Source organism: Pontibacter anaerobius, assembly GCF_026241195.1.
Taxonomy (GTDB): domain Bacteria; phylum Bacteroidota; class Bacteroidia; order Cytophagales; family Hymenobacteraceae; genus Pontibacter; species Pontibacter anaerobius.
Window position 1 is genome coordinate 115,344 of the sequence record NZ_JAPFQO010000007.1, and the last position, 115,343, is coordinate 230,686.

The window sequence follows — 115,343 nt, forward strand, 5'->3', positions numbered from 1 at the left end:
TGTACGTTCTCCACAGGCAGCGTTAAGCCTGCCGCATACATATGCCCGCCAAACTGCTCCAGCAGGTCTGAGCAGCTCTCAATGGCATTGTGCACGTTAAAGCCATGCACCGATCTGGCCGAGCCGGAAGCCTTGCCGTTAGATTGGGTAAGTATAATGGTAGGGCGGTAGTAATGCTCGATGCAGCGCGAGGCCACAATCCCGATCACACCTTTATGCCAGGTCTCCTTAAAAAGCACTGTCGAGTTAGCCGAGCGCAGAAAATCATCCTGCTCTATCATCTGCAGCGCCTCTTTGGTAATATTGCTGTCCTTGTCGCGGCGGGCTTTGTTAGACTCATTTATGATGTCGGCCATTTTAAAGGCCTCTTCCTTGGTCTGGGCCAGCAGCATCCGTACTGAGTTCTTGGCATCGCCCATACGGCCGGCAGCGTTAATGCGCGGGGCAAAGCCAAACACAATGCTGGTGATGTCCATCTCGCTGCGGATATCCGCCAGCTCTTTAAGGGCTTCCAAACCAGGCCGCATCGGCTGCGGTCCGTTCAGGTGCTGCAGTCCAAAGTATGCCAGAATGCGGTTCTCGCCGGTAATGGGCACAATATCGGCGGCTATACTTACCACAAGCAGGTCCAGCAGTTTATAGACTTCCTCCTGCTCAATATCATTCTGAATACAAAAAGCCTGCAGTAGCTTAAAGCCCACGCCACAACCCGAAAGCTCTTTGTATGGATACGGGCAATCTACCTGCTTCGGGTCCAGCACGGCCACTGCCTTCGGAATATCCGCATCTGGCAGGTGGTGGTCGCAGATGATGAAGTCGATGCCTTTTTCGGATGCGTAAGCCACCTTATCCGCAGACTTAATGCCACAGTCGAGGCTGATGATGAGCGTGAAGTTATGCTCCGCCGCCCACTCAATGCCCTGGCTCGATACACCGTAGCCTTCTTTATACCTGTCGGGGATGTAGAAGTCGATATTGGAAGTATAGTTGCGCAGGAAGCCATACATGAGGGCCACAGAGGTGGTTCCGTCTACGTCGTAGTCGCCGTACACCAGAATCTTCTCGTTGCGGTGCAGGGCCTCGTTCAGGCGGTTCACGGCGCGGTCCATGTCCTTCATCAGGAAAGGGTCGTGGAGGTCCAGCAGGGATGGGCGGAAAAAATGTTTAGCCTCATCAAAGGTGCAGATACCGCGCTGGCAAAGTATGGAAGCTAAGGTAGCACTGATTTTCAGCTCCTCTGTAAGTTGCTGTACTACCTCTGCCGGTGCCTCCTGGCTGATAACCCACCTTTTCTCCATAAACTCTAACTGTGCCGCTATACTTGTGTCGTGGCGCAAAGGTAGCTAAATTAACCCGCACCTGCAGGAGCCTCATTTACCTTCGCGGTTATTTTCGTACTTTTGCCCTGATTAACAGGATTAATAGTGAAACGATTCAGAGAACTTTTTAAAAAGTATAAAAATTATTCCCTGGACCTGATCATGTATGGGTTCTTTATACTTTTTATACTTATCCTCTTTATTTTCTTCTCCTAAGAGAGCTTAATTGAGTTTGTCGCCGCGCAGGTTACGGAAGCGCTTTCGGGCTTCCGCCGCATAGATGCTGCCCTGGTGCTTTACCAGCAGCTCATTGTAAAGCTCCTGCGCCTTCTCCTTATCGTTCAAGTTCTCCTCGTAAATATAGGCCATGCGATACAAGGCGTCATCGCTCAGGATATCGTACTGCGGGTTGCCCACAATCTTCTGCAGGCTCTCTACCGCCCTATTAAACTCCCCCATCCGCTCAAAAATAGCAGCCTTCTGAAAGTATATCTCATCGGTGAGGCTATGGCCGGGATACTTTTGCAGCATGGCATTCAGCGCAGTTAAGGCCTCCTGCATCTTGTTCTGGAAAATAAGCAGGTCAATGGCGGCGTACTCTTCCATCGCCACGGTGGAGGTATCCAAGCCGGTATTGTCGGTTATCAGCAGGCTCAGGTCCATGGCATCGTTGGCGATCTCGCGGCTCGTGGCCATCTTCAGGATATCCAGGTGCGCCTGCGCCAGCTCAAAATCGCCCTTGTAGTAGTTCAGGCGGGCGTTACGTAGCTTGGCCTCATGCCCTATCGGCGTTTCCTTATGCGATTTCTCCACCTGCGAGTACAGCAGCGTACTCTCCCACGGCTCCCCTTTCAGCAGGTAGATATCCCCCAGCGTGAGTTTACTATCGGCTATAAGGCTGGGGTCGGCACGTGGCACGTTGATGGCCTCTTGCAGCAGGGAGATAGCTTTTTCCTTTTCATCCAGGTGGAAGGCGTATAAACCAGCCATATGCTGCAGCGCCTCCACCATCTCCGGCCGCCGACCCACCTCGCTCAGCAGCGCTTCATAGTCCGTAATCAAGGCCTGTATTTGCTCTTTATCAATCGGGAAAGTACTCTCCACCTGCTCCTCACGGGCATTTATCAGCCGCTGCCGCGCCACCAAATAGTATGGCCCCTCCGGATACGCCTCCACGATGTACCGGAAGGCCTCTATGGCTCCCTCATAATCATCGTTTTTCAGACTGATGGCGCCCAACTCCATCACGCGGGTGCCGCCGGTACGGGTGCGCTTATCCACAGCACGGGCTTGCATCAGGGCGCTGTAAAAGTCTTTCCGCTGAATGTATAGCCAAATCAGCATCTCATTGTAAGCCAGCTTATCAGGGTTCTGCTGCACCCGCAGGATGAGCTCTTTCTCCAGCAGGTCTGCGCTTTTCTCGTCTTGTAGGCTATTTTGCAGGCGGCTCTGCACATACCCCAACTCGCTTTCATTCTCCTGCAGCAGGTTCAGCACCTCTGGTATCAGTTTGTCGGTTTTCTGGCGGTAAGCATACAGCGCAATCAGTGGGCGGGTATAGGCTGTAGGGTCTTTGATGAGCTGACGGCCGCGCAGGTAGGCTTGCTCGGCATAGTCGTACATCTCGTGCTGCATAAAGGCATTGGCTATTACCACCGCAGCCTCAGGGTTCATACTTTCCAGCAGCTTGCCAAACTGCTTCTCGGCAGCAGATTTGTTGCCGGAGGCCTGGTACACGCGCCCCAGGTCCACCTCCAGATTCGGGTTATCCGGAAACCGCTTGATTGTTTTCTTCACCAGCTTCTCCGCCTCCTTGTAGTTGCGCTGGGCCAGCAGGGTTTTCAGGTAATCAGGGTAAACGGCATGGAACAGCCGCTGGTCCTCAATCAGCCTGCCGTACAGCTCCTCTGCCTTGTCGTAATCGCCCTGGCTGAAGTACTGCCGTGCCAGCTCCAGGTCCTGCTGCTGTTGGGCCCGGGCCGCCGGGGCCGACAGCAGCACCAACAGCGAGAGCAGTAAAGTATAAAGTATGTTCCTGCGCATAGTTTCTATAAAACGAAAAGCCTGTTCGCCTCTGTATGTCCCCCTCTCTTCTAACTATGAATATACTCAATCAGTTTGATTTGGGAGGGATGATTTTGGCAGCATGCGGCTGTTATACTTTCCTGCATAAAAAAAGAGCCACTCTTTTTAGGGAGCGGCTCTTGTATGAAGTATACCGGCTGGCTTAGAAGAAGCGAACGCGGTTATCTACGATCTCAGATTTTTCTTTGATGGCCTCGAAAGCCTGCGTTTCGGCACGGCCTGCGCGTGTAGTCAGAATCTGCTGTTTCACGTTAGAGAAATCATCGATCTCCGGTGCTGCGTTAAGGTTTGTCAACTCTACGATCATCACACCGGCCTGACCCTCAAACGGAGCAGTACGGGCGCCCGGCTTTAGGCCGAAAGCCTTACCTACTGCCTTTGGCTCCACACCCACACCCGGGATAGACCCTGAAGCAAATGTCACGTTATCAGCAGTTCTCACCATGGCATCCGAACCATAGGCTGAGGCAATCTGGTCCAGGGAGCCTTTCTGGCCCTCTAGCTTCGCCATAATCTGCTTCGCCTTCTGCTCGTCGCGCACGGCTGCAGTCAGTTCATCGCGCACATCCTCGATAGAGGCATATCCTTTTTCGCGCTTGCCGGTAAGCGTAGCCACCACAAACTGGTCGTTTATCTCGAATACTGGGGATACATCACCCACCTCTGTGTCTTTTGCATACGTCCAGCGAACCAGTTCGCGGGCGCTTGCCAGGTTGTTTACCAGCACCTGGTTTTTACCGATGTTGGCTGCCTCCTCTTTCACCAGCGACTTGTTAGCCTCCAGGTTACTGCGGAACTCCTCTGTGCTGCCGCTTGTGCCGGCCAGTTCGTCGGCCACGGCGTAAGCTGCATCGCGGGTTGTTTCGCTTGGCTCAATAGTACGCTCTACGGCGGCTATCTTGTATGTCTCCTTTGTTTTAGGCTCCGTCACCTTCACGATGTGGTAACCATATTCTGTCTCTACCAGATTTGGCAGCAGGCCTTTGCCGTTAAAGCCGAAAATAGCTTTATCGAACTCCGGCACCATCTGGCCTTCCGGGAACCAGCCTAGGTCGCCACCACGGGATGCAGTGCCATCTGAGCCATGCTGTACGGCCATCTGAGCAAAGTCAGCACCGTTCTTTATCTGAGTCAGCACATCCTGCGCTTTGGCTTTGGCAGCGGCTTTCGCCTCTGGCGTGTCGCTTTCCGGACGGATCAGGATATGGCTTGCTCTGGCAGAGCTCTTTTCAGCGGTTTTGGCATCTGTTACCTTAAACAGTGCTACTGAATTGTTATTGGTGAAAGGGCCGTATACTTTGCCTTCCTGCAGCGGCTGTTGCTTGCGCAGCTCCTCTGGCAGGTCGCCAGGCGTTACATACGTTCCGTTGAAAGGCACATCAGAGTTTGCGTTAACAAAAGCAGAGTCGTTTGTTGCGCTTGCAAACTGCTTTGTAATCGTTGCGATTTCCTCGTTATAGTAGGTGCTGTCTTCCTTAGAGGCTGTCACCGGAATGGTCACAAACTCGACGGTACGGCCATCTTCTACTTTATAAAGTTCTTTGTTGCGCTCGTAGTAATCCTTCAGCTGCGCATCCGTTACCTTCACAGCAGAGTCTGAAACAGTGCCATAAGGTACAAAAAGCACTTTCATGCTTGCAGCAGCATTCTGCGCCTTATAAAAGTTCTTCGCCTCGGCAGTAGTAACGTAAACTGTTTTGCTGATCAGGTTAGCAAACTTGCTCTGTAGGCGGTCTTCCGCGATGCTCTGCTCAAAGCTAACCCACATCGGGCGTGTGCCGGTCTGGTCCAGGTTCTGCAGGTACTGCACCACTTGGTTACGGTCAAACTCACCAGTCTGCGGATTGGAAAAGGCCTGCATTACGGCCGGGTGTATATTGTTGCCCTGCACCATGTCGGCCAGCTCTTCGTCTGTTACCTCCAGGCCCAGGCGGTCATACTCCTTTTCCAGGGCAATCTTAAAGATTAGCTGGTTCCAGGCCTGCTCGCGCAGCATCGCTAGTTCGCCTTCAGAGGCAGCACGGCCAACGCGGTTCTCATAATCAGCCTTTACCTGCTGCAGTACATTGTCAAACTCCTGGTAGTCAATCTCCTCGCCGGCTATTTCGCCTACTGTGTTTGCATTGTTGCCCAGCAGCCTTGAGTTTGGCCCCAGCAGGTCGCCGCCTACCACAAATACACCAAGCCCGATGGCAATGGCGCCTACAGCCCAACCAGACTTCTCTCTAATCTTGTTAATTAATGCCATTCTTTATGTAACTTATAAAAGGATTGTGCAAAATAAGGTTAATAAGGCTAAAATTCAAAATTTTTATCTTTCTGTTTAGCCTTTTGCATCTGCCTGAAACTCTGTGTTTTTTAGCAGCTTCACGGCATCGATGCGGTTCTCGTCCATCGTCAGCACCGTGATGGTGAAGGGTGGAACCTCTACTTTGTCGCCCGGCATGGGTATCTCCCCGAACACGGAGAAGAAAAGCCCGCCCAGTGTTTCGTAGTCGCCCTCGGGCAGGTCCAGTTCATACTTCTCATTCAGGTAATCTATCTCGTGGCGCGCGCTCAGGATGTACATGCCCTTGTCTGGTATCACCTGCTCCAGCAGCCCATCATTCACGTCGTACTCATCCTGTATCTCCCCGAGTATCTCCTCTATCACGTCCTCCACGGTCACGATGCCGGAGGTGCCGCCAAACTCATCCACCACCACAGCCACACTGCGGTGCTCCGACACAAACTTCACAAACAGCTCGCTGGCCAACATACTCTCAGGCACCATACTTACCGGCGCCAGTACCTCTTTTATACTTTGCGGCTGCCGGAACATGTCCAGTTGGTGGCAATAGCCTATAATATTGTCGATGCCGTCCTCGTACACCAGTATCTTCGAGTGGCCGGTACTGGTAAAAGCCTCGCGCAGCGTCTCCAGCGACTCCCTTACCTCCACGGCCTCTATCTCGGTGCGTGGCACCATGCACTCGCGCACCTTCACGGTTTTAAACTCCAGGGCATTATGGAATATCTCCGGGTCTACCTCCGGGGCGTGTTCCTGCTCAGGGTGGTACAGGCGGTTTTTAATAAAAGCGTTGAGATCAGTGGAGCCAAACATGGGCTTCTCCTCCGAAAACTCGATCTTAAACACTTTCTCGGCTACCCATTTGCTCAGCCCCATGATCAGGACCACCACCGGCCACAGCAGGTAATACATAAGCAGTATTGGCACCGCCAGCACCTGCAGCATTTTATTCGGGTTGATGGCCGCTAGGCTGCGCGGCAAGAACTCTGCGGTAAGCAGCACCACCACCGAGGCAATAAAGATCTGAAGTATAAGTATGAGCAGGGTGCTCTGCAGCGGATCGGGCAAGTAGGCGGAGAGCAGTGGGTACAGCACGCCGGCAATGCCAAAACCATACAGCACCAGCGCCAGGGTGTTGCCGATCAGGGTAGTGCCCATCAGGCGGGCCGGGTGCTGCAGCAGGTGCCACAGAATGCGGCCCGAGAGCACGCCGTTCTTATCGCTCAGCTCTATCTGAATCTTATTGGCAGCCATAAAGGCCATCTCGATACCCGAGAAAAAGGCCGAGAACAAAAGGGCTGCGCATAATAGTATGATCTGACTGGGGTCTATCATGGTTTATCAGACACAAACAAATCAGGCCTTGTCTTTCTTTTTAGCATAGTTGTACAGGATGTAAAACACAAAACCGATCATAAAGATCCAGTAATTGCCTGCTATGTCTTCTTCCACTATGCTGCGGTGCACACCTATCACCATGGCCACAAAGGCCAGCGACAACAGGATTATGTAAGTGAGCCGTCGGTTCATTCCTCGCTAAAATTAAACTTGCCCGTAACCTTCTTGATAGAGTAGCGCGACAGGTCCTGGTTAGCCGTGAGGCCTTTGCCCGTCAGGATTTCCTCGGGAGTAGTGATCTTCACAAACTTTTCGGTGTAGATCTTAGCCTTTTTACGGTCCCAGTACAGTTCCTCCGTCTCCAGCTTCTCTTTCTTCTTCAGGTTGTTTACCACCACGTTGCCCCTGGCGTAGTACAGGTTCTTTCTAGGGTCCTGCTTACCATGGTTGCCACGCAGCGTAGATTCCAGGTTTCCCTGCTCATCATAAAACTCCACATAAAAACCCTTCGGAAACACACCATCGCCCTCCTCAAACTCCTGCTGCACCGGGGCCTGCAGCTTTATCAGCAGCTTGGCAGAGTCGCTGTAAAGCGTGGTTACATCGTGGTTCTCTATGGTTGGGCCGGTATAGCGCTCCTCCTCGTCGGGGTTCTTGATGTCTCGTTTGCAGCCAAAGCCGGCAATAGCGAACACTATCAGCAGCAGGGCTATAAATGCGTCTCGCATCGGTATTTTACACTTCGGTTTCTGTGAAGTTAGCAATTTTTGTGCGATTTGTGATGGGGTAGGTATCTACCATAAAAAAGGCCGCTCCAAGAACGGCCTTTATACTTTAGCTATACTTGTTTTCTACTCTATGCGGCGCTTCAGGAACCAACGGCTGTTTACCGTAAAGCCTAGCCCGAACTGGAAATAATCTTCCTTGATAAGGCCGCTATCCGTAGTGCCGCGCTGGCCATAGCCCAACGATACGTTTAACAAATAAAGATCATACATAGTGCCACGGCCCAGCGGGAAAGTGAATCCTGTTGTCACGCCAAGGTCTTTTATGTCTTCTCCGTTCAACTGGAACTGTGTATCGTTGTAATATAGGCCCCCACGGTAGGTAATGCGCTTAAAGTAGCTGTCGATGGCGTTGGCATTTGGCGTGTACTCGCCGCCCAGGGCAATTTTGTAGCTGTCTTTCAGGTTATCGTTGTCGCCATCAAAACCTTTATACTTTGACCACTCGTGGGTGATGAAGTCAGCTGAAATAGTCAGGTTACTGCCGTTATCCAAGCTCACACCGGCACGCCAGTTGGCTGGCAGGTGAATTGAGCTGCTAACGGTGTCCTGGTTTATGATAAGCGCACTGCCGTCCAGGCCGGGCAGAGGGCTGCCGTCCGGGCTTCTGCGCTCATACGAGATATCGCGCTCGGCATCCAGGTCGGTGGCAAAGCTGTACACACCGCCTACGCTCATGTGCAGCTTGTCGTTCAGTTTTTGCCTGTAGTTAATGCCACCGCGGTAAACGAAGTCTCTGTAAGTGGTGCGGTCTACCTGCGTTACGCTTACCAATGCGGCGCTCGCCTGCTCAGGGTCCTGCACCGTGCTTGAGGTTTCGGTGATGGTGTTGCCGAATATATAAGATGCGCTACCACCTATGGTAAGGCCTCCGAACAGCCTGATGCCATGTGCAAAGTATACTTCCGAAAGGCCGCCTTCGCCTGTATAACGGCGCATGATCTCGGCCTGCGGATTGCCTTCTACCTCAGAGGATGCGTTGATCTCGTAGTTTACGGTAGAGAAAGGGCGCAGCCCCACGGCAGTGCTCCAGCGCCTGGAAATTGGCACCACCAGCGACAGGTTGTACAAATTGGCGTTTCCGTCGAACTGCGATGCCTGCTGGCTTTTTATGTTTTTAACCTGCCCGGCACCACTAAAGTCGAAGTTGGTGATGCTGTTATAGTATAGCAACGCGGGGTTGGCGATGTTGGGCTGGAAGCTATTGCCGGCACTGATGCCTGCGCCTGCCATACCGGCCCCACGTATGCTGCCATAGTTCTCGTTGATCTCGCCCGCACCATAGCGTGAGTAGGGCGTATTGCCAATAAGCTGCGCCTGTGAGGCATGTGCCACACATAGAGCCGCAAAGCCTATCAGTACTCGGAGTGTCTTATACATTATGTGTCAAAATTCTGTGAAGCCCGATCAAGACCAATTCAGGAATTGCAAAGATGCGCCCTTTTAATTTACTTTCAAAAAATCCTGCATCGCCCCCGCAAAGTATAACCACTAAATCTGCAGCTTTTTCTGAATAAGATTGGATAAGGCCATTGAGTTCGGCCACGCTACCGGCCAATACGCCGCTCAAAATAGACTCCTGCGTGCTTTGCCCCGTCAACGGAAAATTTTCATCAATTTGCTGTACTAACGGCAGACGCTTGGTAAAAGTATGCAAGGCCTTGAATTTCATCTGCAAGCCTGGCGCTATGCCGCCCCCGTGGTACTGCCCTTGCGCATCCACAAAATCATGGGTAATGCAGGTGCCGGCGTCAAACACCAGGCAGTTGCGCCCCGGAAAGAGGAAATTTGCCCCCACGGCCGCGGCTATCCTGTCGGCCCCTAGGGTCTGGGGCGTTTTGTAGAGGTTTATAACAGGCAAGGCTGCCTGCGGGGTTAGCTCCAATAGCTTACCCGTCACAGACAGCCTCTCCTTTATACTTTGTGCACTTACGCCTACCGAAGCAACTATGGCATGGTCAAAAGTATGGTTTAGCAGCGTCGGCGGCAGAGTTTCCTGCCCTTCAAAATACCCTTGCTCCACCAAGGCACCTTCTTCGAAGATGCCATACTTTGTGCCGGTGTTTCCAATGTCGATAGCGACGTTGCGCATTTTTACATGAAGTATTTTAGCTGGATCACTTCTTTTTCAGTCAGGTAGCGCCACTCTCCGCGCGGCACGTCCTTCTTTGTAAGACCAGCATACTGCACACGGTCCAGGGATACCACATCGTAACCGAGGTGCTCAAAAATACGGCGCACAATACGGTTGCGGCCAATATGGATTTCCAGCCCCAGGAACTTGTTGGACTCACCCAATATCGCTACATCGTCCACATCTGCCTTGCCGTCCTCCAGCTCTACGCCTTCGGCTACTTTTAAGTAGTCGGCTTTAGTGATTGGCTTGTCCAGCTCTACCTGGTAAATCTTCTTGATATTGTTGGATGGGTGGGTCAGCTTCTGCGCCACCTCGCCGTCGTTAGTGAACAGCAGCAGGCCAGTCGTGTTGCGGTCCAGGCGGCCAACCGGGAAAATGCGCTCCTTAGAGGCATTGGCCACCAGGCTCATCACCGTTTTGCGGCCCTCCGGGTCATCTGTCGTGGTCAGGAAATCCTTCGGCTTGTTCAGCAGCACGTACACCATCTTCTCGCGGCTCAAGAGTTTCTTGCCATAGTATACATTATCGGTAGGCTGTACTTTGTAGCCCATCTCTGTTACTACTTCGCCGTTCACCTTAATCTCCCCTGACTCGATCAGCACATCAGCCTCGCGGCGTGAGCACACACCGGCATTCGCGATGTAGCGGTTCAGGCGGATCGTACCGTCGTTTTCCTCTTCTTCGCGGTTGCTTTTCTTGATGCGCGGGTTATTCTTGTAGCGGTTCAGGTTGTAATCCGGAGTTTTTGGCTCCTCCTCGTTTCCACGGAAGCGGTCATTAGAACGGCCTCTTGGAGTAAAGCTTTTAACGCCTCTCTCTTCTCTGGAGCCGCGCTTTTCACCGAACGAAGGCTTGCCCTCGCGGCTGAAACGGCGCTCCCCTCTTTCTTCTCCGCCTTTGCGGTCATCGCGGCGGTCTGAGTTAAAACTGCGGCGCTCGCCCTCGTCGCGTCTCGGGCGGTCATTGCTGAAAGAACGGCGCTCGCCACCTTCTCTCCTGTCGGAGTTAAAGGAACGGCGCTCTCCGCCTTCTCTTCTATCGCCGCCAAATGAACGTCTCTCGCCTCCTTCGCGGCGATCTCCACCTCCACGGCGGTCATCACGTCTGTCAGAGCCGAAGCTTTTTCTATCGCTGTCGCGTCTTTCCGGCCTGTCTGAGTTGAACGAACGGCGTTCTCCACGCTCTCCTCCCTCTCTTCTGTCACCATAAGAACGGCGCTCACTGCCTTCGCGGTTAGGACGGTCGCTGTTGAAGCTTCGTCTTTCGCCGCCTTCGCGCCTGTCGCCGTAGCTGCGGCGCTCGCCACCTTCTCTCCTGTCGGAGTTAAAGGGACGGCGCTCTCCGCCTTCTCTTCTATCGCCATAAGAGCGTCTTTCGCCACCCTCACGACGATCGCCGTTGAACGGCTTGCGGTCGTTATCTCTTCTTTCTGGCCTGTCTCCGAAAGAGCGGCGCTCTCCGCGTCCTTCTCTTCCCTCGTCAGATCTTTCGTATTTATCTCTTCTGTTAAAGATTTTTTTGCCTTCGCGGTCGTTGCTTGGTCTGTCAGAGCGGTCTCTGTCAGCACCTCTTCTGCCTGCGCCAGCGTTATCGCGGTCAGGTCTTTCGTTAAATTTTGCCATTGCTATGTATTTATCGATGCAGTATCGCTACTGTACCTTGGTTGTGCAGTAATAATGGAATTGGTAAAACTATAGTTCAATACGGGTATGGGTGCCTTAAAGGCTAGTCGGCGGCTTCGCCGATGGTATTTTCCTCTGTGGCGAAATCTTTAAGTTGCGGAAGGTCTTTGATGTGGTTGATGCCGAAGTAATCCATGAACTTTTGCGACGTGCCATAGAGCACCGGGCGCCCGATGGTGTCGGCCTTGCCTTTTATCTCGATCAGTTCTTTCTCCAGCAGCCTTTGCACGGCATAGTCGCAGCCAACGCCGCGTATCTGCTCCATCTGGCTTCTGGTAACTGGTTGCTTATAGGCGATAATGGCCAGCGTCTCCAATGCAGACGCTGACAATTTCTTCTTCGATTTATGTTTCAGATAAGTGCTAACCGTATCCTGGTACTCGGGCTTTGTCAGGAACTGGTAACCACCCCCGATCGCGTAGATCTGGAAAGCGAAGCCTTGTTCCTGCAGCCGCTCGTTAATGGCCTCCACTGCTTCCAGCACGTCGCTCACCAGTATCTCCTCCATTCCGAGCGACTCCTGTAGGCAGCGCTGGATTTCCTCGATGCTAATTGGCGACTGGGCACAGAAGACCAGGGCCTGAATATGGTTCTGCAGTATATCCAAAGGTAAAAGTACTAATCGTTACGCTGAAGTTTTGCTTCAATAGAGTGCTGTGTGTGCGGTACGGCACGCAATCTTTCTTTAGGTATCAGCTTGCCTGTTACGATGCAAACACCGTAAGTGCCGTTTTTGATCCTGATCAGGGCATTTTCTAGCTGCTGGATAAATTTCATCTGGCGGGAAGCCAACTGATTCAGGCTTTCCTTTTCGGCTGTATCGGCACCGTCTTCCAGCATTTTAGATGGAGAAGCTGTGTTATCAGTTCCAGAGTCGTTGCGGCGGCTCAGGGTTTCCTTAATAAAGGCTACCTCCTTACGTGCATTCGTCAGTTTCTCCTGGATGATCTCTTCAAATTCAGCAAGGTCCTCTTTGGAGTAGCGCTGTCTTTCTTCGTTTGTATTCATTACACTGTATTAGAACTGTGATATAGTATTTAACCTTTATAACTAAGGTGTAGGTATGCGTCAAGGGTGATATAGACCTGTTCCGCCATAACAACAGACGCCCCTATATAGTTTACTTTCTGTACTATTGCAAAATCTCAGCCAAAAACCTTTGTTTCAACAAGGTAAGTCGCTAAAATTGCTGCAAAAATAAGAGTATTCTTTTATACTTTACTATTGCCAGCTATTATTTAACCGTTTTTTATACTTGGCCACCACAATAATTTTTATGGGCAGCGCTTTAGGTGTTTCTGGAACAATAGTTGCAGATGCGCTGCTGCTGCCTGTTTGGCAGCTCTAAAACAATACTTAAATCTGCATTATGAAAAAAATTACCCTCCTGCTCTCCGCCATATTTTTACTGGCCGCTGTGTCTACTGTATCGGCGCAGGTGCGGCGCCAGACAGAAACGCCCCGCCGCGTGGTGCTGAAGGCGAATGTGTTGAGTCCCTTTGCATTAACAGCGTCAGGCTTTTTGGAGTATGCCTTTGCCCCACACATGAGTGCGCAACTGGGAGCCTTTACCACAGGCGCTTCCTATAAGGACGTGGAGTTCAGCGGCTACGGCATTACGCCAGAGGTACGCTATTACTTATCTGACACCAAACAGGCGCCTAAAGGGGTATATGTGGCCGGCTATGGCCGCATACTTAATTACAAGCTGACAGTAGACGACAAAGAGGAAGGCAAGACTTACGAAGCGACCTATAAGCCTGTAGGTGCCGGTGTGGCTGCCGGTAACCAGTGGATCTTTAATAGCGGCATCTCCGTGGATATTTTTATGGGGCTGGGTGTAAACGGGGGCAGCCTGAAGGTTAATTCGGGCACGGAGGATGATTTTGACCTTGGCTTCCTGAACCTGGTAGGCAGCGGTGTTCGCTTCAGACCTGGTTTAACGGTTGGCTACAGTTTTTAAGTATATTTTATATTTTATATGCTATATTTTTAGCTGCAGCTCTTCTTCAGTTTATACTTCTCTGGCTATACTTTGTAGCTGCCGCTTCCTATAAATTGATACAGGCTATACTTGCTAGCTACCTTTTATACTCAGTCTTACGAACGGCTCGTTTCACCTCATGCTTTGGCTCTCTCCAGCCCGGGAGGGCTCGTCTTCCCGCATCGCGCTGGGACCTTTTCTTTGCTCGCTGTCGCTTTGCAATCCCTTCGGGACCGAAAAACTCCAAAGGCGCTCTTTATACGAGGGCCCTACCCCCACGGAAAGACTGGGATCATTTCGATAGCCAAAGCCTTTACTCCAAGTCCCCCTTTGAAGGGGGCAGGGGGATGATAATCGTTTGCAGAACTCCCTCTCCTGCTCCTAGGAAACATAGATCAACCCTGCCCATTCAAACCAACCTTGCAATCATGATGCTGCCTTAGAAACTGAGCATGCCAATGGCAGCGGCTGCGGCTTCTACGCCCTTGTTGCCGTGCTTGCCTCCTGCTCTGTCCAATGCCTGCTCCAAGGTGTTGGTGGTTACCAGGCCAAACGACACCGGCTTATTGAACTTAAGCGCCACGTTGGTAAGCCCGTTGGCTACGGCATTGTTGATATAATCATCATGCTTGGTATCGCCTTTAATCACCACGCCGATGCAGATCACCGCATCGATCTCCTCCTGCAGGGCCAGGAACTGCGCCCCCAAGGTCAGCTCGAAGCTTCCGGGCACCGTGTTGATATAGATATTCTCCTTTTTGGCGCCATGCTTCAGCAGCGTGTCCACGGCTCCCTGGCACAGTACGCTGGTGATGTCGTCGTGCCACTCGGCCACTACAATGCCAAAGGTCTTCTCCGAGATGTCTGTAAACTTACCCTGGCTATACTCGCTCAGGTTTTTTAATGCTGTGGCCATACTTTCATTAGTTATGCGTTACTCGATGTTTGTTACTGGGGCTAGTGTGTGCTTCGTGGCTATTTATACTTCCCCGTTGGCAAAATAAAATAAAAAAGCGCTTTTGCCTGAACAGCAAAAGCGCTTTTTATACTTGGTCCAGGCTTGATTACTACTCAGCCTGAGCGCCACCTGCCAGCATTTCGGCACGTGCTTTATACTTTTTGGCATCCGTAACCTCAGCAGAAGCTACATAGTCCGTGATAATCGTTTCGTATACTTCAGCAGCAGCGCTGTAGTCGTTTCCGGCCTCATAAGCGATACCGGCCTTCATCAGGTACTGCGGCGAAAAGAACGGGTTCGCATTGTGGGTTGCGGCTTTCTTGTACATATCGGCAGCCTCGCTGTGCTTGTCCTGCTCCAGCAGTGCGTCGCCTGTCAGGCTATAGGCGCGGGCCTGCAGCAGGTAGTCATCAGACTCAAACTCTTTCAGGCGGTCTGCAGCCTCTGCAAACTGGCCCTGCTTCAGCAGCGCTGCACCTGCGTAGAAGTTTGCCAGGTTACCGGCATCAGTGCTGCTATACTCGTCTGCGATTTCCAGCAGGCCCAGGTTCTGGCCATCACCGTTCAGGGCTTTGCCCAGGGAGTCGGCCTCGAAGTAGTACACCGCCTGGAACATGGCGTTCTGTGCCTCCACGTTCTGCGTGCTGCGGTAGTTATAGTACAGGAAACCACCTACAATAACAGCAGCGATGGCGATGAATAATCCCAGCAGCTTTGATTTGTTTTTCTTCACAAAGTCCTCTGAGCCGTACAGGCGATCTGCCAGTGCATCAGGGTTCTCAACCAGCTCCTCAAACTCGCTGTGGTTCTTAACTGTTTCTTTTGCCATCAGTGTGTTAATGAATTATAACCTCAAAAGTAGGAATTAAAAGTAATTAGAATCAATACCTATAGGTCCTGAACATCAAATTTACAGCTTTTAATTCCTAATAATTTGATAAAATGCGACTTAGTCCATTATAAATGGATAGTCCTTCTCAATATAAATGTCTGTATACAGCTCTTCCGGCTCCGGATATGGCGAGCTCTCGGCAAACTCCACCGACTCCGCCACCTGCTGCTTTATTTTTTCGTCTATCTGGTCCAGTTCTTCCTCTGTAGCCCAGCCGTTTTTCAGGATTGTGGCTTTCACTGACTCAATAGAGTCGCGGCCTTTGTAGTCTTCCAGCTCCTCCTTGGTTCTATACTTGGCAGGGTCCGACATGGAGTGGCCTTTGTAGCGGTAGGTTCTGAACTCCAGCAGGGTTGGGCCCTCACCGGCACGAGCACGCTCAGCGGCTCTCGCCACGGCTTCGTGGACGTTCTCCACTTCCATGGCGTCAACCGGCTCAGAAGGGATATCATAGCTCTCGCCCAAGGTATAAAGCTCTACCACATTGGAGGTACGCTTCACGGAAGTACCCATGGCATAGCCGTTGTTCTCGATCACGAAGATCACAGGCAGCTTCCAGGTCATGGCCATGTTCAGGGCCTCGTGGAATGCACCCTGGCGCACGGCACCATCACCCATGTAGCAAATGCATACTTTGCCGGTGTTGTTATACTTCTCGGCGAAGGCGATACCTGCACCAAGCGGCACCTGGGCACCCACAATACCGTGGCCACCCATAAAGCCTACTTCCTTATCGAAGATGTGCATAGAGCCACCCTTGCCCTTAGAGCAACCGGTAGCCTTGGCGAAAAGCTCTGCCATGATAGCGTTCGGGCTCGTGCCCAGCGCCAGCGGGTGAGCATGGTCGCGGTAAGCCGTGATCCACTTATCGCCTTCTTCTAGAGCAGAGGCCGCACCGGCCGCACAAGCCTCCTGGCCGATGTACAGGTGGCAGAAGCCTTTGATTTTCTGCTGACCATATAGCTGGCCGGATTTCTCCTCAAAGCGGCGCATGAGTTTCATCGACTCATACCACCACATGTATGTTTCCTTTGAAAACTTTGGCTCAGCCTGTACCTTTGCCTTTGCCGACTTCGCTTTTGCCTTATCTTTCGTATCAGCCATGAGTAATAGTCTATGTGCGTTTTTAGGATGTCCGTTTATACTTTCAGGGCTTTAACCCCCTAAAACTGCGGCAAATATAAGCCACAAACGGTTTAGCATGCGAAATTAAGGAAAAAGATATCAAAGTAGAAATTAAATGCTCCTCGAAAATCTCAGTTTGCTGTTTTTCAAAAACTACGAAGAGGCTGCGCTCAGCTTTTCGGAGCATATCAACTGCTTTATCGGCGATAACGGCAGCGGCAAAACCAACCTGCTCGACGCCATCCACTACCTCTCCATGACCAGGAGCGCCTTTCCGGGCACCGACGCGCAAAGTATAAAACAGGGCGAGGACTTCTTTATGGTGAAGGGGCGCTTTGATATCTCGGGCGAGAAGCACACGGTGCAGGTGAGCCTGAAGCAGGGGCAGAAAAAGACCGTAACGCACAACAAGGCGCTCTACGAGAAGATCAGCGACCACATTGGCCGCTTCCCGGTAGTGCTCATCTCGCCTTACGACACTGACCTGATCCGCGAGGGCAGCGAGGAGCGCCGCAAGTACTTCGACAGCCTCATGTCGCAGTACGACCATGTGTACCTGGAGCAGCTCATACAGTATAACTACATCCTGAAGCAGCGCAATTCCCTGCTGAAGCAGTTTGCCGAGCGCCATTACTTCGATCGCGATTACCTGCAGATCCTGAACGAGCAGCTGGTGCCTTTCGGCGAGGAGCTGGTGCAGGCGCGGCAGCGCTTTCTGCAGGATTTCGCGCCGATCTTCCAGAAGCACTACCACCACATCTCCGACAGCCACGAGGAGGTGACGCTCACCTACAAAAGCCAGCTGGAGGGCGGCGACCTTGCCAACAAACTACAGCAGGCCGAGCGCAAGGACATGGCGCTGCAGCGCACCACCGTGGGCCCGCACAAAGACGACTTTGTATTTCTGATGGACGGCAACCCCGTGAAAAGCTTCGGCTCGCAGGGGCAGCAGAAAAGCTACGTCATCGCCCTGAAGCTGGCGCACTTCGAGGTGATGGACCAGCGCCAGCACCACAAGCCCCTGCTCCTGCTCGACGACATTTTTGACCGCCTCGACGAGAAGCGCATCACCAAGCTTATGCAAATGGTGGCCGCCCATACTTTCGGCCAGATCTTCCTGACAGACACCCACCTGGAGCGCACCGATAAAATACTCGAAGGCCTCTCGGAAAGTATCCGTAGATTTGAGGTGAAGGAGGGAGTGGTGAAGGTGATTGGGGAGTTGTAGGCTTGATTTTAGAAGCTTATAATCCAGCTAGAAGTAAGTTAGTGTGCCTAATTACATCACTCTTAGCAAATATTGCAGCGCATGAACAACAAAGTAGAAGAAGGCTTAAAGAGATTAGAATCATTAGACAAAGTTGTAATTGAAGCAGCAAAAGAGATGGTTCATGATGAAAACATGTATCCTCTTGATCTTTTAGCGAATGCTGTGCTTAACAGGACATTGTCAACTATAAGTGGTTTTGTTCTTCTAACAAGAGCTAACAATTTTAACTGTGCTGCACACTTGATAAGACTTCATCTAGATAATTTACTTAGATTCTCTGCAGCATGGATTGTAGATAACCCACATGATTTTGCGATGAAAGTCTTAAGTGGAGAGCAAATTAACCACTTAAAAGATATCTCAGGAAATAAAATGCATGATGGGTATCTTGTTGATCAATTATCTGTCAAATACCCTTGGGTAAAAAGGGTTTATAAAGAAACTTCGGGTTTTGTACATCTAAGCCATAAACACATATTTAACTCAACCAAACTGAAAGATATAGAACAAAGAACTATAGCATTCTCGATCAGTAAAGAAGATTATTTTGTTGATGACCAGTTAAGAGTAGAGGCCACAGAACTTATGATTGAGATAACAAACTGTATATGTGATTTTATTAAAGGCTGGACATGGACTAAAAAGCATCCACCTAAATAATAACTTCTGTTTCCTCATTATCTTGCTGATAAGAATCCTTAATTATTCACTCCTTCACCCACTCATTCAAAAATAAAAACCGTGCGCTACTACAAGAAGAAAGAGGCGATTGATAAACGCAAGGCAGACATCCAGCCGATTGGGGAAAGCCTGAAGGCGCTGATGCAGGCCTACCGCCTGGACGGTAAACTGAGCGAGGTGCAGTTGGTGCAGAACTGGGAGAAGATCATGGGCAAGCCCATCGCCCTGAAAACGCAGCAGCTATACTTTAAAGACGGCAAACTGTTCGTAAAACTGACCTCAGCCCCACTTAAGCACGAGCTCAACATGTCTAAAAGCAAGGTGATTGAGATTCTGAATACCGAGGCAGGCAACAACGTAGTGAAGGACATCATCTTCCTATAAAGCAACAGCGCGGGACGAAAACAAGTATAGATTTTCCTGAATAGCTATACTTACCTATGACTGATAATAACAACTTTCGTCCTGTTTCCTACTCCCGCACCACCCTCACCGAGCTCATGATCCCGAGCTACGCCAACTTCGGCGGCAAAATACACGGCGGCATACTTCTCTCTTTGATGGATAAAGTGGCCTATGCCTGCGCCTCTAAACATGCCGGCAACTACTGCGTTACCGTTACAGTGGAAGGCGTGCACTTTCTGCAACCCGTGGAGGTGGGCGACCTGGTATCGCTGAAGGCCTCGGTGAATTACGTGGGCAACACCTCGCTGATGGTGGGCATCCGGGTGATTGCCGAGAACGTAAAAACCGGCAAGGTAAAACATACCAATACCTCCTACTTCACGATGGTGGCTAAAGGGGACGACGACAAACCCACGCAGGTACCCGGCCTTATCCTGGAGACCCGCGAAGACGGCCGTCGCTTTCTGGAGGCCATCAAACGCCGCGAACTCTCGCGTCGCTACGAAACCGAGCTGGCCAACTCCAAAACCATACTTCAAGTGGAAGACGCCTTACACCTGTTACAGCAGGAGCGCTGTAAAATCGCGTTTTAATTTGTCTGAATCAGGATTTTCAGGATTTGTGGATGGACAGGATTGCAATACCGGGTCCTACCACCGGATGGATAGGGTCTTCTGCATTACGCTGTTTATTTCTGGCGCGAGTCTCCCGACTCCTGTCCTGCAAATGATGTGAAGTCTCCGACTTCACTGAGGCCGGAGGCCTCAGGGTGGGTTCTGCAGGTGATTGTTATGCTTGATGGAAGTTAGGAGTTAGGGAATTATGAACCCACCCCAGCCCCTCCCGAGAGGGGAATTTACCTCTCCCCAACCCTCTTCTTTTCTCGAGGGCCCCTACCCCCAGAACAGGAGAGGGAGTCCGGTTAAAGCTCAGTCAGTGGTAGCTATCGAAAACCGATCCCAGTCTTCGGGTTGAGCGCCTTGTGAGATCCGGTGCCTGCCAAGGGCATGCCGAGCGGCAGCGAGGCAAGGAGGGAACACAGCGCGATGCCCTTATCGAGGGCCCCTACCCCCAAGACGAGGCCTCCCGGCCTTGAGGGCACCACTGCCAGAGATGAAACGATTAGCAAGAAAGACTGCGGATAAACAACTGCCAGGAAGGATAGCTTGCTTCAAGTTAAAGGAAGCAGCAGCTAAAGTATAAAGAGCACGGGCTACAAGCCCGCGCTAGCAATGCGCTATGGAAGTCACAAGCAGACACTTGCGCCAGGAGAGGCATGATATATCGCAGCTAAACAGCATAATACTTCCCCTCCTCCCATTTCTCCCATATCCTTTGTAACTTGTAACATCGATCATATATCTAACCCTAAAATGACTATTAATCCTAACCTTAAAGCCCTATTGGCGGCTCTGCTGCTGACAGGTGCCCCCTTGATTACCCCAACCCAAAGTATAGCCCAGGAAGTGGTGCGTCAGGATGACGACATCAAGAAGATGATAAACCAGCTCTCGGCCCAAAACCTGGAGCAACTGGTGCGTAAGATGGTGAGCTTCGGCACACGCCATACTTTGAGCACCACCACCAGCAAGAAAGAAGGCATCGGCGCGGCCCGTGAGTGGGTAAAATCCGAGTTTGAGAAGTATGCCCAGGCCTCCGGCGGCCGCATGACCGTGGAGATGGACAAGTTTACCGTAAAAGCCGACGGGCGTCGCGTGCCGCAGGATACGGAGATGGCCAACGTGATCGCCATCCTGAAAGGCACCGACCCGAACGATGACCGCGTGATCATTGTGGGCGGCCACCTCGACTCCCGCGCCACCGACGTAATGGATGCCAAAAGCAAGGCCCCAGGCGCTAACGACGATGCCTCCGGCGTGGCAATGGTGATGGAGATGGCCCGCGTGATGGCGTCGCAGAAGTTCCCGGCTACGCTGATGTTTGTGGCTTTCCAGGGCGAGGAGCAGGGATTGTACGGCTCCACCCATCTGGCTGAGCGTGCTAAAAAAGAGGGCTGGAACCTGGTGGCCATGCAGAACAACGACATCGTGGGCAACTCCTACTCTGCCGAAACCGGCCTGCACGACAATACCAAAGTCCGCATCTTCAGCGAGGGCGTGCCCGCTAACGAGACCGAGGAACAGGCCCGCCTGCGCAGAACTTTAGGCGCCGAGAGCGACAGCCCGAGCCGTAACCTGGCCCGCTACATGGAGCTGGTGGGCGAGAAGTACGTGGACCAGTTAGACGTGGTGCTGGTGCACCGGTCCGACCGCTTCCTGCGCGGCGGCGACCACACGCCGTTTAACCGCCAGGGCTTTACAGCCGTGCGTATGAGCGAGATGAACGAAGATTTCGACCACCAGCACCAGGATGTGCGCAAGGAGGACGGAAAGCAGTACGGTGACCTGCCCGAGTTTATGGATTTTGAGTACCTGCGCAAGAACACGGCCGTTAACCTGGCAAGTATGGCCAGCCTGGGCTGGGCCCCTGCCGCCCCGGAGAAAGTAGGTGTACTTACCTCAGAACTCACCAACAAAACAGACCTGAAGTGGGAAGCCCCTGCCAAAGGAGCCAAGCCGGCTGGCTATTACGTGCTGATGCGTGAAACCAACAGCCCGAACTGGGAGAAGCGCTTCTACGTGACCGATACCAAAGCCACTTTGCCCTACTCTAAGGATAACTACTTCTTTGCCGTGCAGTCGATGGACAAGGAGGGGCATGCCAGCCTGCCGGTGCTGCCTGTGCCAGTGCGCTAATTTATACTTTAGCTGACGATGAAAGGACTGCTGTTACCTCTGTTGCTGCTCCTGTTGCCTGCCTTTACGTTGCGGGCACAGGAGCAGCCGATACAGGTAACCAAAATCGCACCGAAAGTATACGTCCATACTTCATTTCAGAAGTATAATGGCGTGCTGTTTCCCTCGCACGGCCTGTTGGTCTCCACAAACGATGGCGTTGTGCTGATTGATACTGGCTGGGGCAACGAACCGACAGAACAGCTACTGGCGTGGGTGAAAACCAACCTGAAGCAGCCGGTAAAAGTATGCGTGCCCACCCACTGGCATGATGACAAGATGGGCGGCATCGGGGCGGTGCAGGCGCAGGGCATTCCGGTGGTTACCTCAGAGCTTACGGCCACACTTGCCGCTGCGAATGGCAAAGGTACACCGGATATCACCTTCGCCACCGATACCACATTTACCATCGGCAAGCAGAAGTTTGAAGTATACTTCCCCGGCGGCGGCCATACTTTAGATAACGTGGTGGTGTACCTGCCGCAGCAAAAGATTCTCTTTGGGGGCTGTTTTGTAAAGGATACCCAGGCAAAGAACCTGGGAAACACCGCCGATGCTGACCTGGAAAGCTGGCCTGTTGCCATCCAACATGTGCAGCAGCGTTACCCCAAAGCTAAGGTGGTGGTGCCGAGCCACGGCCCCTGGGGCAACCGGTCCTTGCTCAGCCATACGTTGGAGCTCCTGCAGGATCAGAAGTAAGGATAACACAACAAAGTATAAAGCGAGAGGCCGGAGCATAAAAACTCCGGCCTCTCGCTTTATACTTCATCGATTCTGTTGTTTCATCAATCCCGGCTTACCAGCTTGTTAAAGTTGCCGTTGGGGTCGTGGAGCAGCGCCAGGTTGTTCTTGTCAAATTCTTTAAAGAACTCGTCCCAGCTGACCTCATCAAAACTGCCGTTGTCGTCGCTTTTCTTCGGGAAGTGGATGCGCAGCACACCCTCGCCGCTACCATCGTTCTCAGTGCCTTTTACTACCCTTGGTACGCCGCCGTGCTTCTTGGCCCACTCCTGTATTTCTCTGTGGTTAGTTGTTTTCCTGGATTCACTCATAGCTTTACTGTTGTTTTAAGTTTGTTTTCCGCAGATAAACTATACGCGCCCCCTGGGTAAAAGATGAGAAACAAAAAAGCAGCCCCGAAACAGGACTGCTTTTTTGTTGTAAATCAGGTTGTATTCTCTTCGTTACAATTTGCCAACACGGGCCGCAGACGTTACATCCGAAGTGATGCTTGGGCTGCCTTTGTAGTAGACCGATGATGCTCCGGAAGCGTTAATATCCAAAGCCTCCTTGGCAAAAACTTTCACATTGCTGGCTCCGCTGGCCTGTATCTTCACCTCACGTGCCTCCAGTTCCGAAGCATCCACCTTCGAGGCCCCGGACATGTCCATGTTCAGGACGTCAGCCTTGCCCAGCAGCTCTACTTTGCTTGCGCCGCTTAGGTCAGCCTTGATCTCTTTTGTGTCCACGGTGAGTTTCACGTTAGAGCCACCGCTCATGTCCATTTTCAGGGCAGGCGATTTAAAGCTGGAGTTGCCTATTATTTTCACGCCGCCGCTGATGTTGATGCTCTCCAGCCCTTTCAGTGTCACGTAGGCTTTCATACCCTTGGTAGAGCTGATACCTCTATCATTGTAGATGTGCAGGATACCGTTACGCACCTCTGTTTTAATGTTATTAAGCAGGTTTTCCTCTGCCTCCAGGCGCACGCTTTCGTTGCTGCCCTGCGTCAGCTCCACCACAAAGCCGCCGCTAACGTCAATACCTTTAATTCCGGATACATCCCTGTCTTGCGTGGCCACTTTCCCATTGCCCCGCAGGCCCTGCGCCATTGCCGCCGATACGTTTAGCAGCATAAAAGCAACGATAAAAAGCCCAAAGGCCGCTTTGTGTAAATTACTGATCTTCATAGTATAGATTTTTGGGTTAGTAATTCCTGTTACATCTTTTTTCAAAAGCCATTATGCATAAAAGATGCCGTTTTTCCGAAAAGGTTGCTTGAGGTTGAAAAGAATTTCTCAAAACCGCACTTTACATTAACTTAACTCCTGCTGCCTCACGTTGGCACCAGCTACACCCGCTCTCCGGCTAAAGGCCTGTTCATCCAACGCTGAAAAATAAAGGCCCCTGTTGTATAGGCCAGCACGTCCCACGGGTCGGCTGTATACTTTTGGTGCAGCAACGGTAGCAAGCCTTCAAACACCACGCTAAACAGCAGCAGCGCCAGCAAAGTATGGTATAGCGGCAACACAAAGTATGGGTTCCTGAAGTATAACCGCTCGGCAGCAAGCGCAACCGTAAGCGCCAGGGGCAGCACCAGCAGATCGTCGAGGTGCGTGTGCAGTGGCCATAGGTAAACGCCTGTAAGCTCCAGCAGTTGGTTGCCTGCGGCAAGTAAAAGAAAAATCAAGAAAAGTGGTTGCCGGAAAGTGCCCATGGTTACAGCGCCACAAGCCCAATGGCCAGCATAATGCCGCCCAGCACAAGCAGGAAGATTTCGGTGGCTGTCAGGTTTTTGAACCAGTTGGAGCCGTTGGCAGGCAGCGGTTGGCCGCATTGCGGGCACTGCTTGGCTTCGCGGGGCACGGTGGCACCGCAGTTAGGACAGGTTTTGGTAGCAGGGTTTTCAGGGTTGGCCATGTTACAAAGGTACGCACCTGAGGCAAATAAGTGCAGCCTTTACTCCAGCACAGGCTTTAGGAGCACGCCAAACCCCAGCCCTATGCCGTACAGCAACACCAGCGGGAGCAACTGCTGCAACGTAACCGTTGCGGCATCATGCCGCAGGCAGAACATCAGCAAGCCCACCAAAAAAACGCCACAAACAAAAAGAATGGTTTTGTACAGATTAGTCATAGGCAGAATAAGTATTATAAAATACCTATACTTTATTATCTATTAGTAAGTTACATTAATTCGGTCTTCTTTTACAAACGATGTTTGCACATACTTAGTATGTTATTAGAAAATACATATTACCTATTTCAGGGCGGATGCCTTTGCCGATTTATCCTGCTTTATAATACTATGTCGCTTCACTAGCCTGCTTTTATACCAGGAGTCAGCAGCAAATAACCTTCAGCAGCCGGATGGGGTAAAACTGTACACAACAACATAAGCTATGACTCAGACAAAAGTAGATACTGTATACTATACCATTACCCGAGGCGACAGCCCGCTGGTGGCCACGGCCATACACAATGGGCACGAGGTGCGCCATAACCTGAAAGAATTGTACAACCTGACGCCCGAAGAGCGGCTACGCGAGGAGGATCCTTTTACGGCGGAGTGGGTGGACATAACAGATAACCAGATTATTGGGCACTACTCCCGCTTCGAGCTGGACCTGAACCGCCCACCCGAAAAAGCCATTTACCGCAAACCCGAGGATGCCTGGGGCCTGAAGGTATGGAAAGAGGAGCTGCCGGAGGAACTTGCGCAGGAGTCGATGAAGCGCTACGACAAGTTTTACGAGGATGTGAAGCGAATGCTAAGCCAGCTCATAGGAGAGCATGGCTGCGTGGTAGTGTACGACCTGCATACCTATAACCACCGCCGCGAAGGCCCCACCGGACCGGCCGCCAACCCGGAAGAGAACCCTGAGGTGAATATTGGCACAGGCAACATGAACCGCAAGATGTGGGCGCCGGTAGTTGATGCCTTCATGCACAGCCTCAGCCACTACAACTACCAGGGCCGAAAGCTGGACGTGCGCGAGAACATAAAGTTTGAGGGAGGCCATTTTATGCGCTGGCTCCACGAGACCTTCGGTGACAAAGTATGCGTGATAAGCATTGAGTTTAAAAAGTTCTTTATGGATGAGTGGACCGGGGAGCCTGACCAGGCGCAGGTGCAGGAGATACGGCAGGCACTGCAGCAAAGCACCCGCCCCGTGCTGGAGGCGCTGGCGCAGGTGTGCCAGGTATAATTTTACAGAAATGAGAGATGCTAGAATGAGAGATGCTAGATTTTACTATTCATGCTAGTCACCCCTGCCCCTTCAAAGGTAGGGCCGTTCCATTTTCTGTAAATCTGCCGCAGGTTTTCAATTTGTGGCTTACCATGGGTTGAGTTTGTAACTCAACCGGGCCAGCGGCGCAAACTATAGCCGGAACAGGAAGATGACGTACGGTATGAATTCAAAAACAGCATTCACGCATTGTTGCCACACCCTAAATTCCGAACACGCTTAAGCCATGATCGAAAGTATAACCGACAGCTTCATCAAGAAAATTACCCGGAGCCTGAAGCGCGGCAAGCAGGTGCACCGCCGGTTGCCGCAGGGCGGGCTGCTGTACATCGACAGGCCCCTGCCCTTCCTGGTGCTCTTCCGCCACCCTGCCGGCGAGCCTGACCACCCGACCGCCGACTTCCTGAAAGCCAACGCGTCCTACATCATCGCACGCCAGGAGCAAACCGAGGAACTGCGCCCACTGGTGCAAAGTATAGCCAGGGCCATGGCTGATGAGTTCGGCGCGTTTATGATCATTGAGTTGACGGCCGCCCCTGACAACCCTGCCGAAGCACCGCTGTTTAAGGTGCTGGGCCCGGAGAAGCACCTGCCCACCACGACTGAGACCATTGCAAAGGAGCTGCAAAGTATAAAACTGACGCGCATCCATACTTCTGTGGAGGTGGAGAGCAACGAGCCGCTGCTTCAGGAGCCGCTTTGCCTGATGCCCGAGGAAGACCTTAAAAAGCACAGTGTCCTGATGATGGGCCTGCAGCTGAAGCCGATTTACCGGAACGCCACCACGGGCAAGATTTACCCGCTGCTGCTGCGTACGCTCCGCGAGAAGGTGGCCAACGCCATCAAGAAAACCGTTTTCGACTTTGTGAGTGTGCAGACCACGCACCACCCGGTGCACTTCCAGGCGCTGGGGCGGCAGTCGGTAAACCGCGTGGTATGGCGCATCGACAAGCAGCTGACAAGTATAAGCGACCAGTTCCGGTTCCTGCTGCTCGTTACGCCCGTAAACAACAACGAGGCCTGGGCCGAGTTCAGGAAGGCAAAGTACAACAAGCCGCCTACCTTCCACTACCGCCTCATGCCCATCGATGCCGACCACCTGAAGCGCAAGCTCTATAACATCTCTATTGAGAAGGTGGATGACCCCACGCTGGGCTACCTGTTCCGGGACAAGCGTCACGAGCTGGACAAGATGCTGACCATGCTCTCAGACCGTAATACACCGGATTTCCTGTACAGCAGCATGCAGCTCTACGGCACCGTTACCGACCAGCTCCTGAAAGTGGCCGAAGGCATACTAGCCACTATTCCGGAGCCGGAGCGGAGCGGCAAACCAGACATTATACCTGTGCCTGAGTTTGTGGCGCAGGCAGAGCGGGAGATCGCTTTCCTGAAAGAGCAGTACCCGGATCTGGACTCCGGTGTAGATGTGCGTGATGATGTGGTGGGGCTTATCGTCTCAAAAGGCAGGCTAAACGTGGGCACCGATGCCAGGATACCGCGCCACCGCGCCGAGGCCTTGATCCAGCACGAAGTAGGCACCCATATCCTAACATACTTTAACGGGAAGGCACAGCCGCTGCACCAACTCTACGTGGGCAGCCCCGGCTACGAGGAGTTGCAGGAGGGGCTGGCCGTACTGAGCGAGTGGCTGGTGGGCGGCCTGGACCAGGACCGCATGCGCATACTGGCCGCACGCGTGGTGGCCGTGTACCACCTTACCAAGGGCTGCAGCTTTGTAGACAACTTTTGGCGGCTGAAGGACGAGTACCATTTTGATGACGAAACGGCCTGGAACGTGGCCATGCGCGTGCACCGTGGCGGCGGACTTACCAAGGACGCCGTGTACTTGCGTGGGCTCGTGCACCTGCTCAACTACCTGAAGGAAGGAAACGAGCTGGAACCCCTGCTCATCGGTAAGATCCGGCAGGACTATATTCCCATTGTGCAGGAGCTTATCTACCGCAATGTGCTGCGCCCCATGCCTATTAAGCCGCGCTACCTCCTCGACAGCAGCATCAGGCCAAAGCTGGAACAACTAAAAACCGGTATTTCAGTATTTAATTTACTGTGATCTTCCGACCACATCAATCAACATAAAGACACCCAAATGACAGTAGGATTTGTAGTTAACAATATAGAAACAGAAAAGGCAGCATACACCACTATTTTCCTGGCGCAGCGCCTGCACAACGCCGGCCATACAGTATACCTGATGGGCGTAGGCGACCTGGCCTACTACCCCGACGGCTACATGGGCGCCATGGCCGTGCAGGCAGACCCAAACCACAAGTATAAATCACCCTCCACGTTCATTGACTTCATCCACAGCGACAAGGTGAAGAAAGTACGCATTACCGCCCGCGAGCTGGATGTGCTCATGCTGCGCAATGACCCATCTTCCGAGCCGGAGGGCCGATCCTGGGCGCAGAATGCGGGTATTATCTTCGGTCAGCTGGCCATGCGCCACGGTGTTATCGTGCTCAACGACCCTACCTCGCTCTCAGACGCAGTGAACAAGATGTACTTCCAGCATTTCCCGGAAGCTGTTCGTCCGCGCACCCTCATCACCCGCGACAAGGAGGAAATCAAAGAATTCTTTAACGAGCAGAAAAACAATATCATCCTGAAGCCACTGCAGGGCTCAGGCGGATCGGGGGTGTTTATGGTGAAGAAAAAGGACTCTACCAACCTGAACCAGATTGTGGAGGCCATCAGCCGAGACGGCTACGTGATTGCGCAGGAGTACTTGCCAGAGGCCACGGAAGGCGACGTGCGCTTGTTTGTGATGAACGGTGAGGCATTACAGTACAAAGGGAAATATTGCGCCATACGCCGCGTGAACAGCCCCGATGATATCCGCAGTAACATACATGCCGGCGGCTCGGCCGTGGCAGCCAAGGTAGACAAGCGCATGCTGGATCTGGTGGAGCTCGTAAAGCCGAAGCTGATACAGGACGGCATGTTTCTGGTGGGCCTTGACATTGTGGGCGATAAGCTGATGGAGATAAACGTGTTCAGCCCCGGCGCTTTGCCAACGGCCAGCGAGCTGGAGGGCGTGGACTTTTCGGAGCCGGTTATTGCCGCCCTGGAGCGCAAGGTGCATTATAAGAAAACCTACGGCACCCAGATAGATAACAAAACTGTGGCAATGATTTAAGGTCGCTACCCCTATCGAACTACAGAAAGCAGGGCCTCAACCCTGCTTTTTTCTTGTCCTTTGCCCGCCTCTGCAGGCTCAACAACAGCCTCTAACCTGTGTTATGACGCCAACCAAGTATAATCACACCTCTTCTGCCTGTCTTGCTGAAAATATTTTCAGCCACAAGAAACACGCAATTCATTGTATTTTAATGAGTTACAAACCAAAGACAGGGACAATAGAAAAAGGCGGAAAATATTTCTATATTTTCCTTTTGGAAATGAAATCAAACAGGTAATTTTGCACCCGAATTGAGAGAGACACTATATCGGAAGGCTAATATAGTTAACAATATTTTAACATACAAGCCTTGTTCTGATTTTTTAAGTAGAACCTCGAATATTTCAGGCAAGCAGAGGGCTTCACGCCGGGCCAGCCACTCCAAAGAGAAGTAAGTTTACTAAAAATAAGGTTAGATAAAGTTTAGATTAGTTTAGTTTGTTTTAAGGTGAGAGAAAGCCCCGTCATTAAATGGCGGGGCTTTTCTCATTTTTATACTTCTATACTTTGTCCATCACCAGCAGCCAGCCTGTTACCACAGCTAAAGGTATAAGCGCCAGCAGCAGCTTCAGCACAAAGCCCGGCGCTGCCGTGCCCGCCCCCCAGGAACCCCGGCTAAACATATAGCGGGCGCTCACCACCAGCGAGAAGAAAGCCAGCACTGCCATGGCGGCATGCACTATCTGCAGCACCTGCGGCGCGTTTATACTGGCATCCCATACCCGTAAGCCCACGCGCACCAACCACGGCACCATGGCCAGCGAGCAAAGCAAGGCCAGCAAAGCGCCCAATTTTATCCGGAACAGCGTAACCCAGGAGGCCAGCCCAAACAAAGCCATACCCGCCATCAGCGCCACGTCAGAGTATACATTGTGCGGCACCGATACGTAGCCCCTGAAGAAAAGTATAACCGTTGCCGTGGCAACACCCGTGAGAAAGTATAGCAGATACCGCGTCATACAGGTATCATACTGCAAAAAGGGTGTTTCAGATACTGGCTTACCTTATAGTGTACCTGACAGGCAATGTGTAGCGTACTTCAACAGGCTTTCCTTCTAATAAGCCGGGCTTCCAGGCGGGCATACTTTGGAGTACACGCAGGGCCTCCGCGTCGCCGTCCGGGTGCAGGCTTTTTACAGTCTCTATATCCTTAAACCTCCCCTGTTCATCTACAAGATACGTTAATACCACCAGCCCCTGCACACCCGCTTTATACATGCTTTTCGGGAATTTAATGTTGGAGGCCAAATATCTTAACATGGCATACTCCCCTCCAGGGAATTCTGGCATCTGCTCCATCGGAAAGAACTTCACCTCCTCGCCTGCTTCATTATAAAGTTTACCGGAGGTCATCTCTCCCTTCTCATACACCTCTATCCGGCGTACATCCCCAGTCTCATAAAAAGCTTTAAGCGTATCCTGTGCTAAATTGTCGTGGTAGTAGCGTGTATAGCGCAATTGCCCGCTCTCGTACCAGGCTTTATATTCGCCGTTGAGTTTGTTGTTGCTGTAATACCCCTGCTCCTTTAGGTTTCCGTTGCTGTGCCAGATGTAATATGCCCCCTGCCTTATACCTAATTTGTACTCGCCTCCGTCCAGATCGCTGAAGGTGGTTTGCTGCACCTTGGTGCTATCGGCGGCATGGTACCGTACTCTGGTGCCGCCCCCAACTTCGTTCTCTTCCTGTATCTCAAAAAAATACGCCTCTGCTGCTTCAACCTCTCTGATACCACTTTTGCTGAAGTACTTTACTTTTTTCTGCTGCTGTGCAAACGCCGCGGTACTTATCGCTAAAATAGCTACAACTATAGCTCCAGCTCTCTTTAACTCTTTCACTTCTTTTGCTTTATCGGTATAATAATTCTGCTAAAGTAGTACATTCCGTTAAAAACTCTTGTGGCAGAAAGACAAGGTGGCCGGGTTTGGTACTTAAACTTAATCTTTGGCTATTTGTATAGTATAAGGCCTGTGCCGGAAAGTTAAAGAAGTATGAGCGAAACGAGAAAAGGAACGAGAGACAAGGCAAACCAACAAGACAAGAAAACCCTGCGCGAGCAGGTGGGCGCCCTGAAGAACCTGCCCAAGTTTTTCAGGCTGATCTGGGAGACAAGCCCGCGCCTGACCATTATAAACCTGCTGCTGCGCCTGGTAAAGGCCTCCCTGCCGCTGGCCATGCTGTATGTGGGCAAGCTGATCATAGATGAGGTGATCCGGCTGATTGATGTGACCGGCGAGCAGCAACTGACCTACCTCTGGACACTGGTTGCGCTGGAACTGGGGCTGGCCGTGCTGTCGGACCTCATTAACCGGGGCATTACGCTGGTAGATAGCCTGCTGGGCGACCTGTTCTCGAACCGCACCTCTGTGGCCCTTATAGAGCATGCCGCCAAGCTGGACCTGGCACAGTTCGAGGATGCCACCTTCTATGATAAGCTGGAGCGGGCACGGCGGCAAACGGTCTCACGGGTGGTGCTCATGTCGCAGGTGCTCTCGCAACTGCAGGATATCGTGACCATTGCTTTCCTGGCCGTTGGTTTGATTACCTTTAACCCCTGGCTTATACTTATACTTCTGGTGGCCGTTATACCTTCATTCCTGGGCGAGACGCACTTTAACGAGCGCAGCTACTCCCTCTCCCGCTCCTGGACACCCGAGCGCCGCGAACTGGACTACCTGCGCTACATAGGTGCCTCCGACGAAACAGCCAAGGAAGTCAAGACCTTTAACCTCTCGGGTTTTCTGGCCGGGCGCTTTAAAGAGCTTTCGGACAGGTATTATCTCCTCAACAAGAGCCTCACCGTGAAGCGGGCTTTCTGGGGAAGCGCCCTCTCCGCCCTCGGCACACTGGCTTATTACGGTGCTTACGTGTTTATACTTTTCGAGACAGTGGCCGGTAACATTACGGTGGGTAGTTTAACTTTCCTGGCAGGCTCGTTCAGCAACATGCGCAGTTTACTGCAGGGCATCATGACACGCTTCTCCCAGATTGCCGAGAGTGCCCTATACTTGCAGGACCTCTTTGATTTCCTGGAGCTGCAGCCGCAGATCACGCCGCCAACTAATCCGCTGCCTATCCCCCGCCCCATACAGCAGGGCTTTACCTTCGAGAACGTGGGGTTTAAGTACCACAACTCCGAGAAGTGGGCCGTGCGGCACTTGTCATTTCACCTGAGGGCCGGCGAGAAACTGGCTTTGGTGGGCGAGAACGGGGCCGGCAAAACCACGCTGGTAAAGCTGCTGGCCAGGCTCTATGAGCCCACAGAAGGGCGCATCCTGCTAGATGGCATTGACCTGCGCGAGTATGACCTGAACGATCTACGCCACCAGGTAGGCATTATTTTCCAGGACTATGTTTGCTTCCAGATGACGGCCTCCGATAACATCGCCATCGGCCAGATCAGCAACATCTCCGATAAAGAACGTATTCAAGGATCTGCCCAGAAGAGCCTTGCCGACCCCGTAATCCAGCGGCTGCCGGACAAGTATGAGCAGGTGCTGGGCAAGCGCTTCAACAAAGGCGTGGAGCTTTCGGGCGGAGAGTGGCAGAAGGTGGCGCTAGCCCGTGCCTACATGCGCGATGCACAGCTGCTTATACTTGATGAGCCAACCTCTGCCCTCGACGCCCGCGCCGAGCACGAGGTGTTCCTGCGTTTCTCGGAACTTATCGAGGGGCGCACCGCCGTACTCATCTCCCACCGCTTCTCCACCGTGCGCATGGCCGACCGCATCCTCTTCCTAGAGCAGGGCCAGCTCAAAGAACTTGGCTCGCATGAGGAGCTGCTGGCCCAGAACGGCAAGTATGCAGAGCTGTTTCAGTTGCAGGCAAAAGGGTATCTGTAATTTTAGAATGAGTGGAGAGTTACCAGGCTCAACCTTCTTACTGGAAGTTAAGAGTTAGGGAACGATGAACCCACCCCTACCCCCAAAACAGGAGAGGGAGTTTCGCAGTACCGGTTCCAACCACCCCTGCCCCTCCTTGTTTAAGGAGGGGAGTTCTGCTGAGGCTCCGTCAGCGGTGGCTATCGAACTGATCCCAGTCTTTGGGTTGAGCGCCTATGCGAGTTTTTCGGTCCCGAAGGGATTACAAAGCGATAGCGAGCAAAGAAAAGCTCCCAGCGCGATGCGGGAAGACGAGGCCTCCCGGCCGTGAGGGCACCACAACTTGAGATGAAACGATAGGTTTTTAGGACTGAGGATAAACAGCAGAAAGAGAGGATAGCTTGATACAGGCTGCGGATCAGCAGCGGCTGGAAAGTACGACTAAAGGAAACAGTAGCACAGCCATAGAAAACAGACAAATACTATCAAACCCACTTACAAAGTATAAACCACCTCCCAACTTATCCACGTGGAACATAGCAGGTTAAAACGGGAAGAAGTATGGAAGTATGATGGAGGCAAGCAGCCAGAAAATCAGATTTAGCGGCGTGCCTACCTTCAGGTAATCAGAGAAGCGGTAGTTGCCGGGGCTGTAGATCATGGTATTGGTTTGGTAGCCCATGGGAGTCATGAAGCTGAGGGAAGCGGCGTAAGCCACCGCCATCAGGAAAGGGCGCTCGCTCACACCTAACTCTTGTGCCGTAACAATGGCAATGGGCGCCAGTAAGGCTGCCGTAGCGTTGTTAGACATAAAATTGGTAGTCATGAAGGTGGTAAAGAAGAACACCGAGAGCAATGCATGGGGACCATACGCCCCCACCCCAAGTATAAGGTAATCGGCAAGTAGTTTGGCGGCACCTGTCTTCTCCAGGGCGGCCCCCATCGAGAGTACCCCACCCAGCATAAAGATTACTTTCCAGTCGATAGCGTTGTAAGCTTCGTCCAGCCGGATACACCCAAAAATAACCAATGCCACAATCCCCACTATCGCGCTTAGCACAATGGGCACCAACCCTGTTGCCGCCGCCAACACCACCAAAATACTAATAATCAGCACGGGCAGGATCTTGCTGTAATTAAAATTACTCCGGACGGTTTGAGAGATAATTAGTATATCGTCGTTCTGGCGCAGCTTTTCGGCCTGTTCGCTGTTGGCGGCTATCAGCAGCACGTCGCCGGCAGAGAGCTTTACGTGGGCCAGCTTGTCATGCACAATCTCGTCGCGGTGGCGGATGGCCAGCACCGAGGCGCCATAGTTGTAGGCCCGGAAATTAAGCTCCTTCAGCGACTTGCCTTCCATGTACGAGTTGGGGGTAACGATGGCCTCGTAAAGCATACTATCATACATGCCTACGTCCTCATCACGGAATTTACGCTCCGATTTCAGGATAACCCCCTGCTCCTGCTTCAGCTTTTTCAGCTTCTCCACACCAATACGCACCTTCAGCACATCGTTAGCCCGAAGTATAAGCGCCGGGAAAACTTGCAGTTTCTCCTTTTCGCGCATCACCTGCATCACTTCTATGTCTAGGTCGCGCACCAGGCTGGAGCGCTGCAGCGGCACCCCTATCAGAGGCGAGCCCGGCAGCAGCACAATCTCCGTCAGGTAATCTCCCAGGTCAAACTCCTCCGAAAAATTCTCCGCTACTTTGCGGTCAGGCAACAGGTGGCGCCCTATTAAGAACATGTACAGTATACCAGCCAACAGAAACCAGATACCGGCAGGAAGAAACTCGAACATCTGCAACGGTTCCAAGCCCTGCGCCTGCGCAATACCGCTTACCAGAATGTTGGTTGAGGTGCCGATAAGGGTACAAACACCTCCTAGCAAGGCGCCAAAGCTTAACGGAATCAACAGTTTAGAGGGGCTTACCTTAATGTCTTTACTTACCTGAATCACCACGGGCATTAGCAGGGCCACCACGGCCGTGTCGTTTATGAAGGCAGAGAGGGAGCCGGAAATGAGCATCAGGGCGAGCAGGCAAAGCAGGTAGCTGTTTCGGCCCACGCGCGTAAGGCTCAAACCTATACTATTCAGCGCGCCGGATTTAAAAATGGCAGAACTGATGATAAACATGGAGGCAACCGTGATCGTGGCGGGGTTACTGAAGCCGGCAAAGCCCTCGGCAGGGGTAAGGATACCGGTTACCATAAAAAGCACCATGGTCAGAATGGCAACCGTGTCAATTGAGAGCCGATCGGTTACAAAAAGTATAACCGCTAGCAGAATAATCCCTAACACAATCCCAATCTCAACGGTCATAAGTTATAGTGCTGCAGGTGCATTTACCCATGAGGAGCATGTGAAAGCTACAGACGAGCATATTTAGGATACTATAACTTAATTTGAGAGCGTACGGTTACAGCACAGAAACTGTTTATACCTCTGTTACTGTGAAAGTTATACTTTGTTATTGCTCTAGCCAGGCTTCGGCTTCTGAGTAGGATGCGAAGTGCCTGGTGGAGGTATAGCCCTGCCCGAAGATGGCCTCTGCCTGCAGGTTTGCAATGCGATCTATAGAATTTACGCAGGCTCCTTTTTTTAGCCCTGCTTCCTGCAGCAGCATTTGGGCCTCTATGTGCAAATTCATGACGGATTGGGGATGGGTGATCATGGTACTCAGGTCAAAGAGCAGTGTAAAACCCGGCTTCACCAGCGTCAGAGCCTTCCCCAGATCAGCCAGGTAGGCAGGCACTGCGCTTTTGCTCTTCCAGAAACCATAGATGCTGAGGCACAACCTGTTTTTCTGGGGTAAGTACAGCAGCTCGTAACACTTGTTTTTGGCTACAAGGGTTTTAAGCTTATTTTGGATTTCATTTCTGTCGGTGCTGTACGTAGTCATTCTACATAGCATACGTATACCAGCGCCAGTTTCCTTTAACTATAAAGGGGTAAAGTATAAATATATTATTGCAACCTATTTAAAAATGCAAACAGAGGGCTATGCTTTTGTACTTAAGGCTCTAAGGACAAATTAGAAGGGATAATTAGATCCGGAGGATACTGCTCAATTCGTGCACCACACCATTTTTAACCTGCACATCTGGGCGCTGTATACTTACACCATTTACCAGTGTCTGGCCTTTTTTGTGGTAGATGGTAACACTTGTGCTACAAACTGACTGAATTCTTTTGCCGTCTTTCATGTCTTTCTCCAGGTGCACACCCTTTAGAATATGGCTTGAAAGTATGGCGCGCAGTCGCTCCGGCGGCTCATTGCTGATGCTTTGCAGGGCACTCTCTGGCGGTGCCAGCAGCGTAACCGGCGTACCACCCGACAGCAGGGGCGTGAAACCGGCTTTGGTAAGCAGGCCAGCCAGCACAGGGCGCTCTTTAATCACGTACTCCATCACGGAGAGGTCTTGCTGTGCCTGCCCCGCCTGCCCCCATACTGTAAACAGTACAATTAGCAGCAGTTTTAAATATGTATTCTTTTGGGTCGGTTTCATGGTACTAAGGGTTATACCAGCCTTATACGTAGCCGGCCCCATAATAGCCAGATTTAACCCATACTTATCTACCGCAAAAAGTACAATTTACCAGGAGCTACCTGCTTAAAACATGCGCCAGTTGGCAATCTGCTGAAAAAAGTTCGGGAGCGAACTTGGCACCAGCACCAGGCTTAGCACAAACCCAAACACAGCACCATAGAAGTGCGCATCGTGGTTAATGTTATCGCCCATGCGCTTGCCCGAGAAGTAGGAGTACATCATGTACAGGATACCAAAAATAAAGCCCGGCAGACACAGGAAAGCAAAAAGGCAGATATCTAGGGTTGGAAAGAAAAGTATACTTGAAAAAACGATACTTGCCACCCCACCCGAGGCTCCGAGTGCACGATAAGGCGGGTCGTTGCGGTGCTTAAAGAACGTAGGTATATCTGATACAATGATGCCGCCCAGGTACACCAGCAAGTATAAAAGTATACCTGTAGTAGCCCCATAAGCCGATTTAAACACATACTCCACCACATCGCCGAAGAAGAACAGCGTGAACATGTTGAACAGCAGGTGCGTGAAGTCGGCGTGCAGGAAGCCGGAGGTAAGAAAGCGGTACCAGGAGTTGTCGCGCTGCACGGCATAGGGCTGGAAGATCCATTTATGCATTATGTCCTGGTTTTGCCAGGCGTACAACGTGATGCCAACAGTAATAATGATCAGAATTATGGTAACGCTCATTTTTGGGAGTTAGAGAGTTAAAAAGTTTGAGAGTTTAGGAGTTAGAAAGGGCTTTTTACCTTTCTAACTCTCTTTATTTAATGTGCAGCTTTATACTTTGTGCCTATTGATGATGCCGGTATCGAAATCTGGCGGGTATAAGAATCTTTTCTTTGCACCTGCGGACCAACAATTTAACAATGCATCAATTTAACAATTAAGAATCCCTTTCCATCAGCTGCATAGCTAGGCCGCGGATGGTGCTCTTGCGCTCCTCCGGCAGCTGGATGGCATCAAGGTGCTGCAGGGCTTTCCGGAAGTACAGATCAATGTGCTGCTCGGTCTGGTGGCGGATATTCAGCTGGTCGTATACCTCGGTCACGGCCTTAACCTTTTCCTCGGCTATACTCTCGTCCGTTTTGTCGCGCCAGCCGGTGATGGTTTGCCGCTGCTGCTCGTTTGCCTGCTCCAGCGCCGTCAGCATCAGGAAGGTTTTTTTATCCGAGAGGATATCCCCGCCCACCTGCTTGCCGAACTTGGCTTTGTCGCCGTACACGTCCAGCAGGTCGTCGCGCAGCTGAAAGGCAATGCCGATGTTGTCGCCGAAGGCTTTCAGGTGCTCGGCATCGGCCTCAGGCGCGCCCTGAAGTATGGCACCCAGCTCCAGGCTGAAGCCCAGCAGCACAGCCGTCTTCAGCGTGATCATGTGGATGTACTCCTGGATGCTTACCTGCTCGCGGCGCTCGAAATTCATATCAAACTGCTGCCCCTCGCATACTTCGGCGGCCGTGCGGCTGAACAGGCGCAGCACCAGGGCCAGTTTGTCCGGCTCCACGCCCAGCAGCAGCTCATAGGCACGCACCAGCATCACATCGCCGCTAAGTATGGCTGTGTTGGCATCCCACTTCTCGTGCACGGTTTGCTGCCCGCGGCGCAGCGGGGCACGGTCCATGATGTCGTCGTGCATGAGCGTGAAGTTGTGGAAAACCTCGACCGCCGCAGCGGGCAAAAGCGCCTTCTCCACGTCGTCATCAAACATTCTGGCACCCAGCAGCACCAGCAGCGGGCGAATTCTCTTGCCACCGAGGCACATAATGTAGCGGATCGGCTCGTAAAGCTCCACCGGGTTTTCGCCATAGCGGAGCGTGGACAAAGTATGATTTATCTTTTCAGACAGGATGTTGATATCCACAGGGTACTTTAGTGTTGTTTTAGTGTCTCGATTAAGTCCAGATCGATTGTGCGGTCGGCCATGTTAGCGCTCTTTACCTCTACCAGCACCTCATCGCCGAACGATATGATACGCTTGGTCTGACGGCCGATGATGCGGTAATTGTCAGCGTCCAGTTCGTAGTAATCGTCGTTGATGTCGGCCAGGCGCACCATGCCTTCTACCTTATTCTCCTCGATCTCTACAAAGATACCCCATTCCGTGACACCGGAAACAATGCCTTTGTACTGATTTCCGATGGTATCCTTCATAAACTCCACCTGCTTATACTTGATAGAGGCGCGCTCAGCGTCGGCGGCGCGTTTCTCCATCTCAGAAGAGTGGCGGCAGCGCTCCTCAAACTCCTCCTTATCCGCAGAGTTTCCGCCATCCAGGTAGTGTTGCAGCAGGCGGTGGGCCATCATGTCCGGGTAGCGGCGGATAGGCGAGGTAAAGTGTGAGTAATGGTCGAATGCCAGGCCGAAGTGGCCCTCCGGCTCGGTGCTATACTTGGCTTTGGCCATGGTCCGGATAGCCAGGTTCTGCAGCACGCTCTGCTCAGGTTTACCTTCAATTTCAGAGGTCAGGTGGTTCAGCTCTTCGGAGATGTCGCCTTCCGGGTCTACTTTATAGCCAAACTTGCGGGCAAAGAGTGCGAATGTGGCCAGCCTGTCCGGGTCTGGGTTGCCGTGGGTACGGTAAACCATGGTGGGACGCTTTTTACCTTTGCCCAGCTTGTAAACAAACTCCGCTACCTTTTTATTAGCCAGCAGCATGTACTCCTCAATCAGCTTGTGGGCATCCTTGCGCTCCTTCACATACACGGATAGCGGCTTACCGTTCTCGTCCAGCTTAAACTTCACCTCCACTGTCTCAAAGGAGATGGCTCCGTTTTTAAAGCGCTTGGCCTGCAGTTTCTTGGCGATGCCGTTCAGGATGTTGATCTCCTCGGCAAAGTCGCCTTCGCCGGTTTCAATGCGCTCCTGCGCTTCCTCGTAAGCAAAGCGGCGGTCAGAGTAGATGATGGTGCGGCCGTACCAGGTATCGTATAGTTTGCCGTTGTCGTCCAGCTCAAACACCACCGAGAAGGTCAGTTTCTCCTCGTTTGGCCTGAGCGAGCAGAGGCCATTGGAGAGGCGCTCCGGCAGCATCGGGATGGTTCTATCTACCAGGTACACCGATGTGGCCCTATGGAAGGCTTCTTTCTCCAGTACACTTCTCGGGTGCACGTAGTGCGTTACGTCGGCTATGTGCACGCCTATCTCCCAATTACCGTTCTCCAGCTTCTGGATGGAGAGGGCATCGTCAAAGTCCTTGGCGTCGGCAGGGTCTATGGTGAAGGTGGTCACGTCGCGGAAATCGCGGCGCTTGGCGATCTCACCGGCAGGTATCTTCTCCGAGATGGATTCCGCCTCTTCCTCCACCGTCTCCGGAAACTCGAAGGGTAGGCCGAACTCAGCCATGATGGAGTGGATCTCGGCCTCGTGCTCGCCGGCGGGCCCAAACACGCGAATTACCTCGCCGGTCGGGTTCTTGCCTGGCTTATCCGGCCACTCTATAATGCGCACCAGCACCTTGTCGCCGGACTGGGCATCGTTGAGGTGGCGCTCACCTACAAATACATCGAAATAGGTACGTTTAAAATCTGGCACCACAAAGCCGAAGTTCTTAGACAGCTCCATCAGGCCCACCATCTCGTTGCGGGAGCGCTCCAGCACCTCTACTACCACGCCTTCCTGGCGGCCGCCTCTTACCGATGGCAGCACCTCTACTTTCACCAAATCGCCGTCCATGGCGTACTGCAGGTTCTCCGAATGCACCCGGATATCCTCCTCGCGCTCCTCAGACACGATGTAGGCATACTTGCTGTTGGCCAGGTCCACGCGGCCTGTGATGATGTCCACCTTCAGGTTCATCATGTACTTGTCGTCGTCCACGGCCAGCAGTTTGTTCTCGCGCACCAGCGCCTTCACCAGCGACTGTATCTGCTCTCTAGCACCTTTATCCACGGCTCCGAGGCGGCGGGTAACCTGGCGCATGGTAAACACGGTGTCGGGGCTGTTAGAGAACACCTCGAGCACCAGCGCCTTTGCCGATTTAGGGGCACCTCTTCGGTTAGAGGGCTCCTTGCGGGCATACGCTTCTCTTGCTGATTCTTTTTTGCTTGATGCATCTCCACCTCTTCTGCGGGAACGGCTTTTGTCGCTGCGGCTATCGTTATCTCTGCCGCCTTTTTTGTCTTTTTTACTTCTCATGTATCTTCTTAGCTATGGGGGGCAGCCAATAGAGCCGCCACTGCCATTTACAATCTTTAGCCTGAATAGTTTAGATTTACTATACGCCGCTACCGGCTCTTTGGCTAAAGAGTACTTCTATTCGACTTCAATTTATAGAGAAATTTCTATATAAGAGGGCTATCGACGGGTATTTAAGGGCGGAAGGTGAGTTCCGAATGCGTGGTTTATACTTCTATGGATGTTTCCCAGCCGTCGTAATCGCCATTGTGCTTGCGGGCCAGGCGCCGCAGGTGCAGCACGATCTTGTCTATACTTTGCTGGTCTATCTTATCGGTACGGCTGATGTGCAGGCGGTGCGGGTAATCCTCTGACGACTCCAGGTAATCGCTGGTGATCAGGGCGTAATTGTCTTTGGCTATACTTTGCAGGAAAGCGGACCTGTCTGCCTCTGTTTTAAAGTAGATCCAGTGGTCCACCTGGCGCTCCTTGCTAAGGTCGTCTCCATTGCTTTCCAGTTCTTCCAGCACCTTGCGGTTTTTTATACTTTGCAGCTGCTCCGGCTCAGGGTAAAGAAAGTTGAAATACCGGTTCCAGGCCGCGTCTTTCACCAGTTTGTGGGTATAGTCGTGCCCGCTGTATTTTTTCATCACCTGCTGCACATGATCGGCGTAGCCATTGGGCTCCCCCATGTAAAAGTATACTTTACGATGCCCGTTGGAGGTTAAGCGCCCGGCATAGGTGGCTTGGCAGGATGTCCGCAGTTCTTCTTCCAGGTCATCTTCCAGGCTTTGCAGCACAATGGTCTCCTGCAGCGAAGAAAGCCCATCGGGGCGGGGATCCACTATTTTGACCGCTACTTGCAGCAGGTTTGGTTTTTCGGCAACCGGGGCGATCTTGGCCAGGCCCAGGTCTACCGCTATGGAGCCAGGTTTATTGTCTACGCTCCTGAAATGAAATTCCCAATCCGGTTCATGTTGCGTTTGTTCCATACTTTAAAAGCTTAAAGTGCTTACTGCGCGGGGCCTGCTGCTGCAGAAAACCTGTCGCTACGCCACCCCCGCCTTCATGGCCTCCCGCTTCTGCTGTGCAGCTACAATGTCTTCCGGCTCTCCCTTCGGGATGGCATTGATAAGCGTACGCGTATACTCCTGCTGCGGTTGGCGGTAGAGTTGCTCCGGCGTACCGCTTTCCACAATCCGGCCCTCGCTCATCACTAGTATACGGTCCGACATATATTTTGCTACCGATAAATCATGGGTAATGAAAATATATGTGATGTGAAACTCCTTTTTTAGCTTGTTAAGCAAATTAAGCACCTGTGCCTGCACCGACACGTCCAGGGCTGAGACAGACTCGTCGCAGATGATGCACTTTGGTTGCAGCGCCAGTGCCCGGGCTATACTTATGCGCTGCCGCTGGCCACCCGAGAACTCATGTGGATAACGCTGGAAGTGCTTCGGCATAAGTCCTACTTTCTCAAGCAGTTCCATAGCTTTTACACGGCGTTCTTTATTATTATTGTATAAGTTATGCACCTGCATCGGCTCCATAATGGCCTCCCCCACAGTGTGCATCGGGTTCAGGGATGCATTTGGGTCCTGGAAGACCATCTGGAAATCGCGGCGGCTTTTGCGAAGTTCCTCTGGAGTAAGTTGGGCGATGTCGTGGCCATTAAAGATGATGCGCCCCGCCGTGGGTTCCACCATGCGCATCAGCGCACGTCCCAGCGTTGTCTTGCCGCATCCCGACTCTCCCAACAGCCCAATCGTCTCCCCGGGCTTAAGGCCAAAGCTCACGCCATCCACTGCCTTTACATAATCTGTGGTGCCCCGGAAGAAGCCTTTTTTGATCGGGAAGTATACCTTAAGGTTCTCCACCTGCAGCAGCAGCGGCTTTTGTTTGTTCTCCTGCTCTTGCTTTATACTTGTTACCGTGCCTATGTATGCATTTACCACATCGGCCAGGGAGGGCGCGTATACTTCTTTTTTCTTTTCAAGGATGTTGCCGAACTCATCCTCCACCATAAAATCCGACACGGTGGGAAGTATGGATTGGGGCTTGGCCGACAGCTTTGGGCGGCAGGCCAGCAGGCCCTTGGTGTAGGGGTGCTGCGGATTCGTGAAAATATCCAGCACCTTTCCCTGCTCCACCAGCTTGCCTTTATACATCACCAGGATGCGGTCAGCTATCTCGGCCACCACGCCCAGGTCGTGGGTAATGAACAGGACAGCGGTGTTCTCCTTCACCCGCAGCTCATCTATCAGCTGCAGCATGCGCGCCTGCACCGTAACATCGAGGGCTGTGGTGGGCTCATCGGCAATAAGTATACCTGGCTCGCAGGCCATGGCCATCGCGATCATCACGCGCTGCTTCTGCCCACCCGAAATCTCATGTGGATAAGCATCGAAAATCTTTTCCGGTCGTGGCAGTTTTGCTTTCTCAAAAAGCTGAATGGTGCGTTTTTTGGCCTCTTTTTTAGAGAGATCGGTGTGCAACAGCAATACCTCCGCCACCTGTTTTCCACAAGTATAAACCGGGTTTAGCGACGACATTGGCTCCTGGAAAATCATACTTATCTCGTTGCCTCTGATGCCTTGCAACTGCTTCTCCGGCAGCTGAAGCAGGTCTGCCTCGCCATACTTACCGGACCGGAAAACAGCCTCTCCCCCTGTCGTTGCCCGCTCGGTATCCAGCAGCCGCATCAGCGAGAGCGCCGTTACTGACTTGCCTGAACCAGATTCGCCCACAATAGCCAATGTCTCGCCCGGGTATACCTCAAACGATACCTTATCTACGGCCCTGGTTGTGCCGTGGCGGGTGGAGAAAGTTGTTTCCAGCTCTCTGACCTGAAGTATGGGCGTGGTGCTTGGCAAGGGTGAAAGTATGGATTAGGCTTTTGGTAAGGTATGCTTTTTTTCGGGATTGTGGTGCAAATAACAGATGGTAAATACTATATTAGCATTTAACTATATAAAGAAGCATTTAATTGAACTATATCAACACAATATATTTATTAACCATACCCATCTTATCACTACTCACTATTTTAAAACTAATATCTATAATTAAATCAAGTACAACAACCTAAAATTCACAGTATGAAAAGAAACTTACGCATCACAAGTCTTTTACTGGCGCCAACCTTAATGCTTTCCAGTTGTGCTAGCATCCTGAACTCGAAGCAGCAGCAGCTTAACATCGTAACAGATCAAGCCACGGCAAAAGTGTACGTAAACGGCGAGCTGGCCGGAGAGGGTGAGCAAGTTGAGGCCAAACTCAACAGAGATATGAAGGTTCAGCAGCTTAAGGTGGAGCAGCCAGGTTTTAAACCAGAGTATAAAGTTGCTTTCCAGACAACTAAATCGCCGCTTTACATCATGTCCTGGATACCTTTTGGCATTCTTTTCTTCCCTCCCTTTCAGGATGGGGGCCCGAAGAGCTTTGATTATAAAAAAGAGGCTATTGCGGTTAAGCCAAGTATGAGCATTGCCCCTAGAAAAGAGAAGAACAAATACATTTACCTCAAGCACACTTCTTTCAATGTTAGCAAAGAAGACCTGGTTTTCAAGAAGTATAGCTTCAAAAGGTATAACAAAGGGAAAAAAGAATCGTCGGTTAGCAATGGCAAAGACGACCTCAAGCTGGATAACACGATCTTCTCAGATGCCATTACAGAGGTGCTGAAGAAGTCCGGCTACACAGACACCACAAGATCTGTACTGAAGAACAAAACGAATACCATTTATGTCGGCGCTGAAGTAAGTAATGTGCAGTTCAGTGATATTTATAACACCAAGGGAGCGTTTAGGCAAAACTATGCTGTAGGCAAGGCTACTATTAACTGGACCTTCTACGATGTGTACGGACAAACGAAGTTTCAGAAATCCATCGTTTCTGAATCGGGCGAGTTCAGCCCACACTATTACGACGACACGGAAGATTACATAGCTGTGATTCTGGAGGATGCCATTACGGCTTCCTTCTACAAGGTTTTAGAGGAAAATGAGGTACAGGAGCTTCTAAAGGAAGAACAGGTCGTAACGCCAACCTTCGCCCCTCTCGCCCTAAACAGAGCGAAGTCTTCTTCTTTGGTGAAGACAATTGCTCAGGCACAGAACGCAACCGTAACTCTGAAAACCAAAGAAGGGCACGGCAGCGGCATTGTAATCGATGAGAACGGTTACATCCTAACCAACTTCCACGTAATAGCGAACCAGGAGAAAAACACGAAGCTTATACTTTCAGACGGCCAGGAGGTTTCTTGTGAAGTTGTTCGTGTGAACGAGTATGCTGACTTGGCCTTATTGAAAGCAGACAAGAAGTTCACCTATTCCTTTGCCCTGCCAAACGCCGCAGACTACTCTTCCGGAATGGATGTGTTTGCCATCGGAACGCCTAACTCCATAGAACTCGGACAGACCTTATCGAAGGGCATTATTTCCGGCATCAGAAACAACAAAGACTCTGAGTGGATACAAACCGATGTTAGCGTTAACCCAGGCAACAGTGGCGGTGCCCTGATCGACAGAAACGGAAGGCTGCTTGGTGTGGTTAACTCTAAAGTAACGGGCTTCGGGATTGAAGGAATCGCCTTCTGTATACCTGCTTATAAAGTAAGCCAGTTCTTAGGTTTGAACATGAAATAATAAGGTATCGATTTTTATAAAAAGAGAAGGCTGCCCCACCCGGAGCAGCCTTCTCTTTTTATACTTTATACTTTAGTTTACAGCCCCTGCTGCTCTACAATCTTGTGTTTCGGCTCTTCGTGGTGCTCCCCGAAGAAACGCTTCTGGTTGAACAGGATCAGCAGCACACCGATGAAGATGGCAGAGTCGGCAACGTTAAAGATCGGCCACAGCGACATGGGCTTACCACCGAAGATCGGGATCCAGTTCGGCACAATACCTTCCCAGATATCGACATAGAACATATCGATTACCTGGCCATGAAACCACGGGGTGGATGAGCCATACGGGGCGTTATCAAACCATACACCATAAAACGTGCTGTCCACCAGGTTGCCAATGGCCCCGCCAAGTATGAGCGCGATGCACCAGATCAGGCCTTTCGGGGCTTTGTGCTTTACCAGGTAGTACAGGTAGTAGCCGATACCAAACATAGCCACCAGGCGGAACAGCGTCAGGATAAGCTTGCCGTAATCTGAGCCAAGCTCCACACCGAAAGCCATTCCCGGGTTCAGGGTATAGTGCAGTTTCAGCCAATCCCCTATCAGATGGATCTCACCTGGCATACCCATCTCCATATTGTAATGCACAACCAGCTTCACGATCTGATCCACTAGTATCACGGCCAAGGCAGCCAGGTAATATTTTCCGTATTTCATATCTGAACATTAAGCAGCAGGCGCTTTGTACTGTTTGGCCACCGCAATGGATTCCTTATAAGTATAAAAGCACCAGGATACGCTTTTAGTTTCCTGGTGCTTTGTCGTTTATATAATCGTATTCTGCTCCGTCTGGATGTGGATGTATACTTTGTAATCATCGATATCCAGCAAGGTGGCGCTTTCCAGCTCTTCTACCACATCAAGGCTCAGAGCCTGCGTTTCGGCGCAGATGTAGTTGCTGTAGTTTTGCACGGCTGCCATTACCTCCGGCGCACTGCGCTGCAGCAGGATATGGATCTTGTCCTGCACCTCCAGATTAGAGTCTTTGCGCAGGTTCTGGATGCGGTTCACCAGGTCGCGGGCAATGCCCTCCTGCTTCAGCTCCTCGGTCAGGGTGATGTCCAGTGCCACTGTCAGTTTGCCCTCGCTGGCCACCAGCCATCCCGGGATGTCCTCCGACGAGATCTCCACGTCGTCCGGCGTCAGTACGGCGGTTTCCTCCTCATTCAGCATCACCTCAAAACCTCCCTCTCTTTCAAGATGCGCGATGTCGTTCTGATCCATGCGCTGTACGGCGGCGGCCACCAGTTTCATCTTCGGTCCGAACACCTGACCCAGCTTCTTAAAGTTAGGCTTGATCTTCTTCACCAGGATACCGGAAGTATCGTCGATGTACTCAATCGTCTTCACGTTCACCTCGCTCAGGATCAGGTCAGCCACAGCCTCTATCTGCTGCTTCATCTTCGGGTTGAGCACCGGTATAAGTATGCGCTGCAGCGGCTGGCGCACCTTGATCATCTCCTTCTTGCGCAGCGAGTGCACCAAGGATGAGATGGTCTGGGCCAGTTGCATGCGCTCCTCCAGGTCTTTGTTGATGTCCTCGTGGTTCACCTCCGGGTAATAAGCCAGATGCACCGACTCCTCCCTGTGCTTGTTGCTCACGCCATTCAGGTCGCGGTACAGTTGCTCGGTGTAGAACGGCGCGATCGGCGAGGCCAGCTTGGCGATTACCTCCAGGCAAGTATAAAGTGTCTGGTAAGCGGCAATCTTATCCATGTTGTACTCGCCTTTCCAGAAGCGTTTACGGTTCAGGCGAACATACCAGTTGCTCAGGTCATCCACCACGAAGTCCTGGATGGCACGTGCCGCACGGGTTGGGTCGTAGTCCTCGTAGTAGCTGTCCACGTCCTGGATCAGGGTGTTCAGCTTGGAGATGATCCAACGGTCCGACTCGGTGCGCTGCGCCATCGGCACATCCGCCTCGGAGTAGGTAAAGTTATCCAGGTTGGCATAGAGCGCGAAGAACGAGTAGGTGTTCTGCAGTGTGCCGAAGAAACGGCGCTGCGTCTCCACCACCCCGTCCGGGTTAAATTTCAGGTTATCCCAAGGCGGCGCGTTGGCGATCATGTACCAGCGCACGGCATCCGGGCCATAGGTACCGATCATCTCGAACGGGTCGATGGCGTTGCCGAGGCGCTTGCTCATCTTGTTGCCGTTCTTATCCAGCACCAGGCCGTTGGCGATTACGTTTTTATAGGCCACGCTGTCTTCCAGCATCACAGCCAGCGCATGCAGGGTAAAGAACCAGCCGCGTGTCTGGTCCACGCCCTCGGCGATAAAGTCAGCCGGGAAGTTCTTCTCAAAGATCTCCTTGTTCTCCAGCGGGTAGTGCCACTGTGCATAAGGCATGGCGCCAGAGTCGAACCAAACGTCGATAAGGTCTGTCTCTCTGTACATTGGCTTACCAGACTTGCTCAGCAGCACCACATTATCCACATACGGGCGGTGCAGGTCCTTCACCTCCACGGAGGCGTCCATCACACCGGCACTCACGGCTCTTTCTATCTCATCGTTAAGCTGCGCGATAGAGCCGATGCAGATCTCCTCCTCGCCATCTTCTGTTCTCCAGATTGGCAGCGGCGTGCCCCAGTAACGGGAACGCGACAGGTTCCAGTCCACTAGGTTCTCGAGCCAGTTACCGAAGCGGCCAGAGCCTGTAGACTCCGGTTTCCAGTTGATGGTCTTGTTCAGCTCGATCAGGCGGTCCTTCACGGCTGTGGTTTTGATGAACCAGCTATCCAGCGGATAGTATAAAACCGGCTTGTCGGTGCGCCAGCAGTGCGGGTAGGTGTGTTCGTACTTCTCTACCTTAAAGGCTTTGCCCTCTTCTTTCAGTTTGATGGCGATCAGCACGTCGGTCGGTTTGTAGTCCGGGGCCGATTCGTCCTGGCCGTCGTAGTTCTTCACGTACATGCCGGCAAAGTCGGTGATCTCCGGCACGAAGCGTCCCTGTCGGTCCACGATCGGCGATGGCTTTCCGTTCTCATCCATCACCAGCAGCGCCGGGATGTCGTTCTGCGCGGCTACGCGGGCGTCATCGGCACCAAAGGTTGGCGAGATGTGCACGATACCGGTACCATCCTCTGTGGTCACGTAATCACCGATGATCACGCGGAAGGCTGGCTTCTCAGGCTGCACATACGGCATCAACTGGTGAAACTCCACGCCTGCCAGGTCGCTGCCCAGGAACTCCTCCACTACTTTGTAAGGAATCAGCTTATCGCCGGAGCTATAGTCTGTCAGGGCCAGGTCAGCGGCTTTCGGGTTGAAGTAGCGGCTTACCAGGTCCTTGGCAAGTATAACCGAGATCGGCTCGTAAGTATACTGGTTATAGGTGCGTACTTTTACATACTTGATGTTCTTGCCCACAGCCAGGGCCGTGTTGGCAGGCAGCGTCCAAGGCGTGGTCGTCCAGGCCAGGAAGTAAGTTCTCTCCTCCTCATGCTCGAACAGGAACATGTTGCGGGTGATCTTCTTCACCTCGAACTGCGCCACGATGGTAGTGTCCTTCACCATTTTGTAGCAGCCCGGCTGATTCAGCTCATGCGAGCTAAGGCCGGTGCCGGCGGCCGGCGAGAACGGCTGTATGGTGTAACCCTTGTACAGGTAGCCTTTGTCGTAGAGCTTCTTCAGCAGCGCCCAGCAAGACTCGATATACTCATCCTCAAACGTGATGTAGGGGTTGTTCAGGTCTACCCAGTAGCCCATCTGCTCAGTTAGGGTATCCCACTGGTTCTTGAAGCGCATTACCGTTTCGCGGCAGCGCTGGTTATACTCCTCTACCGATATCTTCTTGCCGATATCCTCCTTCGTGATGCCCAGCTCCTTCTCTACCTGCAGCTCCACAGGCAGGCCGTGCGTGTCCCAGCCGCCCTTGCGGTTCACCTGGAAGCCTTTCAGGGTTTTGTAACGGCAGAAAATATCTTTCACGGCGCGGGCCATCACGTGGTGAATGCCCGGCGTGCCATTGGCTGAAGGCGGTCCTTCATAGAAAACGAAAGGCTTGTTGCCCTCACGGGTGGCTACAGAGCGCTCGAAGATGTTGTGCTGCTTCCAATATGCCAGCACGTCTTCGCCTACTTTGGCATAGTTCAGGTTTTTATACTCGTTATACTTCACCGTTTACAGGTTTTTATCTTCTAGACTAACTTCTTCTTCTAATCTCAACTTCAACTGGCTCAGGTCAAGTTCCTCGTCCTCGTGCTCCAGGTAGAACTCGTCGTAGTGCTCAATCAGGGCATACGGATCGCGCTCAAACTTGCCGCTATCGAAGCTCATCAGCAAAGTTGGCAATATAATCAGGTTTGTGAATAATGCAATCAGCAAACTCACCGACATCAGCACACCCAGGGCCTTGGTGCCGCCAAACTCCGAGAAGGCGAAAATCACAAAGCCGAAGAACAGGATCACCGAAGTATAAATCATACTTGTGCCCGCCTCCGTAAGGCTGGTGGTGATGGCCCGGCTCACATTGAACCCGTTGCTCAGCAACTCACTCCTATACTTGGCCAGGAAGTGAATGGAGTCGTCGATGGCGATGCCGAGGGCGATACTGAAGATCAGCGCCGTGCTCGGCTTTAGCGGGATGTTGAAAAAGCCCATCAGGCCACCGGCTATCACCAGCGGTATCATGTTCGGTATCAGCGAGATGATTACCACCCTTGCCGACTTAAACAACAGCGCGATCACTAAAGTTACCAACACAAAGGCAAGTATAAGGCTGGAGCGCAGGTTGTTGATAAGGTACTCATTGCCTTTGATGAACAGCAGCGTGGTGCCCGTCAGGCTCACCGTGGTCTGGGCGCCGGAATCATCCCGGGTGAAGGTCATGGTATTGCCCTCCTCGGCTACCGAAACGCCCTCGCCGCCGTAGATCTCGCGCAGCTCCGGCTTTATCTTGTTAAGTATAAGCGTGTCGAGTTCACGGGAACCGGCATCGGCCACCTTTAGGGAGATGCGTGCCTGCTGCCCGGTGCTATCCACGAAGGCGCGGAGTAGGCGCTGGTTGGCTCCATCGTTCTGCTTGGCCAAGTAGCTGAAGATAAAGTTTCGCTCCGTGTTGTCGGGCAAGCGGTACGAACCTGGATCGCCTCCGTAGAATGCCTGCGTGGCCGTCTTCACCAGGCCCACCACCGAAATCGGGGCGGAAAGTATAGGCTGCGTACGCAGGAAGTTCTCCAGCTCGTTCAGTTTGTTCAGGTTCGGCAGACGCATCACGCCCTGCTTCACGCCTGTGTCCACGATGATCTCCAGCGGCATTACCCCGTTGAAGTGGTTCTCGAAGAAGGCCAGGTCTGCATTTACGCTGCTTTCCTCCGGTAGGTCATCCACCATGTAGGATACCGTCTTCACTTTATAAATACCGAACAGTGACAGCCCGATGGCCAGGATCGTGAAGAAGTATACCAAGTGGCGCTTGCGGTGCACGATGTAGTCGAAGAACTCCAGCAGTTTGTTCAGCGGACGGGCATCTAAGTGGCGCAGCTGACGCGGGCTTGGCGGCGGCAGGTAGGAAAACACCACCGGAATCAGCACCAGGCTCACGATAAAGGTCACGAAAATGTTGATGCCGGCCACTACTCCGAACTCGTAAAGTATGGCCACGTGCGTAAACGTGAACACGATAAAGCCGATGGCCGTGGTCGTGTTCGTCACTAGGTTCACCACCCCGATCTTACTAATCACGCGTGAAAGGGCCAGTATCTTGTTGCCGTGCTTGCGGTAGTCGTAGTGGTAGCGCGTGAGCAGGTACGTGGAGTTCGGGATACCGATGACCACTAGTATGGCAGGTATGAGCCCGGTTAAAAGGGAAATCTTAAAGCCCAGCAGCGAGAGCGTGCCCAGGACCCATACCACCACCAGGCTAATTACCAGCAGCGGGAAGATAACGGCATAGAACGAGCGGAAGAAGATGAAAAGCGTAACGCCTGTTACCAGCAATGCCAGCAGCAGGAACATCTTCATTTCGGCGGCCACCTTGGTCGTCATCACGGCGCGCACAAAAGGCAACCCGGCGTAGTGCAGTTTTACACCTGTGTTCTTCGTGAAAGCCTCGGTATGCGCCATCACGTTGTCCATCACCTCCACGCGGCGGGCCGAGTTCAGGTAGGCTGGGTCTACGGTGATGGCCAGCAGGGTGGCTCCTGTTTTATCGTTGATGATCTGCCCATCGTAGAAGCCCTGGTTACGCACCACCTGCATCAGGCTGTCGAGCTGGGGCTGTGTTTCGGGCATTGGCGAGAAGATAGGCGCCGTAGTAAATCTGCGCTCAGCAGTATCTTTCACCACCTGCACCAGGTTCGGCAGCGAGATCACGGCCTTAACGCCCTCCACCCCGCTTAACTGCTCAGACAGTGTTTTTAACTGCTGGAAATTCTGCAGCTTGTATACTTTGTTGTCCTGCATGCCCACCACCAGGATATTCCCGTCTTCGCCAAAGGTTTGCTTGAAGCGCTGGAAATACTGCATGTCCACATCCTCTTTGGATACGACATTGGCAAAATCGTAAGACATTTCTGCGTTTCTGGCATGATAGGCCATAAAAGCAGTAAGCGCGGCTAAGACCAACATCAGTCTTAACCTGTATTTGATAATAAAAATGGCAATTTTATTCCACATGGTCCGGCTACAATTCGGCAAAGGTACGGATTTTTTGCGCACGCTGCAGAGCATCAGCCGGTAATCCTGCCATCCGGAGGATATAAAAATAGCCCCAGCCATGGCCGGGGCTACCTAAGTATGCTATAAGCCTCTTTCAGCTTTTCTTTTTTGAAGATGCGCCACTTCCGTAGGCCTTGTTCATTGGCACACAGTTAGGCACCGTTTTGCCGCTTTTCTCTTTCGTTCCTACTGGTTTGTAGCCTTCCTAGCAGGGATTTTCATTCTTCAAGCTGTGTTTATTGCTGTTAACTGATTCGGACATGTGCTTTGCGAGTTAGTTATAGCAACTTGTACGGCTAAGGTGCGCCTTCCTTTTTATACTTTGCCGTGGCTATGGGTCATGTTAGTAAACGGCTGTAACTCCTATGCAGTAGCTTGTTTACAACTCCATCTCTCTTACTATACAATTGTACTGATAATAAGCTTATTCCAGTATTTGTATCTTGGTTCCCTTCTCCAGTTTCGCACAAGCAGTGGCATCAGTTGTTAACAGTAAGGAGCTTTATTATACTTAACATAAGTAATGCACTTAAAGGCGAATCTTATTCTTTTTATCCCTAAATATAGCTCCAGCGGAAGGTACGGTTTTACAAATTATGGGATAGAAGCCTTGCCTGCAGGAAACAAAAACCCCCCGCTCACTTACTGGTGAGCGGGGGATTCAAACAAATTCACTTGTTCTACATGCGATCTATCCATTCCTTGATCTCATGCTTTGTTTTGCCTATCTTTTGTTGCATCCGGCCCAGCCATTCATCCTGCCTGCCTTCTTCATAGGTCAGGTCGTCGTCGGTTAAGTCGCCGTACTCCTGCTTCATCTTGCCCTTCAATTCGTTCCAATTGCCCCGGGCTCTGTATTCTGTCTCTCTCATAGTTTTATCGCGTTGATTAGCAATAGTATAACGTATGGCAAGAACCAGTAGTTTTCAAAGCATGCTTCTGCAGGAACACTTTTATACTTGTGTTACTTGCCTGTTAGCTAGAGGGAGTCACCGCTGCCGCAGTTTGCACCTGTTCTACCCGAAAGCTGGGGGCCTGGTAATCTTCTGGCAGGTAATGTGCCGGTATGGTAACCATGTTCCCATCGCGCTGTGCCCTGTAGTGCGGCGACAGAATCTCTATGCCCGCCTCGTTAAACTTATCCTGAATGTTCTGGTGGATGCCGGAGTAAGTAGCGGCCATTTTATTGGCCGCGAAAGTATAAGCGTTCAGTTGATAACTCACGTAAAAATCGTCGAGGCTGGTCTGTAACACGAATGGCTGGGGTGTTTTTTCCACGTTTGGCGCGGCCAGGGCAGCGTCTATCAACGCCTGGTGCACCTTTGGCCAGGGCACATCGTAGCCGATGGTAACGGTGGTATGCAGCACCAGCCCCTTCTCGCTATGCTCGCTGCAGGAGGTAAAGTTGGTGGTGTGGTTGTTCAGGATCATGGCGTTCGGGATGGTGATGTCCTCATTCTTGATCGTCCTGACCCTAGTCACCAGCAGCGTCTTCTCGATCACATCCCCCGAAATCTCCCCTATCTTGATCCTGTCGCCGAGCTTAAAGGAGCGCATGTAGGTGAGCACCAGGCCGGCCACCATGTTGGCGATGGCTGAGGAAGAGCCCAGCGAGAAAAGTATACCCAGGAAAACCGACACCCCCTGGAAAACGGCTGAGTCGGAGCCAGGCAAGTATGGCCAGATCACCACAAACATAAACGCGTAGAGCAGAAACCGCACAATGTTGTAGGTAGGTTTGGCCCAATCGCGGTAAAAGCCCGGCACCTCCAGTTTGCCGCTTTCCACCTCCCCTGCCAGGAAGCGTATAAACTTTACCACATAGTGTGTCACCACCACTATCACAAGTATGGCCAGCAGGTTGGGGATATAGTTTATCGCCCCCATACCAATGTTGCGGAGCGGGTTGAGGATGTAGCTTAACAAGGTATCGGCATAGCTTTCCGTCCAGGGGAAGATGCTGAATAGCACAGGCAACAGGATGTACACCATCACGAAAAGTGTGATAAGGCGGATAAACCTGGCCACTGTAAGTACCACAGCCACCTCGCGCTCCGGCGTCAGCATTTCGTAGTCTTTTACCTTCAGCCCCTTCAGCCGCTTGTCCTTCTGCTCCTCAATTTTTAGGAAGATGAACTGGAAGAACTTGTTCACATACTTTACCAGCACGTAGAACACGAGCAGCACCAGTAGCGCCAGCCCTATCTCGATCAGAATACTCTTCAGGCTATACTGCTCCGCCGACTTTACTGCACTTTCTTTTATTTTGGCTGCATACAGTGTGGCAAGCTCCTGCCGTGGTTTTTCGGCCACTTCCGCGTCTGTCTCTGTTACGCTCATCAGCACACGGTCCAGGTACACGATATCCGTTGTGAGCACATTCTCCACCACCTTCACCGAGTCTGCTTGCAGAAACCGCTCCTCAGACAGCTCTTTTACTCTTTTGCTAATCGCCGCCGCACGGTCTTCCTTGCTGAAGGAGCCCACTGGATTATAGATGTAAAACAGCGTATCGCGGTGCAGTTTCACTGGTGCGCCCACTGGTTGCTCCTGCTCTTCCAGTACAGGAGGCTGCTCCTGCGCCACTACATTACCGAAGGTTAAAAGTGCCACCAGGCACAGCATAATCTTTACGACTTTCATCTCTCTACATGTAGATTATCCACTTAAGCTACTAAAAAATCTGCACAAAACAGCCATGGCTGCTGCAGTAGCCGGCTTAAGCAAGTATAAATGCTGTTGTTGAACTCCAGGGTTTAGGCGGGGATTTTTAAAGTATAAAGTATAGGTTACAAGACACTTGTACTTAATGAGGCATTTTTAAAACTGTCTTTTATCCACAGCTCAAAACAGAAGAGGCAGCCTGGTTTTCCAGACTGCCTCTTATTATCATAAGTATGATTTTATACTTACGCAAGTTTTTCTAACACACTCTTGAAGCTAACTGCCTTGTTAATGTAGCTGTGCAGTTCGCTGATCGGCATGCGTACCTGCTCGCGTGTGTCGCGGTCGCGCACGGTTACGGTGTTATCCTCCAGCGTCTGGTGATCCACGGCGATACAGAATGGCGTTCCGATCAGGTCCTGGCGGGTATAGCGCTTGCCGATGCTGTCGCGCTCCTCGTAGATCATGTTGAAGTCGTACTTCAGCTCTTCGAAGATCTCGTTCGCTTTTTCCGGCAGACCGTCCTTCTTCGTCAGCGGAAGTATAGCGGCTTTTACCGGGGCAAGCGCCGGGTGCAGCTTCAGGAACGTGCGGCTCTTGGTGCTGTCCCCCTCGGTGATTTCCTCTTCGGTGAAGGCGCTGCAGAGCACCATCAGGAACAGGCGATCGGCTCCTACGGATGTCTCGATCACGTATGGCACGTAGTTTCCGTATGGCTTGCCCTCCTCGTTCAGGTCGTTGTCGAAGTACTGCAGTTTCTTGCGGCTCAGCTCCTGGTGCTGCGTCAGGTCGAAATCGGTGCGGGAGTGAATGCCCTCTACCTCTTTGAAACCAAACGGGAACTCGAACTCGATGTCCAGAGCGGCGTTGGCGTAGTGGGCCAGCTTCTCGTGGTTGTGGAAACGCAGCTTGTCGATCGGCACACCGATGGCCTCGTGCCACTTGCGGCGGGTGTCTCTCCACTGCTCGTACCACTCCATCTCGGTGCCAGGGCGCACGAAGAACTGCATCTCCATCTGCTCAAACTCGCGCATACGGAAGATGAACTGGCGCGCCACGATCTCGTTACGGAAGGCCTTACCGATTTGTGCGATACCGAAAGGCACTTTCATGCGGCCTGTCTTCTGCACGTTCAGGAAGTTCACGAATATACCCTGTGCCGTTTCCGGGCGCAGGTAAATGGTGCTGGCATCCTCGGCCACAGACCCTACCTGGGTAGAGAACATCAGGTTAAACTGACGCACTTCCGTCCAGTTAGCGGTGCCGGATACCGGGCATTTGATATCTTCTTTGATGATCAGCTCACGCACACCGTCCAGATCCTCGGCGCCGAGCAGCTTGCCCATCTCCACGAGCAGCTCGCTGGCTTTCTCGTAGTGGCCGTCTTTCTCGTACTGAGCCGCCTTGTCTTCCAGCAGCACGTCGGCACGGTAGCGTTTCTTCGAGTCCTTGTTATCGATCATCGGGTCGTTGAAGCTGTCCACGTGGCCCGAGGCCTTCCAAACCAGCGGGTGCATGAAAATGGCAGCGTCCAGACCTACTACGTTCTGGTTCAGCTGGGTCATGCTTTTCCACCACAGGTTTTTAATGTTGTTCTTCAGCTCCACGCCCATCTGGCCGTAGTCGTACACGGCCTGCAAGCCATCATAAATCTCGCTTGACGGGAATATAAAGCCATACTCCTTCGCGTGCGAGATGATATCTTTTAACTGAGCGTTTTCTACAGGTGTTTTTTCTTGTGTCGCCATGCCGCAAATATACTTCTTTCGTGTTTGATTATGTTATGTCTCAAGCTATTGTTTTCTCATCCCACCACCCGCTTCTTACTGGCCGCTTTGCCTCAATCGTGTTTGCCCTTAAATTTTTGTGCAAGTGCCTTGGGTAGCGTATTAACAATTTCTTAACATTGGGCGAAATTGCGTAACATTAAATTAAAGTAACTTTGCGCCGTATTTTATATTTTATCAACCTTATAAAACAATGGGCAAAGTTAAAAAAGCCAAAGGGCATGTAGCACCTGTTCAGCCGTACAAGTTCAGGAAACGGTACAAACAAGTTGACATCTACATCCAAAAAGAAAAGAACTTCCTTTACTTCATTGCCTTTTCTCTCATCCTGGCCGGTTTAGTATATCCATACGCTTCTATAGCGATGTGGGTAGGCTTTGCTTTCGCTGGTTATTCTGCCATCGCTAACGATAGTATCCAGACCATCGGTACTTTTATTGTTTCCAATGAGGATAAGAAATGGTACTGGCAGTGGCTCTTTATGGGTACCATCTTCCTGGGCACCGTCTTCTACAGCTGGTATGCTTTTGACGGTGATGTTACCTACCAGCGCCTTTCTTCCAAAGGCTTTGACCAGAACATAGACAGCTTTGTATACCTGCAGTTAGCTGCCCCTATCGTGCTGTTGCTGTTAACCCGTTTCCGCATTCCGGTTTCTACCACGTTCATGCTCCTGAGCGTGTTTACGGTAAGCTCGGGTGCCATCATCAGCATGGTTAGCAAAAGTTTGATGGGTTACGTGGCAGCTTTCGGAGCGGCTCTTATCATCTATCTGGCGCTTACCAAAATTATCAAGCGCTTTATAAAAGGCGAGGCGCACGGAGCCTGGGTGGTTGCCCAATGGGTGATCAGTGGCTTTTTATGGCATACCTGGCTTGCCCAGGACCTGGCTAACGTAGCTGTGTACCTGCCACGCCAGTTAGGTGTGTGGGAGTTTGCGGCTTTCGCCGGATTTATCTTCCTGGGCCTTGGCTTCATGTTCTTTAAGCGTGGCGAGAAGATCCAGCACATCATTAACGAGAAATCGGAAGTACGCGACGTGCGCAGCGCCACTATCATTGACCTGGTTTACGCCATCATCCTGTACTACTTTAAGGAGCTAAACAATATCCCTATGAGTACGACCTGGGTGTTTGTGGGTCTGTTGGCAGGCCGTGAACTCGGTATGCGCCTGCGTGCCCACGATTCATCTACCAAGTTTGCCAAAACCTTTGGCCTGATCGGAAAAGACATTCTTTCGGTTACTATTGGTCTGATCATCTCGATTATTCTGGCCGTGGCCATTAACCCGGTAATCCAGGAAGAGCTGATCAACTTCTTCTTCAATTAAGATTTTATCTTCAAAAGTATAAGCCCGGCAGCAATGTCGGGCTTTTTTGTTGTGCAGCGGCTGTGGATTTCTGGGCCATCTGTAACGTATAAAAACTGCTTTGGAAGTACATAGCACAGCTTTTCGTTATACTTATGCACAACAATTTAGAGGAGATTATACTTTGGTTCGGGCACAAAAAAGCCCCGGCCATACTTTAGCCGGGGCTCTTCTTTTATACTTTGTGTCGCCTTATTTCTCAGGCCAAACTACTTCCAGGTCATCATTAATGAATACCCCGAAATTCACAGCTATCAGCTGGTCCTCGTCGAAGTATAGGTCGATCATTTCTTTCTCAAAGGAGATGCGGGTTTCGCCGGTTTCTGCTTCCTCTTCCTCCGGGTTAATGATGTCATGGTCTGCAAAAAGCTGCAGGATCTGCTCGCGGCTCATCTCGAAAACGCGCTCTCCGAAGATCAGGACCTCACGGTTTGCCGTTTCGATGCAGCTCAGGCGGTAGTCGTCTTCCTTATCGAAGTACAGTGAATAGCCTTCTTCCCAGTAGTTCCAGGCCTGATGCTCAAACTCGTCCTCCTCATCAGATTCCTCAACTTCTTCGGGCTCTCCTATCAGTTCTTCTACCTCGTCCATTGTCAGGCCAAACTTGATCTTGCCAAGCCCTTTGCCCAACCTGATGTCTTTGTTGATCATGATTTATTAAGTGATTTTTTTATGTGCAAAGATACGTTTTTTACCTTTCCTTAGGTTTTACTTTTTTATTTTGATGCGGCTGCTCGTGCAATTTTTTGAACTTATACTTGTACACTTTATCGTCCTTGTAGAGCTTTAGTACAGTGGCATTTGCAGGTTTGCTAATACTATCGCCTTTTGTGGCAAATGCTGAAAACCTTTCTTCTCCTTTCCCAGAAACAGATGTTGGTATAAACATGTACTTTGCCTCACTGTTGCCCACCTTAAAGTATACCGCCCCTACGTTAGCTGATAAATAGGTGATTTTGCCGTTAATGCCGGAGGTATAAAATATCTCTGAATCCTGCTCCCCCCTTTGCTTTACTCTGTAGTGATTCCAGATATTGAACAATATAAAAACCAGTAGTGCAGCAATTGCTAAGTATGATTTCTTCATGCTTTATACTTCGCCTCAAAGGCTGCTTTCATACTTTTATACTTCTCATTCTCCTTTGCCTGCTCCCATTTCTGCTTAAATATCGCTGCTGACTCTGCTTTTACGGGATCCGGGTCCAGGGGGAGTTGCTCGCGGCCGTGGGAACCGCTCTGGCCTTTTTTATCATCCGGCACGGGGCCTTTATACTTTTGGCCGGTGCGGTGGTTGGCGTAGCGCCTGCTGCGGGTATAGCCCATCTGCAGAAACTTCCGGGCCATGTCGGCTCCCACAAAATCGCTCTGCTGCAGGTACTCCAGAAACAAAGTATAAATCTTTTCGCTAGATTCCCGCGCCACTTCCGGATCTTTGAATCGCCAGTGCGGCAGTATCTCCGATTTGTACGGTTCTACCAGTAGCACGCCCTGCTCCTCTTTGCCTACCCTGTAAAGCTCAGGCTGCTTCCTGAAATCTATACTTTTAAAATCGAGATCGTAATTAAATTTCGTCGTCTTCCCCTTCTCTTCCATAGGCTATAGGCACTCCTTTTACAGGCACCGTCTGGTGAAGCGGATATTGCTCCGGGTATAGTACGATAAAGCTGTTGTCTTTGTAGTCTCTGGATAACACACGCGGCACATAATCCAGGTTGCTGTTGTAAGAAACGGTTCCCCGCCTTGCCGAAACCACAATTACCATGTCATCCTTTTTCAGCTCAGATTTCATGGTAGCGAACTCATTCAGGTTTTTATACGAGCTGAACTCTGCTTCTATACTTGGCTTTGTCTCTTTAACAGCCCCTCTGATCTTATTTAGCGTGCGTTTGCGGCCCCGAAACACTACCGGGGCACCCAACTGCTGCGACAGTAACTTGATGCTCCTGATCCAGCGGATAAAGCCTCTTTCCAGTTCTGCGTTGGTTGGGGCTATCACCACAATGCGGCCAGTTGTGTTTAGCGGCTGTATGAGTTTGCACACCAGGATCATTTCATCGGTATTGTCCAGCAGGCTGTCCAGCACACTTCCGAAAATGCGGTCGCGGGTAGTTATCTTGGCGTTCCAACCCAGTACCACCTCCGTTATCATTAATTCTTTTATAGCCCTGAGTATGCCACTGGCCACGTTCACGTCTATCTTCGACACCAGTTGCACGTCGTTGTCTGTGGCTGAGGCATGCGTGATCGTTTCCTGCAGCATTTTATTCTTCTTGTAGATCTCCTCTTCCGCATGCTCATTATCTATAACGACTGCCAGTGGATAGATCGGCTCTTTCTGGGAAGGGTTTTTCAGCATGATGGACAGGTCTATCAGGCTCTCGATCGTTTTCGGGTTTCCGATCGGTACCAGTATTCTGTCCGGCTTCTGACTTATGTCCGGTTTTCTTCTACTCTCCAGTATAGCCAGTGCCCGCCCTACTTTCTCTGTGGAGAAGGAACTCACCATACTTGATACCAGAATCAGCACCACCGCTCCATTCAGAGCACTCTCCCCCAGCAGGCCTATTTCAAAACCTGCCAGCACAACGGCCAGCGTTGCCGCAGCGTGGGCACTGCTTAACCCGAATATCAGGTTACGCTGCATTACGCTGAAGCCAAAAAACTTCTGGGTCAGGTAGGCTGCTGCATACTTTGTAATTGGTGCCAGCACCACTATGGTACCTGCAATCAGCATGGCATTGGTGTCTGTGAACAGCACTGTCAGGTCCACCAGCATACCTGTACTGATCAGGAAGAACGGAATGAAGATGCTGTTACCCACAAACTCGATCCTGTTCATGAGCGCCGAAGTATGCGGGATTAGTGGGTTCAAAGCCAGGCCGGCCAGGAAGGCGCCGATTATGGCCTCCATACCTGCCACCTCCGATAAGAATGCTGCTGCAAACACCACCGTCAGCACAAAGATATACTGCGCTCCTTTTTCGCCCTCCAGCTGCTTAAACATGTAAGATGCTATCTTCGGGAACAGCCAGAGCACGAGCGCCACAAACAGGATCATCCCGCTTATCATAAAGATCCAGAAGGAGGCTCCCGATTCGCCGTGCGTTGAGTTGATGATAATGGCCAGCACAAACAGTACCGCCGTGTCCGTTATAAGCGTTCCGCCTATGGTTAGCGTTACTGCCTCATTCTTGCTGAGGCCGAGCCTGCTTATTATAGGGTATGCCAGCAACGTGTGGGGTGCAAACATACTTGCCAGAAGTATAGCCGGCTTTAAATCATAATCGTGCAGGTACAGAAACACGACTGTTCCCACCGAGATCGGTATCAGGAAGGTAAGCGTACCAAATACCAGGCTCCTTACTTTATACCGCTTAAAATCGATCATGTCAATCTCAAGACCCGCCTGGAACATGATATAGAGCAGACCCACCGTACCGAACAGTACAATACTCGCATCCCGGTTCAGGATATGCAGCCCGTTTGGGCCAAGTATAACCCCGGCCACAATCATTCCGACGATTCCCGGTATCCTCAGTTTATTGAGCACGAACGGCACAACCAGTATAACCAGAAGCACCACAGTAAAGATGAGTACTGGTTCCTCGAACGGTATTGTGAGGTCTACATTTAATAGCATAGTTTATTTTGTTGTGTGTAGCTTTTCTTCGCTTCGCGATTTAAATATACAGATTTTCTGCTTGTGTATTTCTCCTGTGTAAGTTCTCCGGCCCGTTTCACAAGCCTCTTTCTCAAGCTTTCCACACATTTTAGTTCCTAATAATTTTTTTAGATTGATTTTTTAAAAAGAATCTTCTTTTGTTGTTAGGGCTGTTCATAAGTTGAAAACTTTACTCAGCTTTGTGTACTGCCTATAACTTGTGCACAGCTCCTTTGTTTTTCACCAATCCCTTTCTCAAGTTGTTAATTTTATTTGCCTTTGTCCCAAAACGTTAAGAGGGTTTTCCACTTTTTGCTCTAATATGTGTATTTCTTTATAAACAGGAAACACAACCGTGGAAAAGGCCTTTGTGTAAGGATAATTATACACCAGTATCCACTTTTTACCCTCTGTGTAATCTGTTTCCCGTTGTGTAATTTGTGTCCGTGTAAGTTATCCTGAACTTTACCCACGCTTTTCCACATGGTTAACCACAACTTTGTGGATTATTAAAAAACTTTCTGCCGGGGCGATTTTTCTTACGCAGTTTTGCTCCCTTGCTCTGTATTCTCCGGTTGTTGATTTTGTTTTACTCCCCTTGTTCCCATCAGTCTGTTGCTTACACAGTGTAAAGCGATTTGGTTTTTACGCAAGATGTAAGATTGCGATTAGAGCTTTTGTACTTTCAAGTTGGATATGCTATTACGCGGTGGTGTTACATGCAGCTGAAGTCTTGCCTTATGATTTGTATCTCGAATACTTTCTTTCTATTAAACTTGACTGACAGGATCAAGCGTTTAGAAAAATCATGGTTAGTGGATAAGATTGACTGCTGTATTTTTTCTCCGGTTTATACTTTGCGATAGGTATGATTTGGAGAGGTTCTAAGGCAAGGTGGAGATGGTTGTAGGCCGGTTGGTTTCAGATTTTCACTTAGCCCTGGTGCGCCTGATTTAACTGCCATTTCTTACATAGAAGCCATGGTCAGGATTTCCGCTACTGCGGTTGCAGCATTAAAGTAAAGGCATAAAAAAAGGAGAGGCGCTTGCCTCTCCTTTCTCGTGGTTTTATACTTATACTGCTAGAACTTCAGTTCCAGATTTTCTACTTCCCAGTTCGCCCTTACTTCAATGGAGTTTGGGTGGATGTAGACAGGCTCAGGTACTCTTTCAAATTTTGGATCAGCCTTATCCCATTTTCCATTTTTGTTTTCGTCAATCAGCACACGTATATAATAATTGCCCGGTGCAATGTTTCTGAACCGGAACGTTTTTCCTGCGCTTCGCTCTTCCACAACTTTATACTCGCTGTTCAACAGTTGCAAAGTATAAGCTGTATAGTCGGTTGTTGTAGTCCCACTCAGGCTTCCGGTTCCTTTGTTGCCTTCCATTATGCCCAGCTGTAGCTGCGGAAATGTTATTGGCCCACCCTGTAGCGGCTGTATGGCGATGCTATCAAGCACCACTGTCACCTGCCTGATGTTGCTGCTGAGCTTCGGCATATTAAACCGGAGTTCTGTGTTCGTACGGTCTAAGCTTACTTCCTCTGGGTATTTTATTTCCTGCACCACAACACTATCAGCTAACAGTTTCAGCGGTGCTGCACCTGTTATACGTATCGGCTTCTGCAGTTCAACTACTACCTCCTCTCCTACTTTGTAGCCGCCGCTCTTTCCGGTGTTTATAACTTTCACTGCTGCCCCCTTAACACGGCTGGACGGCTTGCCCTCAAATGCTATTTCCAGTGTGTCTGTGGCTATATTACCTGCAGAATCAACAGCGGCAAGTATGGCTTTTCCACCATTGAATCTTTCTGTTTTAAACAGCTCCACTGATTTTCCATCTACTGTTGGTTTGCCCAGCAGTGTATCCTTGCCGGCCACAGACATAGCGGTGAAGCCCTGTATGCCCTCGTTATAGCTGGCCACAAAACGATCGATGAATTTACCTCGTGTCAGCAGTATAGGTTTCTTGGTGTCTATCCGCACGGTCTGCAGTTTTACCGTGTCCGTGGCTGGTGTTATCCTGATGGGTTTGGCCAGGTAAGCTATCCGCTCTTCTTCTGAATCGTAGAAGCTGTTGTTGTTTTTATCGACCAAGGCGTACATCAGGTAATTTCCCTCCTTCACGTTCTCTAGGCTATAGTTCCCCTGGTCATCGGCTGACGTCAAATAGTAAGGCCTGTTCTTGCGCACACTCAAGGTATCCTCGGCTTGGTAAAGTAGTACCAGCGCTCCTTTTTCAGGCGTTTGTTTCATCAGGTTCACAACAGTGCCGCGCACGCTGCTGGAGTCAATGTATGAGCCTGTACTGAATGACAGCCTCAGCCCCTGTGCCTTATTCTTCTCGGTAATGTCTGTTATGCCTTCCCGGAAGTTGAAGGTGTACGTGGTGCTGTCCTCGAGCGGCTTCTCGAACTCCAGGGTCATCACATTCTTATCCGTTAAAACCTTGTATGGGTTGTTGATATTTGGTGTAATGAGCAGCTGCTTGTTTAGTGTATTCTGCTGAACCTCTTCATCAAACTCCAGCGTGATGGTGCGGGTATCCACATTTAGTTGCTGGTCTTTTGGGTTGCTGCTTACCAACTTTGGTGGAGTCTGATCTCTTGGGCCGCCATCCGGGGGGCTTTGTGTGGCGCAGGCCGCCATACCTGTTACGATGCCTGCTGCGATTAATGCTTTAACTAGCTTCATGGGCTGTGTGGTATTTAAAGTAAAATAGGCAAACTTTCGCTTGCCTATCCTTTTCTTCACGCAAATTTGGCGCTATTATTTTCTTTTTGCTACAAAAATCAAACTTGAGTAGTCGTTGCCGTTTTTCTCGGCGTAGCTGTTGGAGCGGTACCCATTCATGACGCTGGTGAGCATTTTTGTTTTGCCTTGCTTATGCTTTTCACTTAGCATGCTTACGTAATAGGCATCAAACTTCATGGGCAGTACCTCTTCCAGTCTCATTTTATGTTTCTTCAGGAAGCGTTTCATTGTTGGCTGCGTGAAGTGGTAGAGGTGGCGCGGCACATCATAGGCTGCCCAGTTTTCCCTGTACTCCTGCGCGTCATGCGAGTCAGCATTCGGTACGGCTATGATCATGGTGCCATCTTCCTGCAGGTATTCCAGCAGCTTCTCCATCGTCTCGTTCAGCGTATGGATATGCTCCAGCACATGCCACAGGGTAATCACCTCGTACTTTTCCCCTTCAATATCCTCCAGGCTTGAGGCTATGATCTCTCCTGTCTCCTCCTTTGCTTTTTCCCGGGCCTTGTCGTTTGGCTCTACGCCCCTTATCTCCCAGCCGTCTTTCTTACAAGCTGCCAGGAAGGTGCCGGTGCCGCAGCCATAGTCAAGTATGCTGCCTTTTACAGGAGCGTACTTGTTGATAAGCTCTACTTTCTGCTTGGTGGTAATGGAGCGTACCACGTGATACGCCCTGTTGATAATCCCGGTTGTGGAGTTCGTGTGCGATATGTAATCGTCTGACTCATAGTACTGGCCTATGCTCTGCAGGTTAGGCCTTGGGTTTGTGAATTTAAACGAGCAGTTCTCGCACTCCACAATCACAAAGCTCTCTTTTGATACAGCGTTGTCGGTTACTACTAAAAAGTTTTTGAAGGCTTCTTTGCCGCATATCGGGCATTGTTCCAGTCTTTCGTAGCTCATTTATTTTCCCAGGTATACCATTAACACCGATATGTCAGCTGGCGACACGCCACTGATTCTGGAGGCTTGGCCAATTGTTTCTGGCTCCACCTTCAGCAGTTTTTCCTTAGCTTCTTTAGATAACGCAGGTATGTCGCGGTAGTTGATCTTGCCTTTGATACTGTAGTTCTCCAGCTCACTCATTTTGGCGGCCATGGCGTATTCTTTCTCAATATACGTTTCATACTTCACCTGTATGCCCGCCTGCTCCACGCTGTCCTGCTTAAACTTGCTCAGGTATTCCGCTACCGCAGGCACCGCTCTGGCGATGTCTTCTATCTCTACGTTCGGGCGCTTGATCAGCTGGCCGGCACGCTGCTTTTCAGCTATAGGTGCAGAGCCAAGCTCCTCCAGCATGCTGTTGATATCTCCTGGCTCAATCGGCTTATTATTCAAGTATGCTATGATTTCGGCTGTTTCTACGATCTTCTTATCCACAGCTTTCATGCGCTCCTCATCGGCCAGCCCCAACTCATAACCCATCTTCGTCAGGCGTATATCAGCATTATCCTGGCGCAGCAGAATGCGGTGCTCAGCTCGTGACGTGAACATACGGTAAGGTTCGTCTGTGCCTTTGTTTACCAGGTCATCTATCAGTACGCCAATGTAAGCTTCGGATCTCTTAAGTATAAACGGCTCTTTGTCGTTTATCTTGTTGTGTGCGTTAATTGCTGCCATTAATCCCTGGCAGGCGGCTTCCTCGTAGCCAGTGGTGCCGTTTATCTGGCCAGCAAAGTATAGGTTCTCCACCAGCTTTGTTTCCAGCGTCAGGTTTAGCTGGGTTGGCGGGAAGAAGTCGTACTCGATGGCATAGCCCGGGCGGAACATCTTCGCGTTTTCAAATCCTTCTATCTTTCGCAGGGCTTCGTACTGCACATGCTCCGGAAGAGAACTGGAGAAACCATTCACGTATACTTCCACGGTGTTCCATCCTTCCGGTTCCACAAATATCTGATGACGGGTACGGTCGGCAAAACGGTTTATCTTGTCTTCTATACTTGGACAGTAGCGAGGGCCTAAACCTTGAATACGCCCTTGGAACATGGGTGATTTTTCAAAGCCTGTCTTCAGGATCTCGTGCACTTCCGGGTTTGTATAGGTAATATAGCAGCTGCGCTGCTGTGCTAATGGTTGGGTATCGGTGTAGGAGAATTTGCTCGGGTTCTCGTCGCCGAACTGCTCTTCCATTTTGCTGTAGTCCAAGCTGCGGCCATCTACGCGCGGAGGCGTTCCGGTCTTCATGCGGCCCGCCTCAAATCCCAATTCTATCAACTGCTCGGTTATACCTTTCGCTGATTTTTCAGCGGAGCGGCCCCCTCCCATCTGCTTCTCACCAATGTGGATAATACCATTCAAAAATGTGCCGTTCGTTAATAAAACGGCCTTTCCACGTATAGTTATCCCCAGGCTGGTGCGAACGCCTACGGCCTTCCCTCCTTCTACTTCAATGCCTGTCACCATCTCTTGCCAGAAGTCCACGTTCTCTGTTTGCTCCAGCGTCAGGCGCCAAGCTTCCGCGAAACGCATGCGATCGCTTTGCGCTCTCGGGCTCCACATGGCCGGACCTTTCGATTTGTTCAGCATGCGGAACTGGATCATGGTTTGGTCAGTGATGATGCCGCTCATACCACCAAGTGCATCCACCTCGCGCACGATCTGCCCTTTGGCTACGCCACCCATCGCCGGGTTGCATGACATCTGGGCGATGGTGTTCATGTTCATGGTTGCCAGGAGCACTTTTGATCCCATCTTGGCTGCTGCTGCTGCTGCTTCGCAGCCTGCGTGTCCGGCTCCTACAACTATAATATCGTATTCTGGAAACATGTATTCTGGTTTTAGAGATGTTTCACGTGAAACATCTACAGGGGGTTGGTAATTCCGTTTGAGACTAAAATTTTCGCAAAGATAAGGAAGAATCTTCTTCTTTGCGCATAAGTGTCTCTTGCTCTTCGGTCTTATCTTTAAATCCGAGCAGGTGCAGCACGCCATGGATGATCACACGGTGCAACTCGTCTTCGAAAGGGTTGTTCAGTTCTTGTGCATTATCGCGCACACGGTCTACGCTTATAAAAATATCACCTTCAATAGTGCCCTCTGTGTCGGCATTATTGAAGGTGATAATGTCTGTGAGTGTGTCGTGGTCGAGATACTCTACATTAATCTCGTGGAGGTAGTCATCGGAGCAGAAAATGTAGGTGAGGCTGTTTAACTCTTGCCCGTGTTGCTCAATTACATCTGCGATCCACTCCGATACTTGCTCTGGGTTGCTTAGCTCAAAATCGATATCCTCGCTAAAGAACTCAATTGGATGATCCATTCTGGGGAATAGGGATATTAAAAATTAACTGTACTTTTTTTCCTTCATCTAAAAAGTTAACCTCGTCGCACAGGTTGCGCATCAAAAAGATGCCGCGGCCACCAGGGTTCTCCAGGTTCTCAGGTGCGGTTGGGTCTGGTAGGTTACCGTAATCAAAGCCGGGGCCTTCGTCGGCAACTTCAAAAAGAAGCTTGTTCTCCTCTACCTGCAACATCAAGTAAACATTCTTGTCTTTATCGAACTTGTTGCCGTGGCGTATGGCATTGTTTACAGATTCCGTTACGGCAACCATGATGTTACCGTAAATGTCATCCTCGAACTCAAACTCGTCTTTAGAGTTGTCGATAAAGCTTTCTATTACTCTGATGTTTTCGATTAGGGAAGGAATCTGAATTTTAACCTGATTCATATTAATCGTTAAGTGTAAAATAGGTGCTTGTTATTTGCTTATGCTTTTGAAATACTCGTTTACCTTCTGCTTATAGTACGGAGACAAAGCAGGTGGTATCGTTTTGAGCAGTTCTGTTTGTTTCTCTTTTGCCTTTAAATACTTTTCGAACGAAGGGGGTACGCTGCGGGCAATATCTTGCGCTGTCTTTGCTTCACGTTTATTGTCCAATTCACGCTCCCTTGCAGACTTCTCTGCTTCCAGCAAACGTGTTAAAATCTCGCGCTGCCGCTGAATGGTCTGTTCGGTCAAACGTTTATTAACGAGATCAGTTTCGCTTTGTTCCATCATCTTGCTAATATTTCCCAGTTTGCCGTTTTGCCCCTTTTCACCAGGTTTTGTGCCCTGTTTCTCAAGTTCTTTCAACGCGTTCCGGAGAGCCTCCTGCTCCGCAGCCAATTTAGCTAATTCTTCAGAAAGTGCCTTACCCGATTTGCCACCTTTTTTCAGATCTTCGATTTTTTTGTTCAATTGTTGCTGCAACTCTCCCATATTGCCAGGCATTGGCTTGTTACCCTTCTGCTTTCCGGCCATGCTGCCCTGCATTTGCTGCATGGCCTGCTGCATCTGCTTCAGGGCATCGTTGAGCATCAGAGCCAGGTTGTTCATACTTGTCATGGCGAGTTGCTGCTGGCCGGTAGCCTTGCCGAGGTTGCGGTCGCGTAGTTCCTGCATGCTGTTATCCATACTTTGGTTCATGGCGGCCACCTCGCGGGTAACAAACGACTCAATCTGGAACACTTTTTTGGCGAGTGCGAAAAGACTGTCCTCGATCACCTGGGCATTGTCACGGAGGTTAAGCTGCCGCTGCGACAGTTCTATAAAGCGGGGATCACTCTGGTTCACGCTGCGGAACTGCTTCATCAGTTCCTCCTGATCGAAGGAAAGGGTGATCAGGTTCTCAAGAATGTCACGGAGGTTATCGAGGTTCTGCTGCATGCCAGCCATGCTCATGCTGCTCTTCATCTCCTCCATCTGTTGAGCCATCTTTTTCATCTGCTGCCCCGCCTTCTGCTGCGATTCGCTGGCCTTCTTGTTCTGGTTTTTCTGTAGCTGCTCCTGGCTTTGCTCCATTTGCTGCTCTATACTTTGTTGGTCCTGCTGCTGCTGTTCCTCGTTCAGGGGGTTGGGGTTGTCCATCTTTTCGTTCAGTTCCTTCAGCTCTTCCACCTGCTCCTTCACATCCTTAAACTCCTGTTGCAGCTCTTTTTGCTGCTCCTGCAGCTGCTGGTTGCTTTCTTGCTTTTGCTCGGTTTTCTGGGCCAACTGTTCCTCCTTCTCCCCCATCTCCTCCAGTTTGTTGGCAATGTTGTCGAGCTTTTGCTCAAACTGCAGTTGCTTAAACAACTCCAGCGCCCGCTCCAGCTCGCGCTCCAGGTTCTTCTCGCGGTTATCGAGTTTGCTCAGGAGTTGCTGCAGGTCCCGGTCGTTGGGTTGTTGCTGTTGTAGTAGTTTCTCCAGTTCCTCGTAGAGTTTCTTGGTTTCCGGGTCCAGCAGGTCGTTCATGAGCTTTTGCAGCTCCTGCGCCTTCTCGGCTAGCTGCTTGCTGGGCTCGTTCAGCATGTTCTGCTTTTTGTTGAGCTCCTCAAACAGCTCTTTCATAGAGTTGATGTCCTGCTCCAGCTGCTTCTTTTTGGCGGCCAGCTCCTCCAGCTGCTTGCGATCCTGCCAGTTCAGGTCGCGCTTGGTCTTCAGCTTCTCCTCTGATTTGGACAGCTCGCGCTCCAGTTGGTTTGCCCGCTCCAGCGTTTTGCTCATCTGGCTGGCAACCGATTGCGAGTTGCTGTCGAGTTCTTTCTGCAGCTCGCGCTTGTCTGGTAGCCTTAGTTCGTAGGTGCGGGTGCGGGCGCTTTTCGGGCCGCGGATGCCGTCGTTGTCCCATACCTGCACAAAATACTCCAGCTTGTCGCCGGGTTGCAGGTTGAGGGCGGCGGTGTTCCACTGGTAAAAATAGGTTTGGCTAAGCTGTTGCTTGTTAAGTGGCAATGCCTGGCTTTTATACTTTGCCTGCGGGTTTTTGCTGTTGCTGATGCGGTAAATCAGTGCCAGCCGCGTTAGCCCGTAGTCATCCGACACATCGCCTCCCAAAACCATATAAGCGTACAGCGCCGTGTCCTGGTACTGCTCCAGGCTGATCTGAGGGTTGCGGTCCGGGATGGTGGTGATCTGGTAGTTGATTTGTTCTTTATTCGTGCTGTGTTCGTTGCGCAGGTTTATACTATAGTTCTGGCTCTGGCTAAAATCCTTGCTGGCGGCGAAGGTGCTGCCGTCTTTTTGAGCGTTTATACTTTGGGCAGGCTCCTCAAAGGTCAGTTTTATACTATCTGTTTCGGAGGTGGAGAAGTTCCAGGTGATGGTGCTGCCCTCGGGCACGGTGGCGTTGCCTGTGTTCTGAATCTCCTCTGGCTTGCGGTTAAGGTACTTTGGGTACTGCACCAGCATCCGGAAATCCTTGAGGTTAGGCCGCGAGAGCAGATCTAAGGTATAACTGTCGGAGAAGAAGCCAGAGCCCTCCAGCTGGAAATCCACGGGGCGCTGCAGCTGTTTGAAGGTATAAGTATAGTTGCCGTCAGCGTTCTGGCTGAGCTTCTGGCGGCGCCCATTGTAATTGATGTACACTTCGCTGGGCACGGTTTTGCCCTCCACCGCTACATTAAGCGTAAAATCCTCGCCACGATAGGTCTGCAGCCCCTCGTTCTGCACCACAAAATCAAAAGGGGCCTGAGGTGTATAATGGGTTTTATAGTTGATGATGCGCTCAGTGCCCTGCACAAAAATAGCCGGGTACACCAGCATGATCAGGAAAGCGATTAAGGCGGGCAGGGCGATATACTTGAGCAGCGGCTTGTTCTCGCGGTAAGAAACGGCCTCCTTGAACTTAAAGGAAAGCATCTGCTGGCTGCGCTGGGCTATACTTGCCCGGATGAGCTCGTTGGTTCGGTCCTGCTGCTGCAGCTGGATGGCGTTAAGCAGTTTATCCCGGATCTCCGGAAAATGATGGCCCACCTGCTGCGCCGCCTGCTCATCGGAGAGCACCCGCCGCAGCCGCACCAGCGCAGCCGCCGGCAAGGCTATCCAGCGTATAAACACGTAAATAACCGCGGCCACAAACGAGAAAAGCAGGAAAGCGCGCACATACTCCGGAAAGTAGAACATGTACTCCAGCAAACTATACACGATGTAAACAGAAAGCAGGAGCCCAACCGCAAAAATCCCGCCCCGCAACAGCATGTTGAGGTAGAACTTCTGTTTGAACTCCTGCAATTGATGCAGCAACTGATCGAGTGCATCGGTATGTTTCATGTCTTGCTATTACAAGGTTAAGGCATGGCGTCTATAGTTGTAAGTTAACCAAATCCATCTAACGCACTATACTTCAGGCGATAAAAAGTATAAATACCTATAGTATAACTGCACAGACAGCCCTTTTAGTATACCTCCCCTACTCCAGCTCCAGCAGCACCGGGCAGTGGTCCGAGTGCCGGGCTTCAGTAAGTATGGCAGAACGCTTCAGGCGGTCGCGCAGGTTTTCGGTAGCCATGTTATAATCAATACGCCAGCCCAGATTTTTGTTGCGTGCGCCGGCACGGTAGCTCCACCACGTATAGTTATGCGGCTCCTGGTTAAAGTGGCGGAAGGTGTCGATAAAGCCATTCTCCACCAGCTTGCTCATCCACTCGCGCTCCTCCGGCAAAAAGCCCGAGCTGTTGGCGTTGGATTTCGGGTTATGGATGTCGATGGGTTTGTGGCAGATGTTGTAATCGCCGCTCACCACCAGCCCCGGCAAGGTCTGCTTCAGGTCGCCCACGTAGCCGTGGAAGTCGTCCATCCACTGAAACTTGAACTTCTGGCGCTCCTCCCCGCTGGAGCCTGAAGGCATGTATACGCTCATCACCGACACATCGCCGTAATCGGCGCGCAAAACACGACCTTCCACATCGTAGCATTCTATGCCGCAGCCCACCTCTACGTGCTGCGGTTTGTCTTTAGAAAGTATAGCCACGCCGCTGTAGCCTTTCTTTACGGCCGGGTGCAGGTACACCTGGTAGCCCATATCTTCAAACAACGCCTTGTCGAATTTAGATTCATCGGCCTTGATCTCCTGCAGGCAGAGTACATCGGGGTTAGCGGCTTTCAGCCAATCGCCGAAGCCTTTGGTAAGGGCGGCACGGATGCCGTTAACATTATAGGTAATAATTTTCATGGGTGAATTTTGAGGCGCGCAGCACAGCTTACTTCTTGCCGCTGTCTTTGGTGAGCAGCAAAAGCGATGACACAAGTATAAATTTCAGGATGCTATACTTCTTCATAAGTATAAATATGCGACAAAATGTGTGCTGCGTTACTGTGTTAAGGTTTACGGATATCGTCGGCACGGTTAAAGTACTCGATCACGTGCCATTTAAGCATCTTCTCCTGCTCTTTCAGGTTGGCAAACGGGATAGATTTCACCGCCTTAAAGTGGGGCCAGCCCTCCTCGTCGCGGCCGGTGAACTCGTAATAGCCCGACTCGGCAAAGACGCGGCAGGTGGCAATGTGCATCAGGTCCTGCTTCTCCTCCTTGGTAAACTCCCGTATGCCCATGCCCAGCTCCTGAATCCCGATCAGAAAAAGTATGGCATTCATATCAGGCTTCTTGCCAAAGCGCTTCATCAGGTCGGCCCGCAGCTGCGTCCAGTTATGTTCCAGGTTGTCGCTGTCGTACATAAGTTGATTGTTAAATTGTTGGATTGTTAAATTGTTGATTCGCATGAAGTATAAACGCTCCATTTTGGAACCAACAATTTAACCATGTAGCCATTTAACAGTTTATTCTGCAGAGCCTCTCTCCTTCAGTTCCTCCCAGTACTCCACGGCGCGGCGGAAGTGCGGGATCACGATGGAGCCGCCCACTAGGTTGGCGATGGAAGATACCTCCATAAACTGCTCGTCAGTTACACCCTCTTTGTAGCACTTGCCCACGTGGTATTTAATGCAATCGTCGCAGCGCAGCACCATGGATGCCACCAAACCCAGCATTTCCTTCGTTTTCACGTCCAGGGCACCCTCCATATAGGTGTTGGTGTCGAGGTTAAAGAAACGCTTAATCACTTTATTGTCGTATGACATGATGCGCTCGTTCATGCGCGTGCGGTAGTCGTTGAATTCTTCTACTAAGCTCATTGTTAGGTTATTCTTGGTAAGGATGACTTTGTATTTAGTCCAAGTATAAAGTTACGGCAAAATCATCAGAATACCTTAAACCATACTTTACAGACAATGTTTGAAGACCTGCTGAGTTTGCTGTTTCCTGAAACCTGCTACGCCTGTAGCGGCGCGATGGCCCACGGCGAGAAATATATCTGCACCAGTTGCAGCGTTAAACTGCCCTACACTGATTTTCATGTGCACGGAGCTACGGAGCTGAACCCGCTGCAGCGCAGGTTCTGGGGCAAAGTGCCGGTGCGGTTCGCCTTCTCTTATTTATACTTTATGCCGAAGGGGCGGGTGCAGCGGCTGTTGCACCGCCTCAAGTATAAAGGCGCCAAGGAACTGGGTGAGCACCTGGGGCAGCGCTACGGCTCCCTCCTCTCCGATTACCAGTACAACAGCCAGTTTAACCTGATCGTGCCGGTGCCGCTGCACAAATATAAACTGCGGCGGCGGGGCTATAACCAGGCGGAGTGCTTCGCCAAAGGCCTTTCTCAAAGTATGAACTTGCCCTGCCAGGGCCACGCGCTGCTGCGCACCACCGATACCGGCACCCAAACACGCAAGAACCGCTTTGACCGCTGGCAGAATGTGGAGCAGGTGTTTCGGGTGGCAAAACCGGAGCAGGTAAAGGGCAAGCATGTGCTGCTGGTGGATGACGTACTGACAACCGGCGCCACCCTGGAGGCCTGCGCCCGCGCCTTGCTGGAGGCAGGTGCCGCTGAGGTAAGTATCGCCACCATCGCAGCCGCCTGATTCAGGTTTATACTTTGCAGGAGCTGCCGCAGCCTCCGAGGTGGTGATTTTCGCCAAAGGCAGATTTTTTTCGTAGTCAAACTACAGCGCGTTTTAATAAAAGAAGATTGACTATGATGAGAAACGACACGAAAGATACAAAAGGACCCGATGTAGTGCTGATTGGAGCAGGCATTATGAGCGCAACATTGGGTATGATGCTGAAGGAACTACAGCCCAGCCTTCAGATCGAAGTTTTAGAGCGGTTAGACAGTGCCGCAGCCGAGAGCTCCGATGCCTGGAACAATGCCGGCACCGGGCACTCTGCCTTCTGTGAGCTTAACTACACTCCCGAAAAACCTGACGACTCTATCGATATCTCCAAAGCCATTAAAATCGCCGAGTCATTTGAAATTTCGAAGCAATTTTGGGCTTACCTGATCAAGAATAACATTATTGAGTTACCCACCTCTTTTATCAAGAACCTTCCGCATATAAGCTTTGTGTGGGGCAGGGATAATGTGGATTTCCTGCGCAAGCGGTACGAGGCAATGGTGGAGTGCCACTTGTTCGATGATATGGTTTACTCCGAAAGCCATGAGGAACTGAAAGGTTGGGTACCGCTGGTAATGAGCGGAAGAGACAAAAGTGAACCTGTAGCCGGCACCCGTATGGACCTGGGTACAGATGTTAACTTCGGAGCCCTTACCCGCAGTATGTTTAACCACCTGCAGGAGGAGAGCAACGTTATACTTCATTTCGGGCATGAGGTACGGAAGCTGCGGCAGATGGAGGATGGGCGTTGGCGCATTAAGGTGAAAAACCTGCAGAACGGAGAAAAACGCAATATATACGCCCGCTACGTATTTATAGGAGCCGGTGGTGGTGCCTTGCCTTTGCTGGAGAAATCAGATATACCGGAGGGGAAAGGCTATGGCGGTTTCCCGGTAAGCGGGCAGTGGCTCAGGTGCACCAACCGCGATGTGATAGAGCGACATGAGGCCAAAGTATACGGCAAGGCTGCCGTGGGCTCGCCGCCAATGTCAGTGCCGCACCTGGATACGCGCTACATCAACGGCAGGCGTGAGTTGCTTTTCGGCCCTTATGCGGGCTTCTCTACTAAATTCCTGAAGAAAGGCTCTTTTATGGATTTACCGAAATCCATTAAGGCCGGAAACCTGCGACCTATGCTGTCGGCAGGTTTGCGGAACATGGCATTAACCCGGTACCTGATCGACCAGGTGCGGCAGTCGCCTGAGGAGCGGGTGGAGGCGCTGCGGGATTATTTTCCTGATGCTCGCCCAGAAGATTGGGAACTGGCGGTAGCGGGCCAGCGTGTGCAGATAATTAAGCGAGACCCAAATAAAGGTGGCGTGCTAGAGTTTGGTACAGAGGTAGTAAGCGGGGCAAACTGTACCTTAGCGGCTTTACTCGGGGCATCTCCGGGCGCTTCTACGGCTGTATCTATTATGCTGGGCTTGCTGGAGCGATGCTTTATGCACCGCATTAATACTGAGGAGTGGCAGGTAAAACTGAAAGAGATGATTCCTTCCTACGGCCAGTCGCTCGCCGATGACCCCGAACTGCTTGATCGCGTCCGTTCTTACACCAGTGAGGTGTTGGGCCTGGTGCCGGCGGTGGAGAAGAAGTAGAAAGTATAGTTTAAAGTATAAAACAGGGGCAAGAGGTGCTGTTTAGCTTCTCCTGTCCCTGTTTTTATTTATACAAAGTATAAAATGGAGGTGCAGCTACCCTCTTGTGCTTTATCATGAGCTTATAGCAAAACTTAGTAGCTAACTGCTAGTCTGTTCGCGGTGTACATCAGAGAGGGCTGGCTCGGCATACTCTATCTCCTCTGCTGCCTCCAGGTCGTCGAGCAACTCTTTTACCACAGCGTAGTTAACGCTTAGAGGTACCTCCAAAACCATGAAGTCTTCGTTTACTTCTACCGATACGCAGCCTAACTGGGCAAATTTCTTTCTAATCTCCAGCAGTGGTGTATCCTCGTTTTGGCGGATAACCTGTATGGTAGAGTTGCCCGATGGTGTTACAGTTTCTTTGTAGAGAAGCCCCTCTTCCATCGCGTCATACTCCGCGCGCACGATATCCTCCGTTGCAATGAGTGGCACATAGTATGGGATGCTGTCAATCTTGTATAGGCCTTTGGCTGCCTCTACTTCCTGTGCCCACAGGGTCTCTACCATCTCGCGGTCAAAAACATCGCTGTAAAAACGGAAGGTGATTTTATGTCCTTGCTTTTCTTCGCTCATCAGTATAAAAGTAAAAAAGCCCAAGCGTTAGCCCGGGCTTTTTATATAAAAGTAACCTTTGTCTTATTTGTTAGAGCCGGCGTTGATCATTGCGCAACGGAAGCCGATTGTGGCTGTTGATGAATCCTGGGCCATGAAGCGGCGAGTACCTGGAGACAACCAGTAAGCCACATCTTTCCAGGAACCACCTTTGTAAACGCGAACCTCATCGCTAACCAGTGAGTGATATCCTTCGCTGGAGTCATAGTTCGTAGACTCATCCAGGAAGCCGTCACGACGGAATGGGTTCAGGTCTTCCACATCCTGGAAAGAAAGCGGACGGTATACATCCTGCACCCACTCGTTTACGTTACCGGCCATGTTGTACAGACCAAAATCGTTTGGCGGGTAAGCGTAAATGTAGTCCGTGATCATGGCACCGTCGTTCAGAGAGCCAGCGATACCGGCGTAGTCACCACGGCCACGCTTAAAGTTAGCCAGGAATTTACCCATCTGCTTGCCATACGGGTTACGCACCTGGTGGCCATCCCATGGGTACAGGCGGCGGTTGTTCTGGTTTTCATCCTCTGTGTACTGCGTACCAATCATGGCCTGTGCAGCATACTCCCACTCTGCCTCTGTTGGGAGACGGTAATTCGGTAGCACGTAACCAGACTCAATAGATGGCTTCTCGCCTTCTACAGCCTCGTCGCCGCCACCACGGCCAAACAGGCCTCTTCTGCCACCGCCGCCATTGGCCTGCTGGGCAAGAATGTCGTTAACTTTGTTTGTGCGCCATACGCAGAAGTCGTTAGCCTGCAGCCAGCTTACACCCACCACCGGGAAGAAGCGGAAACCTGGGTAACGCAGGTAATAGGTAACGTATGGGTCGTTGAATGAAAGTTGCTGAGACCAAACAGTAGTATCCGGCAAGGCAGCCTGGTATACTTCCGGCAGGGAGTCGCGCTTCAGGTCGTGCAGGTACTCCAGCCAGTGGATGTTTGCCACCTCAGTTTCATCCATATAGAAAGAGGCTACAGTTACTGTACGCTCCACGTTGTCACGCGTCATGGCAATATCCTCTTCCATAGAGCCAAGCACGGTACGGCCGCCTTCAATAAAGATCAGACCCGGGCCCTGCGGGAACTCCGCGTAGTCGGCCACATCGAAAGCATCTTCTTCTTCGCCATACTCAGCGCCAGTTGCAGAGCTGTAAGCACCAGGGTCTGTGCTGGTTGGCTGGCCGCCCTTACCACAGGCAGTAAGCAACATGCCTCCCACAACCACAGCCGATAAATACTTGATTAACTTCATAAAATAGTACCTAATTAAGATAAGGTTCTTGTAACGTAGATTAATGTGCAATTATAAATAATATTAGAATGCCGGACAAACAATGCCTCTGTTAATTTTATTCTTCAAGCGGCTCCTAAACAAATTGTTAATATCAGCACGTTCAAAAACAAGCGTAACTTCGTTCGTGCCACCTACTTCCCTGCTCAATCCCTTCAGCCCGACCTCGTGGCTAAAACCCACCCTGAAATGCGTTAAATCGAGGCCTGCTATAACGGACAAGGATTGGTCTTGGTTAGTTCCACCTACAACGGGTACTCCTTTATATATAAATCCTAACGTCAGGGGAGTGTATTTAGTATATAGCCCTATGTCTAATCTTTTAGAACTTTGCTGATCTATGAAAGTAGCCGTTGGCGTAAAGCTCAGTTCGAACAGCCGCCCCTGCTCCTCGTAGGAGCGGGCGTAAAATTTATAACCGGCGATAGCCGTGAAACGAATCGGCAACTCCGACTCCTGCCCCAGCTTATAGGTAGGCTGGTTTAAATGCGCCGCCGTAATTCCTGCCCATACTTGATCAGAATAAACAAGGCCACCCACGGTAAAGTCGGCGTAAGTGTTTGGCTCAAATTCATTTACTTCTGCCGACGTTAGCGCCACCATGCCGTTGTCCGACAACTGGTCGCCGAAAACCAGGTTGTCATAATCTAGGTTAAGGCGGGTTATACTTGCCTGAAGCCCGGCAGACATGGCCCAGCTGTCGCTGATGTTGGTGTGATAGGCATAGCCCAAGCCAGCCTGCAGTTTCTTAAGGCCACCCACACCGGCGCGGTCCTGCTGCAGCAGCAGGCTAATTGCACTTTTCGAATCAGGTATCCGGAGGTCGGCGGCCAGGGCGTTGGTAATGAAGGAGCCGTTGAGCGCCGGCCACTGCTTGCGGTGCGACAGCCCTACGCTCCAGCTGTGATCGAGGCCGGCAAAGGCCGGGTTCAAGTATAGGCGGTTAGCATACTGTTGCGTGTACTGCACATCCTGCGCTACGGCGCAGCAGGCCCAGAGGCAGGCGGTACACATCAGCAATATCTTTTTAAAACCTGCGCCCATAGATGCAATTTAACTTTTAAGCCGCTGTTTAGTTAGCTATAAGAGTGACTGTTACAAAACCGAAGTATAAAGTAGCACGATTTTAGCTATAATTTCTATAGCTTAGCTTTTACATCCGTAAAACACCAAAACTACTACAACTCATGAAAAAAGTAGCCATTGGCTTTTTTATCTTTCTGGCCTTGCTGCTTGCCGCGGCGGTGCTGGTGCCTGTTATCTTTAAAGACAAGATAAAGCAGACGCTGGACCAGGAGATTGCCAAAAATATTAACGCGCAGGTTATTTACGAGACCGACAACGTGAGCCTCTCGCTGCTGCGCGACTTCCCGAATCTGTCGTTGGGCGTGGAGAATCTTGCCGTGGTGGGCGTGGACTCCTTTGCTACCGATACCTTGGCACGCATCCCCTCCTTCCGGATGGGCCTGAACCTGTTCAGTGTGTTCGGCGATGAGCTGAAAGTGAATTCCATCACTTTGGAGAAGCCCGTTATACGCCTGTTGGTGCTTAAAAGCGGAAAAGCCAACTGGGATATTATGGTAGAAGACACCGCCGCCACTGCAGAAACCGATACCGTGGCCTCCGATTTCAACATGGCCATTACAGGCTGGGAAGTAAACGATGGCACCATTTATTACGATGACCTGAGCATTCCGTTTGGCCTTGCTGCCTATAACGTAGCGCACACCGGCAGCGGCGATTTCGAGAAAGACGTGTTCGATATGAAGTCGAAGACTACGGCCGACCGCTTTGTGATGACTTACGATGGCACCAATTACCTGGAGAACGCTCGCCTGAATGCCGACGTGACCATGGCCATGGACCTTAACCAGTCGCTTTATACTTTCAAAGACAACAGCATTCGCATCAACGAGTTTCCGTTTAAGTTTGATGGTACCATCTTGATGCCGGAGGAGCCGATTGACTTTGACCTGACTTTCAGTGCTACCGAGACAGACTTCCGCAATGTGCTGTCGGTGGTGCCAGGTATGTACAGCGAGCAGTTTGAGGACATTAAGACAGAGGGTAAGCTGAGTTTCGACGGATATTTTAAAGGGCGGATGATCGATACCCTGATGCCGGGCTATGGCGTGGACCTGAAGGTGATGGAAGGTATGTTTAAGTACCCTGACCTGCCGGAGGCCGCCCGCAACATTAACGTGGATATGAGCGTGGCCAGCAAAGACGGCACGCCGCAGAACACCGACATCAACATCCGCCAGTTCCACATGGACCTGGGCAAGAACCCGATAGACGCTAGGGTTTCGATAAACGGCTTGGAGACTATGAAAGTGGATGGCAATGTGAAGGCCAACGTGGACCTGGCAGAGCTTACCAAAGTGTACCCTGTGGAGGGAATGACCCTGCGCGGCCTGCTGAAGGTGGATGCCGATGCCAAAGGCACCTACTCCGAGACAAGTATGCCGGTGATCGACGCTGACCTGAACCTGACCAACGGCTACATCAAGTCCAAAGACTTCCCTGCGCCTATCCAGAACCTGAACATGGTGACTAACGTGCGCAACACCACCGGCAACACCGACGATACCCGCATCAACATAGAGCGCTTTAACATGAGCCTGGATGGCGAGCCACTGGAGGGCCGTATGCTGATCACGGGTATAGACAAGCCTGCTTTCGATGGCCGCATCAAAGGTATACTGGACCTGGAGAAGCTGACGAAGATCTTCCCGCAGGAGGGAATGACCGTGTCTGGCCGCATTAACGCTGACGTAACGGCCAAAGGCAAGCTAAGCGATATTGAGGAGGAGAAGTATAACAACGTAACGGCAAACGGCACCATGGCCATCAGCAACCTGAGCTATGTGAGCACCGACCTGCCGCAGGGGATGAAGATCGCCAAAGCCAACGCCAGCTTCAACAACGAGCGGGTTAACCTGCAGAACATGAGCGGCTACCTGGGCAAGAGCGATTTCCAGGCAAACGGTACTGTATCTAACTACATCGGCTACGCATTAGATGATAACCAGTCGCTGCGCGGTAACTTTAACCTTAGCTCTAATAAGTTCGACGTGAACGAGTGGATGGTGGACGAAGCCGGCGCTCCGGCCGAAGAGACGCAAGAAGGCGTGGTGGAAGTGCCGAAAAACCTGGACCTGGCCCTGAACATAGATGCCAAGCAGGTACTGTACTCCAACCTGAAGCTGAACAACGTGAGCGGCCAGGTGCAGGTGAAGGACCAGGTTGCCAGGCTGAACAAGGTAACCTTTAACACCCTGGGCGGAACCTTTGCCACCAGCGGCAGCTACAACACACAGAACCTGCAGCACCCGCTCTTCGACATGAAGCTGGACATACAGGATCTGGGCTTTAGGGAGGCTTTTAATGCCTTTACCACGGTGCAGGCCTTTGCCCCTATCGCGAAGGTGCTGGAGGGTAAGTTCTCTACTAGTTTTGCCTTTGCCGGCGAACTGGGCCAGGATATGGTGCCGCTTTTCCAGACGCTGGATGGGAAAGGCGTGATAAAGGTATTGCGAGCAGCGGTGGCCAATGTGCCGATCGTGGACAAGATCAGTAGCCTGACCCATTTTGAGGAGCTGCGCAGCTTCGTGATCGAGAACAAGATGATTGATGCACAGATTGTGGACGGCAAGCTGTTGGTGAAGCCGTTTAACCTGAAGGTTGGCGATATCGACATGTCGGTGGGGGGCAGCACGGCAGCAGACGGCAACATAGATTATACTACGGCCCTGAACGTGCCTACCGGTAAGGTGGGGCAGCAGCTTGGCTCTAGCCTGGCTGGCCTGCTGGGCGGAAACCAAAGCCTGGTAAACACAGAGCGCGTTACCCTGAAACTGAATGTGGGTGGCACCTACAACGATCCGCGCGTGTCGTTGGCGGGAGGCTCTGTAAAAGAGAAAGCCACGGATATAGTGGAGAATGTGGTGCAGGAAAAGCTGAATGTGGTGAAGCAGAAGGCCGATGAGCGCAAGCAGCAACTACAGGACAGTGTAACCAATGAGCTGAACCGCAGAAAGCTGGAGGCAGAGCGCAAGGCCCAGGAGGAGTTGGAGAAGAAGCGACTGGAGGCTGAGCAGCAGATAAAGAAACAGGCTACCGACAAAGTAGGCGGTTTCCTGAAGCAGATCACCAAGCCGAAAACCACTACGCAGCCGGACACCACGAAAAATCAATAATTTTTTTGATGTAAAAACCGCTGGGAAATCAGCGTTTTAGCACAAATCCAGCAGAAGAAGATGCTTCTGCTGGATTTTATTTTTTAAATACTATATATTAGAGTGCAACTTTTAACCGTTTAGGAGTGTAAAAGAAGCTTTCCTGAAAGCATAGTGTTTTAAACCAATGCAATTTTAAATGATGAAAAAGAAATTTTTTCTCCCTTTAATGCTTTGTGGGCTGATTGGATTCAGCTCATGCGATAGCAACGAAGACAGTGGTACGGCCCGCATGGAAGTGCGCATGACTGATGCACCTGGCGATTATGACGAAGTAAACGTTGAGATCGAGTCGGTGCAGATTCACACGGAAGAAGGCGATACTGAAGAAGGCTGGGTTACGCTGGATGAGATCCATCCGGGTGTGTACAACCTGCTGGACTTCGCGAATGGCAAGGATACGCTGCTGGCCAGCGCTGAACTGCCTGTAGGCCACATTTCCCAGATCAGGCTTATACTCGGTAACGAAAACTCTGTGAAGCTGAAGAGTGGCGAGGTGATAGACCTGAAAACGCCAAGCGGCCAGACATCCGGTGTAAAGCTGCAGCTGAACGCTGACCTGCAGGACGATGTGACCTATATGGTACTGCTTGACTTTGACGCAGCCAGATCGGTTGTGCCGAAGGGCAACGGCGGCTATAACCTGAAGCCGGTGATCCGCACCATTACACAGGCTATTGCCGGTGGTATTAAAGGTAGCGTAACGCCAGCAGAGTATGAGCCAGCCATCTACGTTATCTCAGCTGCCAACGACACGATCGGTGGTTACGCCAGCGATAACGGCGAATTCCTGATCAAAGGCGTACCGGCGGGCACTTACAGAGTGGAGTTCATCACGGAGTATGGCGAGCACAATAAAACTGTAGAAAACGTAAGCGTGTCTCAGGACCAGATTAAAGACATGGGTGTGGTAATGTTGCCGCAGGAATAGTTCTAGGACAAAAGAGACAAAAAGAGGAGCCTCCCGAATAGAGAGGCTCCTCTTTTTGTTTACTGTCTAACCGCTCCTAAGAAGGGGAAGTTTATACTTTGCTCTTTTATCTAAAAATCCTCTATCCAGAGTCTAGTACACCTGCCCCATCAGCTCGCGCACATAGGTCACGTAGTCTGTGTTGGGAGGAGTGTGGCCGTTTTTGCGCAGGTCGGTGGCTACCTGGGCACGGTGGTAGGTGGCGTGGTTAAACGCGTGCGTCAGGATGTCGAGTACGCGGGTGCTATACTTGTTGCCCTGGCTGTTGGTATAGTCGATCAGGCGGTTAAACTCGGCCTCATCGGCATTGTCAACCAGCTCCTTTATTTTATAAGAAGCGTAGTCGTGCAGCTTTTTCAGCTCCTCCAGCGTGTGCTCCTGCCATACTTTAACAGGGCTTTGGGTGCCGGTGATGCGGGCAATCCAGATCGCCTGCGCGTTCAGGGCGTGGCTGAACAGGCGCGCTGCGTTGGCTGGTACTTCGGGCAGGCTGCTGAAAACATTCAGCATAGTCTTGTTTGCCCAGATATTATACTCTGATAGGTTTTTAAGTACGTCGTTTCCGGTCATGGTAATTAGCTTTCTCTTATATCTTCCCAAACAATAGTTTCGTTCTGTCGCTGCTCAAAAAAATCAGTGCAGCGGCCATCTCCCCTGCCAGTTATGCCGCCGTCAGGCTCGCAAAGTAAGTTGCCCTCAGCGTCGAACAGCTGGCTCGGCACATCGCAGCAGCGGCCGGTGAGGTAGTATACTTGCTTTCCGCCATACGTGTAGCGGTAAATTTTGGCAGGTGGGTTGGCAGGCGCCTCCAGCTTTAGCTCTCCTATCAGCTTGGTTAGCCAGGCAGGGTTTTGCTGAGTTGCTGCATTTGCTACCGGTGTGCTGCCAGGTTTACAGGCTGTAAAAGCTACTGTGGCGGCAAAAGCTATAGCCCAAAAGCTACTTCTGCTAAGTGCGCTGCGTTTCTGTTTTCTCATTCGGGCGCAATTTATAGATTTTTACGGAAGGATAAATGTTGATACATCGTTTTGCGGGCACTAACACAGGTAAACTGGTTTAAACTTACGGATGTGGGCTTAAAAGTATACTTTGGCCAAGGCCAGCAAGTATGGCAGGAAAATGATAGTACCCACACAGGCCGCAGTAATGGCGGCCGCGAGTACGGCTCCTGCAGCCAGATCCTTGGCTTTGCCGGCCAGCGGGTTGTAGTGCGGCGACACCAGGTTCACAACCGTCTCGATGGCCGTGTTGAATATCTCAGCCGTAACCACCAGCCCGATACAGCCTATCAGGAGGCACCACTCAGTTTTGGTTACATCAAAGGCAAAACCCAATACCACCACCACCATAGCCCCGAGTACGTGCAGGCGCATGTGCGGCTCCGACCTGATGGCAGCGTTTATCCCCCTGAAGGCAAACCGAAAGCTGTTGTAGCGTTTTTTGAAGTAGGCGCGCAAGTATAGGCTGGTTAAGATCTAAGTATAAAGATAGAGGTTTGTACGCAGTTTATACTTTGGATGGTAGGCAGCATGTCATTATCACGGGTGCTGCTCCGGATTAAAGGTAATAGAGTTGGCGTTAACGCAGTACCTGAGCTGGCTTGGTGTGCGGGCATCTTCGAAGAGGTGGCCGAGGTGCTGCCCGCACTGCTGGCAGAGCAGCTGAATGCGGTGCCGGCCATAGGTATCCAGCTGCCGGTGCTGCACCTGCTCCCCCACCTGCGCCCAGAAACTCGGAAAGCCCGAGCCCACCTCAAACTTCTTGCTGGCCTCAAACAGCGCCTCGCCGCAGCGTGAGCAATTATAGATACCCTGTTCCTGCTGGCGCTGCGTTGGGTCAATCTTCTGGTTCCGTACAGTTATCATGTAAGCATCACCCGCCAATACCTGTTTACTTCGGGGAGAAGGAATCTATACTTCCTTCTCCAGGTCGTCTACAGCCACAAACTTCATCGAGAGTGAGTTTACGCAGTGGCGGATGTTCTTTGGCGTCAGGTACTCACCCTCGAACACGTGGCCCAGATGCGCTCCGCAGTTGGCGCACACGATCTCGGTGCGGCGGCCGTCTGGGTCTGGCACGCGCTTTACGGCTCCGGTTATCTCGTCGTCAAAGCTGGGCCAGCCGCAATTCGACTCAAACTTATACTCCGAAGTATAAAGCGGGGCGTTACAACGCCGGCACAAGTATACGCCCTCGGCTTTGTTGTGCTCGTACTCGCCTGTGCCCGGGTACTCGGTGCCTTTGTGCACTATAATGCGCTCTTCCTCCGGTGTCAGCTTGTTGTATTCTGATGGGTCTTTCGCAATTTTCATGGGTTTATACTTTGTGTTGATGCCTTTTATACGTTTGGTTTTAGGAACAGCGAAAAGTTAAGAAGGTTTTAGGTAGAGAATCAGCAGGCTTATACTTTGCTGCAGCACGCTTTATTTATGCCCCCTGGCCTATGTTTTGCGAAAGGCCCCCATCCATAAAGTAGCTCGAGCCGGTAACATAATCGGAGTCTGGCGATGCCAGGAATAAAGCTACCTTGGCGATCTCTTCCGGCTTGCCGGCTCTCTTCATAGGGATATTCTGTTCGCTTTCCCTGCGGGTTTTTTTATCATCCACGGCTTCCTGGTTCATAGGCGTCAGGATCATGCCGGGGCAGACGTTGTTTACGTTAATGCCATCTTCGGCCAGCTCCAAGGCCAGGGTACGGGTAAGGTTGCGAACACCGGCTTTGGAGGCGCAATAGTCTGCCGTGCCAGCCGAAACGATTTCTTCATGCACCGAGGAGATGTTGATGATCTTGCCCTGGCCCCCTTGTTGTTTTCTGTGCCTGATAAAGGCGCGGGAGCAGAAGAAGGTGCCGTACAGGTTGGTTTTGATGGTGCGGTCAAAAACCTCCGTGTCCATGTCGGCTACGTTAATGCCGGAGCCGTTTACCGCCGCGTTGTTCACCAGTATGTCGATGGCTCCGAATTCTTGCAGCGCCTGCGCAAACAGCTGCGCCACTTTCTGCTCGTCGCTGATGTCTACCTGAAGTATAAGGCCTCTCCTGCCTTCCTCCTGAACGGCTTCCAAGGTTTTTTCCGCGCCTTCCTTGTCAGTATAGTAGCAGATGACCAGGTGCGCGCCTTCTTTAGCAAATGCAATGGCGGTGGCCTGCCCAATGCCGGAGTCTGAACCGGTTATTAGCGCGACTTTATCTTTTAGTTTGTCCATAGTAGTAGTATGTAGAGTGGATGCTCCGGCTGTTTGTCGGCGAGAGCTTTATCTACATACTGTCTGGTTGGGCGGATGGTTTGTAAAGCATGAATTTACCTTTCGTGCAGTTTCTCAGCAGCTGCGCGTGGTAACTATGCGGAGGTAGCAAGTCTACTACTAAATGCAGCTACACCCGATCAGGTCAACTTCTGCATACCACAAGTAAACTATCTTGTCTCCCATCTTCATTACAAGACCTCTGGACGGCGTTTCCAGTTTATTGTTCAGCGGGAAAGTATCTGCATAGGTAAAGTATAAACCATCTACTCCTTTAAGCGATGAAAAGGTTATGGTGGCTTCTATACTTTCCGGGCAGTCGGCACACTGGGGTTTGTACTGCGCTTTGTTCAGTCTGTCAATGTCTGGTTGTGTTTTGTATCTCAGCTCCAGGTTATATCTGCTCCCGAACATAACTTTATCGTTTGTGCTGTAAGGCTGAGGATTTAGCTGGTAATGATAATACTCCAAGCATTCGCCGTTGTAAGAGCCAAAATTCTGAAGCTGTGTTTTCACGGGTTGCTGATCAGTAAAAGTATAAACTGATCTGTCTAAGTGCCTGAAAAGCGAATCTGCAAGCTGTTTGTGATAAACCAGTTTAGTTTCGATATGCGGATCTGCAGTTGTTGAGATGTTGTGGCTGTTCAGCAGTTTGTGCTCTGCGGAGATATCTGTATAGGTCTCATCTTTGGTATCGTACTGCGGAAACCCAATGACGCCTAACTCACTTTCATTTAGCTTAAACACAGGAAAAAGGAGTTGCTGTGGTGCTAGCTTGCCACTTTTATCAATTTCTGATTGGTGCAGGTACTCCTTCAGGTCGAGTAGGAATTTTCGGTTTTGCTCCGGCAACTCTGGGTTAGCAAGGGCTTTGGCAAGTATGTTCTTCTCGAAGAAACCGGCTTTTTCAGCATTCAGCTTTTCCCACTCATCATAATACGCTTCACACTCGCTTGCCAACTTCTCCCGGTTCACTTCGCTGTGTGCTTTGGTAACAGACTGGTTTGCTTGAATGGCTTCTTCAGACTCAGTAGCTATGGCTTCCTGTTTAGCTTCTCCTTGGTAGCAGGAAAGTATAAGAGTTGATGAAAGTAAGAACGTTACGGAGTAAATAAGCTGTTTCATAGCGGGATGCAGTGTTTAGGAGTAGTAATATAGTAAAGCGTTTTCATAGGCGCTAAACTTGCGGCATTGGGGTTTTGCTTTAGAATACTGTGACACCAAATTCCTTTGACAGCAGATCATCAAGTTGCTTAATGTCCGCTATTAGATCTTTGAAGTCCTGTGTAGATGATAACTCATGTTCGTTTTTCTGATACAGCTTTTTCAACTCGGCCATCTTAAAGTAAAATGATTGCGATTGTAGCTTGATCTGTAGTAGCGCTAACTTTTCTTCAATAGCCTTCTTTCTCTGTTTAGCCACTTCTACTGATTCGAGAGCCGAAGTATAGTCTAGTTCTTTTCGTTTGAGAGATTTTAGAAGTTCGCAATCATAGCTGGCGCATTGTTTCGGTCTTTGCGAGTAAATAGTGCAGCCATCGCAATACTTATTACAGGGCTGAATAAAAACCCCATCATTGCTCGCCTCCTCAATATCCATCAGTTCTTTTATCCTAGGCAACTCCTCGTGGCTAAGCTGTACAAAACCAATCAGGGTGCCATCGCAACATAACCCACAGGCCAGACAGATATTCGTTGAATCAATCATACTTTCTGAATTTAAGCACCTCTTTTCTGTGCTGTTTTAAAGGTAGCTTAAATTACAGCTAGCAATTGTATAAACGGAACACTACTCCTTTTAGTCACCTTTACTGGCGCGAGATTGCAAATCGTACTAATATGTCGTGATGAAAAGAGTACGAGCTATAAGCTCGCACTAGCGTGGGGCAACTAAAACAAAGTAATACCACACGTTGCGCTGTTGCTAGACTTGCAATCTGTTATAAACTCATAATACTATACTTTAGTGACCTTAAGAGTGTCAATCTTATCACTTTCAGCAATAGCAGCGATATCTTCTAAGGATCCTATCTCTAAAAATAAGGGCTCAGACTCTTCTCTTCGTATAAAAAATCTGAACTCACTCTGATACGAATATTGAATTGGTTTCTTGAATACCGACCACTTTCCATGATATCTTTTTAAATCAATGTATTCTACAGGTGAGTAGACTAATTCATAACCTGCTCTCTTTGCAGCTTTGCCTACTCTACTAATGAATTCATTTATATCAAGTATTAATACGCATGCATCACCAAATTTTTTGCAAGCACTGTCTATTTTAATATCACTTAAATCTTCTGTGGTTTTTAAGGCATACATTGAAAAAATGTTACCTTTAGGATTGTCATTCCATAACTGAAATCGACCTTTCTCGGCAACTCCTAGTTTGTTGTTTCCTAGATAAATCTTTATGTTGTTGATCTCCTTTTGTTCATACAAAGCTTCATGTTTATCTCCACGTAATTCTTCATCTTCAATGTGTCTAAACGCATTAAGATGATTCATAAACACGATCCCTTTCTTATAAAAGCTCTCCATGTGAGCCTTTTCTCCAAACTTTATTAAGGAGCAGATATCTACTTTCATGCAAAAGAATTTTCTATAAATATACAAAAAGCAGCCCCAAACGGAGCTGCTTTTCCTTTATCTATCTAAGACGCAAAATATTGCGTCTCTACAAGTATAATATTACTTCTTCAGACTACCGATCATGTCCTCCGGCTTTACCCACTCGTCATACTGCTCGTTGGTAAGCAGGCCAAGGGCGATAGCTGCCTGGCGAAGCGTGGTGCCTTCTTTGTGGGCTTTCTTCGCGATTTTGGCGGCGTTGTCGTAACCGATGTGCGGGTTAAGGGCCGTTACCAGCATCAGCGAGTTCTCCAGGTTCTCCTTAATGCGGGCCGTGTTTGGCTCGATGCCCACAGCGCAATGCTTGTCGAACGAGTCGCAAGCGTCACCAATCAGCTGAGCACTCATCAGCAGGTTGTAGATCATCACCGGCTTAAACACGTTCAGCTCGAAATGGCCGTTCATGCCACCCACCGAGATCGCCACGTCGTTACCGATCACCTGGGCACACACCATCGTCATGGCCTCTGCCTGCGTTGGGTTTACCTTGCCCGGCATGATAGAAGAACCCGGCTCGTTCTCAGGTATCAGGATCTCAGCGATACCGGAGCGTGGGCCAGAAGCCAGCAAACGGATATCGTTGGCAATCTTCATCAGGCTAACCGCCAGTTGCTTCAGCGCGCCGGAAGTCTCTACCATGGCATCGTGTGCGGCAAGCGCCTCAAACTTGTTCGGGGCCGTACGGAACTCGTGGCCGGCATACTTAGAGATCTTCTCCGCAACCAGCTCGGCGTAACCGGCCGGTGTGTTAAGGCCTGTACCTACGGCAGAACCGCCCAGCGCCAGGTCTTTCAGGTGATCCAGCGTGTTCTCCAGCGCCTTCATGCCGTACTCCAGCTGCTTCACGTAGCCGGAAAGCTCCTGGCCAAGTGTAAGCGGCGTAGCGTCCATCAGGTGCGTACGGCCGATTTTCACCACGTCCATGTAAGCTTCAGACTTCGCTTTCAGCGTGTCGTGCAGTTTTTTGATCATCGGCAGCGTATGCTCCACCACTTTCTTGTAAGCGGCAATGTGCATGGCTGTCGGGAAGGTATCGTTAGAAGACTGCGACTTGTTTACGTCGTCATTCGGGTGTACTTTCTTCTTCTCGTCGTTTAGCTCGCCGCCCAGCAGTACGTGCGCGCGGTTAGCCACCACCTCGTTTACGTTCATGTTAGACTGCGTGCCCGAGCCAGTCTGCCACACCACCAGCGGGAACTGGTCGTTCAGCTTGCCTTCCAAAATCTCGTCGCATACTTTAGAGATGATATCCGCCTTCTCCTGCGCCAGCACACCCAGCTCAGCATTGGCCTGCGCCGCCGATTTCTTAAGTATAGCGAAGGCCTTGATCACCTCCTGCGGCATCTGCTGCCCACCGATGGTGAAGTTTTGCTTTGAGCGCTGTGTCTGGGCGCCCCAGTATTTGTCTGCAGGCACCTCTACAGGGCCCATCGTGTCTTTCTCTACGCGAACTTGCATATGGTTTATACTTAGGTTAAAAGGATTATCTGTACGAAGCAAAACTACAAAAAAATATACTTGAGTGCAGTGCTGGACTTATTTTGTTAAGAGGAGGAAGGTAGAAGTCAGGGATTAGCCGGATTCTTTCCGGGCTCCGCCGCCCCTGCTTCGCCTTGGCTTCTAAAAAGATCACCCGCACGAAAACAGGAGAAGGAGTTCAGCAGGCGATCGTCATCCCCCTTCCCCCTTCTTTGTTGAGGGGCCTTACCCCAAGGAGGACTTGGTATAAGTGCATTAGCAGGATCATCCAACCACCCCTAGCCCCTCAGAGTTGCGCTCGCTACCTTCGAACTCGCGTTCTCGGTAGTCCAAGGAGGGGAGTTTTCCAGCAGACGATTTCATCCCCCTGCCCCCTTCGAAGGGGGACTTGGTTCCAGTTGCATAGCAAAGGCCATGGCTATCGAACTGATCCCAGTCTTTCCGTTGAGCGCCTTTGGAGTTTTTCCGGTGCCCGTGAGGGCATTGCGACGCAGGAGCAAAGGAAAAGGTCCCAGCGCGATGCAGGAAGACGAGCCCTCCCGGGCTGGAGGGAGCCAAAGCCAGAGATGCAACTGTAGGTTTGTAGGACTGAGGATCAGCAGTAGCTAATAAGGTTAGCTTGGTTCAAGCTAAAGGAAGCAGAGGCGATGGAAGTATAAAGTACGGATTGCGCGGATTAGGAAATCCGCGGCTGAAAGGTTCCGGACAAGGATGTCCGGAACAGCGGAAGTATAAACTGGCAAGTATAAAAGTATAGCCAAAGTATAAAGTATGGCTTTTCAAGCCAGTTGAGTCAGAAACGCAACATCATGTAAAGACACAAGTGTAAATACTTGCGCCAGAAGGGGGATAAGATTCTGTTAAGAAACTTGGTAGAAGGGAGATTATGCATATCCCACAAGGCTACCTAGATCCTTTCAGGATGACAAAAAGAGGAGAATGAAACAACCCTACTTACCGTATAACCCGGTGCCCGGAGCGCTCTGCCAGCAGTGCGATCATCTCCAGTTGCACAGGCTTCAGATAGGTTGTGTTCAGGTTTGTTTGGTCGCTGAAGGATATGAGGTACTCCCCCTCGGCCCCGAGGTAGTGTATACTTTCGATCTCCTGCATAGTATAGGTGCGTTGCTCTTGCAGCAGGTTTGATACCTCGATCTTGTTTTCGTCTATGGCCACATGCCACTGCATAGCATACCAGGCAATAACCGCTGAAACCAACAGCATAACTAGCAGCAGGATATTGTAAATACGGTTAGAGTTCTGGCCCTCCACGCGGAGCATGTAATTTTTGTACAACTCGTACTCGTTGCCCAGCAGCGCGCTTTGCACCAGGCGCAGCGGCACTATCGCTAAAGTTAGCCCCAGCAGCAGGCCTGGCGCAAAAAGCGCCCTGAAGTTAGGCGTGAGCACGTGCAGGTGTTCCTGAGAGGCATGTATAATGCTGGAGATCATGGCCAGCACACCGGCGCTGAATACCGACAGGATCGTGGCAAAAAAGAAATAGGCTATGGTCAGTTTCAGTTCCTGCTTCTGCATGTACTTCACCTCGTCGGCGGGCATCGGGGCTACCTGGCCTGCTGGCGAAAGGCGGCGCAGTGCGTATCGGACAACAGGCAACAGCACGGCTACGGCAAAGAAGGCGATCAGCAGGCTTTTCAGTATCTCAAGCATAGGGTAAGCAATTAGGCCGTAAAGTTAATACGGTATCCCCAATTTCCGATAGATAAAACCTAGTAACCAGGCCGGCCCGATGAGCAGGAACTGCAGGTCCTTCAGAAAAGACGGCTTTTTGCCCTCTACCTTATGGCCGTAAAACTGCCCTATCCAGGCTGCTACAAAAATAACCAGGCAAACCAACCACAGCGGTGCCTCTAAAGCCGCATCTACTACCTGCACAGCCCACAATACCACTGCGCACACCAGCGCCATCCCCAAAAACATGGTAACCGACAGCCGCAGGTAAAACAGCAGCCCCAGCAGCACCACCACTGTGCCGAAATGCACGTATGGCTGCACCTGCGCCAAAAATGGCTCCTTTAGGGCTGCGCTCGGTATACTTGCCAGCAACCCGATAATACTGAAAAAGATAAGTGGCACGCAAACCCAGTGGATGAGCTTGTTCGTGGGGTTTTGGTGGCTCTCGCCGTAGGCGTCAAACCATTGCTGCATTGTTCTCATGGTGCTGTGGCTATTGTTCAGAATTATCAAAACAGGCATCAGGCAAGTATGCTTTCTGCAAATTTTGTATTATATGGATAGTGTGGGCCAGTCCTTTCCCTTCTTGCTCCGGTGCTTGAGTAATATACTATGAAAGCTATAATTTTGCAGCCATAATTGCAAGAGGACCACTTCTATCAGCCAAAATGGTAGATTGTCTTTTTCCGGGGGCTATTGAACTTTTTGTGTTGGTAGATGGCTTTGTTTTTTATACATTTGAAGAAGAACGTACTATGATGGGCAGGTTTTGGGGTGATTCCCCTGCCAGCCGCCTCCCGTTATTAAATCATAACTCATGAAACTTGCCAAGCTGGCTTCTTTTGTAAGAGATTATTTTATAGCAATATTCTCTTTCCTGCTCATCTTCCTGCTTACCCTCTTTATATATTCAGAAACTAAAAAGAAAGCGGAGGAGAGAAGCGCAAAATTGTTCTCTATACGCACTGAACAGGTGACAGAGGCCATAGATAAGCGCATGCGCGACTATATCCAGATTCTGGTTGGAGGTAAGGCCATGTTCATCTCCTCCGATACCATAACCCGCAAAGACTGGAACAACTACTATAAAACTCTGAAGCTGGAGGAGAGCTACCCTGGCCTGCAGGGCTTTGGCTACACGCATGTGGTAAGGCCGGAGGAAGTAGAGCAGCATGTGGCGCAGATACGCCGCGAAGGGTTTAAAAACTACACCATTACGCCCAAAGGCAAACGAGATTTCTACACCGCCATTATTTACCTGGAGCCTTTTACGGACCGCAACCTGCGCGCCTTCGGGTACGACATGTTCAGTGAGCCTGTGCGCCAGTCGGCTATGCGTATTGCCCGCGATACCAGGCAAGCCACCCTGTCGGGCAAGGTGCGGCTGGTGCAGGAGACGGGTAAGGATGAGCAGGCCGGTTTCCTGATTTACCTGCCTGTTTATAAGAATAATGCCGAGCCCGAGTCTATACAGGAGCGGCAGCGGCTCATCAAGGGTTTCGTTTATAGTCCTTTTCGGGCTAAGGATTTGATGACATCCGTACTCACAGATGACTTTACGGATATAGACATAGAAGTATACGATGGCACTGAGCCCTCGGAAGCTAGCCTGCTCTTCAGCACCAACACTAAGCCCTTGTTTGGCAACAACAACAGGGAATACAGCGACTTGAGCACCATCACCATCGGCAACCATACCTGGCGCCTTTATATATCCGCTAAAGAGGATTTTGGCAAATCAGCCGACTCTGAGCTGCCTTATTTCATCCTGATGGGCGGCTTTATCATAAGCTTGCTCATGTTCTTTATCATCTGGTCGCTTTCTAACACGCGCCGCTCCAACAGCCTGAAGCAGACCATTACCGATAATGCCACGGCAGCCCTCTTCATCATCGACTCCAGGGGCCGCTGCACTTTTATGAACCCGGCAGCCGAGAAAATGACCGGCTACACGTTTGAGGAGGTGCGGAAGAAGTCGTTGCACGATATAGTGCATTACAAGCACCTGGATGGAGCCCCCTTTCCGGCTGCTGAGTGCCCGATGTATAATGCTCTTTCCACCACTGAGCCACTGCGTGATTATGAGAGCGTGTTTGTCCGCAAAGACGGCAGCTTCTTTAACGTTTCCTGCTCCGTACAACCTATGCTGGAGAGCGGCAGCGAGGGCTACGCCATAATTGAGGTGCGCGATATTACCGACGAGTTGCAGGCCCAGCAGGCTATTATTGAGAGCGAGGCCCGCTTCCGAACCATGGCCGATAACGCCCCGGTAATGATCAAAATCATGGACGATGCCACCAATTTCATGTATGTGAACAAGCAGTGGCTCGACTTTACGGGCTTCAGCTTCGAAGACACCATCAACATGAGTTGGAAGAAAGTGGTGCATCCGGATGATTTAGAGCGAAAAGACAAAGTAACGAAGCAGGCCGTCAAAGACCACAGCGCTTTCAGGATAGAGTTCAGGATGCGCCGCTATGATGGGGAGTACCGTTGGGTGGTGGCCAGCAACACGCCGCGCTTCGGCCCTAACGACGAGTTTCAGGGTTTTATCGGATCAGTGATTGATATTACCGAGATAAAGGATGCGGAGCGCAAGGTGAAGCAAAACGCCGAGCTGCTGCAAAAGCTGTTCCTGGAGGTGCCTGCGGTGGTAGGGCTGGTACGCTACCCGGATTACCAGTACGTGCTGGCAAACCCGGAGTACCGCAAACTGTACGGCAACCGCCCGTTGGTAGGCAAAACTATTTACGAGGCACACACCGGTGAAGAAGGCCGCGGCTTCTTCGATCGCCTAGAGCAGGTTTTCAAGACAGGCGTTCCGTTTGTCGGGAATGAGGTGCCAACGGCTATTGACCAGAAGAACAACGGCGAACTGGTGTACGGGTACTTCAACCTGGTGTATCAGCCACTGATAGATGCAAATGGTAAAATAGAGGCGGTGCTGGTGTTTGCCGTGGAGGTGACGGAGCTGGTAAATGCACGGAAAGCGCTGTTGCTCACCAACGAGGAGCTGAGCAGCAAGAACAACGAACTGCAGCGTATCAACAACGACCTGGATAGCTTTGTGTACACCGCCTCCCACGACCTGAAATCGCCGATAGCCAACATGGAGGGCCTTGCCACGCTCCTGCGCGACATCCTGCAGGGCAAGCTGGAGGAAGAGGACATGGAAGTGCTGGACATGCTGCAGAACTCCATCAACAAGCTCAAGGGCACTATTGCCGACCTTACCGAGATTACCAAAGTGCAGAAGGAGCTGCAGTCGTCGATGGAGCCGCTCCATTTCGGGGACATGCTGCAGGATATCACCGCAGACCTGGAGGCTACCGTGCAGGAGACCGGGGCCGTACTGAATACCGACATTCAGGTAGAAAATATAAACTATGCCCGTAAAAACCTGCGCAGCATCATATACAACCTGGTGAGTAATGCCATCAAGTATAAATCGCCGGAGCGCAGCCCTGAAATAAGTATCAAAACCTATGAGGAGGGGGAGTATGTGGTACTGGAGGTGCAGGACAACGGCCTCGGCATTAAGAAAGAGCAGCAGCACAAGCTATTCACCATGTTCAAGCGCCTGCACACGCACGTGGAGGGCACGGGTATCGGCCTGTACATTGTAAAGCGCATTATCGAGAACAACGGCGGCAAAATTGAGGTGAGCAGCGAGCTGGGCAAAGGCACCACTTTTAAAGTATACTTTAAGCAGGTGTCTGTTGTGCAGGAGGTGTAGCTTGAGGTTTGTAATTAATCTATCCAGCTACCTATTCGCTCATTACACATTCACACATTCTGAATTGACTAAATGGCTAAGATAAAAACATCATACTTCTGCCAGAACTGCGGTGCCCAGTCGGCCAAATGGATTGGCAAGTGCCCTGCCTGCGGCGAGTGGAATACTTACGTAGAGGAGGTGGTACAGCGCGAGGAGGTAACCCCGACCACCGCCTGGAAAGTTGGCAGCAGCACGGCGCAGGTGGCCAACAAACCCAAGCCCATTGCCGACATCAGGTATCAGGAGCAGCAGCGCGTAGTTACGCAGGACCAGGAACTGAACCGTGTGCTGGGAGGCGGCATTGTGCCGGGCTCCATGGTGCTGATAGGTGGTGAGCCGGGCATAGGTAAAAGTACGCTGATGCTGCAGATTGCCCTTAGCCTGCAGGGGCTGAAAGTGCTGTACGTGAGTGGCGAGGAGAGTGAGCAGCAGATAAAAATGCGCGCCGAGCGCCTCATGGCTCAAGCCTCCGACTGCTTTATACTTACAGAAACCGGCACGCAGAATATCTTCAAGCAAATAGAGCTGGTGCGGCCGCAGGTGCTCATCATCGACTCCATCCAAACCCTCCACTCCTCTTTTATTGAGGCTGGGGCGGGCAGTGTGAGTCAGGTGCGCGAGTGTACTGCCGAGCTGCTGAAGTTTGCCAAGGAGAGCGGCACGCCTGTTTTCCTGATCGGCCATATTACCAAAGAAGGCAACTTGGCCGGACCCAAAATCCTGGAGCACATGGTAGATACGGTGCTGCAGTTCGAGGGCGACCGCCACATGACGTACCGCATCCTGCGCACCACTAAAAACCGCTTTGGCTCTACTTCTGAGCTGGGTATATACGAGATGATGGGCTCAGGCCTGCGCGAGGTGAGCAACCCGTCGGAGATACTGATCTCGCAGCGCGAGGATGCTTTTAGCGGCATAAGTATAGGGGCCACGCTGGAGGGCAACCGCCCCTTGCTGATTGAGGTGCAGAGCCTGGTGAGCCCGGCTACGTATGGCACCCCGCAGCGCACCAGCACCGGTTTCGATGCCAAGCGCCTGAACATGCTGCTGGCCGTGTTGGAGAAGCGCGGCGGCTACCGCTTGGGTGCCCAGGACGTGTTTCTGAATATTGCCGGTGGCCTGAAGGTAGAAGACCCTGCCCTGGACCTGGCCGTATGCGCTTCCATCCTGTCGTCTTTCGAGGACATGCCCATCTCTAACACCGCCTGCTTTGCCGCCGAAGTTGGCCTGGGAGGAGAGGTGCGCGCCGTAAACCGCGTGGAGAACCGCATAACAGAGGCTGAAAAGCTAGGGTTTACCGACATCTATATCTCAAAGTATAACAAGAAAGGCGTTGACCTAAGTAAATTTTCCATCAATATACACGCTTACGGTCGTCTGGAGGAGGTTTTCGCCAGTTTGTTTGGGTAAGCGCTTCAGGAAGTATAAATTAGAAAATTTCTTAGCTACAAGTATAAAACGACGCAGGTATAACAGCCTGCGTTTTTTGTACTGTTTTTGGTGGGTATTAACTAGGTTGTAAAAAGATGAGCTTGCAAGAATGCAAGTGTGTTGCGCCGAAGGGTTGAAGTGTGTCTATACTTTGATTTGCCTTTAACAGTGCCTTTAATTGTGTTGTGGAGTGTTTAAGAGATGGAGTTAGGAATAAACTATGGTATTGATCTTGTGCTTATCATAGTTTTTGTTTTTGTATTCCAGTGAATTTATAAATTTAATCATATTCTGGAATTTTATTGTAGGAGGATGTTGTTCAAAGCCTTATTATTACTGCTGCTGACGCTTTGTGTAGGGTGGTTATAGTATAATAGCAAGAATTCTTTTAGCCAAAGAACCAGAACTACATCTAACAGATGAAAAAACTTAATCTGCTGCTGCCTGCCCTCATCCTGCTGGCAGCAAACCAACTCCTTGCCCAAGGCAAAGCCATCATCAGTGGCAAAATCTCTAGTCCCCTCTCCAACCAGGTAGAGTTGGTTATCTACCCAAATCCCCTTATCCCGGAAGAAGTTACGACAGAGGTAACGCTAGACGGCAAAAGTTTTCGTCTGGAAGTGCCTGTAAAGGAAGCCACCGTGGCAGAACTGCAGCATGGAGATGAGGTGGTGCAGGTATACCTGGAGCCGGGCTATGAGCTTATCATGAACGCAAACGGCAAAAATTTTCTTAAGTCACTGAAGTACAAAGGAAAGGGCGCCAACGAGAATAACTACCTGGCAAACTATACTTACCGCTTCGAGGAGGAGGAGGAGTACCAGGTGCTGCCGGATAATATCAAACTAAAAGAGCAGCAGTTCACTGAGTTTCTGGACTACCGCCGCGAGGACCAGTTAGCCAGCTTTGAGAAGTATACCGGTAAAAAAGAGGTGTCGGAGCAGTTCAGCGATTTTCTGAAAGCCGAGATAGATTTTAGCTATGCCACAGACAAACTGAGTTACCACCCGCTGCGCCAGCAAGTAATGCAGGTATCGCTTAGCAAGCCCTCAGCGGCATTTTATGATTACCTCAGCGAGTTAGACCTGAACCGCCCTGCAAACCTTTTAAGCCCTTCGTTTGTGAACTTCCTGCGCAACTATACAGCTTATTTTGCCAAAGAGGCAGGCTACCAGGAGGCAAACCCGCAGTATTTTAAAGTACGCTACCAGGTAGCAGAACAGAAACTGAAAGGGCAGGCGAAGCTACTGGCGCAGGCGCAGGTGCTGAAGCAGTCTATACAACAGGGCCACCTGAAGTATACCGAGCAAATGCTGGAGGACTTCAATGTGAAAAACAGAGACAGAGCCGGAAATGAGTACCTGGCAAGGCTATATAACGAAAACACAACACTGGTGACCGGCGGCATAGCTCCGGATTTCATGTTGCAGAATGTAGACGGCGATACGGTGTCGCTCAGCGATTACAGGGGCAAACTGGTCTACCTTAACTTCTGGCGCAGCGACTGCGGACTTTGCCATGTAGAGCTGCCGCACCTGCAACGCCTTACGGGCAAACTGGGCAACCATAAAATAGTTTTCCTGAACATTGCCGTGGGAGACGACGAGGCGCAGTGGCGGAAGCTGGTACAGAAGAAAGAGCTGCAGGGCGAGCATGTGTTGGCAAAGGGGGCTGACGCTGCCCTTGCCAAGCAGTATGGCCTGAAGGATGTACCGGCTTATTTCCTGATAGACGAGGAAGGCCGCTTTATCTCCCTTAAAGCACGCCGCCCCAGCGATCATGAGGCCGCCAACGATATTCTGCAGCACTTGGAGGTACGGCAGGTCTCCTTAAAGTAGTCATCGTTCACAGTTTATACTTGGCCCGGCATTCTTCTGAGTGCCGGGCTTTTTTTGTTTAGGGGTGAATTCTGAGTTTGTGAAATTAGGTACCGGGTCCACTACCCCTACCCCTCAGAGCTACGCTCGCTACCTTCAAGCGCGCATTCTCGGTAGTCTAAGGAGGGGAACCTGTAAAAGCTTTGGCTGAAGAATAAATTTCATGGCTGCTGGTATTATCAGCAGAAGTATAAACCCACCCAGCCCCTTTCGACAGGGGATTCTCAGGAAACGATTATCCAACCACCCCTGCCCCTCCTTGTCCAAGGAGGGGAGTTCTCGGTAGACGATGTTGAAGTGTAAGTTTCATAGTTGGGGATGGGTGTCATCAGCAAAAGTGTTAACTCACCCCTAGCCCCTCCGAGGAGGGGAATTTCACCTCTCCCCAGCCCTCTCCTTTTCTCGAGGGCCCCTACCCCCAAAACAGGAGAGGGAGTACTGCTCAGGCTCCGTCAGCGGGGGCTATCGAACTGATCCCAGTCTTTCCGTTGAGCGCCTTTGGAGTTTTTCCGGTGACGAGCGGCAGCGTGGCATTGCGACGCAGGAGCAAAGGGAAAGGTCCCAGCGCGATGCGGGAAGACGAGCCCTCCCGGGCTGGAGGGAGCCAAAGCCAGAAATGAAACTGTAGGTTCGTAAGACTGAGGATGAACAGAAGCTAGAAAGGATAGCTTGTGTCAAGTGGCAGAAAGCAGCAGCTAGGGAAGTATAAGTATGGCTCACGCGGATTAGGAAATCCGCAGCAGGAAGGTTCCGGACAGAGATGTCCGGAACAGCGAAAGTATGAATGGACAGGTATATCGTATGGCCAAAGCATAAAGGATGGCTCTCCGAGCCAGTTGAGTTACAAACTCAACATCATAAAAGGTCACAAGTCTGAAGACTTGCGCCAGAAGGGGAGGTAAAGAAAATATAAACTGGCAAGTATGAGTACGCGGATAAGGATGTCCGGAACAGCGGAAAAATATAGCAGCAACACGTATAAAGTATAACCCAAGTATATACCACGTATCAGGAACTGTGGCAGCAAAACCATTACCCACCTCTCCCTAAATAACCGTTAAATGTTTTGCTGCGTACTTAATTTCTACACCTCTGTAAGCAGCAGAGAGCTATGAAAGCAATTTAGAAGTTACAAATACTCTACTTTTTAACCACAAAAAATATGGCATTAATCAATAAGAATGACATTGAGAAGCTGCTGAATGTGCAGAATAACACACAAAACGCTTTGTGTATTTCTCTCTACATACCTACGCACCGTGCCGGCCACGAAACCCTGAATGGCCAAGACCACATCCTCTTTAAAAACAAACTCAGAGAAACCCGAGCCCTGCTGCAAAGGCACGACGTGCCCGAGGCAGAGATAGAGCAGTACATGAAACCGGCGGAAGAGCTTTTGAACGACAACGGCTTCTGGCGCCACCAGGCAGAAGGCTTGGCTATGTTCATCACTAAAGGCTTCTCCGCGCATTATACCCTTCCCATGACAATGCCAGACGTAGTGTATGTGCTGGATCAGTTTTACCTGACCCCCTTATTGCCAATCCTGAGCCAGAACGGCCGTTTCTTTATCCTGAGCCTGTACCGCGAGAAAGTAGGCTTTTATGAGGCGACCATTGATAAGATCAGGCAGATAGACATCAGCTCGTTTGTGCCCGAAACCATGAACAAAGCCCTGAAGTTTGACGTGAAAGGCAACGACCAAGACTTTACCCACTCCACTACCACCGTAAACGGCACAAACATAGTGCACGGTCCGGGCAGCACCAAGGGCGATGAGGAGCACGAGCGCGTACGCGAGTTTGTGCTAGAGATAGATAATAGTATGCAAAAGATACTGCACGATGCACATGAGCCCCTTGTATTGGCCGGCGTAGACCATTACTGCAGCCTTTACAAGCAGCACAGCAAGTATAAAAACATTGTGCCGCAGAACATCAATATAAACGAAAACGCCGATGTGGTGGACGCCAATTCGCTGCACCAGAAGGCGTTGGCTGTTGTAAAACCTATGATGCAGCAGGGGCACACCGATTCGCTGACTCGCTACCAGAACGTGGCAGGCACCGGCGTAACTTCCGAGGATATTGCCACTGTGGCGGCAGAAGCCGTGCATGGACGCGTGGATACACTATTTATTACGCCAAGCCAGCCTGTTTGGGGCAGGTATGACGCCAAGAGCGCTACAGCTGAGATACATAACGAGTACAAACGCGGCGATGATGACCTGATAAATCTGGCGGCTACCAAAACTTTGGCCCAGGGTGGTAAAGTGTTCGTTAGCAGTTATAACGGGCTCACTGAGTCTGCCGAGGGAGGTGCCAATGTAAAGGCGCTTTTCAGGTACTAAACAGCCTTGTTTTTGGCCGTTAGCGGCAGAAAGTATAAATTAGTGGGGCAGCCAAAGCGGCTGCCCTATTATTTTGGGTAGCTAGCTGCATTTGGCTGCTGCCGTAGCACCTGCATACTTCTATGGCGGTTTATTTAGCTGATGGGTTTAACTTTTTATCAAAACTGACGCCACTGCGCGCGCTGAATGCGCTGCAGGTGGTGGGCAGCTACCTGTACTCTAAGTTCACCGGCAAGGCTACACACTGGGGCTATCCCCTCAGTATTTCGCTGGAGCCCACCACCTCCTGCAACCTGCGCTGCCCCGAGTGCCCCAGTGGCCTCCGCTCCTTCTCACGGCCCACCGGCATGCTGCAGAATGAGTTGTTTAAAAGCACCATAGACCAGCTGCACCGCCGCCTGCTGTACCTTATCTTTTATTTCCAGGGGGAGCCATATTTGCACAAGAGCTTTCTGGAGCTGGTAAAGTATGCCTCAGACCGCGGCATCTATACGGCTACCTCCACCAACGCACACTTTCTGGATGATGCCACGGCACGCCAAACCGTGGAATCCGGACTGGACCGGTTGATCGTATCTATAGACGGCACTACGCAGGAGACGTATGCGGCCTACAGGGTGGGCGGAAAACTGGAGAAGGTGCTGGAGGGTACGCGCAATGTGGTGAAGTGGAAGAAGGAGCTGAAAACAAAGACGCCGCACATCATGTTCCAGTTTCTGGTGGTGCGCCCTAACGAGCACCAACTGGAGGATGTAAAAGCGCTGGCAAAGGAACTGGGGGTGGACGAGGTGGTGTTCAAAACTGCCCAGATCTACGACTATGCCCAGGGCTCCCCGCTCATCCCGACGATAGACTACTACTCCAGGTACACAAACAACGGCGACGGCAGCTACAGCATTAAGAACAAGCTGCTGAACCACTGCTGGAAGATGTGGCACTCCTGCGTGATCACCTGGGACGGGCTGGTAGTGCCCTGCTGCTTCGATAAAGATGCCGACTACCGGCAGGGCGACCTGCAGCAGCAGAGCTTTGCGCAAGTATGGCGCGGCAAGGAGTATAACTCGTTCCGGCAGAAACTGCTACGCTCCCGCAGCGAGGTGGAGATGTGCCGCAACTGCACCGAGGGCACAAAAGTGTGGGCCTGACAATGTATTAACCATGAAAAAATCATCATTTTGGAAATTAACCTAACCTCAATGAAAGACCTGAACGATGCCGTGGAGCTGCTTTGGAGCAAGCTGGAGGGCTGGGGAGCGCAAATAGTACTCATGCTCCCGAATATCTTTGTGGCACTTATCCTGCTGATCATCACTTTTTACGTGGCGGGCTTTGTGCGCGACTGGCTGGGCAAATTCATCAACAGGTTCTCGCACAGCGCCGCCCTCAATAACCTGATCCTGACGTTACTCCATATCGGCATGCTGATGGTCGGTTTCTTCTTTGTGCTGAGCGTGCTGAACTTGGATAAAGTGGTGATTTCGCTGCTGGCCGGTGTCGGTATCATCGGTCTGGCCTTGGGCTTTGCCTTTCAGGATATTGCCGCCAACTTTATTTCCGGAGTCATTATTGCCGTGCAGAAACCGTTTGGCGTGGGCGATAACATAGAAACTAACGATTACTTCGGCACGATTGAGCGTATCACGCTTCGGACTATAGATATTCGCCAAGTTACCGGTGAGCTGGTAAGGCTGCCGAACAAGATGGTGTTTGAGAATCCCATGACCAACTTCTCCATCTACGGCACCCGCCGCATCGACCTGGAGGTGGGTATATCCTACGCCGAGGATCTGGAACGGGTGCAGCAGGTGGTGATAGAGGCGCTTCAGGATGTGAAGAACCGCGTGAAGACACGCGATGTAGAGGTAATGTATGATGGCTTCGGTGACAGCTCCATCAACTTTAAGGCGCGCTTCTGGGTTACTTACAGCCGGCAGGTAGACTATGTGGGCGCCAAAAGCGATGCTATTATTAAGATAAAGAAAGCCTTTGATGCCAACGATATCCTTATTCCATTCCCTATCCGAACGCTGGATTTTGGTATAAAAGGCGGCGAGAAGCTGAGCGAGGAGCTGCAGGCGATAACCGCAAGTATAAAAAATGGCCAGCGCCTGGGCGGCAATGGCCAATAACAACTAAGGTATTCTTTAATTTAGCAGCAGCAAGGGCCGATATGATGTCGGCCCTTGCTGTTTTACTTGTCGTTCTTATCCAGGTTCTTGCCCAGGTCCTCCACCTGTTTCAGAAACGTGTCCACGTTCTCATCGGCATAAGGGCCGTAGGAGTTGGAGATGGTGCCCTTCAGGCCGGTGCTTGTCTCTAATGCATATAGTATAGACATATCGTCCGGGTCACTTTCGCCCTCAAAACGGTAGTGGTCTACAATGCGCACCTGGTCCGGGTTAAACTGCTCTTTTTCTTCCATAGTGCAGAGTCTTCCATCCTGCCCTACTTTAAAATCATACTTATAGCCGTCTTTACGGAGGCGGTTCAGTACGTTCACTAAAGATCTTTCTTCAACTTTATCTTGCATAATGTATCGGTTTAATTGATTCTACTCCTAAGTATAGAACTATACGCAAAAACAAAGTTTAGATACAAAACGAGGGGCGATTAATGTGAGGCGGAAGCCGAGATCAAAGTATAACACCCTGCGCTACCAGCCTGCCGGAGGCTTAAAAACGAAACAGGCTAGGCCTTTGCCTGCTGTTTCTCCAGGTCTTGCTGTATCTTCTTGAAGTCGATGGTGGAGCAGGCGCCACAGCTCTTGGCGCAGCCGCTTCTGGCCGAAAACACCTGGTAGAGCATGCGCAGCATGTAGGCTACCGCCGCCAGAAAGATAAGCAGGATGAGGAGTTGCTGAATCATACTTTAGAAACCCTTTGGAAGTATAAAAAGTTTAGGCTTTCGGCTTTTTCCAGAACTCGCCGATGGTCTGCAGCATCTCGGGGTGCACGCTACCGTTGCTGGCCACAATCTCGCGCCCGAAGACAAAATCGCTGCCCTCGGTGAACGTGCTGAGCTTGCCGCCCGCCTCCTGCACTATAATCACACCGGCTGCCACATCCCAGGCATTCAGGTTATACTCAAAAAATCCCTCAAAGCGCCCGCAGGCCACATATACCAAATCAATGGCGGCAGAGCCGATACGGCGTATCCCGTGCGATTTAGACATAAACGACCCCAGCACCTGCAGGTACTGCTGTGTCAGGCCGAAGTCATAGTATGGGAATCCAGTGGCGATCAGGCTGTCTTTCAGCGCGGGCGCGTCCGATACCTTTATGGGCGTGTCGTTGCAGAAGGCGCCGCCGCCTTTATAGGCCCAGAAACACTCGTCGCGGTTAGGGTCGTACACCGTGCCCAGTACCACCTGGTCGCCATCCAACAACCCCACGCTGACGCAGTAGGCAGGCAGGCCGTGGGTAAAGTTGGTGGTGCCGTCCAGCGGGTCTATCACCCAGTTAAAGCGCTCGCCGCGTGTGGTGTCGGTACCCTCCTCGGCAATAAAGCCCGCCTCCGGAAGCAGCTTGCGCAGCCCCTCCACCAGCTTCTCCTCCGCCTCCTTATCCACGTAAGAAACAAGGTCGTTAAAGCCCTTCTGCTCTATCTGGGAGCGCTCAAAGTTCTCTCCCTCCTTCTGTATAAATGCGCCGACGCTGCGGCAAAGTATGTTCAGGTTGTTGGCCAGTTGGTTCAGGTTCATATTCGCTGTGCTATACTTTGAAAATGTGCTGTGGCTTGTGCTTGTTTAGAGAACCATACGGCATACGCGGCTCTGAGTACGGTCGCCAGCATAATCGGCAGGAAAGCGGCATGGTACATTTGCGGCCACAGCGGCCAGCCAATCACGGCCACTGCGGTAACTATGGCAGTATAGAGCATATACTTGCGCACCCACTCCCGGAGTATGCTGCGGCCCAGAAAGACAGCAACTACCACGTGCGAAGGGATAGTCCAGAGTAAATTAAAGTTATAAGCTGTGGCCTGGTGGTCGGTGGCGAACCAGAGCAGCAGCACCACAATACCCAGCAGCCCCAGCACCAGGAAAAACACCATGTCGAACACGCGGCTGCGGCTGCGCTTGATGAAATCCATGGCTGTAAGCGCCACCACGATCACGAAAAATGCCCAGAACAGCAGCTGCGGCGTAAACCAGCCAGCCTCCAGGGGAATAGAAGGGTCGCGCTCAAAGATCACCTTCTGCTCCAGTGCCAGTGGTGCCGTACTGCCTTTTTGCGAGAGAGTAGCATTGGCCAGGCCTTTGGAGAGGTAATCCGGCAGGAACATGTACTGGTAAGGAGTGGCCTCCTGGTCGATGCGCGCGCCAAGGGCTATGTCGATCCCGAAATCGCCCCAAGGCTGCGGCCCCAGGTATAAATCGATGAGGTTCCGGAAGCTGTAGTCCTGGTCGAACTGGCTGATGTTAAAGGCCAGCTGGTTGGGGAAGGTAGCCTCCAGGCCGTCGCGGATGCGGGTGGCGCAGTTGTCGAAAAAGAAGTCGTAAAGATAAAAGCGGTTCTCGGGCAGGTAGTTGTGCGTCAGGAAGGCCCAGTACTGCTGCTTCTGCTCCTCCGTCAGGTTCAGCTGCTGCTCGTACACCGAGCGGTTGTCCATGGTGTAGCTGTACACGAAATCCTGGAAATGCGCCGCCGAGAGCTTGTAGTTTAGCTTGCCCTGCGCAAACTTGAGGTAGAAGTTGGGCTCGTCGAAGTCGAAGGTGCCGTAATTGAACACCACGTCCATGCCATTGGCCGGGTCGTGCACCCGCACGGCGCTGTGCCCGAAAATGGCGTACAGGTCTGGCCCTGGCGAGCAGGTGATCAGGCTGATCTTTGCGTCCTGCGACAGTGGGATGCCATCGAACTGCGCCCAGGCCGGCAGGGTAAGGATGCTGAGAGCCAGCATCAGCGTTAGCTTTTTTATAAATGCTTTCATGTTATTCTTTATCGGCTTTTCCGCCTTTGGCGGCCCCAGAAACCACTAGCACAAACTCGCCTTTAATGGCTTTGTTGTTGAAAATCTCGATCAGCTCGTCCAGGGTGCCGTTAATGGTTTCCTCAAACATCTTCGAGATTTCACGTGAAACAGAGGCCTCGCGCTCTCCCCCGAAAAACTCCTTAAACTGCGTGAGCGTCTTGAGCAGGCGGTGCGGCGACTCATAGAAAATCATAGTACGCTCCTCGTCGGCCAGGTTCTGCAAGCGTGTCTGGCGGCCCTTTTTCACAGGCAGGAACCCCTCAAAGGTAAAACGGTCGGTGCTGAAGCCGGATTTAACCAAGGCAGGCACGAAGGCCGTAGCGCCCGGCAGGCACTCTACTTTGATACCGTTCTTCACGCACTCCCGTACCAGGAAGAAACCGGGGTCCGAGATGCCCGGCGTGCCCGCATCCGAGACCAATGCCATCACCTCCCCGGCCTTCATGCGGTCTATTAGGTGGGCGGTGGCCTTGTGCTCGTTGTGCAGATGGTGGCTGTGCATGCGTTTTTCGATGCCCAGGTGCTGCAGCAGCTTGCCGCTGGTGCGCGTGTCCTCGGCAAGTATAACGTCCACCTCCTTCAGTATACGAATGGCCCGCAGCGTGATATCCTCCAGGTTACCGATGGGAGTCGGCACCAGGTATAAACTTGTCTTTTCCTGTTCCTGCATGGCGTAAAGATACTATAGATAAGGGAGAAAGGTAAAAAGGTAGAAAAGTAAAAAGGGCGGTTGGCGTTTATACTTTGGCTGCTCGTCCTGTAAAGAAACCTGGTAGTAGGCAGGTTAAGCCTATACTACCAGCTACCAAGATCCTTTCAGGATGACAAAATATGTAGATCCTGAAAGCCCTGCCTGACCCGAAACGTTAAGTTTATACTTCTGCAAACCGGTTAATCTGTAAAATAACCGCTTCGCGAAGTATGAGTCCTCAGCAAGTATAAACTCACCCCTTCTCCGCCATCATCCGGTCATAGATCCTGTCAATGCGCCTGGCCAGTTCATGATCTTTCTCGGTTACGGTGTTGCTGGCGTCGTGGGTGGTGAGCTCAATCTCCACTTTGTTGTACACGTTGCTCCACCACGGATGATGGTTCAGCTCCTCGGCCACCTCCCCCACAGCGTTCATAAAGGCAAGCGCCTGTTTAAAGTCTTTAAAGGTAAGGCTACGCGATATTTTATTCTCTTCTTCTTTCCACATAGGTTTAACGGTTAGCGGCCTTGCCTGCCTGTATTGCAGAAACATGACGACTGTGCAGGCGTATAGCTTTAAAAGTTTATTTACGACGATATACTTCTATAAACCTATAAAAACTATGGAAAACAAACCAAAATCTTTTCCGCCGCAGGAGATGGAGCAGCCGGGCAAGGAGCATAAAATGATGCCGGAGCCGGAGATCATCAGAGACGGGTATAAAGGCAGTGACAAGCTGAAGGGTAAAGTAGCCCTGATCACTGGCGGCGACAGCGGCATCGGGCGTGCCGTGGCCGTGCACTTTGCCCGCGAGGGGGCCGATATCGCCATTGTGTACCTCAACGAGGACAAAGACGCCCAAGACACTAAACAGATGGTGGAAAAAGAAGGCCGCAAATGCCTGCTGATCTCGGGAGACGTGGGCAAGGAGGACTTCTGCCGCGATGCCGTGAAGCAAACCGTAAAGGAACTAGGGCGGCTGGATACGCTGGTGAATAACGCCGGAGAGCAGCATGCCCAGGAGGATATCCGAGACATTACGGAGGAGCAGCTGAAGCGCACCTTCGACACGAACATCTTCTCCATGTTCTACTTCGTGAAGGAGGCCCTGAACCACATGAAAGAGGGAAGCACCATCATCAACACCACTTCTGTAACGGCGTACCATGGCAACAAACTGCTGCTCGATTACTCCTCCACAAAAGGCGCCATACTTACCTTTACCCGCACGCTTGCCCAAATGGTGGCCGATAAAAAAATACGGGTGAATGGCGTGGCCCCGGGGCCAATCTGGACACCGCTTATCCCGGCCTCTTTTGACGAGGAAAAAGTATCGAAATTCGGCCAGAAAACACTGCTGAAACGCGCCGGGCAGCCATCGGAGGTGGCGCCTGCCTATGTGTACCTGGCCTCCGAAGACTCAGCCTTTACCTTGGGCGAGATTATGCACATAAACGGAGGCGAAATGGTGACGACCTAAACCAAAGCCGCCTGAAAAGAGTAAAACCCAAGTATAAGTGCTTTTGCAACAGAGCACGATGTTAATTAAAAGAATGCTATTATGGCTGAAGATAAAGAAGATAAAGGGAAGCTGAAAAACCAGCTCCCCGACAAGCGGGGATTCCGCGATTTGGATGAGGACACGGGGGATCAGGAAATGCGCGCCGGGCATATTATTCCGGGTGCTGACCCGCCTAAGAACGAGCACCAGCGTGGCGGCTTCGGTAACCGCGACGGCAAAGAGGGCTACGGCAGCGACACGGCTTCTGAGGGACCAAGCGCCACCGGCGTAAACGATTTTGCCGACGATGGCATACAGCCACCGGACAACATGCGCACCGAAGACGAGGGCCGCGGCACCTAAGCCCGTCAATAAAAAGTGTAACTGATTTATAAGTATGGCTGGCAAGTATAATGTTTGCCGGTCGTGAAGTTGAATTTAAAAAAGGAGGACATCATGCCATCATATAAGCACACACAGCCAAGCTCAGAAAACGAAGGAAGACCAACCGGACGCGGACAGGATAAGGCAGCGGGCGGCAAGCCTGTAGACCCAAACCAGACCCGCGCCGAGCACGAAGAGCTGAAGAAAAAACATACTGAAGGGCCAGACAAAGCGGCGGGCAAGAACACCATGACAAACAACCCTAACCGCAACACGAACAAACCCGATATTGATAACAACAAGTATAATTAAAATACCTAACATTGCTTAACCAGAGATAGCACCTGTACCACGGGTGCTATCTCTGTGTTATATTAGCGGGCCGCAAAGGCTGCGAAAAAACAGATGATATGCCTCGTTATGCCCTGACTGACATCCACGGCTGTGCCCGCACGTTTAAAGCTATGGTGCACGATCAGCTTCAGCTTACCCGAAACGACGAGTTATACTTGCTCGGCGACCTCGTGAACAAAGGCCCCGACTCCAAAGGAGTGATCGATTTTATACTTCATCTCCGGAAGCAGAACTACCAGGTACACTGCCTGCGCGGCAACCACGACCAAATGCTGCTGAAGTCCGTGAAAAAGGGGGAAAAAGCGCTTAACCTGACGCCAACCGAACAGGAGCTGGTGCTACAGAGTTTCGGCATCAACGGGTTTGAGCATCTGAACAAAAAGTATGTTGGCTTCCTGGATAGCCTCCCCTATTACCTCGAGCTGCCTGACTACTTCCTGGTGCACGCCGGGTTCGATTTTAAGCAAGACGATATCTTCTCTGACAAAGAGGCCATGCTCAATATCCGGGGATATACACCTGACTGGGAGCGCCTCGGTAATAAGAAGCTGCTGCACGGCCACACGCCCACGCCTTTGCATACCATCAAGAAAGCCGCCTCGCATAAAGAACAGAAGCTGAACCTGGACGCCGGCTGTGTCTACTATAAAAACGCCGCCTACGGCAACCTGGTGGCACTGGACATGGATACGCAGGAACTCTACATCCAACCCAACATAGATCGCCCATACCCGGTAGCACGGAAAAGCTAGCTTGGAAAGTATGAAATTGATATATGCACCTATATATAATAAAGAAGGGCAGCCCTGTAAAGCTGCCCTTCTTTAATGGTGTGGTTTATACTTCTATTACTGCGTGATCACCAGCTTGATGAACTTGCTGCCCTTAGAAGTAGAAAGCCTTCCGATATAGATGTTCTTGTTGCCGATGCTTCTGTTGATGTTGAAGGTCATCTCCTGGTTAGCTGCTACCTCGCCGTCGAAAAGCTTGGTAACTACCTTGCCGTTCATGTCCACGATATCCAGCACCACGTAGTCAGCTTCTTTCAGCTTCAGGGTGAGCTGGCCTCTGTCGTTGATCGGGTTAGGGTACAGTAGCAGTTCAGCCTCTGCTATTTCTTCTTCCTCTGTCGCGTCTTCCGCAGCAATCTCCTCTGTGTCGGCTACCTCTGGTGAGCTGTTGCTGCCAGTGCTGCAGTCGCCGAGCACATCGCCGTGTGCCAGGTGCGCCTGCACTGCCGCCGGGGCGATGCATATTGGCTTGCCTTTGTGGCAAACAGTCACCTTGTCCAGTTTCTTCTTGTTGCCGCAGCGCACGTCCACTACCTCCACTGTCACCTCATCAGTGCTGGTGCAGCCCGAGGCATCCGTTACGGTAAGCGTGTAGGTGGTGGTGGCGGTAGGGCAAACCTGGATGGAGGCTGTTGTTTCGCCTGTGCTCCAGCTATACGTATAAAATGCTGCGTTGCCGCCAGTGGCACTGGCTGTTAGGGTAGTGCAGTTATAATCCTTATAACCGAAAAAGACAGTTTTATCCTCTCCGGCATTAGCTGTTGGCGCGGTGTTAACCACTACAAACATGGTGGCGCTGCTGCTGCAGCCATTGGTGTTGGTGTAAGTATAAACCACCGCGTGCTTGCCTGGCCCCGCCAAAGTTGGATTGAAAAGGCCGTTCTCTACATAAGCGCTAGTGTAAACTCCTCCCGTAGGGCTGGCCCCGGACATCGTGAACGGCGCTGCGCCTTGGCATACGGTAATTACAGGCTCGCTAAAAATTATTTCGGGCAGCGCGGCGGCGGTAACAATTACCGTGGCAGATTGGCTCGTGCAACCTGTCGCGTCCTTTGCTACCGCGGTATAGGTGCCTGCACCCAGCCCGTTAAACAGATCCGATGCCTGGAAAGACTGTCCACCGTCCAGTGAGTAAGTATAAGGTGCCGTGCCGTGGTCAGCTTGCAGGTGAACCAGGCCATTAGAGTTCTCGCCACACGGCTGTTGCGCTATCGAAGCCGAGACCATAACGGCGCAGGCTTCGGTGGGAGATACCACCGAGATAGGCACAATCATCTGCGCAGAAAGGGGGATCAGGTTGTTGTCTGTTGCGGTGAACTGTACGTTGTAGCTCCCCAGGGCGTCCGGGGTCCAGGAAAAAGTGCCTCTGGCGATATTGCCGGTAGCGGTTTGCGTAAAGCTGGCGCCCTTCTCAAACACGGAGCTGCTAGCCTGTAGGCTTACGCTTTGCCCGGCTGCGTCTGTCGCCGTCACCTCAAAATTTAAAGTTTCCCCCAGGCTTACCACTTGCGGCTGCATCGGCGCAAACACAGGCGCATTGTTGTCGTCATCTAATACATTAAGTATAAAGTCGCGCAGCACAAAAGCGCCGGTAAACTGCCCGTCTATTTTCTCCCGAAGCTTTACGTTTACAAGCCAGAGGCCTTTCTGAGGGTTAGACCAGAGCACGGTGCCAGTGTTTGTCACGTCAAACCCCGTTTGCTTCATCAACTGATACAGGTTGTCGTTCACGCCGAAGGGTGTCTCCAGCGAATACTGTTGTTCGTGGCCCTCACTGTCCTCCATGCTCAGGCTGAAGTTAATGGGGGTGTCAATATCAAAGTTAAAGATAGGCACATCGTAAAACTGTGGCGAAGAGCTGGGGGCCTGCGGGTCGTAGTTAACCGCCGCAAACAAACCACTTTGCTCCGAGCCGAAGTTGGAGCCGTTTGCCCGGCAGCAGCTTTTCCAGGAAATCTGGTACAGGCCGGGCGTAGACCAAGTTACCCGCTGCTGCTGCACGTGCTCCATCGTCTTGCCATCCGGGAGCAGTGTTTTAGAAATGGTAAGTGAGGGGGTGTTAAGCCTCGGCGACCCTTCGTAAGTTGGATTGATATTTCCTACTGCGTCTTTATCCCAATACCCTTTGATCAGAATATCATACTGGCCATTGCCCAGATATTTATAGGTTATCTGCCCGCCTTTAAAATGCGATGCCATGACCATTGCGCTTGCCATACACAAGGCAAGAAGAGTAAAAATACTCCTGAGTCTCCATTTGTAACTATCCAAACTTCGGAATTGGACAGTTTTTCCTGAGAATTCTACACCACAGAATTCAGGACCTTTGAGTAGATTTTGTTTCATACAAATCTAAAATTTTAAAGTTAAGGACACTGATTTTTATTATTCCAATAAATAAAATAACTGTGAGGTGTGGTTGCTTCGGGTTAAATGTATTAAAAGTAATATATATAAGCAATAGCTAATATAGTAATTGCATGAAAATTGATTATGGAGGGTATAAATATGGGTTCAATTTTTTCAGGGCTATGATTTAAAGCTTTTGAGCTGGTGATCTATTAAGTATATACTTGTAACTTGTTGCTGTATCAATGTTTAGCAGAATTTTTGTGCGTTTCCGATCAGGCGTGATGTTATCCTTAAAGAGAAGATAGGTGGTAGAATTGTTCAATTTTGATTGTAACTTATAGAGGAATAAGATTATTTTTGTGGCCTGCTTCCTACAATTCTATAGTTATATAGAAATTTATAAAAAAATAATTTGCCAGTTGTGTTAGCTTTGCACTATATTTATTGCTGCATAACAGATGTGCTAAAAGAAAGAGCTTGTGGAGGTTAGGCAATGGCCTGTTCAGGTGCAAACGCTATTTGTACAACTTTAACTAAAAAAAGCATCGGATGCTTTCTATATAGTCATCGGTTAGTTTACTTTGTGAGTAAAACTGTGCAGTTACAAACTGTCTTTTATTAATGTTTAATTTTTTTATTGTTAGGCCATTTAATTTTTAGGCTATGTTTCAGACTTCTACCCTTTTTAAATTCTTTCTCAGGAAAAACGCAGCCAAGCTGTTGCTGCTGTTGCTCTGCTGCTTTGTCGGAGTGGTAGAGTCGTATGCGCAAATAGATAGCCGTTATATTATAGATCATGATGGTCCTTGGCAGAATGTGAATACTGCTAATCTAAAAGCTCTGAACCTTGGTACTGACTATACTACCACTGAACTAGGGGATGGAGTAAAGGGAGGTTCAGCGAAATTCCAGAATAGCGGAGGTACCTTGACTATAGAAACAATTGAAGCAATTGGACAAATTAGCTTCTTTTTGAAATCCAGTGGTTTTGGTACCTATACCAATAACCTCAAGGTGCAGGAATGGAATGGCACCGCATGGGTAACAATTAAAGATATATATACCCCTTCTACTGATATTAAAGGGACTAAATACTTTGCATATCCTTCAAGCACTGCCAGAAAAGTTCAGTTGATTTATTCGCAGCTTTCAGGGGGCAGTGCGATTGCCCTTGATAAATTGGTGGTTGAGAAAGAGGCTGAAATAAGCATCACGCAGGTTTCCGATGTTCCCAATGGTGGAACCTATTCTTTTGGCGGCTATGATATTGGCACTAGCAGCGGAGCTAAAACATTCACAATCGGCAATACAGGCTTAGGAACACTATACTTAACTGGGAGCCCTAAAATAGCAATTTCAGGAGCGCATAGTAGTGATTTCTCTATTAACCAAAATCTTACAACGAGTAGTATTGCGCCTGGAGGAAACACCAGCTTTGAGATCTCATTTAACCCGAGTGCCTCGGGTGTGAGAACTGCAACAATTAGTATTGCAAACAATGACGGAGATGAAGCGCCCTACACGTTTACACTCAATGGTACGGGGTTAGGTGCGCCTATCATCACTTCCTTCAGTCCCACTTCAGGCCCTGAAGGAACGTCTGTTACTATTTCAGGTCAGCTATTTACGGGTGCCACCTCAGTCTCCTTCAATGGCACCTCGGCAAGCTTTACGGTAGTGAGCGATACAGAGATAACTGCCATAGTTCCAGACGGGGCTCGCTCAGGCTTAATCTCAATAACTACGCCAGGAGGCACAGGAGTAAGTGCAGAACAGTTTACAGTGATACTGACGCCAGCTATAACTTCATTTGACCCTATGGCCGGGCCTGAAGGTTCATTAATTACAATAGCAGGTAAGTATTTTCTGGGCGCCACCTCAGTCTCCTTCAATGGCACCTCGGCAAGCTTTACGGTTGTAAGCGATACGGAGATAACAGCCACGGTTCCTAATGGTGCTACAACAGGTCTTATTGCAATAACAACTCCTGATGGTACAGCAATAAGTACGGAAGAATATACGGTGCTATATCCTCCTACCATCACAAGCTTTGATCCAACGCAAGGGCTTATTGGCACGACGGTGACCATCACAGGCACGCTTCTCCGAGATGCCAGCGCAGTTTATTTCAACGGCACGCCGGCCGATAACTTCCTTGCCACATCCGATACGGAGATACTGGTGGAGGTTCCTGCTGGCGCAACCACCGGCCCGATCACAGTTGAATCCCCTGGAGGTACGGCCACCAGTGCGGACCCTTTTGTAGTTCTTTTTGCACCTACCATTATAAGCTTTGACCCAATGCAGGGCCCAGTTGGCACAGTGGTTACTATCACAGGTACTTATCTCCAAGACGCCAGCGCAGTTTACTTCAACGGCACGCCGGCCAGCAACTTCCTGGCCACATCCGACACGGAGGTGATGGTTGAGGTTCCGGCAGGTGCAACCACCGGCCTGATCACGATTGATACGCCTGGCGGCACAGCCACCAGCGCGGACCCTTTCACAGTTTTTGCTCCGACAATCACGAGCTTCGACCCTACTCAAGGACCGATAGGCACGACAGTGACCATCACAGGCACACGTCTGATTGACGCCAGCGCGGTTTACTTCAACGGCACGCCGGCCAGCAACTTCCTTGCCACCTCAGATACAACTGTGATGGTGGATGTGCCGGTGGGCGCCACTACAGGCCTGATCACGATTGATACGCCAGAAGGCACGGCCACCAGCGCTAATCCATTTACAGTGCTGGTGCCGACGATTACCAGCTTCGACCCAACGCAGGGGCCGGTGGGTACGGTAGTGACTATCACGGGTATCCTTCTCCAAGATGCCAGCGCAGTTTACTTCAACGGCACGCCGGCCAGCAACTTCCTGGCCACATCCGATACGGAGGTGATGGTTGAGGTTCCGGCAGGTGCAACCACCGGCCTGATCACGATTGATACGCCTGGCGGCACAGCCACCAGCGCGGACCCTTTCACAGTTTTTGCTCCGACAATCACGAGCTTCGACCCTACTCAAGGACCGATAGGCACGACAGTGACCATCACAGGCACACGTCTGATTGACGCCAGCGCGGTTTACTTCAACGGCACGCCGGCCAGCAACTTCCTTGCCACCTCAGATACAACTGTGATGGTGGATGTGCCGGTGGGCGCCACTACAGGCCTCATTACGATTGAGACGCCAGAGGGGGTAGCCTCCAGCACCGAGAACTTCGTGGTTAGGAATCAGAAGATATTCTTGTCTGCAACTGAGATGGCTTTTGGAAGTGTGCAAGCAGGTGGAGAATATGTGAAAGAGTATCAGGTTTCAGCATCAGGCCTAGTCGATGGCGCTACTATACTGCTTAGTATGAACGGAAGCCCAGGTCTGTAT

Annotated in this window: 100 protein-coding genes (2 of these 100 cut by a window edge); 29 read left to right on the forward strand and 71 right to left on the reverse strand. The window is 51.1% G+C overall.

Annotation, left to right across the window (positions count from 1 at the left end; genetic code table 11):
* From recJ to OO017_RS11250, 11 genes are all read right to left on the reverse strand, one after another.
* Window positions 1-1,298, reverse strand: the 5' portion of a protein-coding gene (recJ, locus tag OO017_RS11200; RefSeq protein WP_266052779.1) for a single-stranded-DNA-specific exonuclease RecJ. The gene continues 409 nt to the left of window position 1, outside the view; 1,298 of the gene's 1,707 nt are visible here — the first part of the coding sequence; its start codon is at window positions 1,296-1,298; its stop codon lies off the left edge, out of view.
* Window positions 1,299-1,541: 243 nt separating this feature from the next.
* The gene (locus OO017_RS11205) at window positions 1,542-3,362 is read right to left on the reverse strand and encodes a tetratricopeptide repeat protein (RefSeq protein WP_266052579.1); all 1,821 of its coding nucleotides are present in this window, start codon (window positions 3,360-3,362) and stop codon (window positions 1,542-1,544) included.
* 184 nt (window positions 3,363-3,546) lie between these two features.
* Window positions 3,547-5,652, reverse strand: a complete 2,106-nt coding sequence (locus tag OO017_RS11210) for a peptidylprolyl isomerase (protein ID WP_266052580.1) — start codon at window positions 5,650-5,652, stop codon at window positions 3,547-3,549.
* Window positions 5,653-5,727: 75 nt separating this feature from the next.
* Window positions 5,728-7,029 carry a hemolysin family protein gene (locus OO017_RS11215; protein ID WP_266052581.1) on the reverse strand — a complete coding sequence of 434 codons (1,302 nt, stop codon included), beginning with the start codon at window positions 7,027-7,029 and terminating at the stop codon, window positions 5,728-5,730.
* Between the two features lie 21 nt (window positions 7,030-7,050).
* Window positions 7,051-7,224 carry a hypothetical protein gene (locus OO017_RS11220; protein WP_266052582.1) on the reverse strand — a complete coding sequence of 58 codons (174 nt, stop codon included), beginning with the start codon at window positions 7,222-7,224 and terminating at the stop codon, window positions 7,051-7,053.
* On the reverse strand, window positions 7,221-7,760 hold the full coding sequence (gene lptC / locus OO017_RS11225; protein WP_266052583.1) for an LPS export ABC transporter periplasmic protein LptC: 540 nt from the start codon (window positions 7,758-7,760) through the stop codon (window positions 7,221-7,223). The genes OO017_RS11220 and lptC overlap by 4 nt, the downstream gene beginning before the upstream one ends.
* A gap of 123 nt (window positions 7,761-7,883) precedes the next feature.
* Entirely contained in the window at window positions 7,884-9,197 is a 1,314-nt protein-coding gene (gene bamG / locus OO017_RS11230; protein ID WP_266052584.1) for a BamG family beta-barrel-assembly machinery protein, read from the reverse strand.
* Window positions 9,190-9,909, reverse strand: coding sequence for a type III pantothenate kinase (locus OO017_RS11235; RefSeq protein ID WP_266052585.1), 720 nt, complete (start codon window positions 9,907-9,909; stop codon window positions 9,190-9,192). The genes bamG and OO017_RS11235 overlap by 8 nt, the downstream gene beginning before the upstream one ends.
* Before the next feature lie 2 nt (window positions 9,910-9,911).
* Window positions 9,912-11,576, reverse strand: coding sequence for a pseudouridine synthase (locus OO017_RS11240; RefSeq protein WP_266052586.1), 1,665 nt, complete (start codon window positions 11,574-11,576; stop codon window positions 9,912-9,914).
* 103 nt (window positions 11,577-11,679) lie between these two features.
* Complete coding sequence (gene scpB / locus OO017_RS11245; RefSeq protein WP_266052587.1) at window positions 11,680-12,243, reverse strand: SMC-Scp complex subunit ScpB; 564 nt, start codon at window positions 12,241-12,243, stop codon at window positions 11,680-11,682.
* Between the two features lie 11 nt (window positions 12,244-12,254).
* Entirely contained in the window at window positions 12,255-12,644 is a 390-nt protein-coding gene (locus tag OO017_RS11250; protein WP_266052588.1) for a TraR/DksA family transcriptional regulator, read from the reverse strand.
* A gap of 361 nt (window positions 12,645-13,005) precedes the next feature.
* Here OO017_RS11250 and OO017_RS11255 point away from each other — a divergent pair, with 361 nt between their 5' ends.
* Complete coding sequence (locus tag OO017_RS11255; RefSeq protein WP_266052589.1) at window positions 13,006-13,599, forward strand: DUF3575 domain-containing protein; 594 nt, start codon at window positions 13,006-13,008, stop codon at window positions 13,597-13,599.
* A 460-nt stretch (window positions 13,600-14,059) separates the two neighbouring features.
* On the opposite strand, the gene ribH is transcribed toward OO017_RS11255, so the two are convergent.
* From ribH to pdhA, 3 genes are all read right to left on the reverse strand, one after another.
* Window positions 14,060-14,536 (reverse strand): 6,7-dimethyl-8-ribityllumazine synthase, encoded by a 477-nt coding sequence (gene ribH, locus OO017_RS11260; protein WP_266052590.1) that lies wholly within the window; start codon window positions 14,534-14,536, stop codon window positions 14,060-14,062.
* A 151-nt stretch (window positions 14,537-14,687) separates the two neighbouring features.
* A complete protein-coding gene (locus OO017_RS11265; RefSeq protein ID WP_266052591.1) occupies window positions 14,688-15,407 on the reverse strand; it encodes a tetratricopeptide repeat protein in 720 nt (239 codons plus the stop codon).
* Window positions 15,408-15,527: 120 nt separating this feature from the next.
* Window positions 15,528-16,574 carry a pyruvate dehydrogenase (acetyl-transferring) E1 component subunit alpha gene (gene pdhA, locus OO017_RS11270; protein WP_266052592.1) on the reverse strand — a complete coding sequence of 349 codons (1,047 nt, stop codon included), beginning with the start codon at window positions 16,572-16,574 and terminating at the stop codon, window positions 15,528-15,530.
* A gap of 136 nt (window positions 16,575-16,710) precedes the next feature.
* Here pdhA and recF point away from each other — a divergent pair, with 136 nt between their 5' ends.
* The 6 genes from recF to bla all read left to right on the forward strand — a co-directional run bounded on the left by recF (window position 16,711) and on the right by bla (window position 22,445).
* Window positions 16,711-17,823, forward strand: coding sequence for a DNA replication/repair protein RecF (recF, locus tag OO017_RS11275; RefSeq protein WP_266052593.1), 1,113 nt, complete (start codon window positions 16,711-16,713; stop codon window positions 17,821-17,823).
* 81 nt (window positions 17,824-17,904) lie between these two features.
* Entirely contained in the window at window positions 17,905-18,525 is a 621-nt protein-coding gene (locus tag OO017_RS11280) for a hypothetical protein (RefSeq protein WP_266052594.1), read from the forward strand.
* Between the two features lie 81 nt (window positions 18,526-18,606).
* On the forward strand, window positions 18,607-18,930 hold the full coding sequence (locus OO017_RS11285; protein WP_266052595.1) for a DciA family protein: 324 nt from the start codon (window positions 18,607-18,609) through the stop codon (window positions 18,928-18,930).
* A gap of 56 nt (window positions 18,931-18,986) precedes the next feature.
* On the forward strand, window positions 18,987-19,544 hold the full coding sequence (locus OO017_RS11290) for a hotdog domain-containing protein (RefSeq protein ID WP_266052596.1): 558 nt from the start codon (window positions 18,987-18,989) through the stop codon (window positions 19,542-19,544).
* A 780-nt stretch (window positions 19,545-20,324) separates the two neighbouring features.
* Window positions 20,325-21,707 (forward strand): M28 family metallopeptidase, encoded by a 1,383-nt coding sequence (locus OO017_RS11295; protein ID WP_266052597.1) that lies wholly within the window; start codon window positions 20,325-20,327, stop codon window positions 21,705-21,707.
* Between the two features lie 18 nt (window positions 21,708-21,725).
* Window positions 21,726-22,445 (forward strand): subclass B1 metallo-beta-lactamase, encoded by a 720-nt coding sequence (bla, locus tag OO017_RS11300; protein ID WP_266052598.1) that lies wholly within the window; start codon window positions 21,726-21,728, stop codon window positions 22,443-22,445.
* An 86-nt stretch (window positions 22,446-22,531) separates the two neighbouring features.
* Here the strand turns inward: bla and OO017_RS11305 are convergent, their stop codons facing one another.
* The 5 genes from OO017_RS11305 to OO017_RS11325 form a co-directional block, all read right to left on the reverse strand.
* Window positions 22,532-22,798 carry a hypothetical protein gene (locus OO017_RS11305; RefSeq protein ID WP_266052599.1) on the reverse strand — a complete coding sequence of 89 codons (267 nt, stop codon included), beginning with the start codon at window positions 22,796-22,798 and terminating at the stop codon, window positions 22,532-22,534.
* 132 nt (window positions 22,799-22,930) lie between these two features.
* On the reverse strand, window positions 22,931-23,656 hold the full coding sequence (locus tag OO017_RS11310; RefSeq protein ID WP_266052600.1) for a head GIN domain-containing protein: 726 nt from the start codon (window positions 23,654-23,656) through the stop codon (window positions 22,931-22,933).
* Window positions 23,657-23,817: 161 nt separating this feature from the next.
* Window positions 23,818-24,156 (reverse strand): hypothetical protein, encoded by a 339-nt coding sequence (locus tag OO017_RS11315; RefSeq protein ID WP_266052601.1) that lies wholly within the window; start codon window positions 24,154-24,156, stop codon window positions 23,818-23,820.
* Window positions 24,157-24,185: 29 nt separating this feature from the next.
* Window positions 24,186-24,386 (reverse strand): zinc-ribbon domain-containing protein, encoded by a 201-nt coding sequence (locus OO017_RS11320; RefSeq protein WP_266052602.1) that lies wholly within the window; start codon window positions 24,384-24,386, stop codon window positions 24,186-24,188.
* Window positions 24,387-24,425: 39 nt separating this feature from the next.
* Window positions 24,426-24,602 carry a hypothetical protein gene (locus OO017_RS11325; RefSeq protein WP_266052603.1) on the reverse strand — a complete coding sequence of 59 codons (177 nt, stop codon included), beginning with the start codon at window positions 24,600-24,602 and terminating at the stop codon, window positions 24,426-24,428.
* Window positions 24,603-24,867: 265 nt separating this feature from the next.
* Between OO017_RS11325 and OO017_RS11330 the strand changes: the two genes are divergently transcribed.
* From OO017_RS11330 to OO017_RS11340, 3 genes are all read left to right on the forward strand, one after another.
* The gene (locus OO017_RS11330) at window positions 24,868-25,674 is read left to right on the forward strand and encodes an N-formylglutamate amidohydrolase (protein ID WP_266052604.1); all 807 of its coding nucleotides are present in this window, start codon (window positions 24,868-24,870) and stop codon (window positions 25,672-25,674) included.
* 268 nt (window positions 25,675-25,942) lie between these two features.
* Window positions 25,943-27,790: a peptidase MATCAP family protein gene (locus tag OO017_RS11335; protein WP_266052605.1), complete on the forward strand. Its 1,848-nt coding sequence runs from the start codon at window positions 25,943-25,945 to the stop codon at window positions 27,788-27,790.
* Between the two features lie 36 nt (window positions 27,791-27,826).
* Entirely contained in the window at window positions 27,827-28,876 is a 1,050-nt protein-coding gene (locus OO017_RS11340) for a glutathione synthetase (RefSeq protein ID WP_266052606.1), read from the forward strand.
* A 542-nt stretch (window positions 28,877-29,418) separates the two neighbouring features.
* Here OO017_RS11340 and OO017_RS11345 read toward each other — a convergent pair.
* Together OO017_RS11345 and OO017_RS11350 are read right to left on the reverse strand one after the other, a co-directional pair.
* Entirely contained in the window at window positions 29,419-29,877 is a 459-nt protein-coding gene (locus tag OO017_RS11345) for a hypothetical protein (RefSeq protein ID WP_266052607.1), read from the reverse strand.
* Between the two features lie 40 nt (window positions 29,878-29,917).
* Window positions 29,918-30,754: a TonB family protein gene (locus OO017_RS11350; RefSeq protein WP_266052608.1), complete on the reverse strand. Its 837-nt coding sequence runs from the start codon at window positions 30,752-30,754 to the stop codon at window positions 29,918-29,920.
* A gap of 153 nt (window positions 30,755-30,907) precedes the next feature.
* Between OO017_RS11350 and OO017_RS11355 the strand changes: the two genes are divergently transcribed.
* Complete coding sequence (locus tag OO017_RS11355; RefSeq protein WP_266052609.1) at window positions 30,908-32,758, forward strand: ABC transporter ATP-binding protein; 1,851 nt, start codon at window positions 30,908-30,910, stop codon at window positions 32,756-32,758.
* 523 nt (window positions 32,759-33,281) lie between these two features.
* On the opposite strand, the gene OO017_RS11360 is transcribed toward OO017_RS11355, so the two are convergent.
* The 8 genes from OO017_RS11360 to OO017_RS11395 all read right to left on the reverse strand — a co-directional run bounded on the left by OO017_RS11360 (window position 33,282) and on the right by OO017_RS11395 (window position 43,275).
* The gene (locus tag OO017_RS11360) at window positions 33,282-35,060 is read right to left on the reverse strand and encodes an SLC13 family permease (RefSeq protein ID WP_266052610.1); all 1,779 of its coding nucleotides are present in this window, start codon (window positions 35,058-35,060) and stop codon (window positions 33,282-33,284) included.
* Between the two features lie 148 nt (window positions 35,061-35,208).
* On the reverse strand, window positions 35,209-35,640 hold the full coding sequence (locus tag OO017_RS11365; protein WP_266052611.1) for a hypothetical protein: 432 nt from the start codon (window positions 35,638-35,640) through the stop codon (window positions 35,209-35,211).
* Window positions 35,641-35,785: 145 nt separating this feature from the next.
* Window positions 35,786-36,247 carry a fasciclin domain-containing protein gene (locus tag OO017_RS11370; RefSeq protein ID WP_266052612.1) on the reverse strand — a complete coding sequence of 154 codons (462 nt, stop codon included), beginning with the start codon at window positions 36,245-36,247 and terminating at the stop codon, window positions 35,786-35,788.
* Between the two features lie 105 nt (window positions 36,248-36,352).
* Window positions 36,353-36,976, reverse strand: a complete 624-nt coding sequence (locus OO017_RS11375; protein WP_266052613.1) for a rhomboid family intramembrane serine protease — start codon at window positions 36,974-36,976, stop codon at window positions 36,353-36,355.
* Between the two features lie 196 nt (window positions 36,977-37,172).
* The gene (locus OO017_RS11380; RefSeq protein WP_266052614.1) at window positions 37,173-38,147 is read right to left on the reverse strand and encodes a polyprenyl synthetase family protein; all 975 of its coding nucleotides are present in this window, start codon (window positions 38,145-38,147) and stop codon (window positions 37,173-37,175) included.
* 8 nt (window positions 38,148-38,155) lie between these two features.
* Complete coding sequence (gene rnr / locus OO017_RS11385) at window positions 38,156-40,420, reverse strand: ribonuclease R (RefSeq protein ID WP_266052615.1); 2,265 nt, start codon at window positions 40,418-40,420, stop codon at window positions 38,156-38,158.
* 206 nt (window positions 40,421-40,626) lie between these two features.
* Complete coding sequence (locus OO017_RS11390) at window positions 40,627-41,391, reverse strand: DUF695 domain-containing protein (protein WP_266052616.1); 765 nt, start codon at window positions 41,389-41,391, stop codon at window positions 40,627-40,629.
* 57 nt (window positions 41,392-41,448) lie between these two features.
* Complete coding sequence (locus tag OO017_RS11395; RefSeq protein WP_266052617.1) at window positions 41,449-43,275, reverse strand: ABC transporter ATP-binding protein; 1,827 nt, start codon at window positions 43,273-43,275, stop codon at window positions 41,449-41,451.
* Window positions 43,276-43,500: 225 nt separating this feature from the next.
* Here OO017_RS11395 and OO017_RS11400 point away from each other — a divergent pair, with 225 nt between their 5' ends.
* On the forward strand, window positions 43,501-45,048 hold the full coding sequence (locus OO017_RS11400) for a S1C family serine protease (RefSeq protein WP_266052618.1): 1,548 nt from the start codon (window positions 43,501-43,503) through the stop codon (window positions 45,046-45,048).
* Between the two features lie 77 nt (window positions 45,049-45,125).
* Here the strand turns inward: OO017_RS11400 and OO017_RS11405 are convergent, their stop codons facing one another.
* From OO017_RS11405 to OO017_RS11430, 6 genes are all read right to left on the reverse strand, one after another.
* Window positions 45,126-45,746 (reverse strand): lipoprotein signal peptidase, encoded by a 621-nt coding sequence (locus OO017_RS11405; RefSeq protein ID WP_266052619.1) that lies wholly within the window; start codon window positions 45,744-45,746, stop codon window positions 45,126-45,128.
* Window positions 45,747-45,854: 108 nt separating this feature from the next.
* Entirely contained in the window at window positions 45,855-49,208 is a 3,354-nt protein-coding gene (ileS, locus tag OO017_RS11410; RefSeq protein ID WP_266052620.1) for an isoleucine--tRNA ligase, read from the reverse strand.
* 3 nt (window positions 49,209-49,211) lie between these two features.
* Window positions 49,212-51,659, reverse strand: a complete 2,448-nt coding sequence (locus OO017_RS11415) for an efflux RND transporter permease subunit (RefSeq protein ID WP_266052621.1) — start codon at window positions 51,657-51,659, stop codon at window positions 49,212-49,214.
* A gap of 770 nt (window positions 51,660-52,429) precedes the next feature.
* A complete protein-coding gene (locus OO017_RS11420; protein ID WP_266052622.1) occupies window positions 52,430-52,621 on the reverse strand; it encodes a CsbD family protein in 192 nt (63 codons plus the stop codon).
* A gap of 103 nt (window positions 52,622-52,724) precedes the next feature.
* A complete protein-coding gene (locus OO017_RS11425) occupies window positions 52,725-54,392 on the reverse strand; it encodes a mechanosensitive ion channel family protein (RefSeq protein WP_266052623.1) in 1,668 nt (555 codons plus the stop codon).
* A gap of 266 nt (window positions 54,393-54,658) precedes the next feature.
* On the reverse strand, window positions 54,659-56,161 hold the full coding sequence (locus tag OO017_RS11430) for a glycine--tRNA ligase (protein ID WP_266052624.1): 1,503 nt from the start codon (window positions 56,159-56,161) through the stop codon (window positions 54,659-54,661).
* 232 nt (window positions 56,162-56,393) lie between these two features.
* Here OO017_RS11430 and OO017_RS11435 point away from each other — a divergent pair, with 232 nt between their 5' ends.
* Window positions 56,394-57,530 (forward strand): hypothetical protein, encoded by a 1,137-nt coding sequence (locus OO017_RS11435; RefSeq protein ID WP_266052625.1) that lies wholly within the window; start codon window positions 56,394-56,396, stop codon window positions 57,528-57,530.
* A gap of 231 nt (window positions 57,531-57,761) precedes the next feature.
* Here OO017_RS11435 and OO017_RS11440 read toward each other — a convergent pair whose 3' ends face one another.
* The 14 genes from OO017_RS11440 to OO017_RS11505 all read right to left on the reverse strand — a co-directional run bounded on the left by OO017_RS11440 (window position 57,762) and on the right by OO017_RS11505 (window position 72,855).
* Window positions 57,762-58,220, reverse strand: a complete 459-nt coding sequence (locus OO017_RS11440; RefSeq protein ID WP_266052626.1) for a hypothetical protein — start codon at window positions 58,218-58,220, stop codon at window positions 57,762-57,764.
* Between the two features lie 40 nt (window positions 58,221-58,260).
* Window positions 58,261-58,656 carry a hypothetical protein gene (locus OO017_RS11445; RefSeq protein WP_266052627.1) on the reverse strand — a complete coding sequence of 132 codons (396 nt, stop codon included), beginning with the start codon at window positions 58,654-58,656 and terminating at the stop codon, window positions 58,261-58,263.
* Window positions 58,653-59,162 carry a DUF4385 domain-containing protein gene (locus OO017_RS11450; RefSeq protein WP_266052628.1) on the reverse strand — a complete coding sequence of 170 codons (510 nt, stop codon included), beginning with the start codon at window positions 59,160-59,162 and terminating at the stop codon, window positions 58,653-58,655. The genes OO017_RS11445 and OO017_RS11450 overlap by 4 nt, the downstream gene beginning before the upstream one ends.
* Complete coding sequence (locus tag OO017_RS11455) at window positions 59,131-61,209, reverse strand: cation:proton antiporter (RefSeq protein ID WP_266052629.1); 2,079 nt, start codon at window positions 61,207-61,209, stop codon at window positions 59,131-59,133. The genes OO017_RS11450 and OO017_RS11455 overlap by 32 nt, the downstream gene beginning before the upstream one ends.
* 1,102 nt (window positions 61,210-62,311) lie before the next feature.
* Window positions 62,312-63,925 carry an Ig-like domain-containing domain gene (locus OO017_RS11460; RefSeq protein ID WP_266052630.1) on the reverse strand — a complete coding sequence of 538 codons (1,614 nt, stop codon included), beginning with the start codon at window positions 63,923-63,925 and terminating at the stop codon, window positions 62,312-62,314.
* A gap of 75 nt (window positions 63,926-64,000) precedes the next feature.
* Window positions 64,001-64,888, reverse strand: a complete 888-nt coding sequence (locus OO017_RS11465; protein ID WP_266052631.1) for a class I SAM-dependent methyltransferase — start codon at window positions 64,886-64,888, stop codon at window positions 64,001-64,003.
* Complete coding sequence (gene mnmG / locus OO017_RS11470) at window positions 64,889-66,751, reverse strand: tRNA uridine-5-carboxymethylaminomethyl(34) synthesis enzyme MnmG (RefSeq protein WP_266052632.1); 1,863 nt, start codon at window positions 66,749-66,751, stop codon at window positions 64,889-64,891.
* Window positions 66,752-66,815: 64 nt separating this feature from the next.
* On the reverse strand, window positions 66,816-67,244 hold the full coding sequence (gene ybeY / locus OO017_RS11475; protein ID WP_266052633.1) for an rRNA maturation RNase YbeY: 429 nt from the start codon (window positions 67,242-67,244) through the stop codon (window positions 66,816-66,818).
* The gene (locus OO017_RS11480; protein ID WP_266052634.1) at window positions 67,228-67,653 is read right to left on the reverse strand and encodes an ATP-binding protein; all 426 of its coding nucleotides are present in this window, start codon (window positions 67,651-67,653) and stop codon (window positions 67,228-67,230) included. Before OO017_RS11480 ends, ybeY begins: the two co-directional genes overlap by 17 nt.
* Window positions 67,654-67,683: 30 nt before the next feature.
* On the reverse strand, window positions 67,684-70,995 hold the full coding sequence (locus OO017_RS11485) for a DUF4175 family protein (protein WP_266052635.1): 3,312 nt from the start codon (window positions 70,993-70,995) through the stop codon (window positions 67,684-67,686).
* A 139-nt stretch (window positions 70,996-71,134) separates the two neighbouring features.
* Window positions 71,135-71,896, reverse strand: a complete 762-nt coding sequence (locus OO017_RS11490) for an exodeoxyribonuclease III (RefSeq protein ID WP_266052636.1) — start codon at window positions 71,894-71,896, stop codon at window positions 71,135-71,137.
* Between the two features lie 28 nt (window positions 71,897-71,924).
* Window positions 71,925-72,068, reverse strand: coding sequence for a hypothetical protein (locus OO017_RS11495; RefSeq protein ID WP_266052637.1), 144 nt, complete (start codon window positions 72,066-72,068; stop codon window positions 71,925-71,927).
* Window positions 72,043-72,399, reverse strand: coding sequence for a hypothetical protein (locus OO017_RS11500; RefSeq protein WP_266052638.1), 357 nt, complete (start codon window positions 72,397-72,399; stop codon window positions 72,043-72,045). The genes OO017_RS11495 and OO017_RS11500 overlap by 26 nt, the downstream gene beginning before the upstream one ends.
* A 102-nt stretch (window positions 72,400-72,501) precedes the next feature.
* Window positions 72,502-72,855: a carboxymuconolactone decarboxylase family protein gene (locus OO017_RS11505; RefSeq protein ID WP_266052639.1), complete on the reverse strand. Its 354-nt coding sequence runs from the start codon at window positions 72,853-72,855 to the stop codon at window positions 72,502-72,504.
* Window positions 72,856-72,951: 96 nt separating this feature from the next.
* On the opposite strand from OO017_RS11505, the gene OO017_RS11510 reads away from it, so the two are divergent.
* Together OO017_RS11510 and OO017_RS11515 are read left to right on the forward strand one after the other, a co-directional pair.
* On the forward strand, window positions 72,952-73,638 hold the full coding sequence (locus OO017_RS11510; protein WP_266052640.1) for a ComF family protein: 687 nt from the start codon (window positions 72,952-72,954) through the stop codon (window positions 73,636-73,638).
* 113 nt (window positions 73,639-73,751) lie between these two features.
* Window positions 73,752-75,269: a malate:quinone oxidoreductase gene (locus OO017_RS11515; protein ID WP_266052641.1), complete on the forward strand. Its 1,518-nt coding sequence runs from the start codon at window positions 73,752-73,754 to the stop codon at window positions 75,267-75,269.
* Window positions 75,270-75,410: 141 nt separating this feature from the next.
* On the opposite strand, the gene OO017_RS11520 is transcribed toward OO017_RS11515, so the two are convergent.
* The 3 genes from OO017_RS11520 to OO017_RS11530 form a co-directional block, all read right to left on the reverse strand.
* The gene (locus tag OO017_RS11520; RefSeq protein ID WP_266052642.1) at window positions 75,411-75,887 is read right to left on the reverse strand and encodes a DUF4265 domain-containing protein; all 477 of its coding nucleotides are present in this window, start codon (window positions 75,885-75,887) and stop codon (window positions 75,411-75,413) included.
* A gap of 63 nt (window positions 75,888-75,950) precedes the next feature.
* Window positions 75,951-77,180 (reverse strand): gliding motility lipoprotein GldJ, encoded by a 1,230-nt coding sequence (gene gldJ / locus OO017_RS11525; RefSeq protein ID WP_266052643.1) that lies wholly within the window; start codon window positions 77,178-77,180, stop codon window positions 75,951-75,953.
* 63 nt (window positions 77,181-77,243) lie between these two features.
* On the reverse strand, window positions 77,244-78,263 hold the full coding sequence (locus tag OO017_RS11530; RefSeq protein ID WP_266052644.1) for a PorP/SprF family type IX secretion system membrane protein: 1,020 nt from the start codon (window positions 78,261-78,263) through the stop codon (window positions 77,244-77,246).
* A gap of 143 nt (window positions 78,264-78,406) precedes the next feature.
* Here OO017_RS11530 and OO017_RS11535 point away from each other — a divergent pair, with 143 nt between their 5' ends.
* Together OO017_RS11535 and OO017_RS11540 are read left to right on the forward strand one after the other, a co-directional pair.
* The gene (locus OO017_RS11535) at window positions 78,407-81,418 is read left to right on the forward strand and encodes an AsmA family protein (protein WP_266052645.1); all 3,012 of its coding nucleotides are present in this window, start codon (window positions 78,407-78,409) and stop codon (window positions 81,416-81,418) included.
* Between the two features lie 181 nt (window positions 81,419-81,599).
* Window positions 81,600-82,388, forward strand: coding sequence for a DUF4382 domain-containing protein (locus OO017_RS11540; protein ID WP_266052646.1), 789 nt, complete (start codon window positions 81,600-81,602; stop codon window positions 82,386-82,388).
* Between the two features lie 132 nt (window positions 82,389-82,520).
* Here OO017_RS11540 and OO017_RS11545 read toward each other — a convergent pair whose 3' ends face one another.
* The 12 genes from OO017_RS11545 to OO017_RS11600 form a co-directional block, all read right to left on the reverse strand.
* Complete coding sequence (locus tag OO017_RS11545; RefSeq protein ID WP_266052647.1) at window positions 82,521-82,997, reverse strand: DinB family protein; 477 nt, start codon at window positions 82,995-82,997, stop codon at window positions 82,521-82,523.
* A 5-nt stretch (window positions 82,998-83,002) separates the two neighbouring features.
* Window positions 83,003-83,404, reverse strand: a complete 402-nt coding sequence (locus OO017_RS11550; RefSeq protein ID WP_266052648.1) for a DUF6970 domain-containing protein — start codon at window positions 83,402-83,404, stop codon at window positions 83,003-83,005.
* 99 nt (window positions 83,405-83,503) lie between these two features.
* Entirely contained in the window at window positions 83,504-83,884 is a 381-nt protein-coding gene (locus tag OO017_RS11555; RefSeq protein ID WP_266052649.1) for a diacylglycerol kinase, read from the reverse strand.
* 81 nt (window positions 83,885-83,965) lie between these two features.
* Window positions 83,966-84,292: a peptide-methionine (R)-S-oxide reductase gene (locus tag OO017_RS11560; protein WP_266052650.1), complete on the reverse strand. Its 327-nt coding sequence runs from the start codon at window positions 84,290-84,292 to the stop codon at window positions 83,966-83,968.
* Window positions 84,293-84,337: 45 nt separating this feature from the next.
* Window positions 84,338-84,739, reverse strand: a complete 402-nt coding sequence (locus OO017_RS11565) for a methionine-R-sulfoxide reductase (protein ID WP_266052651.1) — start codon at window positions 84,737-84,739, stop codon at window positions 84,338-84,340.
* A 115-nt stretch (window positions 84,740-84,854) separates the two neighbouring features.
* The gene (locus OO017_RS11570) at window positions 84,855-85,631 is read right to left on the reverse strand and encodes an SDR family NAD(P)-dependent oxidoreductase (RefSeq protein WP_266052652.1); all 777 of its coding nucleotides are present in this window, start codon (window positions 85,629-85,631) and stop codon (window positions 84,855-84,857) included.
* A 159-nt stretch (window positions 85,632-85,790) separates the two neighbouring features.
* Complete coding sequence (locus OO017_RS11575) at window positions 85,791-86,795, reverse strand: hypothetical protein (RefSeq protein ID WP_266052653.1); 1,005 nt, start codon at window positions 86,793-86,795, stop codon at window positions 85,791-85,793.
* A gap of 79 nt (window positions 86,796-86,874) precedes the next feature.
* Window positions 86,875-87,378: a YkgJ family cysteine cluster protein gene (locus tag OO017_RS11580; RefSeq protein WP_266052654.1), complete on the reverse strand. Its 504-nt coding sequence runs from the start codon at window positions 87,376-87,378 to the stop codon at window positions 86,875-86,877.
* Window positions 87,379-87,626: 248 nt separating this feature from the next.
* On the reverse strand, window positions 87,627-88,259 hold the full coding sequence (locus OO017_RS11585) for a hypothetical protein (protein ID WP_266052655.1): 633 nt from the start codon (window positions 88,257-88,259) through the stop codon (window positions 87,627-87,629).
* 102 nt (window positions 88,260-88,361) lie between these two features.
* The gene (gene fumC, locus OO017_RS11590) at window positions 88,362-89,759 is read right to left on the reverse strand and encodes a class II fumarate hydratase (protein ID WP_266052656.1); all 1,398 of its coding nucleotides are present in this window, start codon (window positions 89,757-89,759) and stop codon (window positions 88,362-88,364) included.
* A gap of 975 nt (window positions 89,760-90,734) precedes the next feature.
* On the reverse strand, window positions 90,735-91,451 hold the full coding sequence (locus OO017_RS11595) for a hypothetical protein (protein ID WP_266052657.1): 717 nt from the start codon (window positions 91,449-91,451) through the stop codon (window positions 90,735-90,737).
* A gap of 24 nt (window positions 91,452-91,475) precedes the next feature.
* Window positions 91,476-91,958 (reverse strand): Mpo1 family 2-hydroxy fatty acid dioxygenase, encoded by a 483-nt coding sequence (locus OO017_RS11600; protein ID WP_266052658.1) that lies wholly within the window; start codon window positions 91,956-91,958, stop codon window positions 91,476-91,478.
* A gap of 334 nt (window positions 91,959-92,292) precedes the next feature.
* Between OO017_RS11600 and OO017_RS11605 the strand changes: the two genes are divergently transcribed.
* The 7 genes from OO017_RS11605 to OO017_RS11635 all read left to right on the forward strand — a co-directional run bounded on the left by OO017_RS11605 (window position 92,293) and on the right by OO017_RS11635 (window position 103,040).
* On the forward strand, window positions 92,293-95,211 hold the full coding sequence (locus OO017_RS11605; protein ID WP_266052659.1) for a CHASE domain-containing protein: 2,919 nt from the start codon (window positions 92,293-92,295) through the stop codon (window positions 95,209-95,211).
* Between the two features lie 72 nt (window positions 95,212-95,283).
* A complete protein-coding gene (gene radA, locus OO017_RS11610; RefSeq protein ID WP_266052660.1) occupies window positions 95,284-96,663 on the forward strand; it encodes a DNA repair protein RadA in 1,380 nt (459 codons plus the stop codon).
* 440 nt (window positions 96,664-97,103) lie between these two features.
* A complete protein-coding gene (locus OO017_RS11615; protein WP_266052661.1) occupies window positions 97,104-98,522 on the forward strand; it encodes a TlpA family protein disulfide reductase in 1,419 nt (472 codons plus the stop codon).
* A 710-nt stretch (window positions 98,523-99,232) separates the two neighbouring features.
* Window positions 99,233-99,463: a hypothetical protein gene (locus tag OO017_RS11620; protein ID WP_266052662.1), complete on the forward strand. Its 231-nt coding sequence runs from the start codon at window positions 99,233-99,235 to the stop codon at window positions 99,461-99,463.
* Window positions 99,464-99,723: 260 nt separating this feature from the next.
* On the forward strand, window positions 99,724-100,911 hold the full coding sequence (locus tag OO017_RS11625; RefSeq protein WP_266052663.1) for a baeRF3 domain-containing protein: 1,188 nt from the start codon (window positions 99,724-99,726) through the stop codon (window positions 100,909-100,911).
* A 122-nt stretch (window positions 100,912-101,033) separates the two neighbouring features.
* Window positions 101,034-102,056 carry an SPASM domain-containing protein gene (locus OO017_RS11630; protein ID WP_266052664.1) on the forward strand — a complete coding sequence of 341 codons (1,023 nt, stop codon included), beginning with the start codon at window positions 101,034-101,036 and terminating at the stop codon, window positions 102,054-102,056.
* A gap of 51 nt (window positions 102,057-102,107) precedes the next feature.
* Window positions 102,108-103,040, forward strand: a complete 933-nt coding sequence (locus OO017_RS11635) for a mechanosensitive ion channel family protein (RefSeq protein WP_266052665.1) — start codon at window positions 102,108-102,110, stop codon at window positions 103,038-103,040.
* Window positions 103,041-103,102: 62 nt separating this feature from the next.
* Here the strand turns inward: OO017_RS11635 and OO017_RS11640 are convergent, their stop codons facing one another.
* From OO017_RS11640 to OO017_RS11665, 6 genes are all read right to left on the reverse strand, one after another.
* On the reverse strand, window positions 103,103-103,441 hold the full coding sequence (locus tag OO017_RS11640; RefSeq protein WP_266052666.1) for a hypothetical protein: 339 nt from the start codon (window positions 103,439-103,441) through the stop codon (window positions 103,103-103,105).
* Between the two features lie 158 nt (window positions 103,442-103,599).
* Window positions 103,600-103,776 carry a hypothetical protein gene (locus OO017_RS11645; RefSeq protein WP_266052667.1) on the reverse strand — a complete coding sequence of 59 codons (177 nt, stop codon included), beginning with the start codon at window positions 103,774-103,776 and terminating at the stop codon, window positions 103,600-103,602.
* 31 nt (window positions 103,777-103,807) lie between these two features.
* Window positions 103,808-104,611 (reverse strand): inositol monophosphatase family protein, encoded by an 804-nt coding sequence (locus OO017_RS11650; protein ID WP_266052668.1) that lies wholly within the window; start codon window positions 104,609-104,611, stop codon window positions 103,808-103,810.
* Window positions 104,608-105,843, reverse strand: a complete 1,236-nt coding sequence (locus tag OO017_RS11655) for an Lnb N-terminal periplasmic domain-containing protein (protein WP_266052669.1) — start codon at window positions 105,841-105,843, stop codon at window positions 104,608-104,610. Before OO017_RS11655 ends, OO017_RS11650 begins: the two co-directional genes overlap by 4 nt.
* 1 nt (window position 105,844) lies before the next feature.
* The gene (gene rsmI, locus OO017_RS11660; protein ID WP_266052670.1) at window positions 105,845-106,555 is read right to left on the reverse strand and encodes a 16S rRNA (cytidine(1402)-2'-O)-methyltransferase; all 711 of its coding nucleotides are present in this window, start codon (window positions 106,553-106,555) and stop codon (window positions 105,845-105,847) included.
* A gap of 274 nt (window positions 106,556-106,829) precedes the next feature.
* Window positions 106,830-107,129: a 4a-hydroxytetrahydrobiopterin dehydratase gene (locus OO017_RS11665; protein ID WP_266052671.1), complete on the reverse strand. Its 300-nt coding sequence runs from the start codon at window positions 107,127-107,129 to the stop codon at window positions 106,830-106,832.
* Window positions 107,130-107,199: 70 nt separating this feature from the next.
* Here OO017_RS11665 and OO017_RS11670 point away from each other — a divergent pair, with 70 nt between their 5' ends.
* The 4 genes from OO017_RS11670 (at window position 107,200) to OO017_RS11685 (ending at window position 109,568) form a co-directional block, all read left to right on the forward strand.
* A complete protein-coding gene (locus OO017_RS11670) occupies window positions 107,200-108,057 on the forward strand; it encodes an SDR family oxidoreductase (protein WP_266052672.1) in 858 nt (285 codons plus the stop codon).
* 81 nt (window positions 108,058-108,138) lie between these two features.
* Window positions 108,139-108,441 carry a hypothetical protein gene (locus OO017_RS11675; protein WP_266052673.1) on the forward strand — a complete coding sequence of 101 codons (303 nt, stop codon included), beginning with the start codon at window positions 108,139-108,141 and terminating at the stop codon, window positions 108,439-108,441.
* 93 nt (window positions 108,442-108,534) lie between these two features.
* Window positions 108,535-108,774: a hypothetical protein gene (locus OO017_RS11680; RefSeq protein WP_266052674.1), complete on the forward strand. Its 240-nt coding sequence runs from the start codon at window positions 108,535-108,537 to the stop codon at window positions 108,772-108,774.
* Window positions 108,775-108,872: 98 nt separating this feature from the next.
* Complete coding sequence (locus tag OO017_RS11685) at window positions 108,873-109,568, forward strand: metallophosphoesterase family protein (RefSeq protein ID WP_266052675.1); 696 nt, start codon at window positions 108,873-108,875, stop codon at window positions 109,566-109,568.
* A gap of 96 nt (window positions 109,569-109,664) precedes the next feature.
* Here OO017_RS11685 and OO017_RS11690 read toward each other — a convergent pair whose 3' ends face one another.
* Complete coding sequence (locus OO017_RS11690; protein ID WP_266052676.1) at window positions 109,665-111,806, reverse strand: T9SS type A sorting domain-containing protein; 2,142 nt, start codon at window positions 111,804-111,806, stop codon at window positions 109,665-109,667.
* Window positions 111,807-112,622: 816 nt separating this feature from the next.
* Here OO017_RS11690 and OO017_RS11695 point away from each other — a divergent pair.
* On the forward strand, window positions 112,623-115,343 hold the 5' portion of the coding sequence (locus OO017_RS11695) for an IPT/TIG domain-containing protein (protein ID WP_266052677.1). 771 nt of this gene lie beyond the right edge of the window; 2,721 of the gene's 3,492 nt are visible here — the first part of the coding sequence; its start codon is at window positions 112,623-112,625; the stop codon falls past the right edge of the window.

What these genes read in the sequence shown, in the direction of transcription:
- OO017_RS11640 (WP_266052666.1), bottom strand. Translation starts at nt 103,441, where the DNA reads ATGCAAGATAAAGTTGAAGAAAGATCTTTAGTGAACGTACTGAACCGC.
- OO017_RS11370 (WP_266052612.1), bottom strand. Translation starts at nt 36,247, where the DNA reads ATGAAACCGACCCAAAAGAATACATATTTAAAACTGCTGCTAATTGTA.
- OO017_RS11440 (WP_266052626.1), bottom strand. Translation starts at nt 58,220, where the DNA reads ATGATCAACAAAGACATCAGGTTGGGCAAAGGGCTTGGCAAGATCAAG.
- OO017_RS11390 (WP_266052616.1), bottom strand. Translation starts at nt 41,391, where the DNA reads ATGGAACAAACGCAACATGAACCGGATTGGGAATTTCATTTCAGGAGC.
- OO017_RS11550 (WP_266052648.1), bottom strand. Translation starts at nt 83,404, where the DNA reads ATGAGAAAACAGAAACGCAGCGCACTTAGCAGAAGTAGCTTTTGGGCT.
- OO017_RS11575 (WP_266052653.1), bottom strand. Translation starts at nt 86,795, where the DNA reads ATGAAACAGCTTATTTACTCCGTAACGTTCTTACTTTCATCAACTCTT.
- OO017_RS11690 (WP_266052676.1), bottom strand. Translation starts at nt 111,806, where the DNA reads ATGGCATCGCATTTTAAAGGCGGGCAGATAACCTATAAATATCTGGGC.
- OO017_RS11505 (WP_266052639.1), bottom strand. Translation starts at nt 72,855, where the DNA reads ATGAGCTTAGTAGAAGAATTCAACGACTACCGCACGCGCATGAACGAG.
- OO017_RS11675 (WP_266052673.1), top strand. Translation starts at nt 108,139, where the DNA reads ATGGCTGAAGATAAAGAAGATAAAGGGAAGCTGAAAAACCAGCTCCCC.
- OO017_RS11320 (WP_266052602.1), bottom strand. Translation starts at nt 24,386, where the DNA reads ATGGCCAACCCTGAAAACCCTGCTACCAAAACCTGTCCTAACTGCGGT.
- OO017_RS11585 (WP_266052655.1), bottom strand. Translation starts at nt 88,259, where the DNA reads ATGAAAGTAGATATCTGCTCCTTAATAAAGTTTGGAGAAAAGGCTCAC.
- ribH (WP_266052590.1), bottom strand. Translation starts at nt 14,536, where the DNA reads ATGGCCACAGCATTAAAAAACCTGAGCGAGTATAGCCAGGGTAAGTTT.
- OO017_RS11645 (WP_266052667.1), bottom strand. Translation starts at nt 103,776, where the DNA reads ATGATTCAGCAACTCCTCATCCTGCTTATCTTTCTGGCGGCGGTAGCC.
- OO017_RS11490 (WP_266052636.1), bottom strand. Translation starts at nt 71,896, where the DNA reads ATGAAAATTATTACCTATAATGTTAACGGCATCCGTGCCGCCCTTACC.
- OO017_RS11615 (WP_266052661.1), top strand. Translation starts at nt 97,104, where the DNA reads ATGAAAAAACTTAATCTGCTGCTGCCTGCCCTCATCCTGCTGGCAGCA.
- ybeY (WP_266052633.1), bottom strand. Translation starts at nt 67,244, where the DNA reads ATGGATCATCCAATTGAGTTCTTTAGCGAGGATATCGATTTTGAGCTA.
- OO017_RS11265 (WP_266052591.1), bottom strand. Translation starts at nt 15,407, where the DNA reads ATGGCAAAAGAAACAGTTAAGAACCACAGCGAGTTTGAGGAGCTGGTT.
- OO017_RS11485 (WP_266052635.1), bottom strand. Translation starts at nt 70,995, where the DNA reads ATGAAACATACCGATGCACTCGATCAGTTGCTGCATCAATTGCAGGAG.
- mnmG (WP_266052632.1), bottom strand. Translation starts at nt 66,751, where the DNA reads ATGTTTCCAGAATACGATATTATAGTTGTAGGAGCCGGACACGCAGGC.
- OO017_RS11560 (WP_266052650.1), bottom strand. Translation starts at nt 84,292, where the DNA reads ATGATAACTGTACGGAACCAGAAGATTGACCCAACGCAGCGCCAGCAG.
- OO017_RS11670 (WP_266052672.1), top strand. Translation starts at nt 107,200, where the DNA reads ATGGAAAACAAACCAAAATCTTTTCCGCCGCAGGAGATGGAGCAGCCG.
- OO017_RS11520 (WP_266052642.1), bottom strand. Translation starts at nt 75,887, where the DNA reads ATGAGCGAAGAAAAGCAAGGACATAAAATCACCTTCCGTTTTTACAGC.
- OO017_RS11430 (WP_266052624.1), bottom strand. Translation starts at nt 56,161, where the DNA reads ATGGCGACACAAGAAAAAACACCTGTAGAAAACGCTCAGTTAAAAGAT.
- OO017_RS11445 (WP_266052627.1), bottom strand. Translation starts at nt 58,656, where the DNA reads ATGAAGAAATCATACTTAGCAATTGCTGCACTACTGGTTTTTATATTG.
- OO017_RS11545 (WP_266052647.1), bottom strand. Translation starts at nt 82,997, where the DNA reads ATGACCGGAAACGACGTACTTAAAAACCTATCAGAGTATAATATCTGG.
- OO017_RS11455 (WP_266052629.1), bottom strand. Translation starts at nt 61,209, where the DNA reads ATGCTATTAAATGTAGACCTCACAATACCGTTCGAGGAACCAGTACTC.
- bamG (WP_266052584.1), bottom strand. Translation starts at nt 9,197, where the DNA reads ATGTATAAGACACTCCGAGTACTGATAGGCTTTGCGGCTCTATGTGTG.
- OO017_RS11685 (WP_266052675.1), top strand. Translation starts at nt 108,873, where the DNA reads ATGCCTCGTTATGCCCTGACTGACATCCACGGCTGTGCCCGCACGTTT.
- OO017_RS11355 (WP_266052609.1), top strand. Translation starts at nt 30,908, where the DNA reads ATGAGCGAAACGAGAAAAGGAACGAGAGACAAGGCAAACCAACAAGAC.
- OO017_RS11340 (WP_266052606.1), top strand. Translation starts at nt 27,827, where the DNA reads ATGACAGTAGGATTTGTAGTTAACAATATAGAAACAGAAAAGGCAGCA.
- OO017_RS11325 (WP_266052603.1), bottom strand. Translation starts at nt 24,602, where the DNA reads ATGACTAATCTGTACAAAACCATTCTTTTTGTTTGTGGCGTTTTTTTG.
- OO017_RS11510 (WP_266052640.1), top strand. Translation starts at nt 72,952, where the DNA reads ATGTTTGAAGACCTGCTGAGTTTGCTGTTTCCTGAAACCTGCTACGCC.
- OO017_RS11405 (WP_266052619.1), bottom strand. Translation starts at nt 45,746, where the DNA reads ATGAAATACGGAAAATATTACCTGGCTGCCTTGGCCGTGATACTAGTG.
- OO017_RS11335 (WP_266052605.1), top strand. Translation starts at nt 25,943, where the DNA reads ATGATCGAAAGTATAACCGACAGCTTCATCAAGAAAATTACCCGGAGC.
- OO017_RS11540 (WP_266052646.1), top strand. Translation starts at nt 81,600, where the DNA reads ATGAAAAAGAAATTTTTTCTCCCTTTAATGCTTTGTGGGCTGATTGGA.
- lptC (WP_266052583.1), bottom strand. Translation starts at nt 7,760, where the DNA reads ATGCGAGACGCATTTATAGCCCTGCTGCTGATAGTGTTCGCTATTGCC.
- OO017_RS11435 (WP_266052625.1), top strand. Translation starts at nt 56,394, where the DNA reads ATGGGCAAAGTTAAAAAAGCCAAAGGGCATGTAGCACCTGTTCAGCCG.
- OO017_RS11580 (WP_266052654.1), bottom strand. Translation starts at nt 87,378, where the DNA reads ATGATTGATTCAACGAATATCTGTCTGGCCTGTGGGTTATGTTGCGAT.
- bla (WP_266052598.1), top strand. Translation starts at nt 21,726, where the DNA reads ATGAAAGGACTGCTGTTACCTCTGTTGCTGCTCCTGTTGCCTGCCTTT.
- OO017_RS11220 (WP_266052582.1), bottom strand. Translation starts at nt 7,224, where the DNA reads ATGAACCGACGGCTCACTTACATAATCCTGTTGTCGCTGGCCTTTGTG.
- OO017_RS11650 (WP_266052668.1), bottom strand. Translation starts at nt 104,611, where the DNA reads ATGAACCTGAACCAACTGGCCAACAACCTGAACATACTTTGCCGCAGC.
- OO017_RS11515 (WP_266052641.1), top strand. Translation starts at nt 73,752, where the DNA reads ATGATGAGAAACGACACGAAAGATACAAAAGGACCCGATGTAGTGCTG.
- OO017_RS11365 (WP_266052611.1), bottom strand. Translation starts at nt 35,640, where the DNA reads ATGACTACGTACAGCACCGACAGAAATGAAATCCAAAATAAGCTTAAA.
- OO017_RS11420 (WP_266052622.1), bottom strand. Translation starts at nt 52,621, where the DNA reads ATGAGAGAGACAGAATACAGAGCCCGGGGCAATTGGAACGAATTGAAG.
- OO017_RS11240 (WP_266052586.1), bottom strand. Translation starts at nt 11,576, where the DNA reads ATGGCAAAATTTAACGAAAGACCTGACCGCGATAACGCTGGCGCAGGC.
- OO017_RS11205 (WP_266052579.1), bottom strand. Translation starts at nt 3,362, where the DNA reads ATGCGCAGGAACATACTTTATACTTTACTGCTCTCGCTGTTGGTGCTG.
- OO017_RS11295 (WP_266052597.1), top strand. Translation starts at nt 20,325, where the DNA reads ATGACTATTAATCCTAACCTTAAAGCCCTATTGGCGGCTCTGCTGCTG.
- rsmI (WP_266052670.1), bottom strand. Translation starts at nt 106,555, where the DNA reads ATGCAGGAACAGGAAAAGACAAGTTTATACCTGGTGCCGACTCCCATC.
- OO017_RS11310 (WP_266052600.1), bottom strand. Translation starts at nt 23,656, where the DNA reads ATGAAGATCAGTAATTTACACAAAGCGGCCTTTGGGCTTTTTATCGTT.
- OO017_RS11595 (WP_266052657.1), bottom strand. Translation starts at nt 91,451, where the DNA reads ATGCTTGAGATACTGAAAAGCCTGCTGATCGCCTTCTTTGCCGTAGCC.
- gldJ (WP_266052643.1), bottom strand. Translation starts at nt 77,180, where the DNA reads ATGAAGTTAATCAAGTATTTATCGGCTGTGGTTGTGGGAGGCATGTTG.
- OO017_RS11425 (WP_266052623.1), bottom strand. Translation starts at nt 54,392, where the DNA reads ATGAAAGTCGTAAAGATTATGCTGTGCCTGGTGGCACTTTTAACCTTC.
- OO017_RS11570 (WP_266052652.1), bottom strand. Translation starts at nt 85,631, where the DNA reads ATGGACAAACTAAAAGATAAAGTCGCGCTAATAACCGGTTCAGACTCC.
- fumC (WP_266052656.1), bottom strand. Translation starts at nt 89,759, where the DNA reads ATGCAAGTTCGCGTAGAGAAAGACACGATGGGCCCTGTAGAGGTGCCT.
- OO017_RS11450 (WP_266052628.1), bottom strand. Translation starts at nt 59,162, where the DNA reads ATGGAAGAGAAGGGGAAGACGACGAAATTTAATTACGATCTCGATTTT.
- OO017_RS11465 (WP_266052631.1), bottom strand. Translation starts at nt 64,888, where the DNA reads ATGAGCTACGAAAGACTGGAACAATGCCCGATATGCGGCAAAGAAGCC.
- OO017_RS11280 (WP_266052594.1), top strand. Translation starts at nt 17,905, where the DNA reads ATGAACAACAAAGTAGAAGAAGGCTTAAAGAGATTAGAATCATTAGAC.
- OO017_RS11255 (WP_266052589.1), top strand. Translation starts at nt 13,006, where the DNA reads ATGAAAAAAATTACCCTCCTGCTCTCCGCCATATTTTTACTGGCCGCT.
- OO017_RS11360 (WP_266052610.1), bottom strand. Translation starts at nt 35,060, where the DNA reads ATGACCGTTGAGATTGGGATTGTGTTAGGGATTATTCTGCTAGCGGTT.
- OO017_RS11330 (WP_266052604.1), top strand. Translation starts at nt 24,868, where the DNA reads ATGACTCAGACAAAAGTAGATACTGTATACTATACCATTACCCGAGGC.
- OO017_RS11480 (WP_266052634.1), bottom strand. Translation starts at nt 67,653, where the DNA reads ATGAATCAGGTTAAAATTCAGATTCCTTCCCTAATCGAAAACATCAGA.
- OO017_RS11655 (WP_266052669.1), bottom strand. Translation starts at nt 105,843, where the DNA reads ATGAAAGCATTTATAAAAAAGCTAACGCTGATGCTGGCTCTCAGCATC.
- OO017_RS11400 (WP_266052618.1), top strand. Translation starts at nt 43,501, where the DNA reads ATGAAAAGAAACTTACGCATCACAAGTCTTTTACTGGCGCCAACCTTA.
- OO017_RS11665 (WP_266052671.1), bottom strand. Translation starts at nt 107,129, where the DNA reads ATGTTTCTGCAATACAGGCAGGCAAGGCCGCTAACCGTTAAACCTATG.
- pdhA (WP_266052592.1), bottom strand. Translation starts at nt 16,574, where the DNA reads ATGGCTGATACGAAAGATAAGGCAAAAGCGAAGTCGGCAAAGGCAAAG.
- OO017_RS11500 (WP_266052638.1), bottom strand. Translation starts at nt 72,399, where the DNA reads ATGTACGACAGCGACAACCTGGAACATAACTGGACGCAGCTGCGGGCC.
- OO017_RS11290 (WP_266052596.1), top strand. Translation starts at nt 18,987, where the DNA reads ATGACTGATAATAACAACTTTCGTCCTGTTTCCTACTCCCGCACCACC.
- OO017_RS11630 (WP_266052664.1), top strand. Translation starts at nt 101,034, where the DNA reads ATGGCGGTTTATTTAGCTGATGGGTTTAACTTTTTATCAAAACTGACG.
- OO017_RS11250 (WP_266052588.1), bottom strand. Translation starts at nt 12,644, where the DNA reads ATGAATACAAACGAAGAAAGACAGCGCTACTCCAAAGAGGACCTTGCT.
- OO017_RS11210 (WP_266052580.1), bottom strand. Translation starts at nt 5,652, where the DNA reads ATGGCATTAATTAACAAGATTAGAGAGAAGTCTGGTTGGGCTGTAGGC.
- OO017_RS11535 (WP_266052645.1), top strand. Translation starts at nt 78,407, where the DNA reads ATGAAAAAAGTAGCCATTGGCTTTTTTATCTTTCTGGCCTTGCTGCTT.
- OO017_RS11680 (WP_266052674.1), top strand. Translation starts at nt 108,535, where the DNA reads ATGCCATCATATAAGCACACACAGCCAAGCTCAGAAAACGAAGGAAGA.
- OO017_RS11345 (WP_266052607.1), bottom strand. Translation starts at nt 29,877, where the DNA reads ATGACGCGGTATCTGCTATACTTTCTCACGGGTGTTGCCACGGCAACG.
- OO017_RS11600 (WP_266052658.1), bottom strand. Translation starts at nt 91,958, where the DNA reads ATGAGAACAATGCAGCAATGGTTTGACGCCTACGGCGAGAGCCACCAA.
- OO017_RS11635 (WP_266052665.1), top strand. Translation starts at nt 102,108, where the DNA reads ATGAAAGACCTGAACGATGCCGTGGAGCTGCTTTGGAGCAAGCTGGAG.
- rnr (WP_266052615.1), bottom strand. Translation starts at nt 40,420, where the DNA reads ATGAGAAGTAAAAAAGACAAAAAAGGCGGCAGAGATAACGATAGCCGC.
- OO017_RS11215 (WP_266052581.1), bottom strand. Translation starts at nt 7,029, where the DNA reads ATGATAGACCCCAGTCAGATCATACTATTATGCGCAGCCCTTTTGTTC.
- OO017_RS11530 (WP_266052644.1), bottom strand. Translation starts at nt 78,263, where the DNA reads ATGGGCGCAGGTTTTAAAAAGATATTGCTGATGTGTACCGCCTGCCTC.
- OO017_RS11235 (WP_266052585.1), bottom strand. Translation starts at nt 9,909, where the DNA reads ATGCGCAACGTCGCTATCGACATTGGAAACACCGGCACAAAGTATGGC.
- OO017_RS11305 (WP_266052599.1), bottom strand. Translation starts at nt 22,798, where the DNA reads ATGAGTGAATCCAGGAAAACAACTAACCACAGAGAAATACAGGAGTGG.
- radA (WP_266052660.1), top strand. Translation starts at nt 95,284, where the DNA reads ATGGCTAAGATAAAAACATCATACTTCTGCCAGAACTGCGGTGCCCAG.
- OO017_RS11625 (WP_266052663.1), top strand. Translation starts at nt 99,724, where the DNA reads ATGGCATTAATCAATAAGAATGACATTGAGAAGCTGCTGAATGTGCAG.
- OO017_RS11565 (WP_266052651.1), bottom strand. Translation starts at nt 84,739, where the DNA reads ATGAAAATTGCGAAAGACCCATCAGAATACAACAAGCTGACACCGGAG.
- OO017_RS11460 (WP_266052630.1), bottom strand. Translation starts at nt 63,925, where the DNA reads ATGAAGCTAGTTAAAGCATTAATCGCAGCAGGCATCGTAACAGGTATG.
- OO017_RS11415 (WP_266052621.1), bottom strand. Translation starts at nt 51,659, where the DNA reads ATGTTGGTCTTAGCCGCGCTTACTGCTTTTATGGCCTATCATGCCAGA.
- recF (WP_266052593.1), top strand. Translation starts at nt 16,711, where the DNA reads ATGCTCCTCGAAAATCTCAGTTTGCTGTTTTTCAAAAACTACGAAGAG.
- OO017_RS11605 (WP_266052659.1), top strand. Translation starts at nt 92,293, where the DNA reads ATGAAACTTGCCAAGCTGGCTTCTTTTGTAAGAGATTATTTTATAGCA.
- OO017_RS11375 (WP_266052613.1), bottom strand. Translation starts at nt 36,976, where the DNA reads ATGAGCGTTACCATAATTCTGATCATTATTACTGTTGGCATCACGTTG.